The 111,655-nt window shown below is 60.2% G+C and carries 117 protein-coding genes, 1 tRNA gene and 2 pseudogenes (1 of these 120 running past the window's edge); 45 read left to right on the top strand and 75 right to left on the bottom strand.

Features of this window, described 5'->3' with window-relative positions; all coding sequences use genetic code 11:
• Positions 1-67: 67 nt before the first annotated feature.
• On the top strand, positions 68-1,009 hold the full coding sequence (locus tag EDF70_RS03295; RefSeq protein ID WP_132271866.1) for a LysR substrate-binding domain-containing protein: 942 nt from the start codon (positions 68-70) through the stop codon (positions 1,007-1,009).
• Here the strand turns inward: EDF70_RS03295 and EDF70_RS03290 are convergent.
• The gene (locus EDF70_RS03290) at positions 987-1,217 is read right to left on the bottom strand and encodes a hypothetical protein (protein WP_132271864.1); all 231 of its coding nucleotides are present in this window, start codon (positions 1,215-1,217) and stop codon (positions 987-989) included. The two genes, EDF70_RS03295 and EDF70_RS03290, sit on opposite strands and share 23 nt — an antisense overlap.
• A gap of 172 nt (positions 1,218-1,389) precedes the next feature.
• On the opposite strand from EDF70_RS03290, the gene EDF70_RS03285 reads away from it, so the two are divergent.
• Positions 1,390-2,292, top strand: a complete 903-nt coding sequence (locus EDF70_RS03285; RefSeq protein WP_132271862.1) for a LysR substrate-binding domain-containing protein — start codon at positions 1,390-1,392, stop codon at positions 2,290-2,292.
• Positions 2,293-2,301: 9 nt separating this feature from the next.
• Here the strand turns inward: EDF70_RS03285 and EDF70_RS03280 are convergent, their stop codons facing one another.
• Positions 2,302-2,634, bottom strand: a complete 333-nt coding sequence (locus EDF70_RS03280; RefSeq protein WP_132271860.1) for a hypothetical protein — start codon at positions 2,632-2,634, stop codon at positions 2,302-2,304.
• 283 nt (positions 2,635-2,917) lie between these two features.
• On the opposite strand from EDF70_RS03280, the gene puuD reads away from it, so the two are divergent.
• The 4 genes from puuD (at position 2,918) to EDF70_RS03260 (ending at position 7,174) form a co-directional block, all read left to right on the top strand.
• Complete coding sequence (puuD, locus tag EDF70_RS03275; protein WP_132271858.1) at positions 2,918-4,147, top strand: urate hydroxylase PuuD; 1,230 nt, start codon at positions 2,918-2,920, stop codon at positions 4,145-4,147.
• Positions 4,148-4,155: 8 nt separating this feature from the next.
• Positions 4,156-5,487, top strand: coding sequence for a guanine deaminase (gene guaD, locus EDF70_RS03270; RefSeq protein WP_132271857.1), 1,332 nt, complete (start codon positions 4,156-4,158; stop codon positions 5,485-5,487).
• Between the two features lie 27 nt (positions 5,488-5,514).
• A complete protein-coding gene (locus EDF70_RS03265; protein ID WP_132271855.1) occupies positions 5,515-5,895 on the top strand; it encodes a helix-turn-helix domain-containing protein in 381 nt (126 codons plus the stop codon).
• A 133-nt stretch (positions 5,896-6,028) separates the two neighbouring features.
• Positions 6,029-7,174: an alpha-hydroxy acid oxidase gene (locus EDF70_RS03260; protein ID WP_132271854.1), complete on the top strand. Its 1,146-nt coding sequence runs from the start codon at positions 6,029-6,031 to the stop codon at positions 7,172-7,174.
• Between the two features lie 81 nt (positions 7,175-7,255).
• On the opposite strand, the gene EDF70_RS03255 is transcribed toward EDF70_RS03260, so the two are convergent.
• The 11 genes from EDF70_RS03255 to EDF70_RS03205 form a co-directional block, all read right to left on the bottom strand.
• Positions 7,256-7,537 carry a hypothetical protein gene (locus EDF70_RS03255; protein WP_132271852.1) on the bottom strand — a complete coding sequence of 94 codons (282 nt, stop codon included), beginning with the start codon at positions 7,535-7,537 and terminating at the stop codon, positions 7,256-7,258.
• A gap of 134 nt (positions 7,538-7,671) precedes the next feature.
• A complete protein-coding gene (locus EDF70_RS03250; RefSeq protein ID WP_132271850.1) occupies positions 7,672-9,009 on the bottom strand; it encodes an MFS transporter in 1,338 nt (445 codons plus the stop codon).
• Positions 9,010-9,176: 167 nt separating this feature from the next.
• Complete coding sequence (locus EDF70_RS03245; RefSeq protein WP_132271848.1) at positions 9,177-9,926, bottom strand: metallophosphoesterase; 750 nt, start codon at positions 9,924-9,926, stop codon at positions 9,177-9,179.
• The gene (gene uraH, locus EDF70_RS03240) at positions 9,926-10,282 is read right to left on the bottom strand and encodes a hydroxyisourate hydrolase (RefSeq protein WP_132271846.1); all 357 of its coding nucleotides are present in this window, start codon (positions 10,280-10,282) and stop codon (positions 9,926-9,928) included. The genes EDF70_RS03245 and uraH overlap by 1 nt, the downstream gene beginning before the upstream one ends.
• Positions 10,279-10,779, bottom strand: a complete 501-nt coding sequence (locus tag EDF70_RS03235; protein ID WP_132271844.1) for an ureidoglycolate lyase — start codon at positions 10,777-10,779, stop codon at positions 10,279-10,281. Before EDF70_RS03235 ends, uraH begins: the two co-directional genes overlap by 4 nt.
• Before the next feature lie 16 nt (positions 10,780-10,795).
• Positions 10,796-11,158 (bottom strand): DUF86 domain-containing protein, encoded by a 363-nt coding sequence (locus EDF70_RS03230; protein ID WP_132271843.1) that lies wholly within the window; start codon positions 11,156-11,158, stop codon positions 10,796-10,798.
• Positions 11,155-11,445, bottom strand: coding sequence for a nucleotidyltransferase family protein (locus EDF70_RS03225; protein ID WP_132271841.1), 291 nt, complete (start codon positions 11,443-11,445; stop codon positions 11,155-11,157). Before EDF70_RS03225 ends, EDF70_RS03230 begins: the two co-directional genes overlap by 4 nt.
• Positions 11,446-11,481: 36 nt before the next feature.
• The gene (gene uraD, locus EDF70_RS03220) at positions 11,482-11,979 is read right to left on the bottom strand and encodes a 2-oxo-4-hydroxy-4-carboxy-5-ureidoimidazoline decarboxylase (protein WP_132271839.1); all 498 of its coding nucleotides are present in this window, start codon (positions 11,977-11,979) and stop codon (positions 11,482-11,484) included.
• Positions 11,976-12,905, bottom strand: coding sequence for an allantoinase PuuE (gene puuE, locus EDF70_RS03215; protein WP_132271837.1), 930 nt, complete (start codon positions 12,903-12,905; stop codon positions 11,976-11,978). Before puuE ends, uraD begins: the two co-directional genes overlap by 4 nt.
• Before the next feature lie 82 nt (positions 12,906-12,987).
• Complete coding sequence (locus EDF70_RS03210) at positions 12,988-13,695, bottom strand: DUF1045 domain-containing protein (protein ID WP_132271836.1); 708 nt, start codon at positions 13,693-13,695, stop codon at positions 12,988-12,990.
• A 101-nt stretch (positions 13,696-13,796) separates the two neighbouring features.
• Positions 13,797-14,966, bottom strand: a complete 1,170-nt coding sequence (locus tag EDF70_RS03205) for an FAD-dependent oxidoreductase (protein ID WP_132271834.1) — start codon at positions 14,964-14,966, stop codon at positions 13,797-13,799.
• Between EDF70_RS03205 and mnmD the strand changes: the two genes are divergently transcribed.
• Positions 14,965-15,672, top strand: coding sequence for a tRNA (5-methylaminomethyl-2-thiouridine)(34)-methyltransferase MnmD (mnmD, locus tag EDF70_RS03200; RefSeq protein ID WP_132271832.1), 708 nt, complete (start codon positions 14,965-14,967; stop codon positions 15,670-15,672). The genes EDF70_RS03205 and mnmD overlap by 2 nt on opposite strands.
• Before the next feature lie 3 nt (positions 15,673-15,675).
• Here mnmD and EDF70_RS03195 read toward each other — a convergent pair whose 3' ends face one another.
• The gene (locus EDF70_RS03195; RefSeq protein WP_132271831.1) at positions 15,676-16,470 is read right to left on the bottom strand and encodes a glycosyltransferase family 2 protein; all 795 of its coding nucleotides are present in this window, start codon (positions 16,468-16,470) and stop codon (positions 15,676-15,678) included.
• Between the two features lie 204 nt (positions 16,471-16,674).
• Positions 16,675-20,406, bottom strand: coding sequence for a response regulator (locus EDF70_RS03190; protein WP_132271829.1), 3,732 nt, complete (start codon positions 20,404-20,406; stop codon positions 16,675-16,677).
• 407 nt (positions 20,407-20,813) lie between these two features.
• On the opposite strand from EDF70_RS03190, the pseudogene EDF70_RS03185 reads away from it, so the two are divergent.
• Positions 20,814-22,618, top strand: a pseudogene (locus EDF70_RS03185) (DEAD/DEAH box helicase).
• A 170-nt stretch (positions 22,619-22,788) separates the two neighbouring features.
• Here the strand turns inward: EDF70_RS03185 and EDF70_RS03180 are convergent.
• Positions 22,789-23,088 (bottom strand): hypothetical protein, encoded by a 300-nt coding sequence (locus EDF70_RS03180; RefSeq protein WP_132271825.1) that lies wholly within the window; start codon positions 23,086-23,088, stop codon positions 22,789-22,791.
• Between the two features lie 154 nt (positions 23,089-23,242).
• On the opposite strand from EDF70_RS03180, the gene EDF70_RS03175 reads away from it, so the two are divergent.
• Entirely contained in the window at positions 23,243-23,767 is a 525-nt protein-coding gene (locus tag EDF70_RS03175; RefSeq protein ID WP_132271823.1) for a YcxB family protein, read from the top strand.
• On the opposite strand, the gene EDF70_RS03170 is transcribed toward EDF70_RS03175, so the two are convergent.
• Entirely contained in the window at positions 23,761-24,660 is a 900-nt protein-coding gene (locus EDF70_RS03170) for a DMT family transporter (protein ID WP_132271821.1), read from the bottom strand. The two genes, EDF70_RS03175 and EDF70_RS03170, sit on opposite strands and share 7 nt — an antisense overlap.
• A 326-nt stretch (positions 24,661-24,986) precedes the next feature.
• Here EDF70_RS03170 and EDF70_RS03165 point away from each other — a divergent pair, with 326 nt between their 5' ends.
• The 4 genes from EDF70_RS03165 (at position 24,987) to EDF70_RS03150 (ending at position 28,760) form a co-directional block, all read left to right on the top strand.
• Positions 24,987-26,396, top strand: a complete 1,410-nt coding sequence (locus EDF70_RS03165) for a circularly permuted type 2 ATP-grasp protein (RefSeq protein ID WP_132271819.1) — start codon at positions 24,987-24,989, stop codon at positions 26,394-26,396.
• A 9-nt stretch (positions 26,397-26,405) separates the two neighbouring features.
• The gene (locus EDF70_RS03160; RefSeq protein WP_132271818.1) at positions 26,406-27,347 is read left to right on the top strand and encodes an alpha-E domain-containing protein; all 942 of its coding nucleotides are present in this window, start codon (positions 26,406-26,408) and stop codon (positions 27,345-27,347) included.
• Positions 27,348-27,363: 16 nt separating this feature from the next.
• Positions 27,364-28,215 (top strand): transglutaminase family protein, encoded by an 852-nt coding sequence (locus tag EDF70_RS03155; RefSeq protein WP_132271816.1) that lies wholly within the window; start codon positions 27,364-27,366, stop codon positions 28,213-28,215.
• A 68-nt stretch (positions 28,216-28,283) separates the two neighbouring features.
• On the top strand, positions 28,284-28,760 hold the full coding sequence (locus EDF70_RS03150) for a hypothetical protein (RefSeq protein WP_132271815.1): 477 nt from the start codon (positions 28,284-28,286) through the stop codon (positions 28,758-28,760).
• A 51-nt stretch (positions 28,761-28,811) separates the two neighbouring features.
• Here EDF70_RS03150 and EDF70_RS03145 read toward each other — a convergent pair whose 3' ends face one another.
• On the bottom strand, positions 28,812-28,994 hold the full coding sequence (locus EDF70_RS03145) for a DUF3329 domain-containing protein (RefSeq protein ID WP_132271813.1): 183 nt from the start codon (positions 28,992-28,994) through the stop codon (positions 28,812-28,814).
• Between EDF70_RS03145 and EDF70_RS03140 the strand changes: the two genes are divergently transcribed.
• The 4 genes from EDF70_RS03140 to EDF70_RS03125 all read left to right on the top strand — a co-directional run bounded on the left by EDF70_RS03140 (position 28,993) and on the right by EDF70_RS03125 (position 29,994).
• Positions 28,993-29,226 carry a hypothetical protein gene (locus EDF70_RS03140; protein WP_132271811.1) on the top strand — a complete coding sequence of 78 codons (234 nt, stop codon included), beginning with the start codon at positions 28,993-28,995 and terminating at the stop codon, positions 29,224-29,226. The two genes, EDF70_RS03145 and EDF70_RS03140, sit on opposite strands and share 2 nt — an antisense overlap.
• A gap of 44 nt (positions 29,227-29,270) precedes the next feature.
• A tRNA-Arg gene (locus EDF70_RS03135) sits at positions 29,271-29,347 on the top strand.
• 159 nt (positions 29,348-29,506) lie between these two features.
• Positions 29,507-29,737, top strand: coding sequence for a hypothetical protein (locus tag EDF70_RS03130; protein WP_245519067.1), 231 nt, complete (start codon positions 29,507-29,509; stop codon positions 29,735-29,737).
• Between the two features lie 113 nt (positions 29,738-29,850).
• Positions 29,851-29,994, top strand: a complete 144-nt coding sequence (locus EDF70_RS03125; RefSeq protein ID WP_132271807.1) for a DUF1127 domain-containing protein — start codon at positions 29,851-29,853, stop codon at positions 29,992-29,994.
• A gap of 447 nt (positions 29,995-30,441) precedes the next feature.
• Here EDF70_RS03125 and msrA read toward each other — a convergent pair whose 3' ends face one another.
• Positions 30,442-30,954: a peptide-methionine (S)-S-oxide reductase MsrA gene (gene msrA / locus EDF70_RS03120; protein ID WP_132271805.1), complete on the bottom strand. Its 513-nt coding sequence runs from the start codon at positions 30,952-30,954 to the stop codon at positions 30,442-30,444.
• A 203-nt stretch (positions 30,955-31,157) separates the two neighbouring features.
• On the opposite strand from msrA, the gene EDF70_RS03115 reads away from it, so the two are divergent.
• From EDF70_RS03115 to EDF70_RS03105, 3 genes are all read left to right on the top strand, one after another.
• Positions 31,158-31,370, top strand: coding sequence for a hypothetical protein (locus tag EDF70_RS03115; RefSeq protein WP_132271803.1), 213 nt, complete (start codon positions 31,158-31,160; stop codon positions 31,368-31,370).
• Positions 31,371-31,769: 399 nt separating this feature from the next.
• On the top strand, positions 31,770-32,159 hold the full coding sequence (locus tag EDF70_RS03110) for a group II truncated hemoglobin (RefSeq protein ID WP_132271801.1): 390 nt from the start codon (positions 31,770-31,772) through the stop codon (positions 32,157-32,159).
• 55 nt (positions 32,160-32,214) lie between these two features.
• The gene (locus tag EDF70_RS03105) at positions 32,215-32,535 is read left to right on the top strand and encodes a DUF423 domain-containing protein (RefSeq protein WP_245519066.1); all 321 of its coding nucleotides are present in this window, start codon (positions 32,215-32,217) and stop codon (positions 32,533-32,535) included.
• 1 nt (position 32,536) lies between these two features.
• On the opposite strand, the gene EDF70_RS03100 is transcribed toward EDF70_RS03105, so the two are convergent.
• From EDF70_RS03100 to EDF70_RS03080, 5 genes are all read right to left on the bottom strand, one after another.
• Positions 32,537-32,854, bottom strand: coding sequence for a FliM/FliN family flagellar motor switch protein (locus EDF70_RS03100; protein WP_132271798.1), 318 nt, complete (start codon positions 32,852-32,854; stop codon positions 32,537-32,539).
• A gap of 146 nt (positions 32,855-33,000) precedes the next feature.
• Positions 33,001-33,441, bottom strand: a complete 441-nt coding sequence (locus EDF70_RS03095; RefSeq protein ID WP_132271797.1) for a hypothetical protein — start codon at positions 33,439-33,441, stop codon at positions 33,001-33,003.
• A gap of 179 nt (positions 33,442-33,620) precedes the next feature.
• Positions 33,621-34,034 carry a DUF2325 domain-containing protein gene (locus EDF70_RS03090; RefSeq protein WP_132271795.1) on the bottom strand — a complete coding sequence of 138 codons (414 nt, stop codon included), beginning with the start codon at positions 34,032-34,034 and terminating at the stop codon, positions 33,621-33,623.
• A 216-nt stretch (positions 34,035-34,250) separates the two neighbouring features.
• A complete protein-coding gene (gene prfH, locus EDF70_RS03085) occupies positions 34,251-34,865 on the bottom strand; it encodes a peptide chain release factor H (protein WP_132271793.1) in 615 nt (204 codons plus the stop codon).
• Complete coding sequence (locus EDF70_RS03080; protein WP_132271792.1) at positions 34,852-36,063, bottom strand: RNA ligase RtcB family protein; 1,212 nt, start codon at positions 36,061-36,063, stop codon at positions 34,852-34,854. The genes prfH and EDF70_RS03080 overlap by 14 nt, the downstream gene beginning before the upstream one ends.
• A 692-nt stretch (positions 36,064-36,755) precedes the next feature.
• Between EDF70_RS03080 and EDF70_RS03075 the strand changes: the two genes are divergently transcribed.
• Positions 36,756-38,666, top strand: coding sequence for a methyl-accepting chemotaxis protein (locus tag EDF70_RS03075; protein WP_132271790.1), 1,911 nt, complete (start codon positions 36,756-36,758; stop codon positions 38,664-38,666).
• 58 nt (positions 38,667-38,724) lie between these two features.
• Here EDF70_RS03075 and EDF70_RS03070 read toward each other — a convergent pair whose 3' ends face one another.
• A complete protein-coding gene (locus EDF70_RS03070) occupies positions 38,725-39,369 on the bottom strand; it encodes a TetR family transcriptional regulator C-terminal domain-containing protein (protein WP_132271788.1) in 645 nt (214 codons plus the stop codon).
• 270 nt (positions 39,370-39,639) lie between these two features.
• On the opposite strand from EDF70_RS03070, the gene EDF70_RS03065 reads away from it, so the two are divergent.
• From EDF70_RS03065 to EDF70_RS03010, 11 genes are all read left to right on the top strand, one after another.
• Complete coding sequence (locus tag EDF70_RS03065) at positions 39,640-40,893, top strand: Zn-dependent hydrolase (protein ID WP_132271786.1); 1,254 nt, start codon at positions 39,640-39,642, stop codon at positions 40,891-40,893.
• 154 nt (positions 40,894-41,047) lie between these two features.
• Positions 41,048-41,557 (top strand): DUF559 domain-containing protein, encoded by a 510-nt coding sequence (locus tag EDF70_RS03060; RefSeq protein ID WP_245519028.1) that lies wholly within the window; start codon positions 41,048-41,050, stop codon positions 41,555-41,557.
• Positions 41,554-43,008 carry a dihydropyrimidinase gene (hydA, locus tag EDF70_RS03055; RefSeq protein ID WP_132271782.1) on the top strand — a complete coding sequence of 485 codons (1,455 nt, stop codon included), beginning with the start codon at positions 41,554-41,556 and terminating at the stop codon, positions 43,006-43,008. The genes EDF70_RS03060 and hydA overlap by 4 nt, the downstream gene beginning before the upstream one ends.
• Before the next feature lie 2 nt (positions 43,009-43,010).
• A complete protein-coding gene (locus tag EDF70_RS03050) occupies positions 43,011-43,373 on the top strand; it encodes a hypothetical protein (protein WP_132271780.1) in 363 nt (120 codons plus the stop codon).
• Positions 43,370-44,182, top strand: coding sequence for an ABC transporter ATP-binding protein (locus tag EDF70_RS03045; protein ID WP_132271778.1), 813 nt, complete (start codon positions 43,370-43,372; stop codon positions 44,180-44,182). The genes EDF70_RS03050 and EDF70_RS03045 overlap by 4 nt, the downstream gene beginning before the upstream one ends.
• Positions 44,183-44,407: 225 nt before the next feature.
• On the top strand, positions 44,408-45,316 hold the full coding sequence (locus tag EDF70_RS03035) for an ABC transporter permease (RefSeq protein ID WP_132271776.1): 909 nt from the start codon (positions 44,408-44,410) through the stop codon (positions 45,314-45,316).
• Positions 45,313-46,440: an ABC transporter permease gene (locus EDF70_RS03030; protein ID WP_132271774.1), complete on the top strand. Its 1,128-nt coding sequence runs from the start codon at positions 45,313-45,315 to the stop codon at positions 46,438-46,440. Before EDF70_RS03035 ends, EDF70_RS03030 begins: the two co-directional genes overlap by 4 nt.
• A 78-nt stretch (positions 46,441-46,518) precedes the next feature.
• Positions 46,519-47,487 (top strand): ABC transporter substrate-binding protein, encoded by a 969-nt coding sequence (locus EDF70_RS03025; RefSeq protein ID WP_132271772.1) that lies wholly within the window; start codon positions 46,519-46,521, stop codon positions 47,485-47,487.
• 269 nt (positions 47,488-47,756) lie between these two features.
• Positions 47,757-48,959, top strand: coding sequence for an efflux RND transporter periplasmic adaptor subunit (locus EDF70_RS03020; protein ID WP_132271771.1), 1,203 nt, complete (start codon positions 47,757-47,759; stop codon positions 48,957-48,959).
• 11 nt (positions 48,960-48,970) lie between these two features.
• Positions 48,971-52,297: an efflux RND transporter permease subunit gene (locus EDF70_RS03015; protein WP_132271769.1), complete on the top strand. Its 3,327-nt coding sequence runs from the start codon at positions 48,971-48,973 to the stop codon at positions 52,295-52,297.
• A gap of 200 nt (positions 52,298-52,497) precedes the next feature.
• Positions 52,498-53,181: a Crp/Fnr family transcriptional regulator gene (locus EDF70_RS03010; protein ID WP_132271767.1), complete on the top strand. Its 684-nt coding sequence runs from the start codon at positions 52,498-52,500 to the stop codon at positions 53,179-53,181.
• Positions 53,182-53,206: 25 nt separating this feature from the next.
• Here EDF70_RS03010 and ureG read toward each other — a convergent pair whose 3' ends face one another.
• The 9 genes from ureG to EDF70_RS02965 form a co-directional block, all read right to left on the bottom strand.
• Positions 53,207-53,818, bottom strand: coding sequence for an urease accessory protein UreG (gene ureG / locus EDF70_RS03005; RefSeq protein ID WP_132271765.1), 612 nt, complete (start codon positions 53,816-53,818; stop codon positions 53,207-53,209).
• A 396-nt stretch (positions 53,819-54,214) separates the two neighbouring features.
• Positions 54,215-54,886 (bottom strand): urease accessory protein UreF, encoded by a 672-nt coding sequence (locus EDF70_RS03000; protein WP_132271764.1) that lies wholly within the window; start codon positions 54,884-54,886, stop codon positions 54,215-54,217.
• A 6-nt stretch (positions 54,887-54,892) separates the two neighbouring features.
• On the bottom strand, positions 54,893-55,381 hold the full coding sequence (ureE, locus tag EDF70_RS02995) for an urease accessory protein UreE (protein ID WP_132271762.1): 489 nt from the start codon (positions 55,379-55,381) through the stop codon (positions 54,893-54,895).
• 142 nt (positions 55,382-55,523) lie between these two features.
• A complete protein-coding gene (locus tag EDF70_RS02990) occupies positions 55,524-56,657 on the bottom strand; it encodes a Gfo/Idh/MocA family oxidoreductase (protein WP_132271760.1) in 1,134 nt (377 codons plus the stop codon).
• 24 nt (positions 56,658-56,681) lie between these two features.
• Positions 56,682-57,443, bottom strand: a complete 762-nt coding sequence (locus EDF70_RS02985) for a sugar phosphate isomerase/epimerase (RefSeq protein ID WP_132271759.1) — start codon at positions 57,441-57,443, stop codon at positions 56,682-56,684.
• 231 nt (positions 57,444-57,674) lie between these two features.
• Positions 57,675-58,793, bottom strand: a complete 1,119-nt coding sequence (locus EDF70_RS02980; RefSeq protein WP_245519021.1) for an ABC transporter ATP-binding protein — start codon at positions 58,791-58,793, stop codon at positions 57,675-57,677.
• Between the two features lie 5 nt (positions 58,794-58,798).
• Positions 58,799-59,743: a carbohydrate ABC transporter permease gene (locus EDF70_RS02975; RefSeq protein WP_132271757.1), complete on the bottom strand. Its 945-nt coding sequence runs from the start codon at positions 59,741-59,743 to the stop codon at positions 58,799-58,801.
• Complete coding sequence (locus EDF70_RS02970; RefSeq protein WP_132271755.1) at positions 59,736-60,638, bottom strand: sugar ABC transporter permease; 903 nt, start codon at positions 60,636-60,638, stop codon at positions 59,736-59,738. Before EDF70_RS02970 ends, EDF70_RS02975 begins: the two co-directional genes overlap by 8 nt.
• Before the next feature lie 101 nt (positions 60,639-60,739).
• The gene (locus EDF70_RS02965) at positions 60,740-61,969 is read right to left on the bottom strand and encodes an ABC transporter substrate-binding protein (RefSeq protein WP_132271753.1); all 1,230 of its coding nucleotides are present in this window, start codon (positions 61,967-61,969) and stop codon (positions 60,740-60,742) included.
• A gap of 366 nt (positions 61,970-62,335) precedes the next feature.
• Between EDF70_RS02965 and EDF70_RS02960 the strand changes: the two genes are divergently transcribed.
• Positions 62,336-63,382, top strand: coding sequence for a LacI family transcriptional regulator (locus EDF70_RS02960; protein WP_132271752.1), 1,047 nt, complete (start codon positions 62,336-62,338; stop codon positions 63,380-63,382).
• Between the two features lie 60 nt (positions 63,383-63,442).
• Here the strand turns inward: EDF70_RS02960 and EDF70_RS02955 are convergent, their stop codons facing one another.
• From EDF70_RS02955 to EDF70_RS02860, 20 genes and pseudogenes are all read right to left on the bottom strand, one after another.
• A complete protein-coding gene (locus EDF70_RS02955; protein WP_132271750.1) occupies positions 63,443-63,985 on the bottom strand; it encodes a peroxiredoxin in 543 nt (180 codons plus the stop codon).
• Positions 63,986-64,139: 154 nt separating this feature from the next.
• Positions 64,140-64,823 (bottom strand): TIGR02117 family protein, encoded by a 684-nt coding sequence (locus EDF70_RS02950; protein WP_132271748.1) that lies wholly within the window; start codon positions 64,821-64,823, stop codon positions 64,140-64,142.
• Positions 64,824-64,845: 22 nt separating this feature from the next.
• Positions 64,846-66,555, bottom strand: coding sequence for an urease subunit alpha (gene ureC / locus EDF70_RS02945; protein ID WP_132271746.1), 1,710 nt, complete (start codon positions 66,553-66,555; stop codon positions 64,846-64,848).
• A 5-nt stretch (positions 66,556-66,560) separates the two neighbouring features.
• A complete protein-coding gene (locus EDF70_RS02940) occupies positions 66,561-66,962 on the bottom strand; it encodes a type II toxin-antitoxin system VapC family toxin (protein ID WP_132271744.1) in 402 nt (133 codons plus the stop codon).
• Positions 66,959-67,228 carry an AbrB/MazE/SpoVT family DNA-binding domain-containing protein gene (locus EDF70_RS02935; RefSeq protein WP_132271743.1) on the bottom strand — a complete coding sequence of 90 codons (270 nt, stop codon included), beginning with the start codon at positions 67,226-67,228 and terminating at the stop codon, positions 66,959-66,961. The genes EDF70_RS02940 and EDF70_RS02935 overlap by 4 nt, the downstream gene beginning before the upstream one ends.
• Positions 67,229-67,300: 72 nt before the next feature.
• Complete coding sequence (locus EDF70_RS02930) at positions 67,301-67,723, bottom strand: lysozyme inhibitor LprI family protein (RefSeq protein ID WP_132271742.1); 423 nt, start codon at positions 67,721-67,723, stop codon at positions 67,301-67,303.
• A 19-nt stretch (positions 67,724-67,742) separates the two neighbouring features.
• Positions 67,743-68,099, bottom strand: coding sequence for a GFA family protein (locus tag EDF70_RS02925; protein WP_132271740.1), 357 nt, complete (start codon positions 68,097-68,099; stop codon positions 67,743-67,745).
• Between the two features lies 1 nt (position 68,100).
• On the bottom strand, positions 68,101-68,406 hold the full coding sequence (locus EDF70_RS02920; RefSeq protein ID WP_132271738.1) for an urease subunit beta: 306 nt from the start codon (positions 68,404-68,406) through the stop codon (positions 68,101-68,103).
• Positions 68,407-68,417: 11 nt separating this feature from the next.
• Entirely contained in the window at positions 68,418-68,681 is a 264-nt protein-coding gene (locus EDF70_RS02915; protein ID WP_132271736.1) for a DUF1272 domain-containing protein, read from the bottom strand.
• 10 nt (positions 68,682-68,691) lie between these two features.
• On the bottom strand, positions 68,692-68,994 hold the full coding sequence (locus tag EDF70_RS02910; RefSeq protein ID WP_132271735.1) for an urease subunit gamma: 303 nt from the start codon (positions 68,992-68,994) through the stop codon (positions 68,692-68,694).
• Positions 68,995-69,015: 21 nt separating this feature from the next.
• The gene (locus EDF70_RS02905; protein WP_132271734.1) at positions 69,016-69,840 is read right to left on the bottom strand and encodes an urease accessory protein UreD; all 825 of its coding nucleotides are present in this window, start codon (positions 69,838-69,840) and stop codon (positions 69,016-69,018) included.
• Positions 69,777-70,919 (bottom strand): polyhydroxybutyrate depolymerase, encoded by a 1,143-nt coding sequence (locus EDF70_RS02900; protein WP_132271733.1) that lies wholly within the window; start codon positions 70,917-70,919, stop codon positions 69,777-69,779. Before EDF70_RS02900 ends, EDF70_RS02905 begins: the two co-directional genes overlap by 64 nt.
• 212 nt (positions 70,920-71,131) lie before the next feature.
• Positions 71,132-71,827 carry an urea ABC transporter ATP-binding subunit UrtE gene (gene urtE, locus EDF70_RS02895; protein WP_132271732.1) on the bottom strand — a complete coding sequence of 232 codons (696 nt, stop codon included), beginning with the start codon at positions 71,825-71,827 and terminating at the stop codon, positions 71,132-71,134.
• 19 nt (positions 71,828-71,846) lie between these two features.
• Complete coding sequence (locus EDF70_RS02890) at positions 71,847-72,365, bottom strand: hypothetical protein (protein ID WP_132271731.1); 519 nt, start codon at positions 72,363-72,365, stop codon at positions 71,847-71,849.
• Between the two features lie 92 nt (positions 72,366-72,457).
• Entirely contained in the window at positions 72,458-73,219 is a 762-nt protein-coding gene (gene urtD / locus EDF70_RS02885) for an urea ABC transporter ATP-binding protein UrtD (RefSeq protein WP_132271730.1), read from the bottom strand.
• A gap of 110 nt (positions 73,220-73,329) precedes the next feature.
• Positions 73,330-74,397, bottom strand: a pseudogene (urtC, locus tag EDF70_RS02880) (urea ABC transporter permease subunit UrtC); the annotation flags it as partial.
• The gene (urtB, locus tag EDF70_RS02875) at positions 74,394-76,001 is read right to left on the bottom strand and encodes an urea ABC transporter permease subunit UrtB (protein WP_132271728.1); all 1,608 of its coding nucleotides are present in this window, start codon (positions 75,999-76,001) and stop codon (positions 74,394-74,396) included. The gene urtB and the pseudogene urtC, both read right to left, overlap by 4 nt.
• Positions 76,002-76,190: 189 nt before the next feature.
• Positions 76,191-77,480, bottom strand: a complete 1,290-nt coding sequence (gene urtA, locus EDF70_RS02865; protein WP_132271726.1) for an urea ABC transporter substrate-binding protein — start codon at positions 77,478-77,480, stop codon at positions 76,191-76,193.
• A 275-nt stretch (positions 77,481-77,755) separates the two neighbouring features.
• A complete protein-coding gene (locus tag EDF70_RS30585; protein ID WP_281033522.1) occupies positions 77,756-77,884 on the bottom strand; it encodes a hypothetical protein in 129 nt (42 codons plus the stop codon).
• A gap of 80 nt (positions 77,885-77,964) precedes the next feature.
• Complete coding sequence (locus tag EDF70_RS02860; RefSeq protein WP_245519019.1) at positions 77,965-78,786, bottom strand: aspartyl/asparaginyl beta-hydroxylase domain-containing protein; 822 nt, start codon at positions 78,784-78,786, stop codon at positions 77,965-77,967.
• Positions 78,787-79,079: 293 nt separating this feature from the next.
• Here EDF70_RS02860 and EDF70_RS02855 point away from each other — a divergent pair, with 293 nt between their 5' ends.
• The 3 genes from EDF70_RS02855 to EDF70_RS02845 all read left to right on the top strand — a co-directional run bounded on the left by EDF70_RS02855 (position 79,080) and on the right by EDF70_RS02845 (position 83,671).
• Positions 79,080-82,463, top strand: a complete 3,384-nt coding sequence (locus tag EDF70_RS02855; protein WP_132271724.1) for an ATP-binding protein — start codon at positions 79,080-79,082, stop codon at positions 82,461-82,463.
• Complete coding sequence (locus EDF70_RS02850) at positions 82,456-83,394, top strand: response regulator transcription factor (protein WP_132271723.1); 939 nt, start codon at positions 82,456-82,458, stop codon at positions 83,392-83,394. The genes EDF70_RS02855 and EDF70_RS02850 overlap by 8 nt, the downstream gene beginning before the upstream one ends.
• 73 nt (positions 83,395-83,467) lie before the next feature.
• On the top strand, positions 83,468-83,671 hold the full coding sequence (locus tag EDF70_RS02845; RefSeq protein ID WP_132271722.1) for a hypothetical protein: 204 nt from the start codon (positions 83,468-83,470) through the stop codon (positions 83,669-83,671).
• A gap of 316 nt (positions 83,672-83,987) precedes the next feature.
• On the opposite strand, the gene EDF70_RS02840 is transcribed toward EDF70_RS02845, so the two are convergent.
• The 11 genes from EDF70_RS02840 to EDF70_RS02790 all read right to left on the bottom strand — a co-directional run bounded on the left by EDF70_RS02840 (position 83,988) and on the right by EDF70_RS02790 (position 95,660).
• Entirely contained in the window at positions 83,988-85,109 is a 1,122-nt protein-coding gene (locus EDF70_RS02840; protein WP_132271721.1) for a branched-chain amino acid ABC transporter substrate-binding protein, read from the bottom strand.
• A gap of 145 nt (positions 85,110-85,254) precedes the next feature.
• Complete coding sequence (locus tag EDF70_RS02835) at positions 85,255-85,608, bottom strand: DUF6867 family protein (protein ID WP_132271720.1); 354 nt, start codon at positions 85,606-85,608, stop codon at positions 85,255-85,257.
• Between the two features lie 39 nt (positions 85,609-85,647).
• On the bottom strand, positions 85,648-86,376 hold the full coding sequence (locus EDF70_RS02830) for an ABC transporter ATP-binding protein (RefSeq protein WP_132271719.1): 729 nt from the start codon (positions 86,374-86,376) through the stop codon (positions 85,648-85,650).
• A complete protein-coding gene (locus EDF70_RS02825; RefSeq protein ID WP_132271718.1) occupies positions 86,376-87,254 on the bottom strand; it encodes an ABC transporter ATP-binding protein in 879 nt (292 codons plus the stop codon). The genes EDF70_RS02830 and EDF70_RS02825 overlap by 1 nt, the downstream gene beginning before the upstream one ends.
• Positions 87,254-88,645 carry a high-affinity branched-chain amino acid ABC transporter permease LivM gene (gene livM, locus EDF70_RS02820; protein ID WP_132271717.1) on the bottom strand — a complete coding sequence of 464 codons (1,392 nt, stop codon included), beginning with the start codon at positions 88,643-88,645 and terminating at the stop codon, positions 87,254-87,256. The genes EDF70_RS02825 and livM overlap by 1 nt, the downstream gene beginning before the upstream one ends.
• A 1-nt stretch (position 88,646) precedes the next feature.
• Positions 88,647-89,549 carry a branched-chain amino acid ABC transporter permease LivH gene (locus EDF70_RS02815; RefSeq protein ID WP_132271716.1) on the bottom strand — a complete coding sequence of 301 codons (903 nt, stop codon included), beginning with the start codon at positions 89,547-89,549 and terminating at the stop codon, positions 88,647-88,649.
• 320 nt (positions 89,550-89,869) lie between these two features.
• On the bottom strand, positions 89,870-90,520 hold the full coding sequence (locus EDF70_RS02810; RefSeq protein WP_132271715.1) for a hypothetical protein: 651 nt from the start codon (positions 90,518-90,520) through the stop codon (positions 89,870-89,872).
• 46 nt (positions 90,521-90,566) lie between these two features.
• Positions 90,567-91,115, bottom strand: a complete 549-nt coding sequence (locus EDF70_RS02805) for a sarcosine oxidase subunit gamma family protein (RefSeq protein WP_132271714.1) — start codon at positions 91,113-91,115, stop codon at positions 90,567-90,569.
• A 10-nt stretch (positions 91,116-91,125) separates the two neighbouring features.
• Positions 91,126-94,083: a sarcosine oxidase subunit alpha family protein gene (locus EDF70_RS02800; protein ID WP_132271713.1), complete on the bottom strand. Its 2,958-nt coding sequence runs from the start codon at positions 94,081-94,083 to the stop codon at positions 91,126-91,128.
• Positions 94,080-94,358 (bottom strand): sarcosine oxidase subunit delta, encoded by a 279-nt coding sequence (locus tag EDF70_RS02795; RefSeq protein WP_132271712.1) that lies wholly within the window; start codon positions 94,356-94,358, stop codon positions 94,080-94,082. Before EDF70_RS02795 ends, EDF70_RS02800 begins: the two co-directional genes overlap by 4 nt.
• A gap of 48 nt (positions 94,359-94,406) precedes the next feature.
• Positions 94,407-95,660 (bottom strand): sarcosine oxidase subunit beta family protein, encoded by a 1,254-nt coding sequence (locus EDF70_RS02790; protein ID WP_132271711.1) that lies wholly within the window; start codon positions 95,658-95,660, stop codon positions 94,407-94,409.
• Between the two features lie 257 nt (positions 95,661-95,917).
• On the opposite strand from EDF70_RS02790, the gene EDF70_RS02785 reads away from it, so the two are divergent.
• From EDF70_RS02785 to EDF70_RS02775, 3 genes are all read left to right on the top strand, one after another.
• On the top strand, positions 95,918-96,943 hold the full coding sequence (locus EDF70_RS02785; protein WP_165931926.1) for a DUF2793 domain-containing protein: 1,026 nt from the start codon (positions 95,918-95,920) through the stop codon (positions 96,941-96,943).
• 256 nt (positions 96,944-97,199) lie between these two features.
• Positions 97,200-97,922: a sugar transferase gene (locus EDF70_RS02780; protein WP_132271709.1), complete on the top strand. Its 723-nt coding sequence runs from the start codon at positions 97,200-97,202 to the stop codon at positions 97,920-97,922.
• 188 nt (positions 97,923-98,110) lie between these two features.
• A complete protein-coding gene (locus tag EDF70_RS02775) occupies positions 98,111-98,386 on the top strand; it encodes a DUF1153 domain-containing protein (protein ID WP_112733674.1) in 276 nt (91 codons plus the stop codon).
• A 43-nt stretch (positions 98,387-98,429) separates the two neighbouring features.
• Here EDF70_RS02775 and EDF70_RS02770 read toward each other — a convergent pair whose 3' ends face one another.
• The gene (locus EDF70_RS02770; RefSeq protein WP_245519015.1) at positions 98,430-99,023 is read right to left on the bottom strand and encodes a paraquat-inducible protein A; all 594 of its coding nucleotides are present in this window, start codon (positions 99,021-99,023) and stop codon (positions 98,430-98,432) included.
• Between the two features lie 41 nt (positions 99,024-99,064).
• Positions 99,065-99,418, bottom strand: coding sequence for a flagellar export protein FliJ (locus EDF70_RS02765; protein ID WP_132271708.1), 354 nt, complete (start codon positions 99,416-99,418; stop codon positions 99,065-99,067).
• 442 nt (positions 99,419-99,860) lie between these two features.
• Here EDF70_RS02765 and ctrA point away from each other — a divergent pair, with 442 nt between their 5' ends.
• Positions 99,861-100,562, top strand: a complete 702-nt coding sequence (ctrA, locus tag EDF70_RS02760; RefSeq protein WP_112733668.1) for a cell cycle two-component system response regulator CtrA — start codon at positions 99,861-99,863, stop codon at positions 100,560-100,562.
• A 152-nt stretch (positions 100,563-100,714) separates the two neighbouring features.
• Here ctrA and EDF70_RS02755 read toward each other — a convergent pair whose 3' ends face one another.
• Together EDF70_RS02755 and EDF70_RS02750 are read right to left on the bottom strand one after the other, a co-directional pair.
• Positions 100,715-101,077 carry a response regulator gene (locus tag EDF70_RS02755; protein ID WP_132271707.1) on the bottom strand — a complete coding sequence of 121 codons (363 nt, stop codon included), beginning with the start codon at positions 101,075-101,077 and terminating at the stop codon, positions 100,715-100,717.
• A gap of 97 nt (positions 101,078-101,174) precedes the next feature.
• Positions 101,175-101,822 carry a histidine phosphotransferase family protein gene (locus tag EDF70_RS02750; protein WP_132271706.1) on the bottom strand — a complete coding sequence of 216 codons (648 nt, stop codon included), beginning with the start codon at positions 101,820-101,822 and terminating at the stop codon, positions 101,175-101,177.
• 238 nt (positions 101,823-102,060) lie between these two features.
• Here EDF70_RS02750 and EDF70_RS02745 point away from each other — a divergent pair, with 238 nt between their 5' ends.
• Positions 102,061-102,657 carry an EipA family protein gene (locus EDF70_RS02745; RefSeq protein ID WP_132271705.1) on the top strand — a complete coding sequence of 199 codons (597 nt, stop codon included), beginning with the start codon at positions 102,061-102,063 and terminating at the stop codon, positions 102,655-102,657.
• A gap of 129 nt (positions 102,658-102,786) precedes the next feature.
• Positions 102,787-103,965 (top strand): hypothetical protein, encoded by a 1,179-nt coding sequence (locus tag EDF70_RS02740; RefSeq protein ID WP_132271704.1) that lies wholly within the window; start codon positions 102,787-102,789, stop codon positions 103,963-103,965.
• Between the two features lie 3 nt (positions 103,966-103,968).
• Here EDF70_RS02740 and EDF70_RS02735 read toward each other — a convergent pair whose 3' ends face one another.
• Both EDF70_RS02735 and EDF70_RS02730 read right to left on the bottom strand, forming a co-directional pair.
• Positions 103,969-104,805, bottom strand: a complete 837-nt coding sequence (locus tag EDF70_RS02735) for an RNA methyltransferase (RefSeq protein ID WP_132271703.1) — start codon at positions 104,803-104,805, stop codon at positions 103,969-103,971.
• Positions 104,805-105,197 carry a hypothetical protein gene (locus tag EDF70_RS02730; protein ID WP_132271702.1) on the bottom strand — a complete coding sequence of 131 codons (393 nt, stop codon included), beginning with the start codon at positions 105,195-105,197 and terminating at the stop codon, positions 104,805-104,807. Before EDF70_RS02730 ends, EDF70_RS02735 begins: the two co-directional genes overlap by 1 nt.
• Before the next feature lie 42 nt (positions 105,198-105,239).
• On the opposite strand from EDF70_RS02730, the gene EDF70_RS02725 reads away from it, so the two are divergent.
• From EDF70_RS02725 to EDF70_RS02715, 3 genes are all read left to right on the top strand, one after another.
• The gene (locus EDF70_RS02725) at positions 105,240-106,265 is read left to right on the top strand and encodes an RluA family pseudouridine synthase (RefSeq protein WP_132271701.1); all 1,026 of its coding nucleotides are present in this window, start codon (positions 105,240-105,242) and stop codon (positions 106,263-106,265) included.
• 419 nt (positions 106,266-106,684) lie between these two features.
• Complete coding sequence (gene rpoH, locus EDF70_RS02720) at positions 106,685-107,587, top strand: RNA polymerase sigma factor RpoH (RefSeq protein ID WP_132271700.1); 903 nt, start codon at positions 106,685-106,687, stop codon at positions 107,585-107,587.
• Between the two features lie 192 nt (positions 107,588-107,779).
• The gene (locus EDF70_RS02715; RefSeq protein ID WP_132271699.1) at positions 107,780-108,835 is read left to right on the top strand and encodes a 2,3-butanediol dehydrogenase; all 1,056 of its coding nucleotides are present in this window, start codon (positions 107,780-107,782) and stop codon (positions 108,833-108,835) included.
• 62 nt (positions 108,836-108,897) lie between these two features.
• On the opposite strand, the gene EDF70_RS02710 is transcribed toward EDF70_RS02715, so the two are convergent.
• From EDF70_RS02710 to EDF70_RS02695, 4 genes are all read right to left on the bottom strand, one after another.
• Positions 108,898-110,319, bottom strand: a complete 1,422-nt coding sequence (locus tag EDF70_RS02710; protein ID WP_132271698.1) for a PepSY domain-containing protein — start codon at positions 110,317-110,319, stop codon at positions 108,898-108,900.
• A gap of 133 nt (positions 110,320-110,452) precedes the next feature.
• Positions 110,453-110,872, bottom strand: coding sequence for a DUF2946 family protein (locus EDF70_RS02705; protein ID WP_132271697.1), 420 nt, complete (start codon positions 110,870-110,872; stop codon positions 110,453-110,455).
• A gap of 72 nt (positions 110,873-110,944) precedes the next feature.
• Complete coding sequence (locus EDF70_RS02700; protein WP_245519013.1) at positions 110,945-111,436, bottom strand: VOC family protein; 492 nt, start codon at positions 111,434-111,436, stop codon at positions 110,945-110,947.
• A protein-coding gene (locus EDF70_RS02695; RefSeq protein ID WP_132271696.1) for a hypothetical protein crosses the window boundary here: on the bottom strand, positions 111,433-111,655 show its 3' end. 2,279 nt of this gene lie beyond the right edge of the window; 223 of the gene's 2,502 nt are visible here — the last part of the coding sequence; its start codon lies off the right edge, out of view; its stop codon occupies positions 111,433-111,435. Before EDF70_RS02695 ends, EDF70_RS02700 begins: the two co-directional genes overlap by 4 nt.

Genomic DNA, 111,655 nt, shown 5'->3' with positions numbered 1-111,655 from the left:
TGGTTGCACCCGATTGTCGGGCAATTCCAATTCGATTACGATCGGCGACGATCAAGAGAGCTTATCGATGAAATTGTCTCGCCGCTTTACGCTGAATGCGCTCCGGGTTTTCGAAGCGGTCGCACGCCTGGGCAATTTTACCCGCGCGGCGGAAGAGCTTGGCATGACGCAGACGGCCGTCACCTACCAGATCAAGCTTCTGGAGGATTTCGTCGGCGACACCGTGTTCATCCGCAAGCCACGCGATCTGCAACTGACGGAAAGTGGCAAACGCCTGCGGCCCAAGGTGACGGAAGCCTTTGCGCTTCTGTCCGACGCTATGGCGGACGCATTGCAGGCATCCGGCGAAACGCTGGAAATCCAGTCACCACCAACCTTTGCCTCGCACTGGCTGTCAAAACACCTCGGTGATTTCCAGCTGCAGAATCCCGGCATTTCCGTCCGGCTGACACGCACGATGGGTGCGATCGATTGCGATCGTATTCCAACCGATGTCGCCATCCATATTTCCGACAAACCATGGGAGGGTTTGGTTTGCCACCCTCTCATGAAGCTCGATTACACGCCGATGCTGCATCCCCGGCTGGCAGAAAGCATTGGCGGCATCAATGAACCGGCCGACCTGCTGAAACTGCCGTGGATTTCTGACACCAAGGATATCTGGACCGGATGGTTCGAGAATATCGGGCTTGATCCGGGGCAGATACGGCATATCAACCTCAACACTTTTGGCGCACTTGACCTGCAGGCGAACGCTGCGATTGCCGGCCATGGTGTGGCCATGCTCGCCCCGTTTTTCTTCGAGCGTGAGCTGGCATCCGGCCAGTTGATCCAACCCTTCGATATCAGCATCGACGACGGCAAAACCTATTGGCTCGCCTATCCGCCGGCGCGACGCAATGCACCAAAGGTCAGAGCTTTCCACGCCTGGATCAGCGGCATGTTGGCAAGTGCTCCGGCCCTGTCATCCGAGACGCGCAAATCCGTCACAGAGGCCGCTGGGACGTGATCAGGCGAATTGCACCATAAGCACCCTCCTGATCGCGCTCTCCCCGCGCGCTGCGGCCATCCAGAACGCCGAGGTCGCGGCGCAGGTTTTCCGGCAAGGCCTGCAGGTCGATGCTTTCCGGCTTGGGCGTCGCGACGCGGCCGAAGAGACGCGAAAAATCCACATCCGGCCAGAGCCGGGCAAAGGGCTGCTGAAGGATCGATAACATCGTCTTACTCCTGATTTCGGGCGCACGCCGTCATCCCGGAAAACCTTGTTTTCCGGTCGCGCTGCCCTGCGGGAAACCCCGCTTGCATTTGATGTTGGTGAGCGTAAGTTGCGCCGAAAAGTGATGGTAATCCAATCGAATTACCGTCTGTACGGATCAAGAGAACTTATCCATGAAACTGTCGCGCCAATTCCCGATGAATGCATTGCGCGTGTTCGAAGCCGCCGCCCGGCTGCTGAGTTTCACCAAGGCGGGCGAAGAACTGGGGCTGACCCAGACGGCGGTCAGCTATCAGATAAAACTGCTGGAAGACACGATCGGCGAACCGCTGTTTTTGCGCCGGCCGCGGCAGGTATCGCTGACGGATGCGGGGGAGCGGCTGGCGCCAAAAATCTCCGAGGCCTTTGAGACGATCAGCGACGCCATTGCCAGCACGCGCCACCAGTCGGATGGCACGCTGATCATCCACACCACGGCCACGTTCGCATCCCGCTGGCTTGCCCATCACATCGGAACGTTCCAGCTGGAAAATCCGCAGATCGCCGTGCGTATGGAAACCTCGCAGGAAACCATCGATTTTTCCAAGACCGAAGCGGACGTGGCGATCCGCAGCAGCAAGAGCGGGCAATGGCCGGGGCTGCGATCGCATTTCATGATGAAAAGCCATTTCACGCCAATGCTCAATCCGAAACTGGCCGAATCCGTCGGCGGCATCAGGGAGCCGGCGGATCTTCTGAAAGTCAGGATCATCGATGCCAGCGATCCCTGGTGGGTATTGTGGTTCGAAGCAGCCGGCCTGCCGGGCATCGATCTGGAAGGGCGGCCGACCAGCCGTTTCGGCGGCATCCAGGCGTTCGAGGCAGCAGCAGCCATCGCCGGTCATGGTGTGGCGATCCTCAAACCCGAATTTTACGCCGATGACGTGGCGCTCGGCCGCCTCTACCAGCCATTCGACCTGCTCGCCAGTGACGGCTCCGACTACTGGCTCGCCTATCCGGAATCCCGTCGTAATGCGCCAAAAATCCGCGCGTTTCGCGAATTCATGCGCAAGATGATGCCGACGTTTCAGGACTGAGGTACCGCCTCAATAACTCATATCCGGCGCGTAGAAACAGCGCAGCGTATCCTCGTTGGGATAGAGGCAGACATGATATTCGCTGTCCTTCGAGCGCCGTGCCTCGCTCTGCCGCAGCTTGAAATCATGATTGCGGGTAATCAGCCGGTGGTCGCCGGGGCCGAGGATGACCTCATAGCCGCCCTTGACGATCCTGACATTCTTGGTCGGGATCATCTGGCAATCGCCGGTATGATTATCGCCGTTGCAGCAATAGCTTTCGTATTTCCAGCCGGTATGTGCCTCGTGGGCCGCCGCACCGGATGCGTACGCAATCATCACACTCGCCAGAATACTGCGCATAAGCTCATTCTCCGTTGATGAATGCACCTCCGGTGAACTGCAATACTCAACCGCACCGGCTGCCTTGCATGTGGAATATTAGCTGAGTCGGCTTAGCCGGCTAATTGGCAAATCTTGCGATGCACAATTTATATGTGCGCAAATTCTAAAACGTGGATGCCCGATTGTGGTTCCATCGCTATAATGGCTTGAGTTGCAATGTCGCGGCCCTGCTTATCCCCTTCCCTCCGGCGTGTTTTTTCCTCACAGTATCGAGTCGGGGAATAAAAAACGGGGAACCCGAATGTACGAATATGCGATCGCCTGGGAATGGCTGAGCTTTGCGGCTCGCTGGTTCCATGTCATCACCGCCATCGCCTGGATCGGCTCATCCTTCTATTTCATCGCACTCGATCTGGGGCTGGTGAAACGGCCGCATCTGCCGGTCGGCGCCCATGGCGAGGAATGGCAGGTGCATGGCGGCGGATTTTATCACATCCAGAAATATCTGGTGGCGCCGGCGCAGATGCCCGAACACCTGACCTGGTTCAAATACGAGAGCTATTTCACCTGGTTGTCGGGTTTCCTGATGCTCTGCATCGTCTATTACGGCGGCGCCGACCTGTTCCTGATCGACCGCACGGTGATGGAACTGGAGCCCTGGCAGGCGATCTGCCTGTCGCTGGCCTCGCTGTCGATCGGCTGGATCATCTATGACCAGCTCTGCAAATCGCCGCTCGGCAACAACACCTGGGGCTTGATGGTTCTGCTCTACATCGTACTCGTGGCGATGGCCTGGGGTTATACGCAGGTGTTTACCGGCCGCGCCGCCTTTCTGCATCTGGGCGCGTTTACTGCCACCATCATGTCGGCCAACGTGTTTTTCATCATCATTCCCAACCAGAAGATCGTCGTCGCCGACCTGATCGCCGGGCGCACGCCGGATGCCAGATACGGCAAGATCGCCAAGCAGCGCTCTCTCCACAACAACTACCTGACGCTGCCCGTCATCTTCTTCATGCTGTCCAACCATTATCCGCTGGCCTTCGCCACCCAGTTCAACTGGGTGATTGCAGCACTCGTCTTCCTGATGGGCGTGACGATAAGGCACTGGTTCAATACCACCCACGCCCGCAAGGGCAAGCCGACATGGACATGGCTGGTGACGGTGCTGATCTTCATCACCATCATGTGGCTGTCGACCGTGCCCAAGGTGCTGACCGGCGAGACCGAGACGAGCATGACCCCGATGCAACAGACATTCGCCTCGAATGTGCATTTTCCGGCGGCCCGCGATATCGTCACCAGCCGCTGTTCGATGTGCCATGCGGCCGAACCTGTGTGGGACGGCATCACGTTCACGCCGAAGTCGGTGAAGCTGGAAACCGATGGCGAGGTTGCCGCCCATGCCCGCGAGATATACATCCAGGCGGGAAGAAGCCACGCCATGCCGCCCGGCAACGTCACCGACCTCACGCCGGAAGAACGCAAACTGCTGGTTGCATGGTATGAAAGCAGCGTGGCAGCGAAATAGAGTTTTAGATGACAAGCACCCTGATCCGCGGACGCCTCCTGTCCTTCCACCGCGCGCCCCACTCGCTGACCGATAGCGACAGTTATCGTTACGAGCACGATGGCGGCCTGCTGGTGGATGCTGCCGGAAAGATCGCCGCAATCGGCGATTACACGGCGGTGAAGGCCGGGGCGCCCGAAGATGCGGTAGAGATCGACCACCGCCCGCATCTGATCCTGCCGGGCTTCATCGATACGCATGTTCATTTCCCGCAGATGCAGGTGATCGCCTCCTACGCCGCCAACCTGCTGGAATGGCTGAACACCTACACGTTTCCGGAGGAATGCCGCTTCGTCGAAAGCGATCACGCCGCCCGCATCGCCACGCATTTCTACGACGAGTTTCTGCGCCACGGCACCACGACAGCCGTTGCCTATTGTTCCGTCCACAAGACCTCGGCCGACGCCTTTTTCGCCGAAGCGCTGAAGCGCAACATGTGCATGGTCGGCGGCAAGGTGATGATGGACCGCAATGCTCCACAGGGCCTGCTCGACACGCCACAAATGGGCTATGATGAAACCCGCGCCGTCATCGAGCAGTGGCACGGCAAGGGCCGAAACCACGTCGCCATCACCCCACGTTTCGCCATCACCTCGACACCGGGACAGATGCAGGCCGCCCAGGCGCTGGCGAAGGAGTTTCCCGACCTGTTCATCCAGACGCACCTGTCGGAAAACCACGACGAGATCAAATACACCTGCGAACTCTATCCTGAAGCCACCGATTACACCGACATCTATGCGCGCTACGGCCTGCTCGGCCAGAAGACGCTGCTCGGCCACGCCATCCACCTCTCCGAGCGCGAACTGGACGCGCTGTCTGAAGCAGGCAGCATCGCCGTCCACTGCCCGACCTCCAATCTCTTTCTCGGTTCAGGCCTGTTTCCGTTGAAGGCGTTGATGCGGCGGGAAAAACCGCTACGCGTTTCGGTGGCCACCGATATCGGCGGCGGCTCCAGCTATTCCATGCTGAAGACGATGGACGAGGCCTACAAGATCCAGCAGCTGCTCGGCGAACGCCTCAACCCGCTCGAAAGTTTCTATCTGATGACGCGCGGCAATGCCGAAGCGCTGTCGATGGAGGGTGATATCGGCACGCTGGAGATCGGCTCGACGGCGGATCTGGTGGTGCTCGACGCCGCCTCCACGCCGGCCATGCGGCTGCGCATGGAAACGGTAAAGACGCTTCCGGAAGAACTGTTTCTGCTACAGACCATGGGCGACGACCGCGCCGTGGTGGAGACCTATGTGGCGGGCGTGGCGATGAAGAGCGCGATTGTTGCACCCAATTCGGGAGCGTGATAGTTTCATAAGTGGCAACGGTGGAACATGATTGAACTCAAGCCCATCCGCACCGAGGCTGATTATCACGCGGCGACTGCGCTGCTGAAGACCTTGTGGGGAGCAGAGGCCGGCACACCAGAGGCCGACAATCTCGATCGGCTTGTCACGCTGGGCGATGACTATGAGAGCGCCAACGACCCCGTCGACCTGCCTGACCCCATCGACGCCATCATTTTTCGCATGGAGCAACAGGATCTGACGCGCAAGGATCTGGAGCCTCTCCTGGGCAGCCGCGGCAGGGTCGCAGAGATCCTCAATCGCAAGCGTCCGCTTTCGCTGGAAATGATCCGCCGCCTGCATTCTGAGTTGGGCATTCCGGCTGAAATTCTGATCCAGCCCATTCGACCGGCAAAAGACGCGGCCTGAAACACCGTTTGCTTTGGAGATCGCGTTGCAGCTGGTACGGCACTATAAAATGTTGCCACAACATCGAATTCGTCTTCCTTCGTCCGGTCCATATGCTACCTCTCTGACACCATGTCATGGAGGGAGACGTATCATGTCCAAGCCGCTTACCATCGCCGATCTGAAGACAATGGCGCGCCGCCGGGTGCCCAGAATGTTCTTCGATTATGCCGATAGCGGTGCCTGGACCGAAGGTACCTACCGCGCCAATGAAGACGATTTTTCGAAGATAAAACTGCGCCAGCGCGTGCTGGTCGATATGACCAACCGCTCGCTGGCCACCACCATGGTCGGCCAGGATGTGTCCATGCCGGTGGCGCTGGCGCCGACGGGTCTGACCGGCATGCAGCATGCCGATGGCGAAATGCTGGCGGCAAAAGCTGCCGAAGAGGCCGGTGTGCCGTTCACGCTGTCGACCATGAGCATCTGCTCGATCGAGGATGTGCGCTCCGTCACGACGAAACCATTCTGGTTCCAGCTTTACGTGATGAAGGATCGCGGTTTTGTGGAGCGCCTGATCGGCCGCGCCAAGGCGGCGGGCTGCTCGGCGCTCGTTGTCACCGCCGACCTGCAGATCCTCGGTCAACGCCACAAGGACCTGCGCAACGGCCTGTCGGCACCGCCGAAATGGACGCTGAACAGCGCCCTGCAACTGGCGACGAAGCCGTTCTGGTGCCTCGACATGCTGCAGACCAAACGCCGTGGTTTCGGCAATATCGTCGGTCACGCCTCCAACGTGTCGGATCTTTCCTCGCTCAGCGCCTGGACGGCGGAACAGTTCGATCCGCGCCTTTCGTGGGATGATATCCGCTGGATCAAGGATCTGTGGGGCGGCAAGCTGATCATCAAGGGCATTCTCGACGAGGAAGACGCGCGTGCGGCAGCCGACACCGGCGCCGATGCGATCATCGTGTCCAACCATGGTGGCCGCCAGCTCGACGGTGCCTTGTCATCGATCAGCATGCTGCCGAAAATCGTGTCGGCGGTCGGTGATCGTGTCGAGGTGCATATCGATGGCGGCATCCGCTCCGGTCAGGATGTGCTGAAGGCGGTGGCGCTCGGTGCCAAGGGCACGTTCATCGGTCGCCCATTCCTCTATGGCCTTGGCGCCATGGGCAAGCCCGGCGTCACGGCCGCGCTGGAAATCATCCGCAAGGAAATGGACATCACCATGGCCCTGTGCGGCAAGCGCGACATCAAGGATGTCAATTCCAACGTGATTGCGGCAAATCCGTTCTGAAACGCAAAGCGCCCGCTGCATCCACCGTCTTTGTGACGGCAATTGCGGCGGGCGCCTTTCAAATTTTAAGCAGTGGCCTTATCAATCGCGGTCGCGTACGGCGCCCGAAAGAAACAGGCCGATCACGGCGCCGAGTGCAAGCGCGCCGAAAACTGCGCCGGTCGCTGCGGTCGGGTGGCGTTTTGCCGCTTCAGCGAGACCAAATCCCTCGCTCCTCAATTCCTTGGACAGACGGTTCGCGCGCGGCGAGAGGTAGGACGAGGCCTCCGAAGCCTTTTCGCGAGCCTGATGCTGCAGCGTGGAGCGGAGCTGCGAAAGCTGTTCCTGCAGGGCTTCGACGGTGGAATTAAGATCTCGGGCCAAAACGCATTCCTTTTCTATCGTCACTGGGAGCGACTGAGAACGCCGTAAACCCCGCAAAGTTCCATCCCGAAAAACGAATGGGGGATGCACCATCGGCGCATCCCCCATCACGTTCCGGAATATTGAAGCGTCGATCAGTTGCGCGCCATACGCTCCGTCAGTTCCTCGATACCGGCTGCCGCTTCCACCGTCTCGCCACGCAGGCTGAGATAGATGCCGAGCGCAACCGTCAGTGCCGCGATGAACAGCAGATAATAGGCATGTGCCATCGGGTTGACGGCCAGCATGGAGGTGACGGCAATCGGCGTCAGGCCGCCGAAGATGGCATAGGCGACGTTATACGAAAAGGACAGGCCGGAAAAACGCACGCGCGCCGGAAACGCGCGGACCATGACATAAGGCACGGCACCGACCATGCCGACCGCAAGGCCCATGACCGCATAAAGCGCGAACATGACGGTGATCGAGGTACTGGCATAGCTGTAAAACGCCGAGGTCGCGGCGCCGAACAAAACGCCACCAACGGTGAAGAAGCGGCCGGAACCGATACGGTCGACGATCGCACCCGCTGCCGAGGTCGAGAAGATCAGAAACACCGTGCCAAAACTGGTTGCCGCCAGCGACTGCTGCGCCGTGTAACCATAGATCTTCTGCAACAGTGTCGCGGTCATCAACGTGGTGACGACGATGGCAGCCGACAGGACCCAGGTCAGCAGCATGGAGATGATGACACCACGACCATGGTCACGCAGAACGGTCTTGAGCGGCAGTTCCGGCGCCAGCGCGCGGCTGGCCTTCATCTCGGTAAAGATCGGGGTTTCCTGCAACCAGCGACGCAGCCACACGGCCAGAAGGCCGAAGACACCGCCGAGCAGGAAGGGGATGCGCCAGGCATAGGCGGCCACATCTTCAGGCGTGAAAACGGTATTGATGACGGTGGCGATGGACGATCCGAGCAGGATGCCGAGCGACAGGCCGGAAGTCAGAAAGCCGCAGGCGAAACCGACACGGCGCAAAGGCACATGTTCGGCAACAAAGGTCCATGCACCGGGCACTTCACCGCCAATGGCCGCGCCCTGCAGGACGCGCATGAGAACCAGCAGGATCGGCGCCAGAACGCCGATCGTCGCATAGGTCGGCATGATCGCCATGCCGAGCGTCGACAGCGCCATCAGCAGGATCGAAAACGCGAAAACCCGCTTGCGGCCGAAAAGATCGCCGAAATGGGCGAGCACGATGCCACCGAGCGGGCGCACCAGATAACCGGCGGCAAAGATGCCGAAGGTCTGGATCAGCACCAGCCATTCCGGCATGTCGGCCGGAAAAAACAGCTTGCCGATGACGGCCGCGAAAAACACGAAGATGATGAAATCGTAGAATTCCAGCGCACCGCCGAGGGCGGCAAGGCCAAGCGTGCGAAAATCCTGGGCGGTGAGACGGCGCGGTGCGGCGCCGGGAGATGTCGGGGACATGGCAGTATCCGGTCATTGCTGCAGAACAAAGGCTTTTGCATCCGCAAAAGCCGCATGGCCCGGCATTGCGCCATCAACAGGTGTTTTTCAAGCCAAATCGTCGCATAGCCCACAGCGCAGGCAGTTCATCGCATTTGCGCAACACTATTTCGGAAAAACAGGCCGGTTCAGCCCATGCGACCGGTGGCAATCGCCGCCGCCCAGTCTGCTCGGCCGTTATCGGCTGCCAGCCGCGACACCGCCATGTGATCATACGCGACGGTGCGAAATTGCGGTGTCCAGCCGCGCTCAGCCTTTTCCAGAACGACGTAACTCGCCAGCGGATGCCCCGTCTCGACATCGTGCGGCACTGGTTCATCGTCATGATAGGCCGGGCAACCGACACTGCCGGGATTGACGATCATCCGCCCGTCCGAAAGCGAAACGACACGCGGCAGATGGCTGTGAGCGCACAGGATCAGCGATTGCTCCACGCCTTCGGCGAATGATTCGATCTCGGCCTGCGGGCGCAGTACGACATTCCCCTCACCTGACACCTTGTCCAGCCAGTAGACATCATCTTTGCTCGGCGTCGCATGACAGAGAAACACGTCTTCGCGCCAGACCATGCTTGTCGGCAGTTTGCGCAGCCATTCGAAATGCCGTGGTGCAAGTTGTCCATGCGCGTGCGCGTCGGAGCGCCCCATCGCCTCGGGCGGGGTTTCCAGAAGATAACGGTCATGATTGCCGCGCACCGTCTGCACCGCGTTCATATCGAGAAGCAGCAGAAGATCGGCGGTGTGCCCAGCCTCCAGCGGACCACTGAAACAATCGCCGAGATTGACGATGTCGCGAATGCCGAGAGCGGCAATATCCTCCAGCACCGCCTGCAGGGCAGCATGATTGCCATGGATGTCGGCGATCGCAGCAAAACGCATCAGCTCCCCCGATAGGTCGAATAGCCGTAAGGCGAAAGCAGCAAGGGCACGTGATAATGCGCCGTCACGTCGGCGATACCGAAACGGATCGGGATGATATCGAGGAAGGCCGGCTCGGCAAGCGCCACGCCATGGCGGCGCAGATAATCACCGGCATAAAATACCAGTTCGTAAGTGCCGGTGGCAAAGGTGTCGCCGATCAACAGCGGCCCGCCATCGACCCGCCCGTCACTGTTTGTCGTCACCGTTTTCAGCTTTTCGCGCCACTCGCCGTCGATACGGTAGAGATCAATGGCAAGTCCCTCGGCGGGCTTGCCGCTGGCCGTATCGAGCACATGGGTGGTGAGGCCGGTCATAGGTCTGGCTCCGTTATGCGATAGGCGGTTTCGAAGAAATATTCCTCGAGATTTTCCGCCGTATTGTCACGATCGACAACGAGAAAATCGCTGACGTCGGCCAGCACCATCAACGGATGGTGCCAGGTATTGGCAAAATAGTTCACGCCCTGATGCGCCTGCGCCAGAAACACCAGCGGACGCCCAGGCCGACCGCCCTCGTCATCCGAGACGGCGACCAGAAACGGACGGCCCGAGAGCGGCACAAAACTCTGGGTGCCGAACGGGTGCCGTTCCATCATGTCGATTGCATGGGGAAATTTTCGAGGCTGTCCGCGAAAGATGTTGAAGATCAGCCGCTCCGGCTGACCGATCGCGACGGGTTCGGCGAGCGCGTGAAAACGCTCGGTGGTGCCGTTGTTGATCAGCCGCATACGGGAAGGATCAGCCTCAATGACATCGCCGAAACGGTCGAAGCCGGCTTGGGTGAGAGGCAGGATGTCGAGAATGTCAGTCAATGATTGGCCTTTGTCGTCATTCGCCCTGGGCGCGCCAGTTTCGCAGTTCGTCCAGATCATTGATCAATTTTGGCAATTCATCCCTCACTGTCCTCCAGATCACCGGCAATTCGACTTCATGATAATCGTGGACGACGATATTGCGCATGCCCTTGATCTTGGACCATGGAATTTGCGGGTGATCGACGGGGAAATCCGGGTGATGTGTCATTATCCGCGCCGCCGCCTCCCCAATCAGCACGAATGCCATGCCGACCGCCATCTGGGTGCGCTCATCTTCCAGAAAACCGGGTTCAGACATACCCGCCATGAAAGCACGGGCCTGCTCGGCGGCGGCATGCATCCGGTCCAGATACTCACGCAGCCGTTCAGCCGTCATATAGGCATCGCCTCGGCCAGAATACGTTCTCTCATGGCGCTGCGAATACCCTTGGACGTGACGAGATCGACCTTCGCCTCAAGCAACGTCTCCAGCGCATCCTGAAGGCCGCCAAGATCGAGCAGCGTCGTATCGGGCAGTGTATCGACAAGAATGTCGATATCGCTTGAAACGCCATCCTCACCACGCGCAACAGAACCGAATACACGCGGGTTCGCCGCATTGAAGCGTTTTGTCGCTTCGCGGATGGCCTGCCTGTTCTTGTTCAGGACTTCCGATGGCCTCATGGCGGCATATCTCCTTGCCACGACAATATAAGCGGATCACCGCTCCGGCAACAGCGCCTGCAACCGCAGCAACGCGATGCGCTCCACCTGTTCTGCCGCCGTCTCGAACTCCTCGTCAAAACCGTTATCGATGCGGCTCTCGAAGGCGGCAAGGATATCTTGCCTGTTCAGCCCCTTGACGGCAATGATGAAGGGAAAGCCGAATTTTTGCGTATAGGCGCTGTTGAGTTCAGTGAAACGCGCATGCTCCTGCGGGCTCAGCCGGTCGAGACCGGCGCCAGCCTGTTCCTTGCGGCTGTCCTCCGTGAGTTCGCTCGATATCGCCAGCTTGCCGGCGAGATCAGGATGGGCGCGCAGGATGCCGAGCCGCTCCTCGCGCCCGGCATTGCGGAATTCCAGAACCATGCCGTCGTGCAGTCCCTTGGCCGTCAGCGGCACGGTCACGAAGCCGGCATCATAGGCGCGCTCGGCGATGAAGGGGGAGTGTTCGAACACGCCGCCGAATTTTGCGATGAAATCTCCACGCGCCGTCAAAGGGCACCTGCGGGCTGGTGGTGCTGATGCCAATGCCGCGCGATCTCGACACGCCGCGGGATCCATACCTTGTCATGGCCGAGCACGTATTCAACGAAACGCCGCAAGGCTGCCACGCGACCGGGCCGCCCGACAAGCCGGCAATGCAGCCCCACCGACAGCATTTTTGGCGCGCCTTCCTGTCCTTCGCGGTAAAGCGTATCGAAGGCATCCTTGAGATATGCGAAGAACTGGTCGCCGGAATTGAACCCCTGCGGGGTAGCGAACCGCATGTCGTTGGTTTCAAGCGTATAGGGAATGATCAGGAACGGTTTGTCATCCACGCCTTTCACCCAATAGGGCAGATCATCGGCATAACTATCTGATGAATAGAGGAAACCGCCCTCCTCCATAATCAGTTTCAGCGTGTTATCGGATGGCTTTCCCTGATACATTCCATAGGGCCGTTCGCCCGTCAGCTCGGCATGCAGGCGCACCGCTTCGAGAATATGGGCGCGTTCTTCGGCCTCCGAAAAATCCTTGTATTCCAGCCAGCGATAACCATGGCTGGCGATTTCCCAGCCGGCCTCCTTCATCGCCGACACCGCCTCCGGATTGCGGGCCATGGCCAGCGTCACGCCATAAACCGTGGTCTGCACCTTGAGGTCGGTGAAAAGCCGCCACAGCCGCCAGAAGCCGGCGCGCGAACCGTATTCGTAGATCGACTCCATGTTGAGATTGCGCTGGCCCGGCCAGGCGGCGGCGCCGACGATTTCGGACAGCAGATTTTCGGAGGCCTTGTCCTGATCGAGGATCGAGCTTTCGCCGCCCTCCTCGTAATTGATCACGAACTGGACGGCGATATTCGCTCCGCCCGGCCATTTCGGATCAGGCGGATTGCGCCCGTAACCGACAAAATTGCGCGGGCTCTCGATCGGCAGCAGCATGACATCCCCTCGATGCGTTTTTCCGAACGGTAACAGCCGTCTGGCATCAATGTCGAGATGCGATCTGTGAGCGTTCAGGGGATCAGGCGGTGCGACGCGCCGAAACGCGTCCGAGCGGATGCAGCGAATGCACCGTCAGCGGCGCACCCGGCTCCTCCTCCACGAACAGGGCAAGGTTCGTCACCTCGACAGGATCGGTGAGGATGGGGGCGAAATAGCCGCGCAAAGCCGTCTCGAATTTGGCGAGATCGGTCGGCGCCAGCGGGCCGGTCAGCGTCATGTGGAAACGAAACTCGTCCATCAGATAGGGATCGCCCCAGCGCAGCATGTTGGCGAGCTGGCCGGCGGAGAGATTGCCGGGGTCGGCACGTTCCATCTCGTCATCAGGCATCGGCAGGCGAAAACGCTCGAACTCGGTGACGACAGCACCGGCGAGCAGATGCATCGACTGGCAGGGAATGACGGGAGCCAGCGCGAACTGGGTGCCGATACGGACCACTTCCAGCAGCGGCAGCGCAAATGGCCGCTGCTTGCCGGCAAAGCGCATCAGGTCGCGCAGCAGTTCCGCTTCTGTCACGCCGGGTGCCAGCTTGAATGTGGGGCGCAGCGCGCCGTGGAAACCGGAGCGACGCGGCAGCGCCGTGTTGAAGGAAATATCATGGAGGCTCAGGGCACGCATCGCCGGATGATCGAAGGCAGCGCCCGAAAAGGCATGCCGCCCCAGCCATTGGGCTGCGGCAAGCGTCAGCGGATCATGCGCCGGCGGCGTAAAATTGATTGAATAGCGCATGCGTCATCATCCTGATTGCGGTTGTTATTCACGCATTGCTCAAGCTTCCCGAAAACCGGGTTAGGTGATTTGCGTAACAGGATGACGACGATTCGCGGGGTCTATACGGCTGCTCGCGCGACTGTGAGATGATTTTCTAATAAAAAGCTTGGCGGCACGGCCATCGGCCTTCCGGCCAGCGCGTCCAGCGCGGCATCGGCCAGCTTGTGCGCGACCCCGAAGCTGACCTTGAAGCCGCCTGCCAGCGCCAGAATATGCGGATGGTCGGGGTGACGACCGATCATCGGGTCGCGATCAATGGCCTTGGGCCGCAGGCCTGCCCAGCGCTCCACCACCGGCGCATCGGCGAGCATCGGCGAGATTTCGCGCGCACGCGCGATCAACGCGTCGAGCTTGTCGTCCGTGGAAAACGGCTCATCGAACTCCTCTTCGCTGGTGCTGCCGATCGCGACCGTGCCACCCTCATGCGGCACCACGTAAAGACCTTTCAGAAAGATCACCGGCAGGCTGGTATCGACATGGGCCTTCAGCAGCGCCGACTGCCCCTTGACCGGCATTCCGAGCAGACGCGGCGCGCCGAGAGTTTCCAGCAGCGGAAAGGCCTCATATCCATTCGCCACGATGGCGTGGCCGAAGGCGATACGACTGCCGTCAGCAAGGATCGCCTCGCGCCCATCGAACCGGACGACGCCATTGTTCTCGATGATCCGCACATGATGCCCCTGCTTCAAGGCTGCCACCAGTGCCGCGCCGAAGCGACGCGGCGAAGCCCGGCCGGCCAGCGTGTCATGGGCGACACCGGCCTCGCCGATCGAAGCGTTCAGCCATTCGGGATGCGGTGTCTTGTCCAGCACATGCCAATGAAACTGCCGGTCGCCGGTAAGCCACCGGGTTTCGGCATCCAGTGAATGGCGACGGGCGATATCGGCAAGATGCGGTTTCGGCAACGGGATCAACCGACCGCAGCGACGATACCCGCAGGACACGCCTGTTTCGCTCTCCAGCCGGGCAACCTCGTCTTCCAGCGCCACCAGCGCATCGAACTGAAACTGCTTCTTGTCGCTCCACTTGTCGGGCAGATGCGCCATCAGCGCGCCGACCAGACCGTAACTGGCACCCTGCCCCAGACCACCGGAATCGATGAGGATCGTACGCATACCAAGCCGCTGCGCCTTCACCGCCGCCCACAGGCCCATGACGCCACCACCGATGATCAACAGGTCGGTGGACGATTGACCGGACGACGCAGCCGGATTATCGGCATTTCCCATGACAGATCCCAATCAGATTCCGGAAGCCCAGCCTCTCGACTGGCGTGATGGCGACATGCCCTATTCGCCGCAGTTTGGCGATCATTTTTATTGCCAGACCGATGGCCGCCTGGAATGCGGTCATGTCTTTCTGGCCGGCAATGGCCTGCCGGAACGCTGGAACGGTGCCGAAAATTTCGCGATCGGCGAACTCGGCTTCGGCACCGGCCTGAATTTCTGCGAAACCTGGCGACAATGGAAAGAGCTGCGGCATGCAGGCGCAAGCCTGCACTTCACCTCTTTCGAACTTTATCCGATGGACCGCGCCTCGATTGATCGGGCACTTGCGCACTGGCCGGAACTGGATGCCGAACGCGCCGCGCTGACAGCGCTCTGGCCGGACGATCCGCATGGCCGTGTCGAATTGAAGCTGGATGAGCAGACCACGCTAACCGTCGTATGCGGCCCGGCAATGGACAATGTCGCCCGCCACGAAACACCGTTCGACGCATGGTTCCTCGATGGCTTTGCGCCGTCGCGTAATCCCGACATGTGGTCACCGGAGCTGATGTCGGCGGTTTTCGCAAAGACGGTGGAGGGCGGCTCGTTCGCCACCTATGCCGCCGCCGGCTTCGTACGTCGCAACCTGCAGGCAGCCGGTTTTACCGTCGAGCGCCGGCCGGGCTTTGCCGGCAAGCGCGAGATGTTGTGCGGGACAAAAGGCTGAACGTCAGCCAGCCACCTTCGGCCGCGGCGTAAGCCATCGCTGCGGCAACTCCGTATCGATGCCCAGTTTGCGCAGACCGTGCCAGAATTTGCGCTGCGCCGATTGCGACCATTTCGACCAGTTGCTACGGCTCAGCAAAGGATTTTTCTGCTTGCCGTAATTGCTGCGGCCATGCCCGCCGATGTGCCGCACATCCTGTCCCATCACCCAGCACATCGTGCGGCGCTGCGCCTTGTAATACTGGTTCAGCGCATATTCGTTGCCGATCGCATGGTAACCGCCGGCAATCTGGCGATAGTCGGCCGTGCGCTTCAGGCTCGGATTGAAGGTGAATGTGTACCACATGAAATGCAGCTCGGGATAAAGCCGCTTGTAGGAGACGCCGTTCTTCGTGCGGGTGCGGATGCTGCGCACATAACCCTGCATGTCGGATTCCGTGCGCGCCAATGCCAGCAGAGTGTCGGGCTCGGCCACCAGCGCTTCCTTCAGCGCGGCAATGGTGCCGGAATTGGTAAATTCCCAATCGTCCTCGATGTGGAAGATGTAAGGGGTTTCGACTTGCGCGTAGGCTTTGTCGACGGATCGCGACTGGCCAATATTCACCTTGTTGAAGATGATCCGGATCGGCTGATCTGGAAACATGTCGGCTATCTTGAAAATGCCCTCGTCGTCACTGTCCTCGATGACGATGACTTCCTTGAGCGGATAGTCGTTGTAAGAAAAGAAGGACCGGAGAGTTCTTTCAAGAAGATCAAATCGCCGGCAACTGGTTACGACCATCGTGACGTCAGAAGTCATGCTTTGCGGCAGGAGAGATCATCTCCCGGCCCCTTCCTGATTGAGGTATGTGGAGTTGGCGCCGCGTTTAAGCAACGACGCATAACTTCGCAATATCGCGACCATTCAGAAAATGAAAATATTCGAAGCGTTGCACAAACTCGACACCCGGCATGCCGGATGCCGGGTTTCTTTATGATGCGCAGTGTTCAGAGAGCGCTCTCATTACCGCACGGCATTGCTCACCGCGCCTGTTCCCAGCCAGGCATTGATCTTCTGCTCCAGCATCTCCGGACTGATCGGCTTGGACAGGTAGTCGTCCATGCCGGCAGCGATGCAAAGCTCGCGGTCGCTTTCCAGCGCATGCGCCGTCACGCCGATGATCGGCACATGTCCGCCCTGACCGCTTTCGATCTCGCGGATTTTCCGCGTCGCCTGATGGCCGTTCATCACCGGCATCGACACATCCATCAGGATGACCGCCGGATCACGCTCGCGCCAGGCATCCACCGCCTCGGCACCATTCTTGACGATCAGGAAATTGAGGCCGGTCGATTGCAGGATCTGCGTAAAGACGATCTGGTTGACGTCATTGTCTTCCGCGACCAGCACATGCAGCGACGGCTCAAGAATGACCTCGACAGCAGCGACAGCAGGGGCCGGGGCGCTGGCCGCGACGGGCTGACGATGCCGCCGCGCCGCCAGGCCCCCGGAACCGAGTGCCGACACGTCTGCTTCGCCAGCCGCCCGGCGGCGGGTGCGGACACCACGCACCACATCGACGATCGTGCTGCGCAAAAGATTGGCGCGCGCCGGTTTCATCAGGTGCGCCTGCACATTCATGGCGGCAAACACGCTGTCGTCGCCGGCCATGTCCATCGAGGTGAGGAAAACGATGGCTATATCGGCAAAACGAGCATCGCCACGGATATGCGCTGCCACCTCCATACCGTTCATTTCCGGCATGTGATAATCGAGCACGACGGCATCGATGGTGATGCCCAGACGGGCGGCTTCGGCAAGCACTGCCAGCCCCTCCGGCCCGCCATCGGCGGCCACCGTATCAAAACCCCACATGCCGAGCTGTTCTGTCAGAATACGGCGGTTGACGGCATTGTCATCGATGACGAGAATTTTTGCGCCTTCGGTTGCAAGCGGCAGCGCCGGTGCGTTGTTGCGCTCACTCACCACCTCGAACGGCATGCTGACCGTGAAGATCGAACCACGCCCGACCTTGCTCTCGACGCCGATCGAACCGCCGAACAGGTTGACCAGACCGGCGGTAATCGCAAGGCCCAGACCAGTCCCCTCGTGACGACGCGTCGACGACGTATCGACCTGCGAAAATTTCTCGAACACCGTGCGCAGCTTGTCTTCGGGAATACCGATGCCGGTGTCCTCGATGCGGATCGCCAGCAGCAGCTGGTTGTCTGCCGCAGGCGTCGCCGACAGCTCGATGAAGACATGGCCCTTTTCGGTGAATTTGACCGCGTTGCCGACAAGATTGGTGACGATCTGACGGAAACGGCCCGCATCACCCATCACCGTATGCCGCACGGTGACATCACCGCGCACCAAAAGCTCGATATCCTTGTCGGCGGCGGAAGACGACAGCAGCGTCGCCACGTCCTCGATCGCCTCGACCGGATCGAAAGGCGCCTTGCGCAGCTTCATCTGGCCGGCATCGATCTTGGAGAAATCGAGGATGTCGTTGATGATCGTCAGCAGCGCATTGCCGGATTTGACGATGATGTCGATGAAGGTCTTCTGGCGCGGATCGAGCTGCGATTTCGACAGAAGTTCCGCCATGCCCAGCACGCCGTTCATCGGCGTGCGGATTTCGTGGCTCATGTTGGCGAGGAATTCGGATTTGGCGCGGTCGGCGGCTTCGGCGCGCTGCAGCAACCGGGTCAGGTCCTGCTCGCGCTGCTTCAGTTCGGTAATGTCGGTGAAGACCGCCAGCCAGTGATCGTCTCCGGTCAGCTTGGCCTCGATCTGCACCCATTTCTTTTCGGCAATGAGGAAGGTCAGAGCGACCGACTTGCCAAGCTCCATGCTGGTTTCCCAGGAGCGCAGCGCATCCATGGCCTGATCGTGGCTGCCGAGATCGCCCCGTTTCTGGCAAAAACGAAAGATATCCCGCCATGCGGAACCGATACCGGCAAGATCGTCCGGCAGGTCCAGCATCGCGGCAAGCGCGTTGTTGGAAAAGACGATCAGCCCGTCATGCAGGATCAGCAGGCCCTGGCTCATGGCGCTGGTGGCATCGCGCATCAGCGCGCCCTGCCGTTCCAGCGCAGCCCGCGCCTCAAGCACCTCCTCGTCGCGCTTGCGCAGCGCCGAGACATCCATGTAGCTCAACAGCATCTTGCCGCCGGTGAGCGGCGTGCCGGAAATGACGATCGTGCGTCCGTCGCGGCTCGTCACCTCGATCGGCGGTCCATCCTCCTCCCCCGTCAGGCGATGGATTCGCTCGGCATAAATCTCGTCGAACGAACGCGGATCACCGGCATAGATGCCATGGTCGTAATTGACCTTGAGAAAATCCCGGTAGGTGCGGCCCTTGAGTTCGAACTGCTCGCCGGCATCCCAGAAGCCGTAAAAGGCGGAATTGGCATATTCGAAACGCAGATCGGGATCGAGAATGCCGATGCCGACCGGCATGGCATCGAGGATCGTCTGCAGATCCCGATGCATCTTCTCGGCCTTGTCCTGCGCTTGTCTGACCATGGTGATGTCGGTGCGCGAACAGACGAGATGACGTTCGCCATCCGGTGAAATGATGCGGCGAAGGCGGGTGATGACGGGGATGACGTCGCCATCCGGAAAGGTGACTTCCTCGACCTTGTCGATCGGCGTGCCGTCCCGCAGCACGCGGGTATTTTCTTCGACGAAACGCTGGCCGGCAGAGGGAAACATTTCCGCTTCCGTCTTGCCGAGGAAATCCTCGCGTTTGCCACCCAGCATTTCCTCATAGGCGTCGTTGGCGAAGGTCAGGCGACGGTCTGCATCGCGCAAGAACACCGGCACCGGCAGGTCTTCCAGCACGGCGCGGAAAAGCTCGCTCTGCTTGGCCTTTTCGCGCAGCTGGGTTTCCTGCTCCTTGAAATCGGTCACGTCGATGCGCAGCGAAATCACCAGGCCATTGTCGAGGCGTTTATTGACGCTGCGCAGCCAGCGCCCACCCGGCATGCGCTCGATGATGTCGCTATAAGGCTGACCAAAGCGGGCAACCCGTGCGGCGACCCAGATGGCCTTGTCCGGATTTTTTTCCGGCATGCGTTCCGGCTCGCGCTCGCAGGCGCGATCATAGGCAGCACCGAATATGTCGGCGATGGTCATGCCGGGGGCGATATCGATGCCAAGAGGCGCAAAGAAGCGGACAAGCTGCGCATTGCAATAGATCAGCGTCTTGTCGTCGCTGTAATCATCTTCGCCATAGATGCCGACGCCGATATCGAGCAGATCAAGCGCATCGTTGAGCAGCAGTTCCTGCAATTCCGGCCGGCCATCCTCGGCGAACTGGGCAATCCCCTCGCCGGCCTCCTCGATAAATCCGCCTTCCGGCACCGGCATGCGCGACACCATGTCCATGACCGGAGCATCGCCCATGGGTTCGAGAACGCCGTAAACGTAAGCACGATCATCTTCGGTCAGAAAACGTTCGATATGGATCTTGTGGCGGGTGACACCATGCTCGTCGAACGACAGGGCTGTTTCGTCGGTGCCGAACACCAGCGTGCGGCGCTCCTTTTCCTCGCAATCGAACGTATCCAGATGCTCGGCCAGATCGAACGTGCGCTTGCCGTGGAAATCGGTGCGGGAGAAGCCGAACAGCCGCGCATAGGCATCGTTGACCGCGACATAACGCAGGGCGCTGTCCTTGATGAAGGCGGGCGTGCGCAGATCGTTGATCCGCTCGCAGGCCACGCCCAAAAGCTCGCTATCGCTTGTCAACCCGCCCTCGCTGACCGCGCGCGCACTCGCAACGCGTGATTCGATATGTCATCAGATCGCGGGATATCATCATGCGGATGGTTAACAATGGGTTGTCCCCGCAGGCACATTCCAGCAATCTTGGCGAGTATAACACACATGACCGTCGAAAACAGGCGGGATGCCATCCCGGCGGCTGGCGGCACTGCTCTTGACTTTTTGCCAGAAAACAGCCACATGGCGCCAAGCTTTCACCTTCCGGCCGCCGCGTGAGCTGGCCCCGCGACGAATTATGCATTCGCGAAGAAGGAACAAGGCGCACAGATAGATCGCCCTCAAGACGAGGGTTCAAGCGCTGGAAAGTATTTTCCAACACACAAGTTCCCACTTCACGCGGGGTTCTTGACGCCAGAAGCAGCCGACCCGGCATGGTGCCGCGCCGGCACACGTGCTTTTGGCGCCCCGAAAGGTTTTTGACTTGACCAATTTCGAAACGCTTGGCGTCTCCAAGCAGATCGTCGCAACGCTGTCGCAGCTCGGGATCGAAACGCCTACTCCCATTCAGGAAAAGGCTATCCCTCTGCTGCTCGAAGGCCGCGACCTGATCGGCCTGGCACAGACCGGTACCGGCAAGACCGCCGCTTTCGGCCTGCCGCTGATCGAGCGCCTGCTCGCCGAAGACCGTCGTCCCGACAACCGCACGACGCGCTCCCTCATCCTGGCCCCGACCCGCGAACTGGTGAACCAGATCGCCGCCAACCTGAAGACCTTCATCAAGGGCCGTCCGCTCAAGATCAACCTCGTCGTTGGCGGCGTGTCGATCAACAAGCAGCAGCTGCAGCTGGAAAAGGGCACCGACATTCTCGTCGCCACCCCCGGCCGTCTGCTCGATCTGGTTTCCCGTCGCGCTATCGGCCTGACCACCGTGCGCTTCCTGATCCTCGACGAAGCCGACCAGATGCTAGACCTCGGCTTCGTGCATGACCTGCGCAAGATCGCCAAGATCGTCCCGAAGAAACGTCAGACCATGCTGTTTTCGGCGACCATGCCGAAGGCGATCGCCGATCTGGCCTCCGAATTCCTGACCGATCCGGTCAAGGTCGAAGTGACGCCTCCGGGCAAGGCCGCCGACAAGGTCGAGCAGTATGTCCACTTCGTTGCCGGCAAGGGCGACAAGACGGAAATCCTGCGCAAGACGCTGCTCGAGAACCCGGACGGTCGCTCGATCGTTTTCATGCGCACCAAGCACACTGCCGAAAAGCTGATGAAGCATTTCGACAATATCGGTTTCTCGGTCGCGTCCATCCACGGCAACAAGAGCCAGGGCCAGCGCGAACGCGCGCTGAAGGGTTTCCGTGACGGCGAGATCAAGACACTGATCGCCACCGACGTTGCCGCCCGCGGCATCGACATTCCGGCCGTCAGCCACGTCTACAACTACGATCTGCCGGAAGTGCCGGACGCCTATGTTCACCGTATCGGTCGTACGGCCCGCGCCGGTCGCGACGGCATCGCCATCGCGTTCTGCGCACCCGACGAAACGATGCTGCTGCGCGACATCGAAAAGCTGATGGGCATCGAGATCGCCACCGCTTCGGGTGAACGTCCCGAGACGATGAACCGTCCAGTGCGTGGCAATGGCAACAACAACAATCGCGGCGGCAACCGTGGTGGCCAGTCCCAGGGCCGTGGCGGCCGTGGCAATGCTGGCGGCGGCGAAGGCCGCAATGCATCCGGCGAAGGTCGTCCGCGTCGCGAACGCCCTGCCCGTCGCCCGCTCGGCGATGGCGTCAATGCGGAAGCCGGCGCCCGTACGGAAGAACGTGGCGAGCGTCCGCAGGGCGCACGCCCCCAAGGTGATCGTCCGCAGGGTGGCCGTCCGGCTCGCCCGGCCCGTCGCAACGAGGATTTTCGCGGCCAGCGCCGTGAAGAGGCAGCACCTCAGTCGCATGGCGACAACGACCTGACCTCGACCTCGGATTTCCGTCCGAAGAAGCAGTTCGGCGGCGAAGGCCGTCCGGCTCGCAAGGATGGTCACGGCAAGCCCGAGCATGCAGCACACGGCGCCCATGAACCGGGCGCACAGCGCAACAACCACCGCGGCGGCCAGGGCCGTCCGGCGGGCGCGCCGGGTGCGGGCCAGAAGCAGGGCGAAGCCCGTGGTCCGGTCAAGTTCGGTGGCGCAAGCCGCAACGAAGGTGGCCAGCAGGGCCGCAAGCGTCGCCCGGCATAACGGCCGACCTTGATTGAAAACAGACACGGCCGGGCTTTGCAGCCCGGCCGTTTTCTTTTCGGGAATTTGCAGGCGACCGAGAGATCGCGTATCGACTTCACGACGCCCTGACGAATGGCATCACCAGTCCGGCGCGGCCTCCTCCCGGCCTGCAGACATATCATCTGCTTTTAGCGGTTCGGCACCCAGATACGGCGACCATCGCGGTAGACAAACTGCCCATCCCGGCCACGTCGATCATCTCTGTCCGCACGACGATCGTGGTTCCAGTCGCGTCGGTCGTCAAGGGCATCATGGCGGCCACGGTCCCAGTCGCGGCGGTCATGACGGGCGTTATAGTGATGGCTCGGGCCAGCCGGACGTACATAGACGCGTTCATGCGTGCGATAGGTTGGGCCTTCGCTGACGCAACCGGCAAGGGTGAGACAGGCAAAAGCCGTGGCGGCGAGTGTAGTCAAAGATCTGATCATATCTGCTCCTTCGTGCCACGCACACATCGGGCGTTACCGGGATTTGGCAAGATGCCGCTGCGCGCAAACGCTTGGCGTGTGCGAAACCACGCCTGCTCACCTTTGCCTTTTCCCGTCGGCCCGGCTACGAACTCCGCAACAGAACGGAGACCGCATGCCCGCCCGCTATTCCCTCACCGAACAGGACGTCGTCGCCGGTAACGACATGTGGCGGCGGCATCAGATGAACATCTGGCCGCTGGTGGCCGTCATGGCGTTTTCCTGGCTGCTGATTTCGGCCTATTTTGCCCGCACCTTCGCAGGCTTTGCGCTGGCGGCCGTCTCCTTCGGCGTACTTACCATCAATCTTGCACTGGCGGCTGTCGCCCTCTGGCACGGCAAGCGAAAATCCCGCCTGATGGCAGCCTCCACTTTCCGCGCGGCATCCGACCAGGGGCGCGAGGTCAAGGTGACGTGGAATGCCGATGGCATCGAGTTTTCACAGCGCAAGGCCAACCGCAAACAGGCGTGGCGGGAGATTTCCCACTGGGCGGAAAGCGACGAAACATTCGTGATGCTGGGCAGAGGTGGCATGTTCAACCCGATCCCCAAACGCGCCTTTTCGGCCGCTGATCTCGAACAGATCAGGGACCATCTGACTCGGACCGGCGCGAAAAAGGCAAAACTGTTCTTCTACTGAGCTTCCGACGCCTCGGGCCGGGCCGCCTTGCGGTTGACCATCCACACACCGGCAACGACGATGATCGTGCCGATCACCATCGGTGGCGTCAGCGGTTCGCCGAACAGGATGGCGGCTTCGATCGCCACGGTCGGCGGCATCAGGTAGATCAGCGAAGCGGCCCGCGACACCTGCCCGCGACGGATCAGATACAGCAGCAGCGCCACCGCCCCCATCGATATGCCGATCACCGACCACGCCATCGCGGCCACCGCCTGCATGGTCCAGTCGAAACGCAGGTCTTCCAGCAGAAGCGCCAGCGGCAGCGTCACGATCAAGGCGCCGACGAATTGCAGCGAGGCGATGGAGAGAAGATCGCCCTGCTGCAGGTGCTGCTTCTGGTAAAGCGTGCCGTAGGTGACGGAAAACATCGCCACCAGATTGATGATGACCGGCAGCGCCAGCCCCTCCAGCCCGTGCTCGGCGATATCGAGCAGCTGCGGTGAAATGGCAATCAGGATGCCGGCGAAACCGAGGCCGAGACCGGCCTTCTGGATCGGTCCCAGACGTTCACTCAGAAACAGCGGCGCAACCATGGCGGTGAGCAGCGGCTGCAGCCCGGCGATCACGCCCGAAAGCCCGGCCGGCACGCCCTGCCCGATCGCATACCAGACGCCGGCAAGATAAAGCCCGTGCAGGAAGACGCCGGAAAACAGCGCATGGCCGAATTGCCGGGATGTTTTCGGCCAGGACGCACCCACCACGACCGCCACACCGGCAAAGGCGATGGCCGCCAGCGCATGGCGCGCGGCGAGAAAGGTGATCGGATCGGCATGCGCCGCCGCATATTTGGCGACGATCCAGCCGGTGGACCAGAGAAACACAAAAACGGCCGGAGCCAGACGATCGAGCATGCGGATATCCTGCTGCGGCGGGTGGCGGCACGTCTACGGCCAGCGCAACCTCCGCGTCAAAGGAGAAAATTTGATCCCTGTCATCAGCGCCGCTCAACGCATGGCGATCTGCCCAAAATCAAAGCATGACAAAACGCAATGTCACGACCACAACCCCTTGAGCCACATGCATTTGGCCCGACAATAACCAATAGCCGCTTTTTCTGGCAAAAAGCCTTAAAACACGGCATTATTTGATCAATTGGAAATTCTGCGCGCGAAATGTGCATCCTGCTTGCAAAGCCCCGATGCTTGTACTCTTATGGTCAAAAAAGGGGAACGCGCCATTGGCATTTGATGAAATGTTAACTGCGGAAGAACGTCCGCGGTCACCCTACCAGACCTATCACGAGTGGTATTCGAGCCAGGATCCGGCGCACCTGATCCAGAAGACCCGCGATGCCGAAAACATCTTTCGAAAGACCGGCATCACCTTCGCGGTTTATGGCCATGCCGACAGTTCCGAAAAGCTCATTCCCTTCGATATCATTCCACGCATCATCGCTGCGCGAGAATGGCGCAAGCTGGCGCAGGGTATCGAGCAGCGGGTGCTGGCGCTCAACGCCTTTCTGGAAGACATCTATCACAAGCAGGAAATCATCAAGGCCGGCCGCATCCCGCGCGAGCTGATCGAGAAGAACGTTGCCTTCCTGCCGGAAATGATCGGTTTTCGCCCGCCCGGCGGCGTCTACACCCATATCGTCGGCACCGACATCGTGCGCACCGGCGAAGACCAGTTCTATGTGCTGGAAGACAATGCCCGCACCCCTTCCGGCGTCTCCTACATGCTGGAGAACCGCGAAACCATGATGCAGATGTTCCCCGAGCTGTTTGCCCTCAACAAGGTGCAGCGCGTCGAGGATTATCCGCGGCTTCTGCGCCAGTCGCTCGCCTCGCTGGCGCCCGCCGGCTGCAAGGGACGGCCGCGCGTGGCGGTGCTGACACCGGGCATCTATAATTCCGCCTATTACGAGCATTCGTTCCTCGCCGACCAGATGGGCGTCGAGCTGGTGGAAGGCTCCGACCTGCGCGTCATCGACGGCAAGGTGAAGATGCGCACCACCAAGGGCTACGAGGCGATCGACGTGCTTTACCGTCGCGTCGACGACGATTTTCTCGATCCCCTCACCTTCCGTCCGGATTCGGCGCTCGGCATTCCCGGCATCATGGATGTCTATCGTTCCGGCAACATCACCATCGCCAATGCGCCGGGCACCGGCATCTGCGACGACAAGGCGATCTATTCCTACATGCCGGAAATCGTCGAGTTCTACACCGGCCGCAAGGCGCTTCTCGAAAACGTGCCGACCTGGCGCTGTTCCGAGGCCTCCAGCCTGAAATATGTGCTGGAGCATCTGGAAGAACTGGTGGTCAAGGAAGTACACGGTTCCGGCGGTTATGGCATGCTGGTCGGCCCGACCGCCTCGAAAAAGGAGCGCAGCGAGTTTGCCGAAAAACTGAAGTCCAAACCGAGCAACTACATCGCCCAGCCGACGCTTGCCCTCTCCACCGTGCCGATCTTCGTCAACAAGGGCATCGCCCCGCGCCATGTCGACCTGCGCCCCTATGTGCTGGTGTCCGACAAGGTCAAGATCATTCCCGGCGGGCTGACGCGCGTCGCGCTGAAACAGGGATCATTGGTGGTCAATTCCAGCCAGGGCGGCGGCACCAAGGACACCTGGGTACTGGAAGATTGAGGGCGTAACATGCTGGGAAGAACTGCAAACGGCCTCTACTGGATGTTCCGCTATATCGAGCGTGCCGAAAACATCGCCCGTCTTGTCGATGCGGGCCTGCGTGTCTCGCTCACCCGCGTCGGTTATTCCGACGAGGACTGGCACGGTGTCCTGGAAAGTGCCGGCGTGCGCGAAGCCTATTCCGAGGTTCACGACACGCTGACGGCTGCCAATGCCATCGACTACCTGCTGCGCGACAGTGCCAACCTGTCGAGCGTGATCTCCTGCATCGAGGCGGGCCGCAACAATGCCCGCATGGTGCGCACGGCACTGACGCGCGAGACATGGGAAGCCACCAACGAAGCATGGATCGACCTGAAGGCGCGACTTTCGAAAAAGCTGAAACCCGCCGACCTGCCGGAACTGATCGACGTCATCAAGCACCGCTGCGGCCTCATACGCGGCGCCTTCCATGGCTCGATGCTGCGCAACGATCTCTACAATTTTTCGCGCATCGGCACGTTCATCGAGCGCGCCGACAATACGAGCCGCATCCTCGACGTCAAATATTACGTGCTTTTGCCCTCCGTCAGCCAGGTCGGCTCGGCGCTCGACAACATGCAGTGGGAATCGATCCTGCGTTCCGTCTCGGCCCACCGTTCCTATGGCTGGGTGTATGACGGCGATTACCAATCGGCCAATATCGCCGATTTCCTGATCCTGCAGGTGCAGATGCCGCGTTCGCTCGCCTATTGTTACGAAAAGATCGTCAGCAATCTCGGTTATCTGGCCGAGGATTACGGCGAACGGCTGCAGGCGCACGAGACGGCAGGGGCGATCCGCAAAACGCTCAAGCAGAGTGCAATCGCGCAGATCATGGACCAGGGCCTCCACGAATTCCTCGAGGACTTCGTCAACCGCAACAACCAGCTGAGCGCCGAGATTTCCAACGGCTATCGCTTCTACCAGTGATCCGGAGAAAGATGCGATGCGCCTGACAATTTCCCACACCACCGAATATCTCTATGATGCGCCGGTGCCCTATTCGCTGCAGCGCCTGCGCCTGACGCCTGTCGATACACCGGCCCAGAAAGTGCTGTCCTGGCAGGTCAGCGTCGAAGGCGCCGCAGTCGAGGCCGGTTATGCCGATCAATACGGCAACCGCACCGAACTGGTCTCGACGGACGGCGACGCCCACACGATCCGCATCACAGCTACCGGCGAAGTGGAAACATCCGACAAGGCCGGCGTGTTCGGCGCGCATCAGGGTTTTTGCCCGCTCTGGCTTTTCCTGCGCGAAACGCCGCGCACCAAGCCCGGCAAGCTGACACGCGAACTGGCCCGTGGCCTTGCCGGCGACAGCGAGCTTGCCAAAATGCATGCGCTGATGGAGACGATCCACGAAACCGTCACCTACACGCCGGGCAGCACCGATACCGACACCACCGCCGAACAGGCGCTGGAGGCCAAAACCGGCGTCTGCCAGGACCACGCCCACATCTTCATCACCACCGCCCGCCTGCTCGACATCCCTGCCCGCTACGTGTCCGGTTACCTGCTGATGGAAGGCCAGACCGAACAGGTGGCGACCCATGCCTGGGGTGAAGCGTTTCTGCCCGGCCTTGGCTGGGTGGGTTTCGATGCCGCCAACAATGTCTGCCCCGACGAAAGATACGTGCGCATCGCCAGCGGACTGGATTATGTCGCCGCCGCACCGATTTCCGGCATGCGCCTCGGCTCGGCGGGAGAAGACCTGAAGGTATCGCTGACGGTGGCGCCAAGCCAGAGCCAGTCACAAAGCCAGGACGGCCAGGGCCAGCAGAACCAGACGCAGGCCTGACCCGACCATCGGCGCAAGCCCGGCGCCATCTCCGGCTGGTTGAATGTTCCTCAGGAACCGGAGGGCGTATGCTGTTAGGGCAGTCCATTTTCCAGTCGGTACTGAACCGGCTGGAGGACGAAAAACAGGAAACGGAAGAAGCAGGCCCGGACAATGCGGATTTCCGCATTCGCGGGCTGGGTGCCGGTTTTGTCACGCCCGAGGGACGGCCAGCGGCAGCGGAAACCGATACCGACGCCTATCTGGACTATCTCGCCGACTGGCTGGAGCAGCCCTCCGAAGCAGCACCTGCGACCGACAGGGAAGAAGCACCGCCCCAAAAACCGGTCATGCCACCCCATCTGGAGCGGCTGACGGAAGCCGAGATTGCCGAGGATCTGGCGATTTCACCGAAGGACAGCGAAGCGGTTCTGAACGACAGACGCCGGCAATTTGCCAAGCTCAATCACCCGGACAGCGTTTCAGCCGAATTTCGCGACAATGCAACGACGAGAATGAAGATCGCCAACCTGCTGATCGACCGCGCACTCGCCGCCTTCGGCTGATCACGACACGCAGCCCTGCCGAAACGCCTGCCGCAGCACGGCACCAACGGCTTATTCGGGCTTCTTGCGATCGAAAAACAGCTTGTAGGCAGCAAAAACGCCAACGAAGCCGACGATGCCGGCCCAGGTCGGATTGCCCAGATAAAGCTCGATGCCGACCCAGACGAAACAGACAGCAACGATCAGCGCCCGGCGCCAGGGTTCGTCGTAAAAAGGATGGTTCGGGTCGATCATGTCTGCTGTCCTCCTCCGGGCCGCTCATGCGCCGCCTGCCACCGGGTATCCGGGCTGGCGGATGAAAATGCAAGATGGCGCGGCGATTGAACGGTATTTTGCACCAGCAACTGGCGGCAAGCTCCGCTTTTTTCGCGGAAATTCACGTATCTGCGGCCGAAGTTCGAACCACGACGATTTTTCCGTCATCGGCGACGGTATTGGCATTGAAGCGCCCACCAAGCTAGGCTAAGAACCAATCATCGGACACCGGCGAGTCATCGCCGGACAAGGTTAGCACCCGTAGCTCAGCTGGATAGAGTGTTGGATTCCGATTCCAAAGGTCACAGGTTCGAATCCTGTCGGGTGCGCCACTTACAGAACCATCCCCACCTTGCCCTCACCACGTAGAACACCAGATAAGCCTTAGCTTATCCGCTTCCGGCAAGGACGACATTCCCATGAACAAGACCATCCTCTGCGCCGCCTTCGCGCTCACATTGACGGGCTGCACAGCCACCCCCGGTCCCGGCATGCAGCCGTTCGAGATCGGCCCCGGCATCCAGCCCATTCCCGGCAGCATCACCTATGGCGGCCAGCCGCGCACGCGCCTCACCAAATCGCCCATCGGCAGCAGCCTGACGCATGAGTTCCAAAACGAATTCGGTTATCGCGTCATCGAACGTTATATCCTCCAGCCGGATCGCAGCCTGCTTCTGGTCAGCCGGCGGGTGGTGCGCATACCGTTCAGCCGCAACGACTGAACAAGCGCCAATGCACAGCCACGCAGCAAACGCATGCCTCCATTGCTCGCAAATGCATAGAAAATCGTCATTCAAACGATTATATAATGTGCATCAACGAAGGAGAGAAACATATGCGTATCGCTGAAAAACTGAAGAACTACGCCGCCAACCGCCGCGCCATGCGCGAACTGGACCAGCTCGACGACCGCGCCCTGCACGACCTCGGCATTTCCCGTTCGACCATCCGCGCCGCCGTTCTCGGTTCCGGCCGCTAAGCCGGGCTTCGGCCAGGCAAAGACATGTGAATATTATGCCGGAGGCGAAACAGTTCGCCTCTCACGGCACTTTAAAGGAACGGCCGCAAGCGTTGACGCTGCCCGCCGCATTCCAGCAAATGCCCAAGGATGCGCCGAATACGAGCGCCACGCGCCAATCAGCTGCCGCAGCGACACTGTTGCCGGCATGGCTCCGGAGCTTTCCCGGGCGCGCGTCTTGAAACTTTCACAAAGCATGCCCATATTGCTCCCATACAAGAATTCATCTCCGCCTGACCACGGATGTACTGGCAGTGTCGTCGAGATGGAGTGAGGAAGGTCGGTGCGAGTTTCGCCCGGCCTTTTTTCTTGGCTTCGATTTCCCGTTGCAGATCATAGGAAACAGAAAGGGCGGAGCCGCACATGGCAGCCCCGCCCTCTTTGTCCCATCCGATGGCACCTGAAATTTCAGGCCGTCAGAACCTGACGGCGCGGCAGTTTCCAGTTCGGGCGCACGAAATGGCAGGTATAGCCGTTCGGAATGCGCTCCAGATAATCCTGATGTTCCGGCTCGGCCTCCCAGAAGTCGGAGACCGGCGCCAGCTCCGTCACCACCTTGCCCGGCCAAAGGCCGGAGGCGTCGACATCGGCAATCGTGTCTTCCGCCACCTGTTTCTGGGCGTCATCGACGTAAAAGATCGCCGAGCGGTAGCTCGGGCCAAGATCATTGCCCTGACGGTCGGGTGTCGATGGATCGTGGATCTGGAAGAAAAACTCCAGAAGATCACGGAAGCTGATACGCGCCGGATCGAAATTGATCTCGATCGCTTCGGCGTGGTTGCCATGGTTACGGTAGGTGGCGTTCGGAACCTCGCCGCCGCTGTAACCGACGCGGGTCGAGATGACGCCGGGCGTCTTGCGGATGAGATCCTGCATTCCCCAGAAGCAGCCGCCGGCCAGCACTGCACGTTCTGTCGTCATGACATGTCTCCAATGTTTGATCTGTCCCGATGAATATAGGAGGTGACGCGGGGATTTTACAGATGGTGGTGACGCGCTTGCTCCAGATCAAGGCGGCAGCATGGTCCATTCTGGTACTTTCGACCCTGCTAAAAAAGCGCTTGTCCGGGACATCAAATGAGCGCAATTTCAGCAGACTGCTCGGTTGCGAAGGAGGAGCGCGAATGAGTAGAGACCTGACCATCAGCGAAGCCATCATCGATCCCATGATCGTGCAGCTGCTTGAGGCCGACAAGGTGCCGATAGCGGCATTCGTGCAACTTCTGCAAAGTGCCGCTCGCGTCCAGAGGGCAGAGATCGAGCGGGCAAGGCTCGATATCGTCATCGCCGAAACGCCAAGCGGTTACCGCAGCACAGACGTGATGGGTGCGGCATGATTTCGACGCGCAGCGGAAACGAATATACGCGTTTTTCGAGACGGCCCGAGAGGGCAATCGCGCCCAGTCCATCATCGGCTGCGTTATCGGAGACGGCGCCTCGGCAAGTCATGCGCCAGGCGCGCTGGCCCGCCTCGCCGGTTCTGCAGGAGCCGTCCGATTGGGCCGCCGGCGAAGATCTGAATCCATCGGCGGCTATCAAGGCCGGCTCCCCGACACGACGTCCGGTCTGAACCATCCCTCAGCCACCCTCCTGCGACGGTTGGCCGCTTGCCGGCCCGCGCGTGGCGGCGTAACAAACATCAAACAAAATGAAACCCGCCGTCGCGGTGCCCCATGCCAGAGACCGGCAAAACCCGGTCGGCATGACCAGTCGGCGACGGCAGCAATGGACCACGCATGACCGGCGAGACAATCACCCTGTACGAGGCGATCGGTGCCGATGCGACGGTGCGCGCCCTTGCCCGCCGTTTCTACGAGCTGATGGACATATTGCCGGAAGCGGCGCGCTGTCGCGCCATTCACCCCGAAAACCTTGAGGGAAGTGAAGCCAAGCTTTACGACTACCTGACCGGATATCTCGGCGGCCCACCGGTTTATGTTGAAAAATACGGCCATCCGCGGCTGCGCTCACGCCATTTCGGCGCCGAAATCGGACCGGCCGAGCGCGACGAATGGCTGCTGTGCTTCCGCCGCGCACTCGATGAGACCATCGAGAACCCAAAACTGCGCGAGATCATCTGGCCACCGATCGAACGGCTTGGCTTTCACATGCAGAACAAGGAATAGGCCCTTGGCAGGGATAGAGAAATTGCGCCCGTTGATTCTGTTTGTCAGCGGCTTGATGGGGCTTTGCGGCGTGGCGCTGGCAGCGGCGGCCAGCCATAGCGGTGACACGCATTTCCTGGGCTCAGCCTCCACCATGTGCCTCGCGCATGCGCCGGTTCTGCTCGGGCTTTATCTCGGCCATGCCCGTTTTCGCACCGCCACCCTTGCAGCCCTCGTACTCGGCCTCGGCACGATCGTGTTTGCCGGCGATCTGATATCGCGCCATTTCCTCGGCGACCGGCTGTTTCCGTTTGCCGCCCCGTTCGGCGGCACTCTGATGATGCTCGGCTGGCTGGTGATCGCAGCCGGTGCATTTCTGCCGGTGCGCAAAGCCTGATTCAGAGATCCGATTCGACCGATATCATGCGGATGCCGATAATGTTGTCGCGCTCGTCGGCAATGATTTCGCCATAACCGATGCGCTTGCCGTTCACCTGCAGCTCGACCGGCTCGCCAAAATGTTTGTCCAGCCAGAAAGGCTCGCCCGGTTTGGCCGACATCAGTTGCGAAACGGACACCTTGACCTTGCCGAGAACGGCGTGAACCTCGATCGGAATGTCCCTCACCCGCGGCGATGAAAGCTCCAGCGCAGTGGCCGGCATGGCGGCACGGGAGGTCGCAGAGTTCGGCTGGCCGGCGGATGTATCGCTGTTCATGATGAGTGCTCTCTGAAAATCTACGGTGAATCACAGGTTAACCCGAGGGATTTGCCAAATCGCGGCCCATCCGCCGTAAACCTCAACGAGCGGTAAACATCCACAAAAGCGACGGGCTCACCGTCTGAAAACGATACATAATCATTTTATATCGTGACAACCGGTCGCCGGTTTCGGGTCATTCGTGCCTGCACCACAGGCGGGCAGGCATCACGGATGCTGCCAAGCGATGCCAGCGGCAGAACAACGCGCGCCAGGGCTTCGATGAAAAACGGATCCTCGGCCTGTGAAAAAGCCACGACCATCTCGCCCTTGCCGACATCCTTTTTCGCGCAGGTGAAAAAGATCTCGCCGGCACCGAGGCAGATGTAAAAATGGTCCGGCAGGAATTCGAGCGCCTTCGACTGGATGATCGCGCCCTTCTCATGCAGCGCCACGATACGGATCTGCACGCTGGCAAAAGATTTGACGCCGCCCTTGGGATAGATCGCCTGCCCGATCAGACTGGCCTTGCGCATGCGCGTCTGCGCATTGTCGTTGGCGCTATAAAACTGCGCCAGATAGTTACGGGGTTTTTGAGGTCTCAAATGAGTGGTCCGAGGCAAACAGCTTGGTTAAACAATTCTTAACGCTGTATCGCCTCGCAGAAAGATGCGCAACTGTCACATTTAGGGGTGCGCCATGCCCTGGGGAAAACGCCAACGCAAAACAGCCCGACGATCTGCCGGGCTGTTTGTGCATTTCAGGCGGTGGAAAGGTGCAGACTTTAGGAAACCCGGCGTTCTTCGCGGCGATCCTTCATCGTCTGAAGGGCGCGATCGAGGCTGGATTTCGAACCGTTGCGCAGCGGCACGAAGGTGACGCCGAACTTCTTGCAGCCCGTCTTGACGCGCAGACACGCGTCATGGCTGATACAGTCGATGGGGCAGAACACACAGTCGACCGAGGGCAGCACGGTATCGATGCGCGAGACCGCCTCGCGAAGACCGCCGTCATGGTGGATCAGTTCGGCGCCATGCGCGCTGGCGATGGCCCGCAGATGCGCCACCTGGCAGTCACGTCCGCCGACATAAAGGAAGCTGCGGATATCCTGCTGCGACTGGGTGAGGCTCGAGGCTTCGCGAGCCGTATCGTCGGCACCGCTGTTTCCGCCGCCCTTGCGCTTCTGCTTCTTCGCCATATCAATCCTCGTGTCGCAATCAAAGTGCTGCAATCAAATTCTGGCTCACTCCCTAGAGCGGGAGGTCCGTGATGTAGCGCACATTAATAAACTTGATTTTGAGAGTAAAGATTAAAGTTGAGGATTTGGGTCAGGAAATTTACCCGATGCCAAAATGACGCTGCCCTAAAGACGAAATGAGAGGACGAAATGGCCCCGGATGGGGCCCTTTCAGGTTTACAGCTTGAAGGTTTTCACCTCGTTGCCGCGCTCCAGATTACGGTTGGCGAGAAAACGCTCCCGCCGCGCCGCATCTGCCTTTCCGTGTTCCAGCATGGCGAGCATGCCGGCAAGACGCCGGATCGCCAGCGCCTTGTTGCGGTGCTGGGAACGCTCGTCGCGCGCCAGAACCGTTAGGCCGGTCGGGATATGCACGGCACGAACGGCGCTATCCGTGGTGTTCTGATGCTGCCCACCCGGCCCGCCCGCCCGCAAGGTCTCGAACCGAAGGTCGGCGGGATCGAGAGAGTTGTCGACCTGCTCGGCGGCAAGATCGACCGGCTGCACCGCCACGAACCAGTTCTGCCTCTTGTGGCCCGGCCGGACCGGGCTCTTGAACATGAACTTGATCGTGCCGGCATAGTCGCCTGCGAGAGCTGCGGCACCCTCGCCGTCGAGATTGACGATCGCCGATTTCGGACCGTGCCTGTCCGGCATCGGCCCGAAACTGACCTCGAAACCGCAACCGCGATTGCCCGCCTCGACGCGCAGGATATCGACCAGCTTCGTGACGGCAATCCGGCATTCCACCGGACCGTCGCCGGAGGTGACGAGAAGATCAACGCCGGCCATTTTTCTGCCTCCTCATCTCCCGATGCCCGGATTTGCGGTCGCGGCGATCGGCCTCGGCTTCGTCCACCGCCTTCTTGTAGGTGACGAGCGGACGCAAGGTCGCGACCGGCTCGACCAGCCCGGCGGCAACAAGATCGGCCACGACATGGCCCGAATCCTTGTAGGCGGCAGCCGCCTCCTCGATGACGAGATTGCGATCATCGCAGATCGCCACGCCACCCCAGGCATTGCGCAACAGCTGCTCACGATCCGAACGCGTCTTGCCGACCCGGCCATGCATGGTGGCGCGATCATATTTGCGGCCCGCACCATGCGAGATAGCACCGAGAGCATTCGCAACGCCCTCAACGGCCCGGACAATATGGCTGAGGCTGGCGCGAGAGCCGGCAACCGGTGCGAGTTCGCCCGGCTTCACCGCAGCCGCGCCCTTGTGGTGAACGAAGCCGCGATCCGACACCCGCACGAGATTGTGCGGGATATCTGCGATCCGTTCGACATCGGCCCCAAGGGAGAGACCGGCCCGTTCCGCCACCAGCTGGCGATTGAGCGAAGCCCAGGCAACGCAGCGGTCATGCGCGGCAAGCCACGCCTGCCCCGCTTCGGACGCTGGATCGATGCCATCCTTCACCGAGGGGTGGTTGGTCAGCATCGTTTCAAAGACCGACGCACCAAAACCGCGAGAGCCGGAATGAACAAGGATGTAAAGACGCTGATCGTCAAGATCCTTGCCCTCCACCAGCTTGTCGATGGCCTGCAACTCGCAGAAATGGTTGCCGCCGCCAATCGTGCCGAGCGAACTCTCGAAAAGTTCTGGCGGGAGGCCGGCTTCCTCAAGACGCGCGGAGACATCACTGAGCTCCTGCGCCTCGAAGGTACGCAGACGTGCGGTCGCCTTGTCGATCTTCAGCTTGCGCAGCGGCAGATCCAGCGCAAACAGCGACATGCCGCAGCCGATATCGTTGCCGATCAGCAGCGGATGAAGACGATCAGACAACAGCGCGACACCGGTCGCACCGTATTTGCCGGGATGAAGATCGGGAAATGCCACGATTTCCCTCGCTCCCGGAAGACGTGCCATCTCGTCAAGCTGGTGAAGGGCGGCGCCTTCGATCCAGGCCCTGTCCGAGAAGACACGGTGAATGGCCGCCGGCTGCACCGACGGCGTGTGGGAGCTATCGCTCCCGATGGAAGTGCCCATTTTGAAAAACTCTGGATAGGAGTGATCGTCTGCCGAAGAGCCGAAAAATCGGCGCGGCAGGTCAATCGGCATTCATCGGCACAATGACCGAGTTAAGCCGAAACCCCATTGGGGCGTGCGGAGATGTTTTGCATCGGGCGCTCCCTTGTTCCAGAAATCAGTGAGGCTCAACTAGTACAGGCGTCTTTCAGAAGCAAGCAGCGACGAAAGCGTGGCACATGACTTTGGGTCAGGCTGTGGCGAAAAGGTCGCCGTCACCAAGGAACACGTCATGATGCCGACCGGCTACATGACAAAAGGCCGAGCAATCATCTTTTTCGAATTTAAAGCGAAAATTTATTTGGCCATATCGCAGTGGCCGACTATTGTGCAGTGCAATATATTCCGCGACGCAACATTTTTCGCGGCATGCGCGAGATATTTCGCATCACATGCCGGAAAACGAAGTATCTGCATTCAAAAGAATTTTAGACACACCTGCAATGAGCAATTGCCCGAATAATTTACATTTATTCGGTACAATATTGGTGGGACGTTACTTCATTGGCACAACAACTATCAGTCTGCATTTTAACCTGCAATTAGTGCCAACCTGCCATTTTGTCGCACAAGCATGCTGTCGCGCCTCCCTCAGAGAAGAGCTGCGCCACGCGCCGTTGTGTTGTGCAGATTTATGGGTGGGGTGTAGCATTATGGCATTCAAAGATATGGCCATTTCAAAGAAACTCGGCATCGTCACGGTTGTGATGGGCCTGTCCTCGGTCGTGATCGCCGGCGTTGCCGGCAGCGGCCTTTACGGTCTCCAGCAGGCAATGGTCTCCGTCGGCTCCCGCGAGGAAGTGGCCCGCGAAGCGATGGACCTGCGCGTCGACATCATCGCCATCAGCCGCATGACCTACCAGCTGGCCGCTGCGCCGGAAAAGGCCAAGGATTTCCGCGCTGAAACCGACAAGCGTTCGACCGAAATGCTCGGCCGCCTGCCCAAGATCGAGTCGACCGCTGACGCCACCGAAAAGGATCAGCTGAAGACTATTCGCGGCGCAATGGAGAGCTATTTCGGCGAGATCCGCAAGATGGTCGATATCGCCGAAAAGAACCCGGCCGATACGGCAGCCATCGGCGCCGGCCTCAAGAAGGCACTCGATGGCCAGAAGGTCGTCACCGACACGGTCAAGGTTTACAGCACCTATTCCGGCAAGTCGCTGGCGGAAGCCCGTGCATCCGCCGTCGAATCTTCGTCGACAGCCATGCTGATCTCGGCACTGGCTGCAATCGGCTTCATCATTCTCGGCAGCGTCATCAGCACGCTGGTTGCCCGTCGCGGCATCATCCGCCCGATCCGCGACCTGACCGACGCCATGAGCCGCCTTGCCAAGGGTGATCTCGATGGCAGCGCCGTCGATGCTGCCCGCAAGGACGAAATCGGCGAAATGGGCCGCGCGGTCGATGTCTTCCGCAACAACGCGATTGCCATGAACCAGCTGAAGGCACAGGAAGCCGTGCTGCATGAGCGCAGCTCCGATCTGCAGTCCAGCATCGCCACCGTCGTCGCTTCCGCCGTTGCCGGCGATTTTACCGCCCGCATCCGCAAGGATTACCAGAGCGAAGACCTCAACCGCTTTGCCGGCAGCGTCAACGAACTGGTGGCCAGTGTCGACAGCGCCGTCACCGAAGTCCGCCGCGTCATCGCAGCGCTCGCCGATGCCGACCTGACCCAGACGATGGAAGGCCAGTTCCAGGGCGCCTTCGCCGAACTGCAGGGCAACGTCAACGCCACGATGGTGACGCTGCGCGCCACCATGCACAATGTGCGTGGCGCTGCCGGCACGATCAACAACAACTCGGCCGAACTGTCCTCGGCTGCCAACGATCTCTCCAAGCGCACCGAGCAGCAGGCCGCCTCGCTGGAAGAAACCGCCGCAGCACTGGACGAAATCACCGCGACGGTGCGCGCCGCCTCGGCCCGTTCCAACGAAGCCCGCGACATGGTGCATCAGACCAAGCAGAGCGCGTCGAAGTCCGGCGACATCGTCCGCTCGGCCGTCACCGCCATGGGCCGCATCGAGGAATCCTCCAACAAGATCAGCCAGATCATCGGCGTGATCGACGAGATCGCCTTCCAGACCAACCTGCTCGCGCTCAACGCCGGCGTCGAAGCTGCCCGCGCCGGTGAAGCCGGTCGTGGTTTCGCCGTCGTCGCTCAGGAAGTCCGCGAACTGGCACAGCGCTCCGCAAACGCTGCCAAGGAAATCAAGACGCTGATCAGCGCCTCTGCCTCGGAAGTCGAAGGCGGCGTCAGCCTCGTTCGCTCCACCGGCGATGCGCTTCTGGAAATCGAAAACCTCGTCAACCGCGTCAACGAACATGTGGAATCGATCGCCACCGCCGCCAAGGAACAGTCGATGGCGCTGGCCGAGATCAACTCCTCGGTCAACCACATGGACCAGATGACCCAGAAGAACGCTGCGATGGTGGAAGAAACCACTGCCGCCAGCGAAACGCTCGCCGAAGAAAGCCGCCAGCTGCAGTCCATCCTGCAGAACTTCAAGCTGGAAGAAGGCCACGCCTCGCATACCGGCCATCGTTACCGCTCGGCCGCCTGATCATCATCGGCACATCGAGAAAGAAGGCCCGGAGAGCGATCTCCGGGCCTTTCGCTTTTCAGGTTTTAGGGATTGCCAGCCCGCGCATGAAAAGCTCTTCGAGAAAACGCGCGGCATCCTCGAAACGCCCCTCACCCGACAGGTTCTGGCCGAGCACGGCCCGCACCTGCACGTCGAAATCCGCATAATGCTGGGTGGTCGACCAGATCGAAAAGATCAGGTGGTAGGGATCGCATTTGGCGATTTTTCCCGAACGTGCCCAGGCGCGGATCACCTCAGCCTTCTCATCCACCAGTTCTTTCAAAGGGCCTTTCAACTCGTCCTCGATGTGCGGCGCGCCTTGCAGAATCTCGTTGGCGAACAGCCGGCTTTCACGCGGAAAATCGCGTGACATTTCCAGCTTGCGGCGGATGTAGGAACGGATTTCCGATTCCGGCCTGCCATCGGCATCGAACGCCTTCAACGGATCGAGCCATGTGAACAGCACCCGGTCGATCAGCTGCCGGTGGATCGCCTCCTTGGTGCGGAAATAATAGAGCAGGTTGGGTTTCGACATGCCCGCCGCCTCGGCGATCTGATCGAGTGTCGAGCCGCGAAAACCGCGCGCAGAAAACACGTCGAGCGCCGCCTCAAGGATGCGCTCCTGTTTTTCCTCCTGAATGCGGGTGCGCCGCTGTGTCTGTGCCGCCCTTGGAATGGCCATATCTACCCTTTCACAGCGACCGCTGGCTCGCTCGAAACCGCCGCATTTTCAGGCATTCTGCCTTCAATTTCAGCGAATATTTTTCACGATTCCCGTCTTGAGTGCCAGCTTGAAAATTGCCATGTTTTACCAATCGGTCAAATTATCGGCGACCATAAAAACAAACGCAATGCCGATGTTGTTTCGACTGCAAAAGACAGGTTGCCAAAGACCTGCGGGGAAAACGCAATGCCGCCGAACGGCGGTTGATAACAGGCGAGGAAGATCACGATGGTGGCAGCACCCGGCGAGAACATGCGCGTCAATGGCGACCGCCTGTGGGACATGCTGATGGAGATGGCGAAGATCGGCCCCGGCATTGCCGGCGGCAACAATCGCCAGACGCTGACCGATGCCGATGGCGAAGGCCGCCACCTGTTCAAGGCATGGTGCGAGGATGCCGGCATGACGGTTGCCACCGACCAGATGGGCACGATGTTTGCGACCCGCCCCGGCACCGACCCGGATGCCCTGCCCGTTTATATCGGCAGCCACCTCGACACCCAGCCGACCGGCGGCAAATATGACGGCGTGCTCGGCGTGCTGGCGGGGCTGGAAGTGATCCGCTCGATCGACGATCTCGGCGTTAAGACAAAACACCCGATCGTCGTCACCAACTGGGCCAACGAGGAAGGCGCGCGCTTCGCCCCGGCCATGCTGGCATCGGGCGTGTTTGCCGGCGTGCATTCGCTCGACTACGCCTATTCGCGAAAAGATCCCGACGGAAAGACCTATGGCGACGAGCTGAAACGCATCGGCTGGCTGGGCGAGGAAGAAGTCGGCGCCAGAAAGATGCACGCCTATTTCGAATATCACATCGAACAGGGACCGATCCTCGAAGCGGAAGAAAAGCAGATCGGCGTCGTCACCCATTGCCAGGGCCTGTGGTGGCTGGAATTCACGCTGACGGGCAAGGAGGCCCATACCGGCTCGACGCCGATGGACCGCCGCGTCAATGCCGGCCTCGCCTTCGGCCGCATCCTCGAAGCGGTACAGGAGGCAGCAATGGCCGAACAGCCGGGCGCGGTCGCCGGTGTCGGACAGGCATTCTTTTCGCCCAATTCCCGCAATGTGCTGCCCGGCACGGTGGTCTTCACAGTCGACATGCGCACGCCGAGCCAGGAGAAACTCGACCGCATGCGGGCACGGGTGGAAAAGGCAGCCGCCGACATGTGCGCGGTCCTCGGCGTCGATTGCGCGGTGGAGGCGGTCGGCCATTTCGATCCGATTACCTTTGATCCGACCTTGGTCGGGCGCGTCCGTCATGCGGCGGAAAAGCTGGGCTACAGCCACATGGATATCATCTCCGGCGCCGGCCACGACGCCTGCTGGGCCTCGAAAGTGGCACCGACAACGATGATCTTCTGCCCCTGCGTCGGCGGACTTTCGCATAACGAGGCCGAGGAGATTTCCAAGGACTGGGCATCGGCCGGCTGTGATGTGCTGCTGCATGCGGTGCTGGAGACGGCGGAGATTGTGGTGTGATGCAGTGGGGGACACCGTGAAATCATTGACCACTACCCTTGCAGCAAGATCCCCCTCATCCGGCCCTTCGGGCCACCTTCTCCCCGTTGGGGAGAAGAGGCATTCATCGGCCTCATACCTCTACACCACCCGTAGCAACGCACGGTTGGAACCCATGACGGTACGGCTTATCTTCTCCCCCTCGGGGAGAAGGTGGCCCGCAGGGCCGGATGAGGGGGTACGCATCATGCCCGATGACCACATCACCAAACGCCGCGCCGGAAAGACGTCTCAAGCCCGGCGACTACGCCGCAACGAAACCGAAGAAGAATACCGGCTCTGGAGCGAACTCAGAAACCGGCTGCTGAATGGCTACAAGTTCGCCCGCCAAGTGCCGCTCGGTCCATACATCGTTGATTTTCTCTGCCGCGATAGAGGACTGATTGTCGAGATAGACGGTTTTCACCACGCGGACAGCATGTCCGACAGGATCCGAACCCAATGGCTGAATGCCAACGGTTACGCCGTGCTGCGGTTCTGGAACCATGAAATCACCGGCGAGCGCCGCGCGGTCCTCGATACCATCCTCGCGGCCCTCGCAGGCGATCTGGCCGCCGCTTGCGAAACGACACGTTTCTATCCGCCGGAGGTTTCTTATCATCGCATACGGGAGGAGAATGCATGACCAAAGTCATCAAAAACGGCACCATCGCCACCGCCGACCTCACCTACAAGGCCGACGTGAAGATCGATGGCGGAAAGATCGTCGAGATCGGCCCGAACCTGTCCGGCGATACCGTGCTGGACGCCACGGGCTGTTACGTCATGCCGGGCGGCATCGATCCGCATGTGCATCTCGAAATGCCGTTCATGGGCACCTATTCCGCCGACGATTTCGATAGTGGCACCCGCGCGGCCATTGCCGGCGGCACGACCATGGTGGTGGACTTCTGCCTGCCGGAACCCGGCCAGTCGCTGCTCGATGCGCTGAAACGCTGGGACAACAAGGCGAGCCGCGCCCATTGCGATTATTCTTTTCACATGGCGATCACCTGGTGGGGCGAACAGGTGTTTGACGAAATGAAAGCGGTGGTGCGCAACCATGGCATCAACTCGTTCAAACATTTCATGGCCTACAAGGGCTCGCTGATGGTCAATGACGAGGAGATGTTCGCCTCGTTCTCCCGCTGCGCCGAACTCGGCGCGCTGCCACTTGTCCACGCCGAAAACGGCGATATCGTCGCCGCCCTGCAGCAGAAACTGATGGACGCCGGCAATGACGGCCCGGAGGCGCATGCCTATTCCCGTCCCGCCGAGGTGGAGGGTGAAGCCACCAACCGCGCCATCATCATCGCCGACATGGCCAAGGTGCCGCTCTATGTCGTGCACACCTCCTGCGAACAGGCGCATGAGGCGATCCGGCGTGCCCGACAGGCCGGCATGCGGGTTTATGGCGAACCGCTGATCCAGCACCTGACACTCGACGAAAGCGAATATTCGAACAAGGACTGGGACCATTCCGCCCGCCGCGTCATGTCGCCGCCATTTCGCGACAAACGCCATCAGGATGGTCTCTGGGCCGGCCTTTCGGCCGGTTCCCTGCAGGTGGTGGCGACCGATCACTGCGCCTTCACCACGGCGCAAAAACGCAACGGCATCGGCGATTTCCGAAAGATCCCGAATGGCACCGGCGGATTGGAAGACCGGTTGCCGATGCTCTGGACCCATGGTGTGGTGACCGGCCGCATCACGATGAACGAATTTGTCGCCGTCACCTCCACCAACATCGCCAAAATCCTCAACATCTATCCGCAGAAGGGCGCCATTCTTGTCGGCGCCGATGCCGATATCGTTGTGCTCGATCCAAAGGCCTCGAAAGTCATCTCGGCGGAGAGCCAGCAATCGGCGCTCGATTACAACATCTTTGAAGGCCAAGAGGTGAGCGGCCTGCCGCGCTTCACGCTGTCGCGTGGAACGGTCGTTTATGCCGATGGGAAAATCCTGTCCAAGGAGGGCGACGGCAGGTTTGTCTCCCGTGCACCCTTCCCCGCACCGGCAAAGGCCTTGTCCAACTGGAAGGAACTGACGGCGCCTCGAAAAGTCGAGCGGTCCGGCATTCCGGCAAGCGGAGTATGATGATGCGCAAGCTCAGTCTCGCACTTCCCTTTTGCCTGTTCGCCCCGCTCAGCGCCGAAGCCGCACAATTCCTCGACGGAGCCTATGGCAACAAGGAGGGCTGCATCTACGCCAAAACAGGCGAATCCTCCGGCGCCGACGTATTTTTCCTGCTCAACGACGAGGGCGTGACGACAGCCGCCTCCTTCTGCGAGTTCAAGAGCGCCGCCACCAAGACCAGCAGCGGCTTCACCATCAAGGCACAATGTGATGCCGAGGGCGAAGTCGGGCCGGTCCACACCATGACGCTGACGAAATCGGCGAAGGGTTACACGATCACCGCCAGAGACGGCACCAAGTGGGGACCACTTCCCAAATGCAAATGAGCAAGAAGATCAGCACCGCCGCGGCAAAAACCTATTCGGTCGTCAGCGCCCAAAATCTCGGCCTGACCTTCGACACCAATGACGGCCCGGTGCATGCGCTGTCCAATGTCGATCTCGACATCGCCAAGGGTGATTTCGTCTCCTTCATCGGCCCGTCCGGCTGTGGCAAGACGACGTTTCTGCGGGTGATCGCCGATCTCGAACAGCCGACATCCGGCACGATCTCCGTCAACGGCATGACGCCGGAAGAGGCACGCAAGGCACGCTCTTACGGGTATGTGTTTCAGGCGGCAGCCCTTTATCCCTGGCGCACGATCGAAAAGAACATCGCCCTGCCCTTGGAAATCATGGGCTATTCGACTGCCGAGCGACAGGAGCGCATTTCCCGCGTGCTCGATCTCGTCAATCTGACCGGTTTCGGCAAGAAATACCCGTGGCAACTGTCGGGCGGCATGCAGCAGCGCGCCTCGATTGCCCGAGCCCTCGCCTTCGATGCCGACCTGCTTCTGATGGACGAACCGTTTGGCGCGCTCGACGAGATCGTCCGCGATCACCTCAACGAACAGCTTCTGGACCTGTGGTCGCGTACGCAGAAAACGATCTGCTTCGTGACGCATTCGATCCCCGAAGCGGTCTATCTGTCGACCAAAATCGTGGTGATGTCGCCGCGTCCGGGTCGGGTGACCGATGTGATCCACTCGACCCTGCCGAAGGAACGGCCGCTGGAGATCAGGGAGACACCGGAGTTTCTGGAAATCGCCCACCGGGTGCGCGAAGGTTTGCGGGCGGGGCATAGTTATGAGGAATGAGACTCAGCGATTTCAGTTTACCCCCCTCTGCCCTGCCGGGCATCTCCCCCACAAGGGGGGAGATCTGGGGTGGCAAGACCTTCCCGGCTCAGATCTCCTATCGCCCGCTGAAAGGCTGATTGTGGAGAGGAGTTCATGCGCCCGGCCGTTCTCCCCCCTTGTGGGGGAGATGTCCGGCAGGACAGAGGGGGGTGACGAAGGGCACAGGGCGGGAGATGTCGGAACATGAATATGACCACGCTGCGCCACCACACCCTGCCCGTCCTCACCATCGTCATCGCCATCCTCGCCATCTGGTACATTGCCGCCTACGCCCTCAACGCCCCCTTTCAGCGTGATCTCGACCGTCGCGGCAATGTCACCTCGACACCGATGGAGTTTCTCGCCAAAACCATGGCTCAGCCGAAACCGATCCTGCCGGCGCCGCATCAGGTGGCGCAGAACCTCTTCGAAAACACGGTTCTGCGCAAAGTCACCTCCAACCGCAGCCTCGTCTATCATGCCGGCGTGACGCTCTCCTCGACGGCGCTCGGCTTTATCATGGGCACGGCTCTCGGCATCGCCATTGCCATCGGCATCGTCCATGTCAGAACGCTCGATCGCAGCCTGATGCCGTGGATCATCGCCTCGCAGACCGTGCCGGTTCTGGCGATCGCGCCGATGGTCATCGTCGTGCTCGGCGCCGTCAACATCACCGGGCTTTTGCCGAAGGCGCTGATTTCCACCTACCTGTCGTTCTTCCCGGTCGCGGTCGGCATGGTGAAGGGCCTGCGCTCGCCCGATCGCATCCATCTCGACCTGATGCGCACCTATCACGCCAGCGCCTTGCAGACCCTTTTCAAGCTGCGCCTGCCTGCCGCCATCCCCTTCCTGTTCGCCTCGATGAAGGTGGCAGTCGCCGCAAGCCTTGTCGGCGCCATCGTTGCCGAACTGCCGACCGGCGCTGTGGCCGGTATCGGCTCGAAACTTCTCGCCGGCGCCTATTACAGCCAGACGATCGATATCTGGGCGGCGCTGATCGCCGGCTCCATTCTCGCCGCACTTCTGGTGGCCATCGTCGGCCTTGCCGCCAAGCTGGTCGATCGGGCCATGGGCGCGAGGACCAGTACGCGAACAAGCGGGAGGCCGGCATGAGACGCCTGAAACGCAACTGGCATTCGCTGTCCGCCGCCCTGCTGGCCCTTGCCGCCACGGCCCATATGCCGCTCACCCTGGCCGATGCCGCCAATCCGGCCAGCAACGGCATGCTGATCGCCGGCGGCATCGTCACCACGACGCTGATGTTGCAGGCGTTCGAAAACAGTGGTCCGGCGCTGCGTGGAATCCTTCTCTTCCTCGGAGCACATTTCTGCGCTTTCGCCCTTCTCTCCGGCCTCACCGGCAACGAGGGAAAAATGTCGGCCGCCTTTTTCCTGGCTATTGCCGCCGCATGGCTGCTGGCCTGGGGCAGCGCCTCGGAATTTGCCCACATCGAACCACGCGCCCGTGCGGCGAAAACCGTGCTGCGGCTGCTGATCCCGGCCATCTTTGGCGCCTGGATCCTCATCCTCTGGGAAGCCCTCACCCGCGGTTTCGGCGTGCCTTTCATCCTCCTGCCGCCACCATCGGCCATCGGCGTGCGCATCGCCTCCTCGCTCGCCATCCTCTGGGCCGATGTGCAGCAGACCATTTTCAAGGCGGCGCTGGCCGGTTATCTCCTCGGCTGCGCCTCGGGTTTTGTCACCGCCATCCTCGCCGACCGGGTGGATTTTTTGCGTCGCGGCCTGATGCCGATCGGCAATCTGATGTCGGCGCTGCCGATCATTGGCGTGGCGCCGGTCATGGTCATGTGGTTCGGTTTCGACTGGCAATCCAAAGCCGCCGTCGTCACCATCATGACCTTCTTTCCGATGCTGGTGAACACGGTGGCAGGCCTTGCCACGACGGGCACGATGGAGCGCGACCTGATGCGCACCTATGCGTCCGATTACAGCCAGACGCTGATGAAACTGCGCCTGCCGGCCGCCATGCCCTTCATCTTCAACGCGCTGAAGATCAATTCGACACTGGCTTTGATCGGCGCCATCGTCGCGGAGTTTTTCGGCACGCCGATCGTCGGCATGGGTTTTCGCATGTCCACCGAGATCGGCCGCATGAATGTCGACATGGTCTGGGCGGAAATCGCCACGGCCGCCGTCGCCGGCTCTCTGTTTTACGGTCTGATCGCGCTTGCCGAGCGGACTGTGACCTTCTGGCATCCGTCCAGCCGCGCGGGCTGAACGCAAAAGAATACCCGCCCCGCAGAAGGGTGGGCCAATACCCAAAGCAAAAACCACAGAGGAACAAGGAACAGACCGATGAAAAAACTTCTCTTCGCATTGATGGCCGGCGCGATGTCGCTGTCAGCCGCTGAAGCCAACGCCGCCGAAAAAGTGACGTTGCAGCTGAAATGGGTCACCCAGGGCCAGTTCGGCGGTTATTATGTCGCCAAGGACAAGAGATTTTATGAGGAAGAAGGCCTCGACGTCACCATCAAGCCCGGCGGCCCGGATATTGCCCCCGAACAGGTGATCGCCGGTGGCGGCGCCGATGTCGTGGTTGCATGGATGGGCGGCGCGCTGGTTGCCCGCGAAAAGGGCGTACCGCTCGTCAATATCGCCCAGCCCTTCCAGAAATCCGGCCTGCAGCTGATTTGCCCCAAGGATGGGCCGATCAAGACTGAAGCCGATTTCAAGGGCCACACGCTCGGCGTCTGGTTTTTCGGCAACGAATATCCGTTCTTCGCCTGGATGAACAAGCTGGGCCTGAAAACCGATGGCGGCGCCGATGGCGTCACGGTTCTCAAGCAGAGTTTTGACGTGCAGCCGCTTGTGCAGAAGCAGGCCGATTGCATCTCGGTGATGACCTATAACGAATATTGGCAGGCGATCGATGCCGGTTTCAAGCCGGAAGACCTCACCGTCTTCAACTTCTCCGCCATGGGCAACGACCTTCTTGAAGACGGGCTTTACGCCACCGAGGACAAGCTGAAGGACCCGAAATTCAAGGAGAACATGGTCAAGTTCGTGCGCGCTTCGATGAAGGGCTGGAAATACGCTATCGAAAACCCGGATGAAGCGGCCGAAATCGTCATGGACAATGGCGGCCAGGACGAGAACCACCAGAAGCGCATGATGGGCGAGGTCGCCAAACTGATAGGCACCGGCACCGGCGTGCTCGACACCGCCACCTATGACCGCACGGTTAAAGCGCTGCTCGACCAGAAGATCATCACCAAACAGCCGGAAGGCGCCTATACCGCCGACATCACCACGGCCGCGAAATAATCGCGACAGGGCCCGACAGTCTTAGCAATGCCGCAAACAGCGGGCATCCATTCGGGTGCCCGCTGTTACAATTTGCAAAGAAACTGCAAAGCGGGTGATACGCTGCCCTGATTGATTTGCGCTGCCCGAACCGGTAAATTCACGCAGGCGTGAAGCCGGTACTTGCATTCGCAAATGCCGCTGCACATTTGATCGGCGACGTTGCGTTGGGAGGCGCAGTCTCGATCGGCAGCGATTGGATTCTCTCCCATATTCATGAAAGAGTCCGTATGTCCCGACGCCGCCTTGAAATTCTGCCCGCCGCCATGTTTGCGATCGTTTCGACCTTCGCAGTGCCGTCCTTCGCACAGGAACAGCAGCCGAAACCCGCCGCGAAACTGCCGGCCATCGTCGTGACAGCGGTGACCGAGCGGCCGCTCACCGACCGCGTCATCGCCACCGGTACGATCCGCCCGATCAACGAGGTGTTCGTTCAGCCGCTCGTCGATGGTCTGCCGATCAAGACGCTGAATGTCGATGTCGGTGACCGCGTCGAGGCAGGCGCCGTGCTGGCGACACTGGACGGCGATGCGCTCATCCTGCAGAAAAGCCAGTATCAGGCCAACAAAGCCAAAGCGGAAGCAGCCCTTGCCCAATCGAAGGCGCAGGTGGTGGAAGCGCAGGCGAGCTATGACGATGCCATTCGCCAGCGCGACCGTACCCAGCGCCTTGGCCAGAGCGGCACAAGCTCCACCGCACAGGTGGAACAGGCCGATGCGCAGGCGCAGGTCGCCGACGCCAAGCTGAAGGCTTCCCAGCAGGCGGTCGGCGTTGCAGAGGCCGACATCAAGGTCGTCGATGCTCAGATTGCCGATATCGACCTGAAACTCGCCCGCACAGATGTTCGGTCGCCGGTATCAGGCGTCATTTCGGTCCGGACCGCCAAGGTCGGGGCGATTGCCGCTGGCAGCGGCGATCCGATGTTCAACATCATCCGCGATGGCGCCATCGAACTGGTCGCAGATCTGGCCGAGACCGATATCGGCAAGATCAAAAAGGACCAGAAGGCGACGATCCGCGTGGCCGGCAACCGCACCGGCATAGACGGCGTCGTGCGCCTTGTCTCTCCGACGGTCGATGCCTCGACCCGTCTCGGCGCAGTCCATATCGTCGTCGATGCGACGAGCGGCGCCCGCGCCGGCATGTTCGCCAGTGCCGAAGTGATCGTTGCGCAGACGACCGCATTGGCGCTGCCGCAATCGGCGGTGACCAGCGGTCGCGACGGCTCGATCGCCCGCAAGGTCGAAGGCGATGTCGTCAAGCAGGTGAAGATCGAGACCGGCATTCAGGATGCAGGTTTTGTCGAAATCGTCAGCGGCCTTGCAGCCGGCGACAAGGTGGTGGCCAAGGCCGGCGCCTTCGTAAGTGACGGCGACCGCATTGCGCCTGTGGAAGCCAAGAGCGCCGACACATCGAACCAAGCGTCGAACTGAGGGATTTCTCCATGAATTTTTCCGCCTGGTCGATCCGCAACCCGATCGCGCCGATCCTCGGTTTTGCGCTGCTGATGTTCGTCGGCATCCAGTCCTTTTATGCGCTGCCGATCACCCGTTTCCCCAATATCGACGTGCCGGTCGTGTCGATCACCGTCGTCCAGAACGGCGCCGCACCAGCCGAACTGGAAATGCAGGTCACCAAGGAGGTCGAGGATGCGGTCGCCTCGATCAGCGGCATCGACGAGATCCAGTCGACGGTGGTTGATGGCCAGTCCACCACGACCGTGCTGTTTCGCATCGAAAAACCGACCAACGAAGCGGTTCAGGACACCAAGGACGCGATCGACCGCATCCGCAGCGATCTTCCCGCCGATGTCGAGGAACCGGTTGTTTCCAAGGTCGATGTCGAGGGTCAGGCGATCCAGACCTTTGCCGTCTCCTCCCCCAACATGACGCTCGAAGAGATTTCGTGGTTCGTCGATGACACGGTCAAACGCGCCCTGCAGGGTCAGGCTGGCGTCGGCCGTATCGACCGTTACGGTGGCTCAGACCGCGAAGTGCAGGTCATGCTCGAACCCGGAAGGCTCGATGCCTATGGCATTACCGCATCCGAGGTGAACGAGCAGCTGCGCGGCACGAACGTCGATCTCGGTTCCGGCCGCGGCCAGATCGGCGGCAATGAGCAGGCGATCCGCACGCTGGGCGATGCCCGCAGTGTCGCGGAACTGAGCAATACGACGATAACCCTGCCCACCGGCAATTTCGTAAAACTCTCGCAGCTCGGCCGTGTCACCGACGCCTATGAGGAACAGAAATCCTTCTCGCGTTTCAACGGCAATCCCGCCGTCACCTTTGCCGTGTTCCGCGCCAAGGGCGCAAGCGAAGTCTCCGTCGCCGAAACCGTTGCGAAAAGTCTCGATCAGGTGCGCGCCGCCCATCCGGACGTCGCCATCGAGATGGTGGATGATAGCGTCTACTTCACCTACGGCAATTACGAATCCGCCCTGCACACGCTGGTCGAAGGTTCGATCCTTGCCGTCATCGTCGTGTTCCTGTTCCTGCGCAACTGGCGTGCGACGCTGATCGCCGCCGTCGCCCTGCCGCTGTCGGCCGTGCCGACCTTCTGGATCATGGACGTGATGGGCTTTTCGCTCAATCTCGTCAGTTTCCTAGCGCTGACGCTGGCAACCGGCATTCTTGTCGATGACGCGATCGTCGAGATCGAAAACATCGCCCGCCATATCAAGATGGGCAAGACGCCGTATCGGGCAGCGCTGGAAGCTGCGGATGAAATCGGCCTCGCCGTCATCGCTACCAGTTTTACCATCATCGCCGTCTTCGTGCCGGTGTCGTTCATGCCGGGCATTCCGGGCCAGTATTTTATCCAGTTCGGTCTGACGGTTGCGTTTTCGGTGTTCTTCTCGCTGATGGTGGCGCGGCTGATCACGCCGCTGATGGCCGCCTATCTGATGCGCTCAGAAGACGCGATGGATGACCATCACGACAATGACGGCCGGCTGATGCGGGCATATTCGAAGGTCGTCTCCGGCACCACCCACAAATGGTACTGGCGTTATGCGACGCTGCTCGGCGCCATCGCCTTTCTCGGTGCGTCGCTGTTCCTGCTGTCGAAAGTGCCGGGCAGTTTTCTGCCGCCGGAAGATTCTTCACGCATCGTGCTTTCGGTGGAACTGCCACCCAATGCGACACTGGAGGAGACCGATGAAACCAGTGCGCAGATCTACAATACGGTAAAAGATCTCGACGGCGTCGAAAGCGTCTTCGTGCTGGGTGGTGCATCCCCCAAGGGCGATCTCGAGCTGCGCCGCGCCACAATCCGCGTCATCCTCGGCAACATGGATCACTCGCTGCTGAAGACCATCGTCAACAAGGGTTTTGGCAACATTCCGCTGATCGGCACCTGGCTACCGAAAATCGAAGACCATGGCCGCACACGGCCGCAATGGGATATCGAGAAGGAACTGTTCGCCAAGGTGGCATCCATCCCGGATGTGCGCATCTCGAAAATCAACGATCGGGCGGAGCGCGAACTCACCTTCAATTTTCTCTCCGACAACAATGACGAGCTGAACGAGGCGGTCGCACTTCTGGAGTCCAACCTGCGCGCCTCGCCCATCCTCGCCAACGTTTCGCAGGATGGCGCCCTGCCCCGCCCGGAACTGCAGATCCGCCCGCGCAAGGATGAAGCCGCCCGTCTCGGCGTCACCCCGCAGCAGATCGCCCAGACCGTGCGCGTGGCAACGATCGGCGATATCGATGCGCAACTGACAAAGATCTCGCTGGATGACCGGCAGATCCCCATCCGCGTCCAGACCTCGCTCGATACCCGCCGCGATCTCGACCGTATCCGCGCGCTGAAAATCAAGACGGCATCGGGCGCCACCGTACCGCTCTCCAGCGTCGCCGATATCGATTATTCGGAAGGCCCAAGCTCGATCAAGCGCAATGCCCGCAACCGTGTCGTCGCCATCGGTTCCGACGTACCGCAGGGCACGGCGCTGGAAACCTCGACCGCCGAGTTCAAGCGCATCGTCGACGAGACGAAACTGCCGCCGAGTGTCAAACTGGCAGAAAGCGGCGATGCCAAGGTGCAGGGCGAAATGCTGTCCGGCTTTGCCAATGCCATGCTGCTCGGTCTGCTGCTGGTTCTGGTCGTCCTGATCCTTCTCTTCAAGGACGTGATCCAGCCTTTCACCATCCTGTTTTCGCTGCCGCTTGCCATCGGCGGCGTCGCAGTGGCGTTAATTATCACCCAGAACGCGCTGTCCATGCCCGTCCTGATCGGCATCCTGATGCTGATGGGTATCGTCACCAAGAACGCCATCCTGCTGGTCGATTTCGCCATCGAGATGAAACATGCGGGCATGAGCCGCGTCGACGCCATGGTAGAAGCCGGCCGCAAACGCGCCCGCCCGATCATCATGACCTCGATCGCCATGTCGGCCGGCATGCTGCCGTCTGCGCTCGGCGTTGGCGAAGGCGGCTCGTTCCGCGCACCGATGGCGATTGCCGTGATCGGCGGCATCATCGTCTCGACCGTGCTGTCGCTTCTCGTCGTGCCGGCCTTCTTCCTGATCATGGACGACCTGTCGCGCCTGCTCGCCCGCCTGTTCGGCCGACTGGTCGGGAAGAAGGACGAGGAAGAACTGCCGATGACGGAGGAGGCGCTCACCAAGGCAACGCGTGAACAGGCCGGTGATATTGCGGCACTACAAGAACGGATCGACCGCCTCGAACGCGATAGAAGCGATGACCGTTCACCGGGCAGCCAGGGTAACAACGTCCTGAGATTGCCGCCTATGGCCGCCGAATAAGCAACTCTCCTTGCCTGCCGGAGCGCAAGGAGGGGTAGCAGCAGGGTTTGCAACACCCGCAACTGCGGTCAAATGACACAAGCGGCATTTTCCGGCAGGCAGTTTGATGAACATCAAATTGCCTGTCAGGCCATCCGCTATCCTCCTCCTATCGAAAAACCGCCGGCCCTTTAGCCCCCGGCAAAGGAGGAACTGCTACGATGAACAAACACGCCATCACCGACAGCGAGCGCAGCCAGCTCCTGAAGACGACACTGCTCACCGGCCTTCAGGGACGTTCCCTGCAGCGCATGCTCGACAGCGCCATCGTCGAAGAACGCGAGGGACGTTCCTCGGTGTTCCGTCAGGGCGAAAATGCCGACGCATTCTACTGTGTCCTGAACGGTTACGTCCGCCTGTTCCGGCTGAGCCGCGAAGGCCGCCACGCCGATGTGCGCATCTGCCAGCCGAATGACGTTTTTGCCGAATGCATGATCTATGGCGGCGATGATTACACGTTCAACGCCCAGACCGCCGATACCGCAACGCTTGCCCGCTTCGACCTCGGCACCGTTCGCCGTCTGGCGGAAGAAGATAGCAATATCGCCCGCTCGGTGATGACCTGCCTCTCCCAGCACCTGATCGACACGATGCATTGCGTCGGCAGCGATCGCCTCAACACCGCGCCGCAGCGCGTCGCCGACTATCTTCTGGAACGTTGCCCGATCGACCGCGGCCCGGCCTCCGTCCAGCTTCCCTTCCAGAAAAACCTTCTGGCCGGCATGCTGGGTCTGGCCCCGGAAGCTTTGTCACGTGCCTTCTCGACACTTCGCCCGCGCGGCGTGACGGTTCGCGGCCGCATGATCCAGATCGGCGACGTTCAGGCTTTGCGCGAAGTCGTCTGATCAGGCACACCCGATCAGGGGCAGCTCACAGGCCGCCCTGCACTTCCAGAAACCGCACGACATGTTCGATGCCTTCGCCGCGCTTCAGATCGGTGAACACATGCGGTTTCTGCTCGCGCATACGGGCGGCGTCGCGGTCCATCACGTCGATATCGACATCGACGTAAGGCGCCAGATCCTTCTTGTTGATGATCAGAAGGTCCGAGCGGGTGATGCCCGGCCCGCCCTTGCGCGGGATTTCCTCGCCCTGACAGGTGGAGATCACGTAAATGGTGATATCGGCGAGATCGGGCGAAAAGGTCGCCGCCAGATTGTCGCCGCCGGATTCGATGAACACCACGTCAAGATCGGGAAAACGCTGGTTGAGGCCGGCAATGGCCTGCAGGTTGATCGTCGCATCCTCGCGGATGGCGGTATGCGGGCAACCGCCCGTCTCGACGCCGACGATGCGATCTGAGGATAACGCCTGCATCCGCACCAGCGCCTCGGCATCTTCCTTCGTATAGATATCGTTGGTGACGACGGCGACCGAATATTTCTCGCGCATCGCCTTGCAGAGTTTCTCCGTCAGCGCCGTCTTGCCGGAACCGACCGGACCGCCGATACCGACCCGCAGGGGACCGTTTGCCGATTTCATGAAAATGTCCTTGTCATTATGCTGCGCGCGAGAATAACGCCGCGCAATTGTGGTGCAATGGGGAAGATGCCGGTGGTGGGTTTTGCTGCCCGCCCCCCGCCAGTCGCAGGGATGCCGCATCTGGAATTGGGACAGAACCACGACCTCCCTTCGATCTCCCCCCATGTGGGGGAGATGTCACCGAAAGGTGAAAGAGGGGGGTGAGCAACGGAGCGGCAGGTAAATCCAAATCGGCCCCTTTGCACCTAGATTGCCCCCCTCTGCCCTGCCGGGCATCTCCCCCACATGGGGGGAGATCGGGTGAACGGTGCCCTCCGCAATCCATATCTCTGCCGTCGAAATCAGAAAAACAGGCCGCATTCGAATGAAAGGCAACCGGCAACCCGCTCACCACACCTAGGACCGGAACAACCGCGAATGCTGCACCTCATGCCTGAGCGACGCAATTTCCGCCTGCACGGTCGCCGTACCCAGATCGTCCAGCGTCAGCGCCCCTGCCCGCACCGAAATCGCGCCGATATCGGCCTCCGTGCCGGCCAGAACCCGCACGCCATCGGCCTGACCGCAGACACCGAGACGGATGGCTGCCGAAATCCATTGCGACACCGCCGCATGCAGATAGGCGGCAAGCGCCTTGTCGGCCGGCACGCCATGCGCGGCGGCAACGGCACCGACGGCCACCGGAAACGGCAAATCCACAGGCAGACGGGAGAACACCGGATGCGGCCATGCCGCAGCACCCGTTACAAACGCCTTGCCGAGCGACAGCGTTTCCGCATGGCGTTCCGCCGAGCCGGCCAGCGCCAGCCCAAGTTCGGAGACAGACGCCAGCGCCTCTTCATCCTCAGAACACCGCCAAGCCTCGCAAAACAGCACCGCATCGTTCAAAAGCGAACCATGCGCCAGCACCGTTCGCAGCCAGCCCGTCAGACCATCGGCATCCGTCACCAGCCGGTCATGCACGGCCCGCTCCAGCCCGCCAGACCAGGCAAAACCGCCCACCGGAAAGGCCGGCGACAGCCATGCCATCAGCCGCAGCAGGGCTTGCGTATCGAAGGTGGATGTCATGCCTGCTCAGTCATGATTGCAGTTGGGGCCATGCACATGACCGTGGTCATGGCCATGCCCGCCATGCGCATGATAGGCGCCACGCGCCGGCTGAAACGGTTCCTCGACATCATAGACCTTGGCGCCGAGGCCTTCCAGCATGGCGCGGATGACATGGTCGCGCAGGATCAGAATGCGCTCTTCCTCAATCTGCGCCGACAGGTGGCGGTTGCCGAGATGCCAGGCGAGTTCGATCAGATGCAGCGTGTCGCGCGCGTTGATTTCATAAAGCTTTTCCGGCGCCGCCTGCACTTCGATCGTGTCGCCATTGTCGAGCACGAGGCGGTCGCCATGGTGGAACAGCACCGCTTCCTTGAGGTCGAGCATGACCATGTCGCCATTCGACAGATGCAGCAGCTTGCGGCGCAGATGGCGCAGGTCGTGCGGCAGGCTGACGGTGTCGATCGGCGGATCGGTGACGACGCCGGCGGGGCGATAATAGTGAATGTGCTGCATGGTCTTCCCACTCGAATACGGTTGGCCGCATCATTGCCAACAGTGGCCGCCAGCACAAGCCCGACGGCAAGATGATCCGCAGAAACAAGGAGGGCTCACCCGGGAGGGGCACCGGGTGAGCCTCGCGCGTCACACCACTTTGTCAGCGCAACAGCGCCAGGGCCTCGTCGATCCCCAGCGCTGCCGGCTGAGTGCAGGTCGTGGTGGTCGCGACGAAACTGCCATCCTGGCCTGAACGAAGGATGGAGGTCATGACATCGACGCCATGCAGCGCCCGGTCGATCGAGCAACGCACATCGCGTCCCTCGATCAGCGCCGTCGCCATGTCGGCAAGGCCGGCTGTACGATAGTTGGCGCGCGGCCCTTGCGGGCTTTCCTGATTGGCCTTGCCGAACGGATGATCCCAGTCCTTGAGCGACTGGATATCCTTGTCGCGGCCGCTTGCTTCCACCACGCCGCCAAAAAAGTTCGGGTCAGGCACGTAGATCGAGCCTTCTGTGCCGTAGAGTTCCATATTGGCATGGCGGTGCGACCACACATCCCAACTGGCCGACAGCGTGATGGTGGCGCCATTGCCGAATTCCAGAAGCGCATGGATATTGGTCGGTGTCTCGACCGGAATGCTCTGGCCCTTCAGCGGCTCGCTGGTGATCAGGCGCGTCGGGCTAGCCATCGAGGTCAGCGCTGCAACCCGCTTGATCGGGCCAAGGAAGTTGATCAGGTTGGCGATGTAATAGGGGCCGAGATCGAGGATCGGCCCGCCGCCATTGAGGAAGAAGAAGCCGGGATTGGGATGCCACATCTCCATGCCGGGGCTCATCACATGGCATGTGCCCGAGGTGATGCGGCCGACCCTGCCTTCATCGATATACTGGCGGGCCAGCTGATGCGCACCGCCCAGAAAGGTGTCGGGCGCGCAACCGACGGCCAGTCCCTTCGACTTGGCGAGCGCCTGCAATTCCTTGCCTTCCTCCAGCGTCACCGTCAGCGGTTTTTCGGAATAGACGTGTTTGCCGGCCTCGAGGATCGCCTTCGACACGGTGAAATGCGCCGCCGGGATGGTGAGGTTGACGATCACATCGAGCTCGCCATTGGCGAGCAGCTCGGGAATGGTCTGCGCCTTCACGCCATATTCCTGCGCCCGAAGTTTTGCAGCTTCGGGGTTGAGATCCGCGCAGGCAAGGATTTTCAGGCCCTTGAAGAGCGGTGCAAGAGAGAAATAGGCAGTGGAAATGTTGCCGCATCCGATGATGCCGACGCCCAGTTCCTTGGACATGGAAATACTCCGCGATCTGAAAAATCAGTAGGTGTTGAACGAGGCGATGGAACGCTTGGCAAGTCGCACGACATCGTTGGGGTTGTCATGCTCCAGCACGAAATGTTTGGCCGGCGTCTTTTTCAGCGCCTCCAGCAGATCCTTCCACGGCACGGTGCCATGGCCGAGATCGGCCCAGCCGTCCTCGTCGGTATTTTCACCGGCCGGTGCGATGTCCTTCACATGGACTGCGGTGATCTTCTTGCCGTAGCTTTCGATCCAGGCGAACGGATCGGCACCACCGCGGATCACCCAGGCGATATCGGCTTCCCAGGCAAGGTCGGGCCCGCCGGCAAAGATCTGCTCCTGCGGGGTGGAGCCATCGGGCAGCGCCTTGAACTCGAAATCGTGGTTGTGCCAGCCAAAGGTATAACCGGCATCCTGATACCGCTTGCCCACTTCGGCAAGACGTTTGCCGAATGCATACCAGCCCTCGGCGTCACCCGGCCGCTGGTCAGCAACCAGATGCGGGCAATAGATGCCGGTAATGCCGAGCGTTTTTGCGATCAGCAGCGCCTGCGCCGGCTCCTTTTCCAGCAGGTCGAGACCGAAATGGCCGGTCGGCATGGTCAGGCCATTGGCATCGAGTTCGGCGCGGAAGGATTTGAGGGCAGCCTCGTCGAGCGTGGCGTAAAGACCGCCATAACCTTCGACTTCCTTATAGCCTTCGCTGGCCACGAGTTTGAGCGTGTCGGACAGCGGCGGAAAATTGCGGGCGCTGTAAAGCTGGAACCCTAAAGTCGTCATGTCATCCTCCTTGAAATGAAATTTTGGCTTGTGGGAGAAGTCCCCCTCTGGCCTGCCGGCCATCTCCCCCACAAGGGGGGAGAAAATTTGTGGCGATCTCTTGCCTCGAAGTAGGCTTCGGCGGATCGGCTAGATTAAGCCCCTCCCCCTTGTGGGGGTCCGAAGGACGGGCGAGACCCGTGGCTCGCCCCGGCCGGGTTTGGGGCGGGGTCTTATTTATCCTGAAACCCATCAAATCCGCTCCTCCGTCCCGGCATCAAAAACCGACGCCATACGCATGTCGAAACCCAACCGCACCTCAGCGCCAATGGCATAACGCCGCGCGCCACCGACACGCACCGAGATCGTATGGCCGGCGAGCTTCAGCCAGATGAGGTTATCGGCCCCCATCGGCTCCTCGATATCGACGACCGCCTCATGCACTTCCTCACCGGCGAGATCACCATCGACCTTGATATGCTCGGGACGCACTCCGAGCACGACCTTGCGACCGGCCTTCAGCGTTTCCGACGTCTCGTAGCCATCGAGCGAAAAGCTGACGCCATGGGTGCTGAAGACGGTGCGACCGCCCTCCTCCACCAGTTCGCCGCGCAAAAAATTCATCGAGGGCGAGCCGATGAAACCGGCGACGAACAGGTTGTTGGGGCGATTGTAGATGGTGACCGGATCGGCGAGCTGCTGGATGACGCCCGACTTCATGATGGCGATGCGGTCGGCCAGCGTCAGCGCCTCGATCTGGTCATGGGTGACGTAGATCATCGTGTTCTTCAGCTGCTGATGCAGCCGCTTGATCTCGACGCGCAGTTCGGAGCGCAGTTTGGCGTCGAGGTTGGACAGCGGCTCGTCGAACAGGAACACATCGACATCCCGCACCAGCGCCCGGCCGATCGCCACACGCTGCCGCTGGCCGCCCGACAAGGCCGCCGGCTTGCGTTGCAAAAGCGGCTCGATCTGCAGGATTTCCGCCGCCCGCGCCACGCGTTTGGCGATATCCTCCTTCGGCATGCCGGCCACCCGCAGCCCGAAGGAGAGGTTCTTTTCCACCGTCATCTGCGGATAAAGCGCATAGGACTGGAACACCATGCCGATGCCGCGATCCTTTGGCTCTTCCCAGGTGACGTTCTTGTCCTTGATGAAAATCTGCCCTTCGGTCGGCTCCAGCAGGCCGGCGATGCAGTTGAGCAGCGTCGATTTTCCGCAGCCGGATGAGCCGAGCAGGACGAGGAACTCGCCATCATGAATATCGAGATTGAGATTTCCGAGAACCGTCAGCGCCCCGAAGGAAAGTGTCAGGTCACGCACCGAAACGCTGTGATTGGCCTTGGAAAATTGCATGGGAACTACGTTCATGGGGGTCATCCCTTCACTGCGCCGGCGGCGATGCCGCGGACGAACAGGCGGCCGGATAAGAAATAGACGATGAGAGGCACGGCGCCGGTCAAAAGCGTCGCAGCCATGTTGACATTATATTCCTTCACGCCCTGCACGGAGTTGACGATGTTGTTGAGCTGCACCGTCATCGGATAGGTGTCGGGCCGGGTGAAGACGACGCCGAACAGAAAGTCGTTCCAGATGCCGGTCACCTGCAGGATCATCGCCACCACGAAGATCGGCAACGACATCGGCAACATGATGCGCCCATAGATCTGCCAGAAGCCGGCGCCATCGATGCGAGCTGCCTTGAACAGTTCTTCCGGCAGCGATGCAAAATAATTGCGAAACAGCAGCGTCAGGATCGGCATGCCGAAGATCGTGTGGACGATGATCAGCCCGGTCAGCGTGCCGTAAATGCCCAGTTCCCGCAGCACGATGACGATCGGGTAGATCATCACCTGATAGGGAATGAAGGCCCCGATGATGAGGATCGAGAAGAACAGTTCCGATCCCTTGAAGCGCCAGTTGGCCAGCGAATAACCGGTGACCGAGGCAACGAAGATCGACACCACCACGGACGGGATCATGATCTTCACGGAATTCCAGAACCCGCGCGAAAGCCCGTCGCAATTGAGACCGGTGCAGGCTTCGGCCCACGCCTTCACCCAGGGCTCGAAGGTGATTTCCACCGGCGGCGAAAAGATATTGCCGAGGCGGATTTCCGGCATGCCCTTCAGCGAGGTCACAACCATCACGTAAAGCGGCAGAAGGTAATAGAGCGCGGCCAGCCCGAGGATGCCGTAGAGCATGATGTTGCGGCGCGACAGGACACGTTTCGGCTTTCTGCCGCGCGGACCTGCGGACAGTCTGTTTGCAGCAGCGCCGGAACCGGCGGCAACCGTCTTGAGAGTGGAAACGTCAGCCACGCTTGCGCCCTCCGAATTCGAGATAAGCCCAGGGAATGATGATGATGGCAACGGTGAGCAGCATCATCGTCGATGCGGCAAACCCCTGCCCCAGGTTCTGCGCTTGGAACATGTAGTCGTAGACATATTTGGCCGGCACTTCGGACGAATTGCCCGGCCCGCCAGATGTCTGCGCCACGACGAGATCGTAGAGCTTGACGATACCGGCACCGATGATGACCAGCGTGGTGACGAAAACCGGCCGCATCATCGGGATGACGATGAAGATATAGGTCCGCCACATGGGAATGCCGTCGACGCGTGAGGCCTTCCAGATATCCTCGTCGATGCCGCGGAGCCCGGCCAGCATCAGGCACATGACGAGACCCGTGCCCTGCCACAGGCCGGCGATCAGGATGCCATAGATGACGATGTCGGGATCATAGACCGGGTTGAACTCGAACGTTTCCCAGCCGAGCGAACGGACGATCGCCTGAATGCCGAATTCCGGATTTAGGATCCATTGCCAGACGAGGCCGGTGACGATGAAGGACAGTGCAAAAGGATAGAGAAAGATGCTGCGGAAGACGTTTTCGAAACGGATCTTCTGGTCCATAAGCGCCGCCAGGACAAACCCCACAACGAGCGAAAAGATCAGCGACAGGATGCCGTAGATCGCCAGATTCTGGATCGAGACGATCCAGCGCGCCGAGGCCCACAGCCGTTCATACTGGTCGAGGCCGACAAAATTGGTGCGTGGCAGAAGCCGCGAATTGGTGAAGGAATAAACGACGGTCCAGACGGAGCCGCCAAGGAAAATCACCAGGGCGACAAAGATCATCGGGATGGAGGCAATCTTCGAATTGAGATTGCGGAAAAGCTGACTGGGTCGGGCAGATGGGGTGGATTGCGCCATATGTCTTCCTCGATCGGCCGGCGGCGCATTTTCGGCCGCGGTGTTCCGTCCGGCCCCACAATCAAGCGGGGCCGGTCAGGTTGAGCGATGGAAAGCGGTTGTCAGTCCGCGGAACCGATGATCTCGGCGAACCGCTCCTGCGCGGCTTCCGGCGTCATCTCCTTTGAGAAGAACTCCGCCATCAGGTCTTCCTTCTGCTTCTGCGTATCGGCAGTCACAAGCTGGTCGACGCTGGTGGTGGTGCCACCTTTGGCGATGATGGCGATGCCCTGCTTCATGCAATCATTGGCGGACGCCATATCGACGTCACCGCGGATCGGCACGGAGCCCTTCTTGAGGTTGAAAGCGACCTGCACTTTCGGATCGACGATGGTTTCAGCCAACGCGTCCTGAGCCTTGATCTTGGCCTCGTCCTTGAGCAGTGGGAAATAGATGGCATCGCCACCCGTCGCCAGAACCTCGTTCAAGCCCAGGCCTGCAAGGCAGGTATATTCCTTGCCGGCGGTCTGGCCGGCCTGCTGGAATTCACCCTGCGCCCAATCGCCCATGATCTGGCCGCCGGCCTTGCCGGTGATGACGAGATTGGTCGCCTGGTTCCAGTCCTGCACGTTGTTGCCCTTGGCAAGCTCGCGTGCCTGCACGGCTGCGGCAAAGATTTTTGCCATTTCCGGGCCGGCGGCGGCTTCCTCATCCTTGTCCTTGTAGACCTTTTCGAACAGCTCCTTGCCGCCAAGCGAAAGAGCGAGTGCATCGAACAGGTTGTTGGCCTGCCAGGGCTGGCCGCCAAGCGCCAGCGGCTGTATGCCGGCTTCCTTCAACTTCGGCGCGGCTGCAACGAACTCGTTCCAGTCCTTCGGCACCGGCACACCCGCCTTTTCGAAAGCGGCATTGGAAAGCCACAGCCACTGCCAGGAGTGGATGTTCACCGGGGCACAATAGATCTTGCCCTCGAATGTGCAGCTGTCGAGCAGGCTCGCCGGCTTGATCACCTCTTTCCACTTGCCCTTCTCCGCCACCTCGGAGAGGTCGCGCATCAGGCCGGATTGCACCAGTTCCTCGGCTTGACGGCCATGGTTGAACTGGGTGGCGCCCATCGGATCACCACCGGTAATGCGGCTGATCATGATCGGACGCGCCGTGCTGCCGGAACCGGCAATGGCACCATCCACCCACTTGTTGCCGGTTGCGTTGAATGCGTTGGCCAGTTCCTTGACGGCGGCGGCTTCACCGCCTGACGTCCACCAATGCGTGACTTCCAGATCAGCCGCCTGAACGATACAGGGCAGCGCCACTGTGGCAGCCATGACAGCTGCAAAAGCACGTATACGCATGAGTCTCCTCCCTCACTGAAACGTTGCAGTAAAAAGCTAGGGCAAAGATTTCTGGGTGGCAACCCGAGATTGGACGAATAATTTTAACCCGGCGATGTTTTCAACCGGAGACTGAAATCACTCACATCAGGGAATTCATAAAAAATGTTTAATTTCAATATTTTATGACGTCATCTACATCACACTTCTTCGCAGATGCAAAAATGTTGTGCGTCTGCGTTGTGTCTATGTAAAATTGCAGGTTGTCGTACCTGCGAGAATATCCGGTCTGAAAAATCACTGTAACGTTACAGTTTTTTACCGTAAGAAACGGTTTGCATCGACACGCAGCTTTCCAAAGCGGCAATTCCAGCGCGAACGGCAGCCATGGACGACGAAGACAGAAGATTTTCCCGCGGGGCATCCGTCACCGAGCGGCCGACCCTGAAAACCATCGCCTACATGACCGGGCTCGGCATCACCACGGTGTCGCGCGCCCTGAAGGATGCACCGGATATCGGCGCCGATACCAAGGAACGTGTACGCCTCGTCGCGCGCCAGCTCGGTTATCAGCCCAACCGCGCCGGCGTGCGCCTGCGCACCGGCAAGACCAATGTCATCGCGCTGGTGCTCAGCATCGAGCAGGAACTGATGGGTTTCACCAGCGCCATCGTTCAGGGCATTTCGGAAGTGCTGGGCGGCACGCAATATCACCTCGTCGTCACCCCGCATTCCTTCGAGAAGGACCCGATGGTGCCGGTGCGCTATATTCTCGACACCGGCTCGGCGGATGGGGTGATCATCTCGCGCATCGAGCCGGAGGACCCGCGTGTCCGGTTGATGATCGAGCGCAATCTGCCTTTCGTCACCCATGGCCGCACCGACATGGGCATTGCCCACCCGTTCCACGATTTCGATAATGAGGCCTATGTCTATCAGGCGGTCGAGCGACTGGTGAAACGCGGCCGCCGCCGTATCGCGCTGCTGGCACCACAAAGCCGCTTTTCCTACCACCTGCACAGCCGCATCGGCTTTGAGCGGGCGCTTGCGGATTTTCAGGCGACGGAAGTCTCCATGGGGCGCCTCACCACCGAGACCCCTCTGGACGAGCTGCGCAGCCATTCCGAGCGATTGTCGCGCCTGCCGGAACCGCCAGATGGCATCGTCTCGCTCAGCGGCTCATCGACGATCGCGCTGGTGGCCGGCATAGAGGCGGCTGGCCGCAGGCTCGGCCATGATGTGGATATCGTCGCCAAACAGTCGGCCGAGTTTCTGAACTGGATCCGCCCGGAAATCCTCACCGTCACCGAGGACGTGCGCCATGCGGGACAGGAATTGGCCAAGGCGGTGCTGGCCCGCATCGACGGCGTAGCGCCGGATCTCCTGCAAAGCATTGCCGGCCCGATCTGGTCCAGCATGGGGCCAAGGGACTGAACGCAAAAAGCCCGGCGCGCGGCCGGGCTTTCGAAGTTTGTGCAGCCGATCGAACCGAAATTATTCGGCAGCGATCTTCATGGCGCGCAGGTTTTCGAGAATGTTCTGCGGCGAAGACGCACCGTAAGGGTCGCTCTCGCAATTGTCGGAATAACCTTCTTCCTCGAACCACTGCTCGACGACACCATCGTTGACGATGGCGCCATAACGCCACGAGCGCATGCCGAAACCGAGATTGTCCTTGGCGACCAGCATGCCCATCTTGCGGGTGAACTCGCCCGAACCGTCCGGGATGACCGTGACGTTGGCAAGGTTCTGGCTCTTGGCCCATGCGTTCATGACAAAAGCGTCATTGACCGACATGCAGTAGATGGCGTCGATGCCTTCGGCCTGGAAATCGGAAAAGAGCTTTTCGAAATCGGGCAGCTGGAAAGTCGAGCAGGTCGGTGTAAACGCGCCCGGCAGCGAAAACAGCACGACGCGCTTGCCGGCAAAATAGTCGGCCGAGGTGACGTCCTGCCAACGGAAGGGGTTGGGGCCACCAACGGCTTCATCGCGCACGCGGGTGCGGAAGGTGACTTGGGGAACGCGTTTGCCCAGCATGACTGTCTCCGAGATAAAATGAACATTTGCCCCGTAGAGAGGCAGAAGACTTTTCTCTAAAGACAATTTTCCCGCAGCGCAGCAATCTTCTTAACAAAATCCTGCACTGCACAGCAGCTATTCACAGGAAGCATTGCTCGGGCGACGGACGCGCTCATTTTTCGGCCGGATTGAAGAGATCGAGCGACAGAACCAGCGTCTGCGGCAAGGGATTCCACACACCGGTGCGCAGGCCGGCGGCGCGCAGCGCACCCGCCGTCCAGGTATTGCAGCCGACAAGGGCGTTGAACGAACCATGGGCTTCGAAAAACTGGTCGTAACCGCCATAACCGGCACCGGGGATGAGAGCGACCTCACCCTGCTCGCGGACAAAGCTGCCTTGGATGAAGCCGGACAGATTTTGAAATTCGACGGGTGAAAGATCGAAAGCCCGCACCGAAGGATGGGTTTCGTCGATCGGTCCGGCGATATCGACATGCATGACCGAGCGATCCACGGTCAGCGCCCGAAAGACCGGCATCGGCTTCAGATCGGCCCAGGTCGGCGTTTCCAGATAAAACGACCGCCCTCCCCAGCCGATCACCAGCCATTCCGCACGAGGATCAGCAACGGGAATGCCGGAGGATCCGAGGTAGGCGTAGGCGGCACGGGTCTCATCGTTCAGCGGGATGGCGATATCGGTGTGGATCGGGTTGGACAGGACGAGAATGCGCCGCGTATCGCCGGTGGAGACGGCACGTTCGGGCGCAAACAATGGCCGCGGAACAAATGTCCCGACGGCAACTGCAAAGACGACAACAAGGATCGCGGCCAGCAGCCAGCGACAGAACCGTCTCATAGGCTCGCCAGTCGCAAAGCCATCAGAACAGGAAATACCGCTGCGCCATCGGCAGAACCGTCGCCGGTTCGCAGGTCAAAAGCTCGCCATCGGCGCGCACTTCATAGGTTTCCGGGTCCACTTCCACATGCGGCGTTGCCGAATTGTGGATCATCGACGCCTTGGAAATACCACCACGAACATTCTTCACGGCCAGAAGCTGCTTGGCGACGCCAAGGCGCTGCGCCAGCCCGTTATCGAGCGAGGCCTGCGATACGAAGGTGACGGAGGAATTGGTGCGCAGCTTGCCGTAAGCGGCAAACATAGGCCGGTAATGCATCGGCTGCGGTGTCGGGATCGACGCATTCGGATCGCCCATCGGAGCCGCTGCGATCGAGCCGCCGAGCAACACCATTTCCGGCTTCACGCCGAAAAAGGCCGGGTTCCAGAGAACCAGATCGGCGCGCTTGCCGACTTCGACCGAGCCGATCTCATGGCTGACGCCATGCGCGATCGCCGGGTTGATCGTATATTTGGCAATGTAGCGTTTGACGCGGAAATTGTCGTTGTCGCCAGTCTCTTCCTTCAGCTGGCCGCGCTGGCGCTTCATCTTGTCGGCCGTCTGCCAGGTGCGGATCGCCACTTCGCCGACACGGCCCATGGCCTGACTATCGGAAGAGATGATCGAGAAGGCACCGATGTCGTGCAAAATGTCTTCGGCCGCGATGGTTTCCTTGCGGATACGGCTTTCGGCGAAGGCGATGTCTTCCGGAATGGACGGCGACAGGTGGTGGCAGACCATCAGCATGTCGAGATGTTCGGCCAGCGTATTGACCGTATAGGGGCGCGTCGGATTGGTGGACGATGGAATGACGTTCGGATTGCCGCAGATCTTGATGATATCCGGCGCGTGGCCACCGCCCGCCCCTTCCGTGTGGAAGGCATGGATGGTGCGCCCCTTGATGGCAGCCACCGTGTCTTCCACGAAACCGCTCTCGTTCAGCGTGTCGGTATGGATCATCACCTGCACGTCGAATGCATCGGCAACGGTGAGGCAATTGTCGATGGCAGCCGGCGTCGTGCCCCAATCCTCGTGCAGCTTCAGCGACGAGGCGCCGGCGAGGATCATTTCTTCCAGCGGCGCCGGAAGTGCGGCATTGCCCTTGCCGGCCAGCGCCAGGTTCATCGGAAAGGCGTCAAAACTTTCGATCATCCGCTCGATGTGCCACGCCCCGGTGCAGGTGGTGGCCAGCGTGCCGTGGGCCGGGCCGGAACCACCGCCCAGCATGGTGGTGACACCCGACATCAGCGCTTCCTCGATCTGCTGCGGGCAGATGAAGTGGATATGCGCATCCATGCCGCCGGCCGTCAGAATCTTACCTTCGCCGGCAATGGCTTCAGTCGAAGGACCGACGATGATCGTCACGCCGGGCTGGGTGTCGGGGTTGCCGGCCTTGCCGATGGCGTGGATGCGACCGTTCTTCAGGCCGACATCGGCCTTGTAGATGCCGGAATGATCGACGATCAGCGCATTGGTGATGACGGTATCGACAGCCCCTTGCGCGCGCGTCGCCTGGCTCTGGCCCATGCCGTCACGAATGACCTTGCCACCGCCGAATTTCACCTCCTCGCCATAGGTGGTGAAATCCTTCTCCACCTCGATGAACAATTCGGTATCGGCCAGCCGCACCTTATCGCCGGTGGTCGGGCCGAACATCGAGGCATAGGCGGCGCGGGACATCTTGTAGGACATGGGGATCAGGCTTCCTGAGAAAACGGAATGAACGGAGTTTTTTTGGCAGCCTGCCGGTCGAGCGTCACGGTGGGTGACGCGCCAGCGGCTTCGTTGAGTTCTGCAATGAGATAATCGGCAAATCCGGCACTGCCTGCCTTGAACGAGGCAAGCGCACGTTTGATGGCCTCGCCAACGACGAGACTGGTGGAGGACAGGATGCCTTCGATGACACCCGCAAGAGCCGCCCGATCATATTCTGGCCTGCGGCGCAGAACCCAGACAAGCTCGGTCAAGGTGATCGGGTTGATATAACCCTGTCTGCGCTCGGAAAGATTTTCTGCGAAAAACCGTGCAATACGAGGTGACCAAAGCGGATCATCGTCCAGAAAATAGCGCGCCAGCATGTTGGTATCGAGTCCGATCAAGGATCGTCCTCCGTGCGGTCAACAGCCGTACGACGCGCCACCGTCTCCATGATCGCCTCGTCGATATCGATCGGCGGGCCTTCGTGTTTGCCGAAAATGCCGCGCAGATGCGCAAGATCACTGGTCTTGGCAACCACCGTCACCTTCCCGTCGTCATCGACGATGAACTGCAAGGCGCCGCCCGGCTGCAGCCCGAGCACGTCGCGGACTTCGGCCGGAATGGTCGCCGTCCCGTCCATCGTCGTTTTTGCTTCGAACCTGCCCATCAGCGTTGATCCCGGTTTTCGCAATGTACCTATGTTAACCGATCTTCGTCATCTCAACAATTTTGGCCGCTCTCAGTTCTCCAGCCCATCGGCCAGACTTTTGAGCTCTTCGGTCCGCGCGCGCGTCAGTTCGGCCTGGCAATTGGCGACCAGCATCGGCTCCATCGAACCGCCACGCGCCTGAAAACCGGCCGACGTGCATTGCGCATCGCGGTCGCTGACCCAGGCGCGCTGCGCCTTGACGAGAGCATCTTCAGCGCCCCTTGTCTCCGGTATGCCATCCGCATCCTGCTGGCGCATGGTGCTTCGGGTGATCCTGTACTGGGCGTTCAGCTCGTCATCGGCATCACCGAAATCGCGCTGCGCGCAGATCGTCATGTCCGTCTGCGTCTCGGCCTTGTCGCAATCGACATCCGGCTCCTGACCATTCGACATCGGCGCATCGGTCAACAGCACGCAGCCGCACAGAAGCGGCATGATCGCCAGTTTCAGCATTCGCCGGCCCTTTCGCATCTCACGCCGCCGCCCCATCGTGATGATAGGAGGTCAGTTCGCGCGGATTGACGCCTTCCAGGCAGTTGACGTTGAGCGCTACCATTTCGGCGCCGTCGGGTGCCGTGCCATAGGAAAAGCTCTGGATGCCGCAGGTCTTGCAGAACAGGTGCTGCAGTTTTTTCGAGTTGAAGCGGTATTCGGTAAGATTCTCCTCACCCGATTTCAGATCAAACGCCGCACGCGGCGTAAATGTCAGCACGGCACCGAGACGCTGGCAACGCGAACAATTGCAGGTCACGGTCTTGTCGAGATCGGCATCCACTTCGAACGAGACTGCGCCACACTGGCAGCCGCCGATATAATGTTTAGCTGCCATATCAGAGCGCTCCCATGATTTTTTGCTGGAACCCGTAGACTTCGCGTTTGCCCGAGAGCGGGATCAGCGTCACCGAGCGGGTCTGGCCCGGCTCGAAACGCACCGCCGTGCCGGCAGGAATGTCCAGCCGCATGCCGCGCGCCTTGTCGCGATCGAAGGCAAGGCCGTTATTGGTCTCGAAGAAATGGTAATGGCTGCCCACCTGGATTGGCCGGTCGCCGGTATTGGACACATCGATCGAAATGGTCGGCGCGCCGGCATTCAGCTCGATTTCGCCTTTTGCGGCAATGACTTCACCGGGTATCATGAATCACTCCCTCAGGCGGTTAAAGCGATTTGTGGCTTGCAGCCCTCGGGCTTCAGCACCCGCACCGTCGATGCGGGATTGTTGACGAGCGCCGCCACCGGGCGCACCGGACGGCGCACCAATTCGCCGCTGCAATTAGGGCAGAAACCACCAAGCGTATCGGTGGCACAATCGGTGCAGAATGTGCATTCGAAGGTGCAGATCATCGCCTCACGGCTATCCGGAGGCAGATCCTTGTCGCAGCATTCGCAATTGGGTCGCAGGGCCAGTGCCATGGGCTTTTCCTCAGCGGATCGGTTCGTGGACGGTCACCAGCTTGGTGCCATCGGGAAAGGTGGCTTCCACCTGCACGTCGTGGATCATTTCGGCAATGCCATCCATCACCTGTTCGCGAGTCACGACATGGGCACCGGCTTCCATCAGGTCGGCGACCGCGCGGCCGTCGCGCGCGCCTTCAACAACGTAATCGGTAATCAGCGCGATGGCTTCGGGATAATTGAGCTTCACGCCACGCTCGAGGCGGCGGCGGGCAACGATGGCCGCCATGGAAATCAGCAGCTTGTCTTTTTCGCGTGGGGTCAGGTTCATGGAACGTCCAAGCTTATCGGATCAGATATGCCAGACTTTCGGCACTGGCGCGCCATTACGCAATACGGAAATTGCCGGTACGAGGATTTTTCTCAAAGCGAAGCCGTCAATGGCGGTTATTCGGGCAATCAGCTTGTTATTCCAGAGGCTTGCGCCCGCATTTGCGTCACCGAGCACGCTTCGAAGCCGCGCCAGAAGCGCTTCGGCGCGCGGCCCGGTGTAAAACAGCGTCGCAAACGCCACCTGGCCGGACAGAACCGACGACTGGTCAGACAATGATTCGACTTCACCCTCTAGGCGCAAATCCTCGGCATGGATGAGCTTTCCGCTACGCCGGATGCGCCAGCGATCCCGGAAAAATCCGCTAACGACCGCCTCGCCCATCGCCTTGCGACCAAGCAGAACCGCTTCGACGGCAAGAAATTCGGAATTTTCGTGGAGATCGACCTCAAGGCTGCGCGTCAGCGATGAGCGGTCGAAAAGAATGGTTTCCTGCGGCAGCCAGTGAACGACTGCCCCCTCGCCGACCTCGATGCGCGTATCGAGACGCGCGGTGTCGGCGGATGCCTTGTAGATCTTCTCATTGGCCTGGGTCGTGATCGTCGCCGCCGTCCCATCACCGGCGACGATCTTCCACCCCACTCTGTCTCCGCCGGTCAGCCCACCGGACGTATTGATCAGAATCGCCTCCATTTCCGGAGAAAACGTTTCCGGCAGGCGGATCTTGGCGCAACCTTCCTGATAGAATTCGGAAAGCCGCGTACGGCCCTGGAACGCCTTGGTTACAAGGCGCCCTTCGCCCCTTGCCCGTTGCGGCGCATGTCGGTGGTCTGGCTGCTGCTGCACGTCATGTCCTGGCTGTCGCCGGTTGCCATGCAATCCTTGGCAGCGGCTTCCGTTACCTTGGCCTTTGGCTGCGCGGCGGTTGCCACGACATCGGTGCTGTCGGCCTTGCCGAAGAAGTCCCACATACGATAGGCCGGGTCAATATTGGCATCGAAGGCCGGCTTCCGGGCCGTGGCCGAGACCTTGACGACGCCATTGGCGCTGTCGGTGGCCGCCGCGATGACAGTTTCCTTCTCGGTCGGCTTCGGCCAGTCATGCGTGCCATTGGCAAACGAATAGGCGGCGATGCGGGCGCCGTTCTTGCAGGTGTCGTAAACGCCGTAGGTGACGCCGTTGACGGTGTCCGTGCGGCCATTGCCGGTGCAGCCATCAAGATCGGTCCAGCGCTGGATGGCGGTCTTGAAACCATACTGCCAATAGGCGGAACCGCCACCGGAATACGGGTTCTGGCGATCCTTCTCGCCCGCGAAGGCGACAATCGAGACCGGCTTGGCAGGGCTGCAATTGGCCTTGTCAGGCCCCCACTTGCCATCGGCTTCCAGCGGACGGCCGGCGCGCAGCGAATTGACAAAACCTGCCGCTGCAAAATCGTCGCCACCGGCGCACAGATAGGCCGACAGCATGCGGCCACCACCGGAATAACCGGAGGCAAAGATGCGGTTCGGATCGACGCAGAAATCGTCCTTCACCTCATCGACGGCTTCGTCGATGAAGGAAATCTCGTCGAGACCACCCTGCCCGCCCTGCGGAATGATCGCCTTGCTGACTTCGACATGGGGAACGTTCCAGGCAAAGGTGCCGGGCGTCTTGCCGGCAATGCTGCCCTGCAGAGCGACAGCGATGAAACCGTTCTTTTCGGCAACCTTGTCCCAGGAACTGCGGGTCAACTGACCATCGGGATTGCTGTTGCTGCCGTGGAAATCGAAAACGACGGCGACCTTGTCCTTGCCCGTATAGGAGGACGGCACGTAATAGACAGCTGAACGCTTGACGCCATCGGCTTCGATCGTTGTCAGGTGGCGACCCGGCTTATAGGTCTCGCCACATCCGGCATGCGCCATTCCAAGGCCGGCGGCCAAGAAAAAAGCTCCTGTCGCAAAAAAAGTGCCAAGAGCTTGGGAACCAGATCGAGCGTTCATGCGTTCAAATGCCATCAAGCGCCTCATCATAGGGTGCGGGGTGGATTTCGACTGTCTGAATGGCAGTTGAATAGCACTTATTAGAAGCGATTTAAATAGTCGCACCGGGTAGCAGCCATGCAATAAATGGCAGCTGTGGCGCAAAAAACGCGTCAGACGGTCAGGTGACGCCTTGCTTCTGCCGTATCCAGCGTTTCGGCGCCCCCCTCATGCACAATCTCGCCACGATCCATGATGTAGACATGGTCGGCGAGTTCCCGGCAGAAATCGAGATATTGCTCCACCAGCAGGATCGCCATGCCGGTGGAATCCCGCAAATACCGGATGGCGCGGCCGATATCCTTGATGATCGATGGCTGGATGCCTTCGGTCGGCTCGTCCAGCACGAGAATTTTCGGGCGCGTGACCATGGCGCGGCCAATGGCCAATTGCTGCTGCTGTCCGCCCGACAGATCGCCGCCGCGACGCGACAGCATGGAATTCAAAACTGGAAACAGGGTAAAGATTTCGTCAGGGATGGTACGCTCGCTGCGCGCCAATGGCGCATAACCGGTCTCGAGGTTTTCTTTCACCGTCAGAAGCGGAAAGATTTCGCGCCCCTGCGGCACATAACCGATGCCGTGCTTGGCGCGCACATAGGGCGAAAGCCCGTTCAATGATGCACCATCAAACGAGATCGTGCCGGCGCTGACCGGCTTCTGGCCGGTCACGGCGCGAAGCAGCGACGACTTGCCGACGCCGTTGCGGCCGAGCACGCAGGTGATCTTGCCCATTTCGGCATGGATGGAGACGCCGCGCAGCGCCTGTGCGGCACCGTAATGCAGATTGACATTGTTGACTGCGAGCATCCCCAAAACCCTTTTCTGTTCAACTCATGAGCGTGCGCCTGAGCACCTGCAGCGCCTGCTCCTGTTCATTCGTCCGGTCACCACCGACTTCGGCGACTTCCTCGGCAATGCCGATCAGCTGTATCCGTTCGTTGGTATCCAGCGCCTTCATCCACATGTCGCGGAAGCGGCGGATCGGATCCTCCGGATTGATGGTGTTTTTCGAAGCCCATTCGCAAAACACCATCACTTCATCCATGTCGCCCGGCCGGATGATGCCGGCCATGCGGTTGCGGATGACATCCTTGGCCGCCTCCAGATAGATCGGCTTCTCCTTGGCGATGCAGAAGAAGAAGGCCACCGCCGCGATCGCCGGATCGGCGATGGAAGCGAGCGGTGCGGCCTCCGCCTTCTTGCGAAACTGCCGGCGCTTGAAGGCGCCACGCATGCGTTCGATCGAGTCGATGACTTCGCTGCCCGCCTCGCGCACCATCTTCAATCGCCAGTACCAGACGGCCGCGCCGCCGATTGCCATAACCAGAATGCCAAGCAAAGCCATGATGAAACCCCAAAGTAAAAAACGCTGCCTTTACAGCGTGTTCCATCATCATCTGCAAGACTTGAAGTTTTTCTCCACCGCGCCAGCTTGTGTCATCGACCGAGATAGTTTTCGATCACCTTGGGATCACTCGACACGAAGTCGATCGAGCCTTCCGCAAGAACAGAGCCTTCCGCCAGGCACGTCACCTTGACGCCAAGCTCGCGGATAAAGCCCATGTCGTGTTCGACCACCACGACCGAACGGCTTTTGGCGATCTCGCGCAACAGCACCGCCGTCTCGGCCGTCTCCGCATCGGTCATGCCCGCCACCGGCTCATCCACCAGCAGCAGCTTTGGCTCCTGCGCCAGCAGCATGCCGATTTCCAGCCATTGTTTCTGGCCGTGGCTTAGATTGGCGGCGAGTTCGTTTTTGCGGTGGCTCATGCGGATCGTGTCGAGGATTTCTTCGATACGCGCGGTGTCTTCGGCCGAAAGCTTGTAGAATAATGTTGAAAACACCCCGCGCGGCCGGTTCAGCGCCAGTTCCAGATTGTCCCAGACCGTATGGCTTTCGAACACGGTCGGCTTCTGGAATTTGCGGCCTATGCCGAGCTGGGCGATATCGGCCTCATCCTTTCTGGTCAGGTCGATCTCATCCTCGAACAGCACTTTGCCCGTGTCCGGCCGCGTCTTGCCGGTGATGATATCCATCATCGTCGTCTTGCCGGCGCCGTTGGGGCCGATGATGGCGCGCAGCTCTCCCGGCTCGACGACGAAGGAAAGCGAATTGAGCGCCTTGAACCCGTCGAAGGAGACGGAGACATCCTCCAGATAGAGCAGGCTTTTCGAGCGTGTTTCGGCAATCGTGTTCATCTTGGCGCCCTCTCCTATTCCGCCGCCTGCGCGACCGCGGTCACGTCACCACGGCCCTTTTCGGCATCGGCTGCGGCCCGCATCGCCTTGCGCCCGGTAAAACCGCTCTGGATGGTGCCGACGATCCCTTTCGGCAGGAACAGCGTGACGGCAATGAACAGCCCGCCCAGCGCAAACAGCCAGAGTTCAGGGAAGGCACCGGTGAAATAGCTTTTGCCGGCATTGACCAGAACCGCGCCGATGATCGGCCCGATCAGCGTGCCGCGCCCGCCGACCGCTGTCCAGACGACGACCTCGATCGAGTTGGCCGGCGCAAATTCGCCCGGATTGATGATGCCCACCTGCGGCACGAACAGCGCACCGGCAATACCGGCAAACATGGCCGAGACGACGAAGGTGAACAGCTTGATGTTTTCGACGCGGAAACCGAGAAACCGCACCCGGCTTTCGGCATCGCGAACGCCGACCAGCACCTTGCCGAATTTCGAATTGACGATGGCCGAGGCAATCAGCAGGCAAAGCGCCAGCATCAGCGCCGACATGGCGAACAGAACCGCACGCGTACCGCCGCCCTGCACGGAAAAGCCGACGATTTCCTTATAGTCGGTCAGGCCGTTATTGCCGCCGAACCCCATGTCGTTGCGGAAGAAGGCAAGCATCAGTGCATAGGTCATCGCCTGGGTGATGATCGACAGATAGACGCCGTTCACCCTTGAGCGAAATGCGAACCAGCCGAACACGAAGGCGAGCAGGCCCGGCACGAACAGCACCATCAGCATCGCGAACGGAAACATGTCGAACCCGTACCAGAACCACGGCAATTCCTTCCAGTTGAGGAAGACCATGAAATCCGGCAGGTCGGCATTGCCGTAGACGCCGCGAGAACCGATCTGCCGCATCAGGTACATGCCCATGGCATAACCGCCGAGCGCGAAAAACGCCCCGTGGCCGAGCGAGAGAATGCCGCAATACCCCCAGACCAGATCGAGCGCCAACGCCAGCAGCGCATAACAAAGATATTTGCCCATCAGCGACATGACATAGGTCGGGATGTGCAGGGCATGGTCAGGCGCCAGCAGCAGGTTGGAGGCCGGCACCAGCACCGCGAAAGCGAGGATGACGGCAACGGTGACGACGATATGGCCTTTCAGGGCACGAAAGATGAAGGCGGAAATCATGCTTCGATCGCCCTTCCCTTGAGCGCGAACAGGCCGCGCGGACGTTTCTGGATGAAGAGGATGATCAGCACGAGCACGAGGATCTTTCCGAGCACGGCCCCGACCGACGGTTCGAGAAACTTGTTGAGGATCCCGAGCGACAGAGCGCCCACCAGCGTGCCCCAGAGATTGCCGACGCCGCCGAACACCACGACCATGAAGCTATCGATGATGTAGCTCTGGCCAAGGTTCGGCGAGACGTTGTCGATCTGGGAAAGCGCCACCCCGGCAATCCCGGCAATGCCGGAGCCGAGCGCGAAGGTGAAGGCGTCCACCCACGGCGTCTTGATGCCCATGGACGAGGCCATGCGGCGGTTCTGGGTGACGGCGCGCATCTGCAGGCCGAAGGCGGAACGTTTCATCAGAAGCAGCAGACCGACAAAGATCGACAGCGAAAAGACGACGATCCACATGCGGTTCCAGGTGATCGTCATACCGCCAACCGGAAACGAACCGGACATCCACGACGGGTTGCCGACTTCCTGGTTGGTCGGACCAAAGATGGTGCGGATGCTCTGCTGCAGGATCAGCGAAATGCCCCAGGTGGCGAGCAGCGTTTCCAGCGGCCGGCCATAGAGAAAACGGATGACGCCGCGCTCGATCACAAGGCCAACCGCACCGGTGACGAGGAAGGCGACCGGCAGCGCTATCGTCAGCGACCAGTCGAACAGGCCGGGCGCATTTTCGCGGATCACCTGCTGCACGACGAAGGTGGAATAGGCGCCGAGCATAACCATTTCGCCATGCGCCATGTTGATGATGCCCATGACGCCAAACGTGATGGCAAGGCCGATGGCGGCAAGCAGCAGCACCGAGCCGAGCGACAGGCCGTACCAGACGTTCTGCGCCATGTCCCACAGCTGCTGTTCGTTCTGGATGGCGGTGATCGCCGCATCGAGATCGGGTTTGAGGCTGGCATCGATGGAGGAGGAAACCGCATTGAGGATGCCGAGCGCGTCCCGTCCGCCGAGCTTGCCGATGGTTGCGATGGCGGCGCGTTTGTCATCGATGGAACGGTCGGAGGAAAGCAGCGACACGGCGCGGGCTTCTTCCATGCGCGCCTTGACGGTGGCGTCGGTTTCCTTGGCAAGGGCGGCCTCGACCAGATCGAGCGCCTCGGCGCTTGGCGAGCGCAGGATGGCATCGGCGGCAGAAAGCCGCGTGCCGCGATCCGGGCTCATCAGCGTCAGGCCACCGAGAGCGGCGCGAATGGCGCGGCGTAGATTGTTGTTGATCCTGATTTTTGTCACCGCACCCTTGGCAACCTGACCGGCGCTCTCGCCCGTTACCGGGTCGATCAGCTCGAGCTGCGCACCGGCAGGCTTCGCGGCGAACACCGCCTTGTCGGACTTGCGGAAATAGAGGTCACCCTCGGCAAAGGCATTGAGCGCCGGCACGACACGGGTATCGCCGGTCGTGGCGATCTGCCCGACAAGCTTTTCAGCCGCATTGAAATCGGCATCGGCCAGCTGGTTGAACAGCGGCTTTGGGTCCGGCGCTTGCGCGAAGGATGGCGCGGCAGAGGCGAGGATCAGGAAGATGAGAGTGATGAAACGGATAAGCATATGTGTGTCCCCCGGGTGGCTGGCGTCGGGGGCATTACCCCCTCTGGCCTGCCGGCCATCTCCCCCACAAGGGGGGAGAAAATTCGCGGCACCCACTTCGGCTCATTGAAAACCTTGGCGGAGCGACTGGGTTAGAGCCCTCCCCCTTGTGGGGAGGGTTGGGAGGGGTCTTTGCCTCGAAGGAAAAGATCAGCTACCCTTGCCGCCGCACTTGCCGGTGGCGACGTTGAAGTTGCCGCATTCCATCGGCTTGCGCCAATCGGAGATCAGGTCCTTCGAGTCCGGCAGGTAATCCGACCATTCGTCGCCCACCACAGCCGCCGTTTCCTGCACGATGTCGAACTGGCCATCGGCCTGGATTTCACCGATCAGCACCGGCTTGGTGATGTGGTGGTTCGGCATGACGGTGGAGGTGCCGCCCGACAGGTTCGGCACGGAAACACCGATGATGCTGTCGAGAACCTTGTCGGTCTCGGTCGTGCCGGCAGCCTCGACGGCCTTCACCCAGGCATTGAAGCCGATATAGGCGGCTTCCATCGGGTCGTTGGTGACGCGATTGTCGTTCTTGGTATAGGCGTGCCAGCTCTTGATGAACTCGGCATTGACCGGCGCATCGACGGACTGAAAGTAGTTCCAGGCGGCGAGATGGCCGACCAGCGGTTTGGTGTCGAGGCCGGCGAGCTCTTCTTCACCGACGGAAAAGGCGACGACCGGAATGTCTTCCGCCTTGATACCCTGGTTGCCGAGTTCCTTGTAGAACGGCACGTTGGCGTCACCGTTGATGGTGGAAACGACAGCGGTCTTCTTGCCGGCCGAGCCGAATTTCTTGATGTCGGAGACGATCGTCTGCCAGTCGGAATGACCGAACGGCGTGTAGTTGATCATGATGTCCTCTTCCTTGACGCCCTTCGACATCAGGTAGGCCTTCAGGATCTTGTTGGTCGTCTGCGGATAGACATAGTCGGTACCGGCCAGAACCCAGCGCTCGACGCCTTCGGTGGCAGCCAGATAATCGACGGCCGGAATGGCCTGCTGGTTCGGGGCAGCGCCGGTATAGAAGATGTTGCGCGAGGATTCTTCACCCTCGTACTGGACCGGGTAAAACAGGATCGAGTTCAGCTCCTCGAACACCGGCAGCACGGACTTGCGCGACGAAGACGTCCAGCAACCGAACACGGCGGCAACCTTGTCCTGGGAAATCAGCTGGCGGGCCTTTTCGGCAAACAGCGGCCAGTCGGAAGCCGGGTCGACAACCACGGCCTCAAGCTTCTTGCCGAGAACGCCACCCTTCTTATTCTGCTCTTCGACGAGCATCAGCATGGCGTCTTTCAGCGTGGTTTCCGAAATCGCCATCGTGCCCGACAGCGAATGCAGCACGCCGATCTTGATCGTGTCGTCAGCGGCAAAGGCGCCGGACAGCGCGGTTGCCGACATCGCGGCGGCCAACAGCGCGCCTCCCAGTTTGCTCTTGAATGTCATTGGTCGAACCCCTCTTCTTGTTCGTTCAAGCAACGGGGGCCTGCGCCTCTTGTTAACCGTTGCTTAAGCCGACTATCGGCTGCTGCACCGCAAACTCGAATACGCAAAATGACGTAGCCGGAGGGGGAAAGCGGGAGCATTTGCGCGGCGCATGATAGCGCGGGGCTCGGCCGGCCGGGTACGGCTGCGATAGGCTCAATTCGGCGGCCGCTGGAGATAAGCGGCTGCCGGTTTTCAGGGCACCGGATATCCGGCGCAGGTCGAGCGAATAGGAATTACTTCTTTTTCGTGGAACTGTCGGCCAGTTTGACCTGCGATCCCAAGGTCGGAGCCGCGCTTGCAGCGACCTTGTCCTTCTTGGGTTTTCGCGTTTCCTTGTTGCTGCGTACCTGACCCTTGGCCATGGCGTGTCTCCTCATGTTGACGCACAAGTCTAGCCGCTGATTACGGTGAAATAGCAAGCGCTATTATCGCCTTATGGCCCTCAGTTCGGCCGATTGCGCAGCGCCTCGGCCTGCGCATAAAATTTCTTTTCCCATTCCTTGTGGTTGTCCAGACCTTCGCGGATGAAGGGCGTGAAAATCGCCATGTGCATCAGCAGCCAGTTGACCAGCCGGGCCGGGAAATTCAGCGGCTTGACGAAATCGACAAACAGCACGACGCGGGTCTTGTCGGTGTGGTTCCAGGCCTCGTGCTCATAGGCATCGTCGAAGATCAGCACCTTGCCCTCTTGCCAATGGCAGATCTGGTCCTTGACGCGGATGGCAAGAATATCGCCCGAATTTTCCGGCACGATCAGGCCCAGATGCAGGCGCAGCACACCGTTATAGGGACCGCGATGGGCGGGCAGGTGTTTGCCCGGTTCGAAGATGGAAAACATCACCGTCGTCAGGCCGGGTATCTGCTGCATCGCACTCCATGTGTCCGGGCAGGCCTTGATGTTCTGCTCCGAGCGCACGCCGAAACCGAGCAGGAAAAACGTCTTCCAGCCCTGATCGGTGGAGATCGTCTTCACGTCGGTGGAAATGTCCTGAAAGCTCGGCAACTCGTCCTTGCGCATAAGAATACGGTCAAGTTCGGCGCGGATCGCCGGAGCGGCCTTCTCGATCTCGGCAGCCCAGGGAAAGGTGGCATTGTCATAGACCGGCGGGTTGCCGAGTTTTGCGTGCCTGAAATTCAGCTTCTCCGCCCAGGCGACGATGCCCATGAAAAAGCGGGTGATGGGGCTGGCACGTTCCATCGGCGCAATGCCGGTCGTGCCGAAATCCTGCGAGGGTTCTTCTGCGTCGGGAGATGTGGAGGTCACGGGAAACGCCTGAAATATTGGGTTGATCTGGCGCGGCGTGAAAACGTTGCCGGCGGCCGCTGTGCCGGTATGCATGTCTGATCGGTTCTGACATGGAGCGCCCCAACGGGCTTGCAAGCGCTTCTGTCAGTATGTCGACCTGTCCGGCGATTTTTGATAGCCGGCACAACAATGACAAGGGAAAATCCGGCAAAACAATGGCCGTTCAGGTTGCATGTCGCTTGCCAAACGCTGCGCCGCAGCAGAAACTGCCCAAATATCAGTCTCCCTGTCAAAGGCGCTCGTTTTCAGGCATGGCCGCACGCCAACGCATCATCCCCGTCCGCCGAGAATACAATCGCTGGGTGGCCAACCAGACGCTGGAAGACTATGCGCTGCGCTTCACCGCAAAAAGCGCCCGACGGTTTTCCTCCAGCCGCATTTCGCAGACCGCCATCGGCGCGATTTCCTTTCTGGCGCTGGAGGCGATCGGCGGCACGATCACCCTTTCCTACGGCACCACCAACGCGTTTTTTGCAATCATCGCCGCCGCCATCGTCATGCTGGTCATCGGCCTGCCGATCAGCCGTTATGCCATCCGCCACGGCGTCGATATCGACCTCCTGACGCGCGGTGCCTCCTTCGGTTATATCGGCTCCACCATCACCTCGCTGATCTATGCCAGCTTCACCTTCATGCTGTTTGCGATCGAGGCCTCGATCATGACCGGCGCACTGGACCTCGCCTTCGGCATTCCGCCATGGATCGGTTACATCATCAGCGCCGTGGTGGTGATCCCGCTGGTCATCTATGGTGTGCAGCTGATCTCGCGTTTCCAGCTGATCACCCAGCCGTTCTGGATCGTGTTGAACATCCTGCCCTTCGTCTTCATCGCCTTCCTCGACTGGGAAAAATTCGACCTCTGGCGGGCTTTTGCCGGCATCGGTCATTCCAACGGTGAAATCGGTGGTGCCGCTCCCTTCGACCTCGTGGAATTCGGTGCAGCCTCCGCCGTCATTCTGGCGCTGATGCCGCAGATCGGTGAGCAGGTCGACTTTTTGCGCTTCCTGCCATCCGAAGGCGTGCACAAGTGGCGGCATCGTTTTGCGGTGTTTCTCGCCGGTCCCGGCTGGGTGGTCGTCGGCGTGCCAAAACTGCTGGCCGGTTCGTTTCTGGCGGTGCTGACGCTGTCGACCGCCGTCCCGGCACACGAGGCCGCCGATCCCGCCCATATGTATCTCACCGCCTTCGGCTACATGATCCCCAACGAGACCGCCGCCCTTCTTCTGATGGCCGCTTTCGTTGTCGTGTCGCAGCTGAAAATCAACGTGATGAACGCCTATGCCGGGTCCTTAGCATGGTCGAATTTCTTCTCGCGCCTGACCCATAGCCATCCCGGCCGGGTCGTCTGGCTGGTGTTCAACGTCGCCATCGCGCTGCTTTTGATGGAACTCGGCATCTACCGGCTGCTGGAAGCGACACTCGGCATCTTTTCGATCATCGCCATGTCATGGCTCTGCACCATCTCGGCCGATCTCTGCATCAACAAGCCGCTCGGCCTCTCGCCACAGGGCATCGAGTTCAAGCGCGCGCATCTCTATGACATCAACCCGGTCGGCATCGGCGCCATGTTCGGCTCTGCCACGATCGCGCTGGCCGCTCATTTCGGCCTGTTCGGGCCACTCTGGGCATCGCTTTCCACCTACATCACCCTGATCGCGCTTCTGCTGTCGCCGGCCATCGCCTTCGCCACCAAGGGCAAATATTACCTGGCGCGAAAACAGCGCAAAAGCTGGGCGACCCTCGGCTCCATCACCTGTTCGATCTGCGAACACCCGTTCGAACACGAAGACATGGCCTGGTGTCCCGCCTATGCCGCGCCGATCTGTTCGCTCTGCTGTTCGCTCGACAGCCGCTGCCACGACATGTGCAAACCGCATGCGCGGCTGAACACGCAGGTCGGCACTGTCGCCCGCGCCTTCCTGCCGGAAACCGTCATCACCAAGCTGACGACGCGGCTTGGACGTTACGCCACCACCGCCGTCATCTCGATTTCGGCCATGGGCGCCATTCTCGGCATGATCGCCTATCAGGCCGGCGAGGCAGCACCCGCCAATGCCGAAATCATCTATGGCACGATCTCGATCGTGTTTTTCGTCTTTGCCATCATGGCCGGCATCGTCTCGTGGTTTTATGTGCTTGCCCATGACAGCCGGGTGGTGGCGGAAGAAGAATCCTCGCGCCAGAACACACTGCTGCTGAAAGAAATCTCCGCCCACAAGAAAACCGACGCCGCCTTGCAGGAAGCCAAGGAAACCGCCGAGGCCGCCAACCGCGCCAAGAGCCGGTATGTGGTCGGCCTGTCGCATGAATTGCGCACACCCCTGAACGCCGTGCTCGGTTACGCCCAGATTTTGGAGCGAGACGACACCATCCCTGCCCCACGGCAATCCGCCATCAAGGTGATCAAGCGCTCCGCCGATCATCTCTCGGGCCTGATCGACGGACTGCTGGATATTTCCAAGATCGAGGCGGGCCGCCTGCAGGTCTATTCCAACGAGATCAACATCCAGGATTTTCTCGACCAGATCGTCGAGATGTTTTCCATGCAGGCGCAGGCCAAGGGCCTGACCTTCGAACACGACCGCGCCAAAACCCTGCCGCAATATGTGCGCACTGACGAAAAACGCCTGCGCCAGATCCTCGTCAACCTTCTGTCCAACGCCATAAAATTCACCGACCACGGCACGGTGCGCTTCGACATTGCCTATCGCAGCCAGGTCGCGACATTCTCCATCGCCGATACCGGACGCGGCATCGCCGAAAAGGATCTCGGCCGCATCTACGAACCCTTTCAGCGCGGCGAGGCCGAAAGCATTCGTCCGATGCCGGGTCTCGGTCTCGGCCTCACCATCACGCAACTTTTGACCAACACAATGGGTGGCGAGATCACTGTTGCCAGCGCCAAGGATGAAGGTTCGACCTTCAAGGTGCGGCTGATGCTGTCGGCCGTGCATCGCCCCAGCACCGCACCGGCCTTGGAAAAGAAGATCACCTCTTATACCGGCCCGCGCCGCACCATCGTCGTGGTCGATGACAATCAGGATCATCGCGAACTGATGCGCGAAGTGCTGACGCCGATGGATTTTGTCGTGCTGACGGCGGCAAGCGGGCCGGAATGCCTGACGCTGATCGAAGGCGTCAAACCCGACCTTTTCCTTGTCGATATCTCCATGCCGGGCATGAGCGGCTGGCAACTCGTCGCAAAACTGCGCGAACAGGGGCAGACCGCGCCGATCGTCATGCTGTCGGCCAATATCGGTGATGGCGCCGGCACGCCCGACGGCACAGATGGCCATAACGACGCGATCGCCAAACCGGTCAACGTGCGCCGTCTGGCCGACAAGCTCGCCGTCCATCTCGGGCTAAAATGGACCTATGAGGAGGATCAGCCACCGGAACCGGCACCCAGACCGGCAACCGTCCAAAGCCCCGGCTCGACCCATCTTCAGGACCTTCTCCAACTGGGCGAGATCGGTTATGTCCGTGGCATCGAGGCAAAACTTGCCGATCTGGCCAAGGCGGAAGAAAATCGCCCCTTCGCGGAACAGGCCGGTGTTTACGTACAGGCCTTCGACATCGCCGGTTACATGGCCTTCCTGAACCGTTTCAACGAGGAAAAAGCTGACAATGCCTGACACGACGACGCCCCGCGATATCGTGCTTCTGGTCGATGACAGCCCCGAGGCGCTCGGCTTCCTCACCGACGCGCTGGAACAGTCCGGTTTTTCGGTGCTGATCGCCACATCGGGACAGGCTGCCCTCTCCATCGTCGAGCGCATCACACCCGATCTGGTGCTGATGGATGCGGTCATGCCGAACATGGACGGTTTCGAAACCTGCCGGAGGCTGAAGGCGCATGGCGCGGTGGCGCAGGTGCCGGTGATCTTCATGACCGGCCTTACAGAGACCGAACATGTCGTCAACGCACTCGACAGCGGCGGCGTCGATTACCTCACCAAACCGATCAATATCGACGAGCTGCGCGCCCGCATCCGCGTTCATCTGTCCAATGCCCGCTCCGCCCAGAGCGCCCGCGTCGCACTCGATGCCGCCGGCCGACATCTGCTGGCAGCCCGCGGCTCCGGTGCCGTGCACTGGTACACACCGCAGGCAACCCGTCTGATCAATGCCGCCACCGGCAGCGACGAAGGGTTGGAAATCGTCGCCGCCCGCCTCGCCGCCTGGATGGCGGAACGCGGCAAGCCGGGCTTTTCCCGCGATGCCAGCTTTTCGCTGCCCGCACCGGCAGCCAATGCGGCCGAGGCCGCCAGCCTGCAATTTTCCTTCCTCGGCGCGATTGGAGCCGACGAATTCCTGTTCCGGCTGACAGCCGCCCGCGAACGCTCCGACGATGCCATCCTGCGTCAGCATTTTCCGCTGACCCAGCGCGAATCCGAAGTGCTGCTCTGGATCGCCAAGGGCAAGGCCAACCGCGATATCGCCGATATTCTGGGGCTTTCGGCACGCACGGTGAACAAGCATCTGGAGCAGATTTACGTCAAACTCGGCGTCGAGAACCGGGCATCGGCGGCGGTGAAGGCCGCGCATGTGCTGCACGAGATGTGATGTCCCGGCCCAAAACAATTTGGAACGGAAGCGTCGCCCGTCCTGTTGTGCCTCCTAACCCGGAGGCCGAACCATGTCATTCAAGATCAAGCCCCTCGACGGCAATCGCCCCAGCATCGAGGCCGAGACGGCGCGCGAAGCCATCGATGCCGTGCAAAAAGTCTGGCGAGACGGCGCGGGTGCGGCGAAGGTAGAAATCGACGACGAGCGTGCGTCAGTAGACGAGGTGACGGCGTCGGAGCGTGATCTGATAAGGCGGCGGGATGGGGAAGCCTGACGGGGAAATCGCGTCGAATCGGACAATGGCGATGGAATACAGAGGATGCCGTTCAGCCGATCTCCCCCCTTGAGGGGGAGATGTCCGGCAGGACAGAGGGGGGTGTTTCTGGCGCAAATGCCGTTTGCAAACCGTATGCCGCACCGTTGCCACCCCCCCTCTGTCACCTCACGGTGACATCTCCCCCTCAAGGGGGGGAGATCAGAAGGAGTACGCCGCACCGTCTCATTCCGCCGCCCAAAAACACATCCCAAAACGCAAAGAGCCCGGCTCGCGCCGGGCTCCCTGAATACGTTGAGGCTCAAGCCTTGCCGGCTCAGCTGCCCTGCTGGAAGTAGCTGAACTTGCCGTCCGGGCCCTTCTTCCATTCGTACATGACGTAGCCCGGAAGCTTCGGGTCGCCCTTTTCGTCGAAGGCGATGTCGCCCAGAACGGTCTTGTACGTGCCTTCGTGCAGCTTCTTGGCAACGGCTTCAGCGTCATCGGCGCTACCGGCAGACTTGATGCCTTCGGCAATGATCTGAACGGCGGCATAGGAGTAAAGCGTGTAGGCTTCCGGGTTGAAGCCGGCGGCCTTGAACTTTTCAACCAGTGCCTTGTTCTCAGGCTTCAGCGTCGGGTCCGGGCCAAAGGTGTTGAGCGTGCCTTCGACGGCATCGCCGGCGATCGAAGCAAGCTCGTTGGAGACGATACCGTCACCAGACACGAGCGTTGCCTTGAGGCCCTGGTCCTTTGCCTGACGGATGATCAGGCCGGCTTCGGTGTGAAGACCACCCCAGTAGATGATCGAAACGCCGGCTTCCTTCATCTTTGCGATGAGGGCGGAGAAATCCTTGTCGCCGGTGTTGACGCCTTCGCGAACGACTTCCTTCTTGCCGAGCGCGTTATAGGCCTTCTTGGTCTCTTCAGCGAGACCCTGGCCGTAAGGTGTCTTGTCGTCGATGATGGCGATCTTGGCGTCAGCGAACTTTTCAGCAAGATACTTGCCGGCAACGCCGCCCTGCTGGTCGTCACGGCCGCAGGTGCGGAAGGTGTTCCACAGCTTGCGCTCGGTGAAGACCGGGTTGGTTGCAGCCGGGGTGATTTCGAGAATGCCGTTTTCGGCGTAAACTTCCGAAGCCGGGATCGAAACGCCCGAGTTGAAGTGACCGACCACGTACTTGACGCCGTCAGCAACGAACTTGTTGGCAACGGAAACGCCCTGCTTGGCGTCGGAGACGTCGTCGCCGAGCGCGATCGTCAGCTTTTCGCCGTTGATGCCGCCGGCAGCGTTGATGTCTGCGATGGCCTGTTCGGCGCCCTTCTGGAGCTGTGCACCGAATGCGGCGTTCGGGCCGGTCAGAGGACCGCCGACGCCGATGACGATGTCAGCCCAGGCGTTGCCGCCGAAGGCAACCATGGCCGTCAACGCAACAGCGGAAAGAAGAGACTTCTTCATTGAATAACTCCCAGTTATTTAAGAGGTGAGCGGTTTTTTTGGGATCCAGCGCGACACCCACCATCGCCACGCCGGAAAGCTGTTCCACCTTGAGGTGTGTTATTGTTCTTGTTCAAACCGATCTGAATTCAGATTAGACCGGCTGTCAATCTTTGTTCTTCCACGAAAACGCGGAGGTCGGCTCGTAAAGCCAGTAATAGTTCTGGACCATCTGTTTGGTGCGACGGATACGGAAACCGGCCAGCGCGAAAACCAGAAGAAGAACAAGATCAAGGATAAAATAGAAGGCGTCGATGAACGGCCCCTGAAACAGCGCATAATGCAGGAACTGCATGGCGCAGGTCAAAAGCACCGCATAGATCACGACTTCGCGATAACCGTTCCAGCCTTCCGCCGCCGCCTTGCCGGCCCGCCATGCGGTCCAGAAACCGAGCAGCAGCACGATGCCGCGCAGAAAATAGCGAACCGTCGTGTCGTCTTCGAAAAACAGACCCTGCATGTCAGTTGCTCCCCGTGATGAGGGTGAGAATGGTCGCGCTCAATGCCGGCCTCCTTCGAGATAGGCCGCACGGACTTCCGGATTGATCAGCAGCTCCTTGCCGGTGCCGCTCATCGTAACCTTGCCGTTGACCATGACATAACCGCGATCCGACAGTTTCAGCGCCGCGAAGGCGTTCTGCTCGACGAGGAAGACGGTGAGCCCCTCTTCCTTGTTGAGCTTCTTGATCGCCTCGAAAATGCCCTTGACGATCAAGGGTGCGAGACCGAGCGACGGTTCGTCCAGCAAAAGCAGCTTCGGACGCGCCATCAGCGCGCGGCCGATCGACAGCATCTGCTGCTCGCCGCCCGACAGCGTACCGCCGCGCTGGCTCTGGCGTTCCTTGAGGCGGGGGAAGAGGGTAAAGATCTTCTCCACGTCCTCGTTGAAATATTTCAGGTTGTCGAGCCCGGCACCCATCTGCAGGTTTTCGTAAACCGTCATGCGCGGAAAGATGCGACGGCCTTCCGGCGATTGGGCGATGCGCTTGCGCGCGATCAGGTGCGTCGGCAGCCTTGTGATATCCTCGCCGTCGAAGATGACCTGTCCGGTGCGGGCCTGCGGAGAACCGCAGATGGTCATCATCAGCGTCGACTTGCCGGCGCCATTGGCGCCGATCAGGCTGACGATCTCGCCCTTGTGGACATCGACATCGACGCCCGAGAGAGCACGGATATTGCCGTAATAGGTCTCGACGGCCTGGACTTTGAGAAGCGGTTCACCGGTCATCAGACGGTCCCCTCTTCGATAATGCCCTTGTCGAGCTTTTCCTCGATTTCTTCAACTTCGTCATCCTCGACGCCGAGATAGGCTGCAATCACCTTCGGGTCGTTTTTCACGTGATCGGGCGTGCCGTCGGAAATCTTCTGGCCATATTCCAGCACCACGACGTGGTCGGAAATCTCCATGACGACGGACATGTCGTGCTCGATCAGGAGCAGTGACGTGCCCTCGTCGCGGATGCCACGCAAAAGCGCGTTGAGCGTCAGCGATTCCTTCGGGTTGAGGCCGGCGGCCGGTTCGTCCAGGCAGAGCAGTTCCGGCCCGGTGCACATGGCGCGGGCGATTTCCAGACGGCGCTGCGCGCCATAGGAAAGGTCACCCGCCGGATCATCGGCACGATCGGTCAGATCGGCCTTTTCCAGCCAGTATTCGGCCTTTTCGATCGCCGCCTTGGCGGCGTTCTTGTAGGTCGGAAGCCCCAGCAGGCCGAGGATCGTGAAACCCGAGGCCTTCATCAGCACATTGTGCTGCGCGACCAGAAGGTTTTCCAGAACGGTGAGGCCCGAAAACAGCCGGATGTTCTGGAAGGTACGGGAGACGCCCGCCACCTTGTTGATCTCGAAATCGCGCAGGCGTTCCAGAAGGAACTCCTTGCCGTTCGAGCGGTTGAGCGTGAGCATGCCCATGGTCGGCTTGTAGAAGCCCGTGATGCAGTTGAACACCGTGGTCTTGCCGGCGCCGTTCGGGCCGATCAGCGCGGTGATTTCGCCGCGCTTGGCTTCGAACGAGAAGTCGTTGATCGCCATCAGGCCACCGAACTTCATCGACAGGTGTTCGACCTTGAGGATCGTGTCTTTTGCCATTGTCGTTGTACCCGTCGCCATCAGCCGTGGCCTTCCTTGGTGAAGCTGCCGGAGACAGCCTTTCTCTCCTTCAGGAAGGCCGTCGGTTCACGGGTGCCGACGAAGCCACGCGGCTTGAACAACATGACGATGATCATCGCCAGACCGAAGAGCAGCATGCGGTAGAGTTCGGGCGTAAAGTCAGGTCCGAACACGTGCTTCAGGAATTCCATTTCGCGCAACAGCTCGGTACCGCCGACCATGACCACCGCCGCAATGGCGATGCCGGTCAGCGAACCCATGCCGCCGAGAACGACGATGGCAAGGATGACTGCCGATTCCAGGAAGACAAAGCTTTCCGGAGATACGAAACCCTGACGGGCAGCAAAGAACGATCCGGCGAAACCGCCGAACATGGCGCCGGTGGCAAACGCCGTCAGCTTGGTGGCGACGGTGTTGATGCCGAGCGAACGGCAGGCGATTTCGTCTTCGCGCAGGGCTTCCCAGGCGCGACCGATCGGCATGCGACGCAGGCGAATGGTGACATAGGCCGTCAGCATGCACAGCGCCAGGATGATGTAGAACAGGAACATCTTGTAATAGACAGAGGAAGACGGAAGCCCCCAGGCCTTGTTGAAATTGTTCGCTGCACCCACGTCGAAGGACCAGATGCCGAAGAACGAAGCCTTGGCGATGCCGGAGATACCGAAGGTACCGCGGGTGACATCCGTCCAGTTGATCAGCACAAGCCGGATGATTTCACCGAAGGCCAGCGTCACGATCGCAAGATAGTCCCCTCGCAATCTCAAGACGGGGAAGCCGAGAATGACACCCCAGAGAGCGGCGAGAATGCCGGCCATCGGCAGGAGAAGCCAGAAGGAGAAGCCGAAATAGGACGACAGCAGCGCGTAGGAATAGGCGCCAACCGCATAGAAGGCGACGTAACCCAGATCGAGCAGGCCGGCGAGACCGACGACGATATTGAGACCCCAGGCAAGCATCACGTAGATGAGGATCTGGATGCCAAAGTTGTCGACATATTTCAGCGAGCCCTGACGACCAAAGATCATCATCGCCAGAAAGGGATAGCAAAGCAGGAAGACCAGCGCGATCTTGAGGAAATGCTTGTGGAAGAAGCTTTTTTCTTCCGAGATGTCCAGAACGCCGGTTTTCGCCTTGGCAAGCTTGCGCTTGTCCAGATGCGGCTTGATGAAGGCGACCGTCACGAAACGGCCGACAACGGCAACCGCGACGAACACCGCCAGAAGACCCCAGCGCGTGCGCCAGACCAGCTGGTTGTTGATGTCCTGATAAGTTTCGATGCCGACGAAGAGCAGGAACATGCAGAAGGCGACGACGCCTGCGAACACGGCTTCCTTGATGGCCTTGGCCATGACGTCCGGCTGGACGTTGTTTTCCGATGCGATGGCCATGTTACACTTTCTCCACTTCCGGCCGGCCAAGAATGCCGGTGGGCTTGAAGATCAGCACGATGGCGAGGATGGCGAAGGTTGCGACATCCTTGTAAGCGATCGAGAAATAGGCTGACCACAGGCTTTCGATGAGGCCGATCAGCAGACCGCCGAGAACAGCGCCAGGCAGCGAACCGATGCCGCCGAGAACGGCTGCCGTGAAGGCCTTCACACCCGGAATGAAGCCGTCGTTGAACGAGGCGACACCATAATACATCAGGTACATCGAACCGGCGACGGCGGCGAGTGCTGCACCCATGATGAAGGTGATCGAGATCGTCTTGTCGACATCAACGCCCAGGAGAGCCGCCATCTTGCGGTCCTGTTCGGTGGCGCGCTGGGCACGACCCAGCGGCGTCTTGTTGACGATGTACCAGAAGGCGAACAGCAGGATCGAGGTGATCACCACGATCAGGATCTGCTTCAGCGAAATGGTGATATTACCGATATGATAGACCTCGGTGACCAGAGGCGGGATCGGCTTGTTGCGCGGGCCCTGCGTCACCTGGATGAAGTTGGACAGCACGATCGACATGCCGATCGCGGTAATCAGCGGCGCCAGGCGGAACGAGCCGCGCAGCGGGCGATAGGCGATGCGCTCGATCGTCCAGTTCCACAAACCCGTCATCAGCATGGCGACGATCAGCATGACCAGAAGCGCCAGCGCCACCGGAATACCGGCGAAGAACGTGGTGAGGATGAGAAAGACGATCAGGGCAGCAAAACCGCCGAGCATGAAGATGTCGCCATGGGCGAAGTTGATCATGCCGATAATGCCGTAGACCATCGTGTAACCAATTGCCACGAGGCCATAGATCGATCCGAGAGTCAGCCCGTTTGCGAGCTGCTGGATAAAATATTCCATGTAGTTTCCCCTGGATGCGATCTTTGGGCGGCCGCATCTTTTGTGTCAGTGTCCCTTATGGGATCTTCAATTTTTTTGATTCCTACCCGTTTCGATAGAAATGTGAAGTGCAAAAGAAAGAGGCAGAAAAAAATTAGTGGGCTTTTGCCCAGGATGGCGCAAATACGCTCACCAATGCTAAAAATGCGGCACACACGTCACAAATTCTGTGCGGAAATAGCTGGATATGACCGACCTCTGGTGGATAAAACCGGAGGAATCCCGCAATCCTAGAGTGAATTAGTCGGTCATCAAAACATGGGGCATCGCTTCGCCCGCTTTCAACCACAGCGGCTGACCAGACTACCCTGGGGTTCGGGAGCATGCCCGGCCGGAACGAAGCGAATTTCGTCACCACGCCCTGCCCCAGACCCAGGCCAAGACTTAGGCGGCCGCACGAGGCCAAAGCGCCCGAGATACTGGAGCCCAGTAAAATAACGAGATTCTGGCGGATCGTCGGGCACAGCACCCGACACCTGATCTTCCTCGATGTATTCGAAAAGATCGCGGCCACCGGGATCTAAGGACTCGCGTACCTCATGCGAATTGTAAAATTCCAGTTGCGCACCCAGATCGGTCCGGGCTGGAGCAGCATCCGGATTGCAATGGGACGAAAGGCTTCCCGAAGCCGGCTCGAAAATCAAAAGCTTGTAGACGGTGCCCAGATAATATCGTGATCCATCCTGATTTCGATAGACAGACAGGCCGGAATCATACGGTCTTTTCCAAAGTTCTATCCATTCGCTGGAAGCACCCTGAAAGGGGCTGCCAACCTTGGATAGAGTCACCCTTTCCCTCATGCTGGTATCCCAGGCCATGGTGTAGGTCAGCTCATACCCCGCAGGTTCCAGCCGGATCGTGACGGAGCGCGTCAAAAACACCCGCCATCCGGCATAAGCGGCACCGATCAGCAACAGGACAAGCACAGGCATCACCCGGCCCCATCGGATCCTGCGACGGCCGGCTGCTGTCATCTCTTTAATCTCCAAACCCGCGCGTCATCGCAAACTCACGACCGGCGTCGCGCAATTCGTCGAAGACATAGGCCGCATGGGAGCGCGGCACGATGATCTCGAATGCATCGGCACCGGTGCGGGCCAGATTGCCGGCAACGCGGCAGATCATCATCGGCGCCGACTGCCCCTCGGCAAACATGTCCGCATGCAGATCCACCGCAACACATTTGGCAAGGATGGTGCGCACGTCCGGGCCGGATAGCGCCATCAGCACCTGTCCATCGCTCTGCTCGGCAAAGGAGAGGCCCGGAATGGTGGCCAGAGATGCCGAAATCGTTGCAGCGCTGGCACTTTGCGATACGACCAGCCAATCCGACGGGCTGACCGACCGGACGACGACATCCTCGACCAGCGACAGCGCTTCGGCCACCGCGGCTTCATGGCCGGCATGCGCGAGCGTGGAAAAGATCACCGGGCGGCGAACGACCGTCAGGTGGTTGGCATTCGGGCTCGGCTCGTAACCGCCCATGCGGTCCTCGAGGATGTGCCGGTGTGTGAAGGAAATCGACATCGGCATGACCTCAGGCGTGCAGGTTCAGGTTATCGGGATCAACGAAAACAGGCGAGCAGACTTCCGCCAGAAACTCGGTACTGCGCACCGCATCCCAGACGAGGATCTTTTCACCGATGCGCTCGCGGCCGGATTTCAGCATGGCAAGCCCGATCCACTGGCCGATATGCGGCGAGAAGCAGGCCGAAGAGACAAACCCCTGCCCCGCCGTCATCGACGGCTCGACACCTTCGCGCAGCAGTGCAGCGCCTGCCTTGAGCGGCTTGTCGAGTTCGACCGGCTTCAGGCCGACCATCTGCAGCCGATCTGCGGCTGTCAGGCCATAACGGGTGGAGAGGCGCTTGCCGATGAAGTCGGGCTTGGCCGCCGACATCATCTTGCCAAGGCCGACATCATCGGCCGTGGTGCGGCCATCGAGTTCGGAATGGGTGACATGGCCCTTTTCGATGCGCAGCACGTCGAGCGCCTCAACGCCATAGGCGCAGATCCCCTCTTCGCGCCCGGCCTCCATGATCGCATCGGCGACCGCTTCGCCATAACCGGCGGACACGGCCAGCTCATAGGCCAGCTCGCCAGAAAACGAGATACGGAACAGCCGCGCAGAAAGCCCACCCTTCAACCGCACTTCTCGTGCAGCGAGGAACGGGAAAGCCGCGTCGGAAAGATCCTCCTCGACCAGCTTTTGCAGGATGGTTCGCGACTTTGGCCCGGCGAGCGACATCTGCGCCCATTGGTCCGAGGTCGAGACGAAACGCACGTCGAGATCCGGCCAGAAGGTTTGCGAGGCAAATTCCAGATGCGCCATCACTTCGGCCGCGTAAGCCGTCGTGGTGGTCATCACATAGTGGTTTTCCGACAGTCGGCTGGTGGTGCCGTCATCGAAGACCATGCCGTCCTCACGCAGCATCAGGCCATACCGCGCCTTGCCGACCGGCAGTTTCAGGAATGCATTCGAGTAAACGCGGTTCAGGAATTCGGCGGCGTCGCTACCAAAAATCTCGATCTTGCCGAGCGTCGAGACATCGCAGAGGCCGGCATTCTGGCGCACGTTGAGCACTTCGCGATCGACGCTTTCGCGCCAGGTCTTTTCCTCGCCCTCAACGAAATAGGCGGAGCGATACCAAAACCCGCTTTCGAGGAAGGTCGCGCCGTTCTTCTTGGCCCAGCCATGCAGCGGCGAAGTGCGGATCGGCCGCGACTGTTCGGCCCGCGCAGTGCCGGCCAGTGCGCCGAAGGAAACCGGCGTGTAGAACGGACGATAGGTGGTGGTGCCGACTTCGGCCGGAGACACGCCACGCATGCCGGCCAGAAGCGCCACGGCATTGACATTGCCGAGCTTGCCCTGATCGGTCGCCATGCCGTTGGTGGTGTAACGCTTGGCATGTTCGACATGGCCAAACCCTTCGCGGGTCGCCAGCGCCAGATCATCGACATGCACATCGTTCTGGAAATCGACAAAGGCTTTCGAGCGCGCACCCGGCACATACCAGAGCGGCGCAAAGGACGGATCGTATTCGCCCTCCACCTCCGGCGTATTCACATGCCCGACCAGACGGCCGACGGCTTCCACTGCCGCATGCGCCTTGGTGGCGCCATCGCGCAGGCATTCGGACATGGTAGCGTGTCCCGCAGCCGAACCGGCAGCGATGAACAGCGGCCCGACATCCGGGGCCAGAAACGCCTGCGCCTCCTGCGACCACACCGGCCTGGCGCCGCGCTGGCACATCAGATGCACGATCGGCGACCAGCCGCCGGACATGGCCAGCGCATCGCAGTCGATCATCTCGTCATAACCAAAGCGGTTGGTCATGATGCCGGAGAGGCGCTTGCCGCCCTTGGTATCGACAATCGAGCCGCTGCGGATAACCCGCACGCCATAAGGCGCATAATCCGCAGATTCCGCGCGTGAATCAATGATGGCAGCGATATTGACGCCGCGTGCGGACAAATCGGCGGCGGTGCGATAACCGGAACCGCCATTGGTGAACACGGCAACCTTGCGACCGGTGGCAACGCCATAACGGTTGAGATAGGTGCGCGTTGCATCCGCCGTCATGATGCCGGGACGGTCATTGCCGCCGAACACCAGCGGCCGTTCTTCCGCGCCGGATGCAAGAATGGCGCGACCGGCCGCGATACGCCACAGCCGTTCCACAGGCTTGTCGGCGCTCGGCACGGCCACATGTTTCTGCACCTTTTCGACAGCGCCAAACACCATGTCGTCATACCATCCGAACACGGTGGTGCGCGGCATCAGTGTCACATTCGGCATGGCTGCGAGTTCGGCCAGCGTCGCCGAGACGAAATCGGGTGCCGAAACACCGCCGATCACTGCGGTTTCGGACAGAAGCGAACCGCCCAGACGAAAATCCTGCTCGGCAAGGATGACCCGCAAACCGGCGCGAGCGGCCGTCAGCGCCGCCATCAGCCCGGCCGGGCCGGAACCGACCACCAGCAGATCGCAATGCGCCCAGCTTTTTTCATATCGATCCGGGTCGGCTTCCATCACCGCCTTGCCAAGACCGGCGGCGCGGCGAATGACCGGCTCATAGAGCTTTTCCCAGAAGGCAGCCGGCCACATGAAGGTCTTGTAGTAGAAACCGGCGCCCAGCATCGGCGACAGTGCACCGTTGATCGAACCGATATCGAATTTCAGCGAAGGCCAGGCATTCTGGCTCTTCGCCACCATGCCGCTGTAAAGCTCGGCAACGGTCGCGCGTGTGTTCGGTTCGGTGCGCGCATCCTTTCCGATCGTCACCAGCGCATTCGGTTCCGACGCTCCCGCCGTCACCGGCCCGCGCGGGCGATGATATTTGAAGCTGCGGCCCATCAGCATCTGGTCATTGGCCAAAAGCGCCGAGGCGAGCGTATCGCCCTCGAAACCCTTGTAGCTTCGGCTATCGAACGAAAATTTCACGACGCGGCTGTGATCGACCAGCCCGACATTGGCGATACGCGACGAGGTCATGCCGTACCTCCCTTGGCTGCTTCGCGTGCATCGGTCACGGCAAAAACCGCGTGGGTCAGGTTATCACGCTCGACCACCAGCCAGCGGCGGCAACCGGCCACATGATGCCAATATTCGCGAATGTTTCCACGCGGATTGTCGCGCAGATAGACATAAGCATGCCAAGCCTCCTCCGAGGCGGCAGGCGCCGGCCGTTCCGGCACGGCATCGCCGCGGATGGAAAACTCTTCCTTGGGTCGTCGTCCGCAATGCGGGCAGGTGATCAGGCTTGCCATCTGAAAAATACTCGGTTCATGCCAGTTCGGGGCCGGTTGGGCGCCAGCTCAATGAATGTTCGGTTGCGGACCCTTGCCCGCCTCGTCCACCGCATAACCGCGCTCGAAACGGTCCAGCCGCAGCGCGCGCGCCACATGATGCGGTTCGTTTCTGGCGATCAGGTGCGCAAAACAGAAACCGGAGGCCGGCGTCGCCTTGAAGCCGCCGTAACACCAGCCGGCGTTGAGATAGAGGTTGTCGATCGGCGTGCGGTCGATGATCGGCGAACCGTCCATCGACATGTCCATGACGCCGCCCCAGCTGCGCAGAACCCTGAGCCGCGAAAGGCCGGGGATCAGCGACACCCCCTCCTCCATGGTGGATTCGACGATGGCGAGATTGCCGCGCTGCGCATAGGACGAGTAATAATCGATGTCGGCGCCGAAAACCAAACCGCCCTTGTCGGATTGCGAGATATAGAAGTGGCCGCCGCCATAAACGATGACATTGTCGATCACCGGCTTGATGCCTTCCGAGACAAAGGCCTGCAGCACATGTGTCTCGATCGGCAGGCGCAGATCGGCCATGCGCGCCGTCTCGGAGGAATGGCCGGCCGTCGCCAGCGCCAGCTTGTTGCAGCCGATAAACCCTTTTGACGTCTCGACGCCTGTGACCTTGCCGTTTTCGTCGCGGCGGATGGCGGTCACCTCGCAATGCTGGATGATATCGACGCCGTGGCTGTCGGCACCACGCGCATATCCCCAGGCCACCGCATCATGACGCGCCGTGCCGCCGCGCTTTTGCAAAAGACCGGCCTTGATCGGGAAACGGGCGTGATCGTAATTAAGGTAAGGCATCATCTTCTGCAGGTCTTCGCGATCCAGCAGCTCGGCATCGACCCCATGCATGCGCATGGCATTGCCGCGCCGCGCAAAGGCGTCGCGCTGGCCGTCGGAATGCGCCAGCATCATCACGCCGCGCTGGCTGACCATGGCATTGTAGTTGAGATCCTTCTCCAGCCCTTCCCACAGTTTCAGCGAGAATTCGTAGAAGGGAATATTGCCCTCAAGCAGATAGTTGGAGCGCACGATCGTGGTGTTGCGGCCGACATTGCCGGAACCGATATAGCCCTTTTCCAGCACCGCGATATTCTTGATGCCGAATTCCTTGGCCAGATAATAGGCCGTCGCCAGACCATGCCCGCCGCCGCCGACGATGATCACATCGTAATGCGGTTTCGGCTGCGGTTCTCGCCAGACCGGTTTCCAGCCGCGATTGCCCGACAGCGCCTGTCTGAGAATGGAAAGGGCGGAATAACGCATGCGAAGGTCCTGTTTTAAACGCGGCCAACATGCGCATAAGCGCGTCCGAGAACAAGCGCAAACCCGCTCACAACATTCTGTTTGCGACCATTTTTCACGGCCGGCGGAAGAAAGGCACGTTTTTCACGCTGCCAGACAGGCGTGGACGTTTTCGACACCCGATTCAATCTTTTCAATCGCTTGACTCCGAGTTCATCCACGCATTCCGCGCAGGACTTAAAATCCCGTCTGTTCAACCTCGTCAAAGGAGACGACACATGGCAGACCGCACGACCAATATCTCGATGCCTTTCATCCTGCCGTCGCAGGCGCAGAAACACGTCACCCATAACGAGGCACTGCTGGCCCTCGATGCGATCGTTCATCTCGCCGTCGAAGCCGAGCTGACCGCCCCGCCGGCAGCCCCGGCCGAAGGCGCACGTTTTATCGTGGCGGCAGATGCCGGCGGCGACTGGGCCGGCTATGACGGCCATATCGCTGCCAGGCAGGATGGCGCATGGTCCTTCTTCCGCCCGAAACAGGGCTGGCTCGCATGGTTCACCCCCGAGCAGAAGCTGAAAATTTTCGATGGCTCGGTGTGGAGCACTGTCGATACCGGCAATGCGACCCCCGACATGCTTGGCATCAATACCAGCGCAGACAGCTATAATCGTCTGGCGGTTGCCTCCGAAGCCAGCCTGTTCACCCATGTCGGCCACGGGCATCAGGCAAAGATCAATAAATCCGCCCTCACCGACACGGCAACGCTGCTGTTCCAATCGAACTGGACGGGCCATGCCGAAATTGGTCTTGCCGGCGACAATGATTTTTCGATCAAGGTCAGCAATGGCGCAGACTGGCATACGGCGCTCAAAATTGACCAGAGTGGTGTCATCAACCTGCCTCAAAGGCCGGCTGGCCGCGCCTACAGGAACGATGGCGCCGTGAATCAGACGGATACGATTGACAGCGGTTTTACCGGACTGGACCAGGTACAGGGCGGCGTGGTGCTCGGGTCGCAAATTGGCAGCATCGGCCAGGCCCTCAAGGTTCCGGCAGCCGGTCTTTATCTGATTTCGTTGCTTGTCACTGCCACGAGTTCTTCCGGCCATGTGACCAGTCTCATGATCAACGGCTCAAACCTTATGTTTGGCCTGTGGGCTCCGGCAGCCGCGCCTCTGGGCCTGTCCCACACGCAGGTCGCTTTTCTGGCTGCAGGCGATGAGCTGTCCTTGCGGCATACCGGAACGGCACAGATCTATTTCGCTCCCACCTTGACACAATTGACTGTCGCCATGCTGTGATCCGACTGCCATGGTTTGAACGCATCGACACTTCAAAGTGGTATGAACACGCACAACCCAGAAGAAACATAGAGATACGGATCATCGCCTAAAATTTGAATCAAGGCTGTCATGAAATTGCTGCAATGCAAAAATATCTCAATGAATTCATGACAGCCTTAATTGATCCCTAATCAAGCGGGTTGAGCAGTCCTGAGTATGTGTTATATCAGGATCTAGACAAACGATTGAAAACATAGATAACGCGGGGAACGTCGTGAGCATATCCGATCTCCACAAAAGCGCAGCCTATGCCACCGTCCGGAGTCGCGAGTCCTTCGCGGTTGCGAAAAGCAACAGTCGCGCCGTTGCATTCTCCAAGCCCCGACTGAAACGGGGACACCTCACCGCCAAACGTGCGGTGGATATTTCCGTCTCGCTGATGGCCCTTATCGCCCTGGCACCTCTGCTATTGGCGGTTGCTGTTCTGATCAAGCTCGACAGCAAGGGGCCGGTGCTTTTCCGGCAGACCCGCTGGGGCAAGGATTGCAGCAAGATCAGGGTCTACAAGTTCCGCTCGATGCGCACCGACCTCGGTGACGCGACCGGTGTGGCCCAGACCATCAAGAACGATCCGCGCATCACCAAGCTCGGCGCCATCCTGCGCAAGACCAATATCGATGAACTGCCGCAGCTTCTGAACGTGCTGAAGGGCGACATGTCGCTGGTCGGCCCGCGTTGCCATGCTATCGGCATGCTGGCCGCCGGTATTCCTTACGAGGATCTGGTGCCGGATTATCACCGTCGCCACATGGTCAAGCCCGGCATGACCGGTCTCGCCCAGATGCGCGGCCTGCGTGGTCCGACTGATCGTCCCGGCAAGGCACGTGCCCGCATTGCCTGCGACCTGCATTATATCGACAAGTTTTCCGTCTGGTTCGATATCCGCATCATGGTCGGAACCGTTGTGTCCGAACTGCGTGGCGGCAAGGGTTTCTGACGAAACTGTCCGTCTTCTAATTCCCGGCAAATAAAAAGCGCTCCCTCCAGGGCGCTTTTTTTCTGACTTTTTCCGTTATTGGCTCAACTTTTCCACAGCAGGGACAAAATCCCGTGAACCGCTTAGGTAAATGTTAAAACTGCCGCTCTAGGCTCTCTCACGTGGTCTTGTGTAGTGTAGAGAGTCCAATGACCGAAATGATACGACCCCGAGTTAAATATGTCATCGGACCCGATGGCAGCCCATTGACGATTGCTGACTTGCCCCCGGCCGATACGCGCCGCTGGGTCATTCGTCGCAAGGCTGAAGTGGTTGCTGCAGTCCGCGGTGGCCTGTTGAGCTTGGAAGAAGCCTGTGAGCGTTACACGCTCACAGTAGAAGAATTCCTATCCTGGCAGGCATCGATCAATGATCATGGCCTTGCCGGCCTGAGAACAACCCGTATCCAGCAGTATCGTCACTGACGTCTGTGTTGCCGAATTCGGCCTGCTTTAACCCCTCTCGACCTCAGGGCCGCGAGGGGTTCTGCTTTTTAAGGCGCCGCCTTCTGAGCGCATCGCGATCGACCAGCGGCAGGATCACGCCGGAAATCAGTGTCGAGCCCGCGTAAAACCAGAGGCCCGGTTGGGCAATCGCGGTCGCGAGACCACTGGTTTTTGCCGCGAACACCACGATCGCCACCAGCATCACATCCATCATCGACCATTTCGACAGGTACGGCATCACCCGCCGGAAGCGGCTGCGCGTCGATTGGCCCTCCCCGCGTATCGCGCCCAAAAAAAGCGCCGCGAGTTTGAGGATCGGAAACAGGATGGAAAATCCGCCGACCAGCAAGGCCAGCAAAATATCGCCGCTCGTCCAGAGCGAGGAAACGACGCCGACCAGTGACGGCGTCTTGCTGAAAAAATAAAAACTGTCGAAGCGCATGATCGGCAGAAAAAGGCCGAGCATCAGAAAAACAGCAGCAACAAGTATCCATAAAAATTTCGACAGATGCATCAATCGCTCCAGCCACGTGGTGACCGTATGTAGCGCATGATGTGGTGACAAAACACCCGACAAAAACGACAACGGGCCCGGCAGAATGATCTGCCTGGCCACGTTGGCGATATGGATCCGGCGATAGGCGGCCGGAAACTTTTTTATGCGCGAGCGCGCTGGTTGCCGACGTCGCGTTCTTCCAACGCCGTTGCCTTGGAAAGCTCGGCCTGTGCTTCTTCAAGCACCAGCTCTGCGGAATCCTGCTGGCTTTTCAGCTCGCGGATCGAAACCTGGAGATTATCCGCCCGCTGCCGTGCCGCCTTTGCAAAGGTCGGATAGGCAAAGTGGTTAGGATCGGAAATTCCGGACTTCTTTTCTTCAAGCGTGATCTGGTGTTCCAGCTCTTTCGCCATTCTTTCGAATTCCGCCATCATCATCTGCAACTGCTGCAGCTGTCGGCGCTTGTCATTCACCTGAAATTCTTTCAGGCGAACCAGACTGTCACGCGATTTCATACGCAATACTCCCGTGGATAGCGAGACCCCGGCCAAATTAACAATCGAGCCTGTGTCCGAGTTGTTACACATAGGACCAAAAAAATTTCCACGACGTTAATGAATTTTTCGTCGCGGTAACCTTTCGTTTACGGGCATCGTTAATGATAAGGCCGATCGCTTAAGGGTCAGTAAATGCCATGGTCGATTATTCGACTAACGACAATGACGAGTCGTATGAATCACTTAGCGCAATTTCCTCGCGTTATGATTCACGTTTTGGCGGTGACGGATTCTCAATTGAAATCAGGCCAGTACCAATTTTGTTTAACAAATTCCTGTACCTTGCCAACACGAGTCAGAGTTTGTTAACCATTTGGTGGCAGCCTCCAAATCAGGCAACGACTGGATCCGGTGCGCGTTAGGGGGTTGCAAACCTTTCGCGGCGGTAAAGGGGAAAAACATGCGGGTTCTATTGATCGAAGACGACAGCGCAACGGCTCAGAGCATCGAGCTTATGCTGAAGTCCGAAAGTTTTAACGTTTACACCACCGATCTCGGTGAAGAGGGCGTCGATCTCGGCAAACTCTATGATTACGACATCATCCTTCTGGATCTTAACCTGCCGGACATGTCCGGTTACGAAGTGCTGCGGACGCTGCGCCTCTCGAAGGTTAAGACCCCGATCCTGATCCTGTCGGGCATGGCTGGCATCGAAGACAAGGTACGAGGCCTTGGTTTCGGCGCTGACGATTACATGACCAAGCCGTTCCACAAGGACGAACTGGTTGCTCGTATTCACGCCATCGTTCGTCGTTCCAAGGGCCACGCCCAGTCGATCATCATCACCGGTGAACTGATCGTTAACCTGGACGCCAAGACCGTTGAAGTCGGTGGTCAGCGCGTTCACCTGACGGGCAAGGAATACCAGATGCTGGAGCTGCTTTCGCTCCGCAAGGGTACCACGCTCACCAAGGAAATGTTCCTGAACCATCTTTACGGTGGCATGGACGAGCCGGAACTGAAGATCATCGACGTTTTCATCTGCAAGCTGCGCAAGAAGCTGGCAAATGCGGCCGATGGCGCCAACTACATCGAAACCGTCTGGGGCCGTGGCTATGTGCTGCGCGAACCGGATGGCGCGGAATACGCCGAAACGGCCTGATAGAAATATCGGAATTCCCCTTCCGCAAGGCCCGCGCGATCGTCATCGCGCGGGCCTTTGCACGTTCAGGCAATGGGATACGGCAAGGATGATCGGCCAGACAAAAGGCCGGGCACGTAAAAACGTCCCGGCTTTGTGCGTTTATTCGGAAATCAGGCGGCGATCGACAGATTGGCAAAGACCGACGAGAGGATCTTGCGGTCGAACGGCTTCAGCAGGAAATCGTCGGCACCGGCGCGCTTGCCCTGCATCATCTTGCGCAGATCGGCTTCGATCACGCAGTAATAGATGCGCACCTTGTCACCATTCGGAATCGCACGCACACCGGCGATCAGTTCCAGCGCACCTTCCAGGCCCGCATCGACGATCAGCACGACGGGAAGTTCAGCCTTGCAGCGCTGCAAAGCCTCACCGGCACTTGCCGATTCCGAAACCATGAAGTTGAGTTCGCTGAGGATACGCTTCGCAACGGTCCGGACGATATCGGAACTGTCGGCAATCATCAGACGCTGCATGGTGGACTCCCCAATGGATCCGGCCTTCGATGAAAGCGCCGGGACCTGATCCTAAGGGGAGCTCAGCTAATGAATGGTTACCGTTCGGCGATATAAATCACACGATTGCAGTTTCTGCGATAAACGCAATCTTGTCTTCGAAGACGACGTGCTTGAGATCCATATTGGCCTCTTCCGCCAGCAGCACCGTGTAATAGGGCTGAACCGAATGGGCATCGATCGCCTCTTCGATGCTGCCGGAGCAGATCTCGATGAATTTCGGCGGCACGCGCAACATGCGGCCCTTCGATGTGATGGTGAATTTGGCATCGCCATCCGGGTCTTCGAGCATGATATCGAGGCTGCCGCCGCGCGGGATCGAGCTATAGGCGACCATGAACAGGTTGAGCAGCAGCTTGACGCGGTTCTTCGGGATGATGGCGCGCGGACCGCTCCAGGTCACTTCGACCTTCTTTTCCGCAGCGGCAAATTCCTTGGCAGCCTTTTCGGCTTCACCGGTATCGATCGATGCACCGACCGAGCCGGAGGCACCGAAGGCAAGACGGGCGAACTTGAGGCGAACCGAGGCATTGATGGCCGAGGTACGGATCAGGTCCAGCGCTTCCTCGTCGGTTCCGCCCTCGTCCAGCAGCTCCAAACCATTATTGATGGCGCCGACGGGTGAAATCACATCGTGGCAGACGCGGCTGCACAGGAGCGATGCGAGGTCGGCACCGCTCAAGGTGAGATTGGGGTTCTTCGGCATCGGGAGTTCCTGTTGTTTAAAATGTTACAGCGTCTTTCCTGCGCCATAGAATTGGCGCATGGCGCTGCAATGTCGGCCACGAATGGCGAGAACCTGAGCACGCCAACGTTGCGCGAAAATGACGTCAGCGTTGCGCCTTAAGAACACCATTTTTGGTAAACCGATTGTTAACACCATCGCCTCAAGATGGTTAGACCGCTATATGCGACTTGAATCGATGCGAACCACGGAAAGAACGATGCGCCCGAGCAAATTTTACGCCATCGCCCGCCTGGGTTTTCAGAGCCTGCTTGCCCCTGTTCTTGCAATGCCTCTTGCCCTCCCCACCGTCGCCGCAGCCCAGCAGGGCAGCGAACAGTACACGGCGCAGGAAATCGTCGACGCCGGCCACGGCTTCTTTGGCTCCGCCAGTGGCGGCCTGGCCAAGGTCGTCGAACGCGCCTTCCAGCAATATGGCCTGCCGAATGGCTATATTCTCGGCCAGGAAGGCTCCGGCGCCTTCATTGCCGGCCTCACCTATGGCGAAGGCCAGCTTTATACCAAGAATGCCGGCCAGCATGAAGTCTACTGGCAGGGCCCGTCGCTGGGTATCGATTACGGTGGCCAGGGCACGCGCGCGATGATGCTGGTCTATGATCTTCCGTCCATCCAGGCGCTTTATGCCCGTTACGGCGGCGTCAGCGGTTCGGCCTTCGTCATCGCCGGCGTCGGCATGACCGTACTGAAGAACCAGAATGTGGTGCTGGTGCCGATCCGCACCGGTCTTGGTGCCCGTCTTGGCGTCAATGTCGGCTATCTGAAGCTGACACCAAACCCCACCTGGAATCCCTTCTGATCCCTGTCATCCAACTTTCGCCTTTTCGGCGTGCGATGCGCTTGCCGCCTCGCGCGCCTCATGCTTAGCTGATGTTAGGCAAGAAGACTGCAATAGGCTCGATATTTCAGACTGCGGGATGGCCCTCACGTGATCCAATTTGCCCTGTTGTTCGGCCTCGGCTTTCTGACTGCCGTTCTTTTCGCCATGATTCTGGCGCCTGCCATCCATCGGCGGATCGTGCGCTACACGGAAAACCGCATTCAGGCGACCATGCCGATCAGCCCGCAGGAAGTGCGCGCCCAGCGTGACATGGCGCGCGCGGTCTACGCTGCCGAGAATGCCCGCACCAAACAGGACCTGATCAAGGCACGCGACAACGCCGTTGCCCTGCAGCTGCGCCACGATGGCATCACCGCCGATGCCACCCGCCTTCAGTCGGAAAACCACGAACTGCACATGCAGATCGACGACATGAACACCGAGGCGTCCGATCTGCGGTCGCGCCTGCGCCGCGAGGACGTCTATATCCAGCAATTGCGCGCAGCACTTCAAACGGTCGAGGATGCCGGCGCCGCCAAGGATCTGGAAATCGAAAGCCTGCACAAGCGCGTCATGAAACTCGGCGCCGATCTCGACAATCTCACCATCGATCTGTCCACCCGTGACACCGAAGTCGAGAACCTGAAATTCCGCGTCTCGGCGCTGCGCGAGGAACGTGACGCGATGCGTCATGACGTGAAACTGCTCACCACCCGCGCCAAGGAAGCAGAGACCCGCCTGACGCAGGAAGAGCACCGGGCGCTCAGGCTGGAAGACAAGCTTGCCCGCGAAGTGACCGAGCGCAACGACAAGGAAAACGCGCTGGAGCGCCGTGATCAGGAAATCACCCGCCTTCGCGACAAGGTGAAGACCGCCAATTCGGAAACCCGCGCCGCCAACCGCGCTTTGAAAGCCGCGGGCATCGCCCTGCCCGCACCCAAGAACAAGCAGGAAGACACAGAAACAGAAGAGAAGGCCTCCCCCCTTGTGGCTGACGTGGCAGACAACACCGCCGACCTGTCGGCCATGACACAGGATATCCGCAATCGCGGCACCGCCCTTGGCGAACGCCTGATGAAACCGCGCGGCAAGGCTGGCGACGACGCCATCCGCGCCGAAATGGCCTCGATTGCCGCCAGCATGGTGGCCCTGACGGCCGCGACGGAAGGGCCGTCCTCGCCGGTTCACAAGCTGCTGGAAGCATCGTCTGAGCAATCGGACAATGGCCGCATCAGCCTTGCCGACCGCGCCCGCGAAGCGATTTCAGAACAGACGCAAGACGCGTAAAAATCAGATTTTCTGTTGAATGCGGGCGATTTCGTAAAGCGCGATGCCCGTCGCCATGCCGGCATTGAGGCTGTCGAGGCCGGGCCGCTGCGAGATACGCGCCGTGCTGAAGCGCTTCATCACCGCATCGGGAAGCCCCTCGCCCTCGGTTCCCGTCACCAATGTTATGCCTTGCCTCTCGGCCGGGATATCACGCAGATCGAATGTGCCGGAGGGCGACAGCGCCCAGATCGACAATCCACGCGCCGTCAGCCGTTCCAGCAGCGACAGGATGGTACCGCCGCGCGCATAAGGTACCGACAGCACCGAGCCGACCGATACACGCAGCGCCTTGCGATAGAGCGGATCGCAGCAGGTCTCGTCGAGCAGCACGGCATCGGCACCAAAGGCAGCGGCGTTGCGGAACATGCCGCCGATATTGTCGTGATTGGAAATGCCGCAGGCGGCCACCACCAGCGCCTTGTCCGGCAGGCTGTCGATCAGGCCATCGAGATCCGGTTCAGCCACACGACGGCCGAGCGCCAGAATGCCGCGATGCAGGTGAAAACCGGCAATGGCATCGAGCACCGCGCCGCTCGCCACATAGACAGGTATATCCTCCGGCACGTCGGCCAGAATATCGCGCACGCCCTCGACGCGGTTTTCCAGAAGCAGGATCTTTTCGATCTCGAACGATCCGGCTCCATGCGCGGCAGCCGTCATGCGCAGAACCACCGTGCCTTCGATGATGAAGCGACCCTGCCGCCCGGCAAGGTCGCGTTCCTTGATATCGCGGAATTCCGCGATGCGGGGATCGGCCGGATCCTCGATCCGGGTAAGCCCGTTCCCCTCGACGCGCATCAGTGGCTGCCGACCGTGACGTCGGCGATGATGCGGCCGACGGACAGATCGAAGATCAGCGCCTTGGACGTGCCGTTCAGTGTGCCGAAGAACAGGATCTGGTTGCCCGAATAGGAAACCGACTGCACGACAAAGCCGGCCGGCAGGTTGGCGGTGGCCGAGAGCGGCTGGTCGGCGGGCACAGAAAGGCCACCGGATGTCTGGGTGGTTGCAGCCGTCTGGGGAGCCGGACGCGTGATCTTGTAGACAATGGCGGCGAGGACAGCCATAAAGCAGACCAACAAGATGCCGCCGGACACCAGCTGCAGCTTGATCATCTTGCGACGGATGTTCTCCATTGCCGGATCGAGCGGCTCTTCTGGGCTCTGGTCCTCGATTTCGGCTTTGGTCATGGAACGGTCCTTGCGTCAGATTTTTCAACATCGGATGAATGAATGAACGACCCCTTTAACCAAGGCGAGCAGCCAAGGAAAGTCCTGACCGCCTCAGACGATGCAGAAGGCCGCATCGATGCATGGCTGGCAACCGAACTCGGCGGCGAATTTTCGCGCAATCGCCTCAAGGCGCTGATCGAACAGGGCGCCGTCAGCCTGAATGGCAAACCCTGCACCGAGCCGAAGAAAAAGGTTTCTCCGGGCGACACGATCGAGATCGTCCTGCCCGAACCGGAAGATCCGGAGCCCAAGGGCGAAAACATCCCGCTGGAAGTGCTTTACGAAGACGAAGACGTCATCGTCATCGCCAAGCCGGCAGGTCTCGTCGTCCATCCCGGCGCCGGCAACTGGACCGGCACGCTGGTCAATGCGCTAATCTACCATTGCGGCGACAGCCTGTCGGGCATCGGCGGCGTAAAACGCCCCGGCATCGTCCACCGGCTGGACAAGGACACGTCGGGCGTCATGATCGCCGCCAAGAACGATGCCGCCCATCGCCACCTTTCCGACCAGTTTGCCGATCACGGCCGCACCGGCCCGCTGGAGCGCGCCTATATGGCCGTCGTCTGGGGCCGTCCCAACGGCTTGAAGGGCACGATCGACGCACCGCTCGGCCGCGCCAATGGCGACCGCACCAAACGTGCGGTGAAGAAGGAAAACAGCGACGACGCCCGCCACGCCGTCACGCATTATGAAGTGAGAGAGCGCTTTCACGAAAAGCCCGATGCCACGTCGCTTGCGGCGCTCATCGAATGCCGGCTCGAAACCGGCCGCACGCACCAGATCCGCGTGCACATGGCGCATGTCGGCACCCCGCTGATCGGCGATCAGGATTATGCCGGCGGCTTCAAGACCAAGGTGAACACGCTGCCGGACGAGGCACGGGATGTGGTCAGCCGTTTTCCGCGCCAAGCCCTGCACGCCTTCCTGCTCGCCTTCGAACATCCCCGCACCGGCGAGGTGATGGAGTTCGAAGCGCCGATCCCCGATGACATGGCCGAACTGATCGAAGCACTACGGGCCTGAGGTGTCGCGACACGCGATGACATCATTTACGGCCGGGCTCATTGTCCGGCCGATCCGTTTTAAGGCGATGGAACATGGCCGCCTGGTTTGCGTTTTAGAAACAGTCCGTCACCGCAATCCCTTAACATCACCCGAGCAATCGGCGAGGAAATGCGATAGAAACGGTCCCGAGGAACAGCCGAGCCGGCAAGCGGATTTTTCGATTTTACGCGCGTTGCAAGCTTACGAATTTGTAATGATGTAACGTCACCGTGAAGCATTGAATCACCGTTCAGCCGTACTTATCTGGTATCCGGGTCGGAGTGGGGTTGATGACATGACCCACACCGAAGCGGCTTGCCTGCAAGGGTTTTGATGACGTCCATATACGATGGCGTCAGCCCGAGGGAGCCGGAGAAACGATCAGAAGGGGGTGCTTTATGGCCCGCAACAATCTGCCATCCATTACCGCCGGTGAAGGCGGTCTTAACCGTTATCTCGACGAGATCCGCAAGTTCCCGATGCTGGAGCCGCAGCAGGAATACATGCTCGCGAAGCGTTACGCCGAGCATGGTGACCGCGATGCCGCCCATAGGCTGGTAACCAGTCACCTGCGTCTCGTCGCCAAGATCGCCATGGGTTATCGCGGCTACGGCCTGCCGATCGGCGAAGTCGTGTCCGAAGGCAATGTCGGCCTCATGCAGGCCGTGAAAAAATTCGACCCGGAACGCGGTTTCCGTCTGGCCACCTATGCCATGTGGTGGATCAAGGCCTCGATCCAGGAATATATCCTGCGCTCGTGGTCGCTGGTAAAGATGGGCACGACCGCCAACCAGAAGCGCCTGTTCTTCAATCTGCGCCGCCTCAAGGGCAAGCTGCAGGCCGTCGAGGACGGTGATCTGCGCCCCGATCAGGTCAAGGAAATCGCCACCACGCTGAAAGTGTCCGAGGAAGAAGTCGTTTCGATGAACCGCCGCCTGTCCGGCGACGCATCGCTCAACGCCCCGATCCGCGCCACCGAAGGCGAATCCGGCCAGTGGCAGGATTGGCTGGTGGACGACAGCGAGACCCAGGAACAGGTTCTGGTCGAGCAGGACGAACTCGATACCCGCCGCCGCATGCTCTCAAAGGCGATGGGCGTGCTGAACGAACGCGAACGCCGCATCTTCGAAGCCCGCCGTCTGGCCGAGGACCCGGTCACGCTGGAAGAACTGTCGAGCGAATTCGACATTTCCCGCGAACGCGTCCGCCAGATCGAGGTTCGCGCATTCGAAAAGGTGCAGGAAGCCGTCCGCAAGGAAGCCTTTGCACAGGCACAGGCGCTGCGCGTCGTTGACGCGTAAGCACCTCGAAACACCCAGATATCACGAGCCGCGGCCGTTTGGTCCGCGGCTTTTTTCATGCCCATTCTGTCTCAGCATTGCGACAGTCCGAGAGATGATTGCAAGGCGCCAAACTGACCTGCATCAAGTTCGCATTCCTCCTCCGGTACTAATCTCCCTACATACATGCGCAGATAATGAGGAGACTGAGTGATGAAGGCAGCGCGCTGGTACAAGGCCAAGGACATTCGCGTCGAGGAAGTCACCGAACCCAAGCCCGGGGCCGGACAAGTGAAGATCAAGGTGAAATGGGCCGGCATCTGTGGCAGCGACCTGCACGAATATGTCGCCGGCCCGATCTTCGTTCCCGTCAAGACGCCGCATCCGGTCAGCCACGACATCGCACCGATCGTCATGGGCCACGAATTTTCCGGTGAGGTTTTCGACGTCGGTGAAGGCGTCACCCGCGTCAAGGCCGGTGATCGCGTTGTGGTCGAGCCGATCCTGTTCTGCGGCAAGTGCGACGCCTGCCTGCATGGCAAATACAATCTCTGCGACGATCTTGGATTTCACGGCCTGTCCGGTGGTGGCGGTGGTTTCGCGGCCTACACCACGGTTGGCGAACGCTGGGTCCACAAGATGCCGGAGGGCCTCTCCTTCGAACAGGGCGCGCTGGTCGAACCGGCTGCGGTTGCCCTGCATGCCGTGCGCCTGTCCAGCCTGAAAGCCGGCGGCACCGCCGCCGTATTCGGTGCCGGCCCGATCGGCCTGCTTGTCGTCGAGGCGCTGAAGGTCGCAGGGGCATCCGCCATCCATGTGGTCGAACTGTCGCCACAGCGTGGTGCCAAGGCGCTGGAACTGGGCGCCACCAGCATCATCGATCCGTCCAAGGAAAATGCCGCCGCCCGCATCCGCGAACTGACTCCCGGCGGCGTCGATGTCGCCTTCGAGGTGACCGGCGTGCCCGCCGTGCTGCAGCAATGCATCGATGCGACCCGTTACGAGGGCGAGACGCTGATCGTCTCAATCTGGGAAAAGGAAGCCGCCTTCCAGCCCAATACGGTCGTGCTCAAGGAAAAAAGCCTCAAGGGCACGATCGCCTACCGCGACGTCTTCCCGGCCGTCATGAACCTGATGGTGCAGGGCTATTTTTCCGCCGACAAACTGGTGACCAAGCGCATTGAGCTGGACGACATCGTCACGCAGGGCTTTGACACGCTGGTGGCCGAAAAAAGCCAGATCAAGATCCTGGTCCGCGCGCCTGATTGATAAAAGCAGCTACGACGAACGAAGAACCCGCGGTCGATGCCGCGGGTTCTTTTGTTTGTAGACTACCGCCTGCCGGGCGGCATATTGCGCTGTTCTGCCGCCATCATTTCGCCCAGTGCCGCACGGAAAAAGTCGATCAGCAGAAACACCAGCAGGCTGACGCCCATCACGGGCAGCGCCACGCCGAAGGCAATCGCGACCGCAAACGAAACCACTTTGGCGACCGGCGACAGATAGGAGAAGCTGCGCATCAGCGTGCGCACCGAACCGCCCGGTGCCGGACGGCGCGTCCACCACATGCGATAACCGTAGATGATCATCGCCGTCAGGGCGATGCCGAAGACGGCCATCAGCACCTGATTGGCGATACCGAACAACACGCCCATATGCGCATCGATGCCCCAGCGGATCAGCTTGGCGACGATGGGAAAGCTTTCGAAATCGGCGCGGCTGGTAACGGCAAATGTGTTCGGGTCAACCGCAATCGTATCCACCTGGGTGGGCCAGCTGCGATCATATTCGCTGACGCGAAACGCCTGCCCCTCGGTGCGCGGCGGACGGATCTCGATCATCGGTGAATCGATGCCGACAGCACGGGCGGACGCCACGACGGGATCAAAACGGGCGACCATGTCCTTTTCCGACGCCGCGGCCGCCGTTTCGACAGCAGCCCCCATGCCATGCGCGGCATGTTCGCCCAGAACCGGCGCTTCGGCCGCCGGGTTGAGGGAGGTGGTGATCGCCGGCGTGATCCAGCCGACGGTGTTGCGGAAGACATCGATATTGCCACCCGCCCAGCGCGACCATGTCAGGCCAGTGGCGGACAAGAAGAGGAAACCGATCGCCGTCCACAGCCCGATCACCACATGCAGCCGGCGTGAGCGCTGGTGCGTGCTGACCTTGGCCGAAGCCGATCTCTTCACGCCACGCTGCCAATACCACAAAAGCACGCCGCCGAGGATCGATACCCAAAGCCAGGAGGCGGCAAGCTCGCTGTAATGGCGGCCGATATCGCCGAGCAGCAGATTGCGATGCAGATAATCAAGCGTAATGCGGAATGGCAGGATACCGCTGGTGCCATAGGTGATCAATTCACCCTGATCCGCCAGAGAGGCCGGATCGATGAACACGGTGCGTGTCTCAGATTCGCCGAGACCCGCCTGCGTGAACATCACCCGCGTCGTAAGTCCCGGCTCCGTCGATGGCCGCACGGCAAAAAGTCTCGGTCCCTCGCCGATCGAAGCACGCGCCGCCGCGATCTGCTCGGACAAGGGTCGTGCCGGGCCGTCAGTGCGCGCCACCAACTGGTCGCGATACATCACGGCCTCGATCTGCGGGGTCAGCACATAAAGCGTGCCGGTGATCGCTGCGACAAGCAGAAACGGCCCGACGAACAGGCCGACGTAGAAATGCAATCGGGTGAGAAAGGCGCGGAGAGCTGCGCTATTCGATGACACGGAAGCGTTGACGGGAGCCGAGGTCATGGCAGCACTCCCGAAGTTTGAGCAAACGACACGTGTAGTTTAGGCGGGCGCACGGGCTCCGCCAGCAAGGAACAGGGCATTCAAGCCTCCATAAGAAAAGACAGGCCGGTTCATTGTCCGGCAGCAGCAGTCATCAAATGAAGAAGTGAGGTGGTCCGCGCGCGTCCTTGAAAAGGCCCGCCAGCTGCAGAGTGACATGCGGCGTGAAACGTGCGGTGACATTGTCATTGCGCAGCGGCGGCCAGTGCGGCGCAGGCACGGCCGGAAGATCGGCTGCCGCCACTTGCGCGGCGAACTGGCAGGCGGCGGAACAGCATTCGGGATGCTCGGCCTTGCCGCCCTGCTTGTGATGGGAAGGTTCGACGCCATGAACATCATGGCCTGACGTATCGGTGGAACAGATGATCTGCGCCGCAGCTACCTGCTCGGCCGCCGCCATCGCGCCCAGCGCATGCGCGCCGATCGCGCCGTCCAGCATCATCATGAACGAAAGCAGCAGGGCAAGAACCCCGCCGCTCATTCTGTCCGCGATGATTTTTCTGACGAAACGCATGGTTGTTCCATGCCATTTCGCAAAGCCGCTGTCACTGCGGCAAGTTTGCGTGTGAAAATTTAATCCAAGCGATCAGATCGCGACGGGACGGATGCCGATCGACTGCGAGAAGCGCAGGAGATATCCATCCGGGTCCTGCACCAGAAACTCGCGCGCGCCGCGTTCTTCAGAACCAGCGCGGTACCAGCTTTCCTTCACTGGACGGAACAGCGGCCAATCGGCGGCCTCCAGCGCAGCAGCGATGACGGAAACGTCGGATACCTTCATCTCAAGATTGATGCCACGCCCGAAGGGACGCTCCAGCGGACCGGTCACCCACTCGCCATTCACCTGGCAGATCATGACCTGTGCGGTCTCCCTTTCAAGGAAGGCAAAACCGGCTGCCGGGCGATCATAAACCACATGGAAGCCGAGAAGATCACACCAGAAATGCAGGCTGGCAGCGATGTCGGACACATCGAGTTCCGGCACAAGCGCGTTGAAACCGCGTTCAGGCGGCGCGCCATTTCCGGCCGCAGCATTGCGGCCGGATTGGTCCAGTTGTTTTTTGACTGTGTCGCTCACTGGCCCGTCGAAGGCGTGGCGCTCGACCATTCGCGAATGGCCGTGTTGAAGGCACGAATACCCTCTGGCCCCTTCTGCAGGGTCAACAGTGCGCGGCGGCCGTTGCGATAGGCCAGCGGAATGTCGAGCCAGTTCTTCGAACGCAGCAGTTCCAGATTGGTCGCGCGTGCATCCGGGAAGTCGTTGAGCGCGATCATGTGAAAATCGTCAGTGATCTTG

The sequence above is a fragment of the Neorhizobium sp. JUb45 genome (assembly GCF_004343585.1).
In the GTDB taxonomy this organism is placed as follows: Bacteria; Pseudomonadota; Alphaproteobacteria; order Rhizobiales; family Rhizobiaceae; genus Neorhizobium.
The sequence above is the reverse complement of the archived record's forward strand: the minus strand, read 5'-3'. Positions and strand labels throughout refer to the sequence as shown.

Coding starts and splice junctions, on each gene's coding strand:
- EDF70_RS03295 (WP_132271866.1), top strand. CDS start 68: ATGAAATTGTCTCGCCGCTTTACGCTGAATGCGCTCCGGGTTTTCGAA.
- EDF70_RS03290 (WP_132271864.1), bottom strand. CDS start 1,217: ATGTTATCGATCCTTCAGCAGCCCTTTGCCCGGCTCTGGCCGGATGTG.
- EDF70_RS03285 (WP_132271862.1), top strand. CDS start 1,390: ATGAAACTGTCGCGCCAATTCCCGATGAATGCATTGCGCGTGTTCGAA.
- EDF70_RS03280 (WP_132271860.1), bottom strand. CDS start 2,634: ATGCGCAGTATTCTGGCGAGTGTGATGATTGCGTACGCATCCGGTGCG.
- puuD (WP_132271858.1), top strand. CDS start 2,918: ATGTACGAATATGCGATCGCCTGGGAATGGCTGAGCTTTGCGGCTCGC.
- guaD (WP_132271857.1), top strand. CDS start 4,156: ATGACAAGCACCCTGATCCGCGGACGCCTCCTGTCCTTCCACCGCGCG.
- EDF70_RS03265 (WP_132271855.1), top strand. CDS start 5,515: ATGATTGAACTCAAGCCCATCCGCACCGAGGCTGATTATCACGCGGCG.
- EDF70_RS03260 (WP_132271854.1), top strand. CDS start 6,029: ATGTCCAAGCCGCTTACCATCGCCGATCTGAAGACAATGGCGCGCCGC.
- EDF70_RS03250 (WP_132271850.1), bottom strand. CDS start 9,009: ATGTCCCCGACATCTCCCGGCGCCGCACCGCGCCGTCTCACCGCCCAG.
- EDF70_RS03245 (WP_132271848.1), bottom strand. CDS start 9,926: ATGCGTTTTGCTGCGATCGCCGACATCCATGGCAATCATGCTGCCCTG.
- uraH (WP_132271846.1), bottom strand. CDS start 10,282: ATGACCGGCCTCACCACCCATGTGCTCGATACGGCCAGCGGCAAGCCC.
- EDF70_RS03230 (WP_132271843.1), bottom strand. CDS start 11,158: ATGACGGCTGAACGGCTGCGTGAGTATCTGGACCGGATGCATGCCGCC.
- EDF70_RS03225 (WP_132271841.1), bottom strand. CDS start 11,445: ATGAGGCCATCGGAAGTCCTGAACAAGAACAGGCAGGCCATCCGCGAA.
- puuE (WP_132271837.1), bottom strand. CDS start 12,905: ATGCTGCTGCCGATCGAGAGCCCGCGCAATTTTGTCGGTTACGGGCGC.
- EDF70_RS03210 (WP_132271836.1), bottom strand. CDS start 13,695: ATGCGCTATTCAATCAATTTTACGCCGCCGGCGCATGATCCGCTGACG.
- mnmD (WP_132271832.1), top strand. CDS start 14,965: ATGACAGATCCCAATCAGATTCCGGAAGCCCAGCCTCTCGACTGGCGT.
- EDF70_RS03205 (WP_132271834.1), bottom strand. CDS start 14,966: ATGGGAAATGCCGATAATCCGGCTGCGTCGTCCGGTCAATCGTCCACC.
- EDF70_RS03195 (WP_132271831.1), bottom strand. CDS start 16,470: ATGACTTCTGACGTCACGATGGTCGTAACCAGTTGCCGGCGATTTGAT.
- EDF70_RS03180 (WP_132271825.1), bottom strand. CDS start 23,088: ATGATCAGATCTTTGACTACACTCGCCGCCACGGCTTTTGCCTGTCTC.
- EDF70_RS03175 (WP_132271823.1), top strand. CDS start 23,243: ATGCCCGCCCGCTATTCCCTCACCGAACAGGACGTCGTCGCCGGTAAC.
- EDF70_RS03170 (WP_132271821.1), bottom strand. CDS start 24,660: ATGCTCGATCGTCTGGCTCCGGCCGTTTTTGTGTTTCTCTGGTCCACC.
- EDF70_RS03160 (WP_132271818.1), top strand. CDS start 26,406: ATGCTGGGAAGAACTGCAAACGGCCTCTACTGGATGTTCCGCTATATC.
- EDF70_RS03155 (WP_132271816.1), top strand. CDS start 27,364: ATGCGCCTGACAATTTCCCACACCACCGAATATCTCTATGATGCGCCG.
- EDF70_RS03150 (WP_132271815.1), top strand. CDS start 28,284: ATGCTGTTAGGGCAGTCCATTTTCCAGTCGGTACTGAACCGGCTGGAG.
- EDF70_RS03140 (WP_132271811.1), top strand. CDS start 28,993: ATGTCTGCTGTCCTCCTCCGGGCCGCTCATGCGCCGCCTGCCACCGGG.
- EDF70_RS03145 (WP_132271813.1), bottom strand. CDS start 28,994: ATGATCGACCCGAACCATCCTTTTTACGACGAACCCTGGCGCCGGGCG.
- EDF70_RS03130 (WP_245519067.1), top strand. CDS start 29,507: ATGCAGCCGTTCGAGATCGGCCCCGGCATCCAGCCCATTCCCGGCAGC.
- EDF70_RS03125 (WP_132271807.1), top strand. CDS start 29,851: ATGCGTATCGCTGAAAAACTGAAGAACTACGCCGCCAACCGCCGCGCC.
- msrA (WP_132271805.1), bottom strand. CDS start 30,954: ATGACGACAGAACGTGCAGTGCTGGCCGGCGGCTGCTTCTGGGGAATG.
- EDF70_RS03115 (WP_132271803.1), top strand. CDS start 31,158: ATGAGTAGAGACCTGACCATCAGCGAAGCCATCATCGATCCCATGATC.
- EDF70_RS03110 (WP_132271801.1), top strand. CDS start 31,770: ATGACCGGCGAGACAATCACCCTGTACGAGGCGATCGGTGCCGATGCG.
- EDF70_RS03105 (WP_245519066.1), top strand. CDS start 32,215: ATGGGGCTTTGCGGCGTGGCGCTGGCAGCGGCGGCCAGCCATAGCGGT.
- EDF70_RS03100 (WP_132271798.1), bottom strand. CDS start 32,854: ATGAACAGCGATACATCCGCCGGCCAGCCGAACTCTGCGACCTCCCGT.
- EDF70_RS03090 (WP_132271795.1), bottom strand. CDS start 34,034: ATGGCGAAGAAGCAGAAGCGCAAGGGCGGCGGAAACAGCGGTGCCGAC.
- prfH (WP_132271793.1), bottom strand. CDS start 34,865: ATGGCCGGCGTTGATCTTCTCGTCACCTCCGGCGACGGTCCGGTGGAA.
- EDF70_RS03080 (WP_132271792.1), bottom strand. CDS start 36,063: ATGGGCACTTCCATCGGGAGCGATAGCTCCCACACGCCGTCGGTGCAG.
- EDF70_RS03075 (WP_132271790.1), top strand. CDS start 36,756: ATGGCATTCAAAGATATGGCCATTTCAAAGAAACTCGGCATCGTCACG.
- EDF70_RS03070 (WP_132271788.1), bottom strand. CDS start 39,369: ATGGCCATTCCAAGGGCGGCACAGACACAGCGGCGCACCCGCATTCAG.
- EDF70_RS03065 (WP_132271786.1), top strand. CDS start 39,640: ATGGTGGCAGCACCCGGCGAGAACATGCGCGTCAATGGCGACCGCCTG.
- EDF70_RS03060 (WP_245519028.1), top strand. CDS start 41,048: ATGACGGTACGGCTTATCTTCTCCCCCTCGGGGAGAAGGTGGCCCGCA.
- hydA (WP_132271782.1), top strand. CDS start 41,554: ATGACCAAAGTCATCAAAAACGGCACCATCGCCACCGCCGACCTCACC.
- EDF70_RS03050 (WP_132271780.1), top strand. CDS start 43,011: ATGCGCAAGCTCAGTCTCGCACTTCCCTTTTGCCTGTTCGCCCCGCTC.
- EDF70_RS03045 (WP_132271778.1), top strand. CDS start 43,370: ATGAGCAAGAAGATCAGCACCGCCGCGGCAAAAACCTATTCGGTCGTC.
- EDF70_RS03035 (WP_132271776.1), top strand. CDS start 44,408: ATGAATATGACCACGCTGCGCCACCACACCCTGCCCGTCCTCACCATC.
- EDF70_RS03030 (WP_132271774.1), top strand. CDS start 45,313: ATGAGACGCCTGAAACGCAACTGGCATTCGCTGTCCGCCGCCCTGCTG.
- EDF70_RS03025 (WP_132271772.1), top strand. CDS start 46,519: ATGAAAAAACTTCTCTTCGCATTGATGGCCGGCGCGATGTCGCTGTCA.
- EDF70_RS03020 (WP_132271771.1), top strand. CDS start 47,757: ATGTCCCGACGCCGCCTTGAAATTCTGCCCGCCGCCATGTTTGCGATC.
- EDF70_RS03015 (WP_132271769.1), top strand. CDS start 48,971: ATGAATTTTTCCGCCTGGTCGATCCGCAACCCGATCGCGCCGATCCTC.
- EDF70_RS03010 (WP_132271767.1), top strand. CDS start 52,498: ATGAACAAACACGCCATCACCGACAGCGAGCGCAGCCAGCTCCTGAAG.
- ureG (WP_132271765.1), bottom strand. CDS start 53,818: ATGAAATCGGCAAACGGTCCCCTGCGGGTCGGTATCGGCGGTCCGGTC.
- EDF70_RS03000 (WP_132271764.1), bottom strand. CDS start 54,886: ATGACATCCACCTTCGATACGCAAGCCCTGCTGCGGCTGATGGCATGG.
- ureE (WP_132271762.1), bottom strand. CDS start 55,381: ATGCAGCACATTCACTATTATCGCCCCGCCGGCGTCGTCACCGATCCG.
- EDF70_RS02990 (WP_132271760.1), bottom strand. CDS start 56,657: ATGTCCAAGGAACTGGGCGTCGGCATCATCGGATGCGGCAACATTTCC.
- EDF70_RS02985 (WP_132271759.1), bottom strand. CDS start 57,443: ATGACGACTTTAGGGTTCCAGCTTTACAGCGCCCGCAATTTTCCGCCG.
- EDF70_RS02980 (WP_245519021.1), bottom strand. CDS start 58,793: ATGAACGTAGTTCCCATGCAATTTTCCAAGGCCAATCACAGCGTTTCG.
- EDF70_RS02970 (WP_132271755.1), bottom strand. CDS start 60,638: ATGGCGCAATCCACCCCATCTGCCCGACCCAGTCAGCTTTTCCGCAAT.
- EDF70_RS02965 (WP_132271753.1), bottom strand. CDS start 61,969: ATGCGTATACGTGCTTTTGCAGCTGTCATGGCTGCCACAGTGGCGCTG.
- EDF70_RS02960 (WP_132271752.1), top strand. CDS start 62,336: ATGGACGACGAAGACAGAAGATTTTCCCGCGGGGCATCCGTCACCGAG.
- EDF70_RS02955 (WP_132271750.1), bottom strand. CDS start 63,985: ATGCTGGGCAAACGCGTTCCCCAAGTCACCTTCCGCACCCGCGTGCGC.
- EDF70_RS02950 (WP_132271748.1), bottom strand. CDS start 64,823: ATGAGACGGTTCTGTCGCTGGCTGCTGGCCGCGATCCTTGTTGTCGTC.
- ureC (WP_132271746.1), bottom strand. CDS start 66,555: ATGTCCTACAAGATGTCCCGCGCCGCCTATGCCTCGATGTTCGGCCCG.
- EDF70_RS02935 (WP_132271743.1), bottom strand. CDS start 67,228: ATGGGCAGGTTCGAAGCAAAAACGACGATGGACGGGACGGCGACCATT.
- EDF70_RS02930 (WP_132271742.1), bottom strand. CDS start 67,723: ATGCTGAAACTGGCGATCATGCCGCTTCTGTGCGGCTGCGTGCTGTTG.
- EDF70_RS02925 (WP_132271740.1), bottom strand. CDS start 68,099: ATGGCAGCTAAACATTATATCGGCGGCTGCCAGTGTGGCGCAGTCTCG.
- EDF70_RS02920 (WP_132271738.1), bottom strand. CDS start 68,406: ATGATACCCGGTGAAGTCATTGCCGCAAAAGGCGAAATCGAGCTGAAT.
- EDF70_RS02915 (WP_132271736.1), bottom strand. CDS start 68,681: ATGGCACTGGCCCTGCGACCCAATTGCGAATGCTGCGACAAGGATCTG.
- EDF70_RS02910 (WP_132271735.1), bottom strand. CDS start 68,994: ATGAACCTGACCCCACGCGAAAAAGACAAGCTGCTGATTTCCATGGCG.
- urtE (WP_132271732.1), bottom strand. CDS start 71,827: ATGCTCGCAGTCAACAATGTCAATCTGCATTACGGTGCCGCACAGGCG.
- EDF70_RS02890 (WP_132271731.1), bottom strand. CDS start 72,365: ATGGCTTTGCTTGGCATTCTGGTTATGGCAATCGGCGGCGCGGCCGTC.
- urtD (WP_132271730.1), bottom strand. CDS start 73,219: ATGAACACGATTGCCGAAACACGCTCGAAAAGCCTGCTCTATCTGGAG.
- urtB (WP_132271728.1), bottom strand. CDS start 76,001: ATGCTTATCCGTTTCATCACTCTCATCTTCCTGATCCTCGCCTCTGCC.
- urtA (WP_132271726.1), bottom strand. CDS start 77,480: ATGACATTCAAGAGCAAACTGGGAGGCGCGCTGTTGGCCGCCGCGATG.
- EDF70_RS30585 (WP_281033522.1), bottom strand. CDS start 77,884: ATGGCCAAGGGTCAGGTACGCAGCAACAAGGAAACGCGAAAACCCAAG.
- EDF70_RS02855 (WP_132271724.1), top strand. CDS start 79,080: ATGGCCGCACGCCAACGCATCATCCCCGTCCGCCGAGAATACAATCGC.
- EDF70_RS02850 (WP_132271723.1), top strand. CDS start 82,456: ATGCCTGACACGACGACGCCCCGCGATATCGTGCTTCTGGTCGATGAC.
- EDF70_RS02845 (WP_132271722.1), top strand. CDS start 83,468: ATGTCATTCAAGATCAAGCCCCTCGACGGCAATCGCCCCAGCATCGAG.
- EDF70_RS02840 (WP_132271721.1), bottom strand. CDS start 85,109: ATGAAGAAGTCTCTTCTTTCCGCTGTTGCGTTGACGGCCATGGTTGCC.
- EDF70_RS02835 (WP_132271720.1), bottom strand. CDS start 85,608: ATGCAGGGTCTGTTTTTCGAAGACGACACGACGGTTCGCTATTTTCTG.
- EDF70_RS02830 (WP_132271719.1), bottom strand. CDS start 86,376: ATGACCGGTGAACCGCTTCTCAAAGTCCAGGCCGTCGAGACCTATTAC.
- EDF70_RS02825 (WP_132271718.1), bottom strand. CDS start 87,254: ATGGCGACGGGTACAACGACAATGGCAAAAGACACGATCCTCAAGGTC.
- livM (WP_132271717.1), bottom strand. CDS start 88,645: ATGGCCATCGCATCGGAAAACAACGTCCAGCCGGACGTCATGGCCAAG.
- EDF70_RS02815 (WP_132271716.1), bottom strand. CDS start 89,549: ATGGAATATTTTATCCAGCAGCTCGCAAACGGGCTGACTCTCGGATCG.
- EDF70_RS02810 (WP_132271715.1), bottom strand. CDS start 90,520: ATGCCTGTGCTTGTCCTGTTGCTGATCGGTGCCGCTTATGCCGGATGG.
- EDF70_RS02805 (WP_132271714.1), bottom strand. CDS start 91,115: ATGTCGATTTCCTTCACACACCGGCACATCCTCGAGGACCGCATGGGC.
- EDF70_RS02800 (WP_132271713.1), bottom strand. CDS start 94,083: ATGACCTCGTCGCGTATCGCCAATGTCGGGCTGGTCGATCACAGCCGC.
- EDF70_RS02795 (WP_132271712.1), bottom strand. CDS start 94,358: ATGGCAAGCCTGATCACCTGCCCGCATTGCGGACGACGACCCAAGGAA.
- EDF70_RS02790 (WP_132271711.1), bottom strand. CDS start 95,660: ATGCGTTATTCCGCCCTTTCCATTCTCAGACAGGCGCTGTCGGGCAAT.
- EDF70_RS02785 (WP_165931926.1), top strand. CDS start 95,918: ATGGCAGACCGCACGACCAATATCTCGATGCCTTTCATCCTGCCGTCG.
- EDF70_RS02775 (WP_112733674.1), top strand. CDS start 98,111: ATGACCGAAATGATACGACCCCGAGTTAAATATGTCATCGGACCCGAT.
- EDF70_RS02765 (WP_132271708.1), bottom strand. CDS start 99,418: ATGAAATCGCGTGACAGTCTGGTTCGCCTGAAAGAATTTCAGGTGAAT.
- ctrA (WP_112733668.1), top strand. CDS start 99,861: ATGCGGGTTCTATTGATCGAAGACGACAGCGCAACGGCTCAGAGCATC.
- EDF70_RS02755 (WP_132271707.1), bottom strand. CDS start 101,077: ATGCAGCGTCTGATGATTGCCGACAGTTCCGATATCGTCCGGACCGTT.
- EDF70_RS02750 (WP_132271706.1), bottom strand. CDS start 101,822: ATGCCGAAGAACCCCAATCTCACCTTGAGCGGTGCCGACCTCGCATCG.
- EDF70_RS02745 (WP_132271705.1), top strand. CDS start 102,061: ATGCGCCCGAGCAAATTTTACGCCATCGCCCGCCTGGGTTTTCAGAGC.
- EDF70_RS02735 (WP_132271703.1), bottom strand. CDS start 104,805: ATGCGCGTCGAGGGGAACGGGCTTACCCGGATCGAGGATCCGGCCGAT.
- EDF70_RS02730 (WP_132271702.1), bottom strand. CDS start 105,197: ATGACCAAAGCCGAAATCGAGGACCAGAGCCCAGAAGAGCCGCTCGAT.
- EDF70_RS02725 (WP_132271701.1), top strand. CDS start 105,240: ATGAACGACCCCTTTAACCAAGGCGAGCAGCCAAGGAAAGTCCTGACC.
- rpoH (WP_132271700.1), top strand. CDS start 106,685: ATGGCCCGCAACAATCTGCCATCCATTACCGCCGGTGAAGGCGGTCTT.
- EDF70_RS02715 (WP_132271699.1), top strand. CDS start 107,780: ATGAAGGCAGCGCGCTGGTACAAGGCCAAGGACATTCGCGTCGAGGAA.
- EDF70_RS02710 (WP_132271698.1), bottom strand. CDS start 110,319: ATGACCTCGGCTCCCGTCAACGCTTCCGTGTCATCGAATAGCGCAGCT.
- EDF70_RS02705 (WP_132271697.1), bottom strand. CDS start 110,872: ATGCGTTTCGTCAGAAAAATCATCGCGGACAGAATGAGCGGCGGGGTT.